Annotated in this window: 110 protein-coding genes (1 of these 110 only partly in view); 48 read left to right on the forward strand and 62 right to left on the reverse strand. The window is 72.1% G+C overall.

Features of this window, described 5'->3' with window-relative positions; all coding sequences use genetic code 11:
• The 6 genes from FS641_RS16055 to serS all read right to left on the reverse strand — a co-directional run.
• A partial coding sequence (locus FS641_RS16055; protein WP_395879718.1) for a hypothetical protein occupies positions 1-1,665 on the reverse strand: 1,665 nt, incomplete at its 3' end.
• A gap of 152 nt (positions 1,666-1,817) precedes the next feature.
• Positions 1,818-3,224, reverse strand: a complete 1,407-nt coding sequence (locus FS641_RS16060) for an NAD(P)/FAD-dependent oxidoreductase (RefSeq protein WP_144765657.1) — start codon at positions 3,222-3,224, stop codon at positions 1,818-1,820.
• 2 nt (positions 3,225-3,226) lie between these two features.
• Complete coding sequence (locus FS641_RS16065) at positions 3,227-4,552, reverse strand: HTTM domain-containing protein (protein ID WP_260855881.1); 1,326 nt, start codon at positions 4,550-4,552, stop codon at positions 3,227-3,229.
• A 2-nt stretch (positions 4,553-4,554) separates the two neighbouring features.
• Positions 4,555-5,337, reverse strand: coding sequence for a DUF5819 family protein (locus FS641_RS16070; protein WP_144765659.1), 783 nt, complete (start codon positions 5,335-5,337; stop codon positions 4,555-4,557).
• Between the two features lie 210 nt (positions 5,338-5,547).
• Entirely contained in the window at positions 5,548-6,414 is an 867-nt protein-coding gene (locus FS641_RS16075) for an HAD family hydrolase (protein WP_144765661.1), read from the reverse strand.
• On the reverse strand, positions 6,411-7,679 hold the full coding sequence (serS, locus tag FS641_RS16080) for a serine--tRNA ligase (protein WP_144765663.1): 1,269 nt from the start codon (positions 7,677-7,679) through the stop codon (positions 6,411-6,413). The genes FS641_RS16075 and serS overlap by 4 nt, the downstream gene beginning before the upstream one ends.
• Positions 7,680-7,781: 102 nt before the next feature.
• Here serS and FS641_RS16085 point away from each other — a divergent pair, with 102 nt between their 5' ends.
• Positions 7,782-8,867, forward strand: coding sequence for a diacylglycerol kinase family protein (locus FS641_RS16085; protein ID WP_144765666.1), 1,086 nt, complete (start codon positions 7,782-7,784; stop codon positions 8,865-8,867).
• Between the two features lie 294 nt (positions 8,868-9,161).
• Here FS641_RS16085 and pheA read toward each other — a convergent pair whose 3' ends face one another.
• From pheA to FS641_RS16105, 4 genes are all read right to left on the reverse strand, one after another.
• The gene (gene pheA / locus FS641_RS16090) at positions 9,162-10,115 is read right to left on the reverse strand and encodes a prephenate dehydratase (protein WP_144765668.1); all 954 of its coding nucleotides are present in this window, start codon (positions 10,113-10,115) and stop codon (positions 9,162-9,164) included.
• 145 nt (positions 10,116-10,260) lie between these two features.
• The gene (locus tag FS641_RS16095) at positions 10,261-10,806 is read right to left on the reverse strand and encodes a MarR family winged helix-turn-helix transcriptional regulator (RefSeq protein ID WP_144765670.1); all 546 of its coding nucleotides are present in this window, start codon (positions 10,804-10,806) and stop codon (positions 10,261-10,263) included.
• Positions 10,807-10,815: 9 nt separating this feature from the next.
• A complete protein-coding gene (locus FS641_RS16100; protein WP_144765672.1) occupies positions 10,816-11,268 on the reverse strand; it encodes a hypothetical protein in 453 nt (150 codons plus the stop codon).
• Complete coding sequence (locus FS641_RS16105) at positions 11,265-12,707, reverse strand: molybdopterin-dependent oxidoreductase (RefSeq protein WP_260855882.1); 1,443 nt, start codon at positions 12,705-12,707, stop codon at positions 11,265-11,267. The genes FS641_RS16100 and FS641_RS16105 overlap by 4 nt, the downstream gene beginning before the upstream one ends.
• Here FS641_RS16105 and FS641_RS16110 point away from each other — a divergent pair.
• The 3 genes from FS641_RS16110 (at position 12,615) to FS641_RS16120 (ending at position 15,407) form a co-directional block, all read left to right on the forward strand.
• Entirely contained in the window at positions 12,615-14,054 is a 1,440-nt protein-coding gene (locus tag FS641_RS16110) for a glycosyltransferase family 87 protein (protein WP_144765674.1), read from the forward strand. The genes FS641_RS16105 and FS641_RS16110 overlap by 93 nt on opposite strands.
• A gap of 80 nt (positions 14,055-14,134) precedes the next feature.
• Positions 14,135-15,166 carry a GTP 3',8-cyclase MoaA gene (gene moaA, locus FS641_RS16115; protein ID WP_395879789.1) on the forward strand — a complete coding sequence of 344 codons (1,032 nt, stop codon included), beginning with the start codon at positions 14,135-14,137 and terminating at the stop codon, positions 15,164-15,166.
• Position 15,167: 1 nt separating this feature from the next.
• Positions 15,168-15,407, forward strand: coding sequence for a MoaD/ThiS family protein (locus tag FS641_RS16120; RefSeq protein ID WP_144765676.1), 240 nt, complete (start codon positions 15,168-15,170; stop codon positions 15,405-15,407).
• 3 nt (positions 15,408-15,410) lie between these two features.
• Here the strand turns inward: FS641_RS16120 and FS641_RS16125 are convergent, their stop codons facing one another.
• The 5 genes from FS641_RS16125 to FS641_RS16145 are packed head-to-tail and all read right to left on the reverse strand — an operon-like array spanning position 15,411 to position 19,616.
• On the reverse strand, positions 15,411-16,439 hold the full coding sequence (locus FS641_RS16125) for an ABC transporter ATP-binding protein (protein ID WP_144765678.1): 1,029 nt from the start codon (positions 16,437-16,439) through the stop codon (positions 15,411-15,413).
• Positions 16,436-17,236: an ABC transporter permease gene (locus FS641_RS16130; protein ID WP_260855884.1), complete on the reverse strand. Its 801-nt coding sequence runs from the start codon at positions 17,234-17,236 to the stop codon at positions 16,436-16,438. The genes FS641_RS16125 and FS641_RS16130 overlap by 4 nt, the downstream gene beginning before the upstream one ends.
• 37 nt (positions 17,237-17,273) lie before the next feature.
• On the reverse strand, positions 17,274-18,077 hold the full coding sequence (gene modA, locus FS641_RS16135) for a molybdate ABC transporter substrate-binding protein (RefSeq protein ID WP_144765680.1): 804 nt from the start codon (positions 18,075-18,077) through the stop codon (positions 17,274-17,276).
• A gap of 56 nt (positions 18,078-18,133) precedes the next feature.
• Positions 18,134-19,222 carry a ThiF family adenylyltransferase gene (locus FS641_RS16140; RefSeq protein ID WP_144765682.1) on the reverse strand — a complete coding sequence of 363 codons (1,089 nt, stop codon included), beginning with the start codon at positions 19,220-19,222 and terminating at the stop codon, positions 18,134-18,136.
• Entirely contained in the window at positions 19,209-19,616 is a 408-nt protein-coding gene (locus tag FS641_RS16145) for a molybdopterin-binding protein (protein WP_144765684.1), read from the reverse strand. The genes FS641_RS16140 and FS641_RS16145 overlap by 14 nt, the downstream gene beginning before the upstream one ends.
• A 128-nt stretch (positions 19,617-19,744) precedes the next feature.
• Between FS641_RS16145 and FS641_RS16150 the strand changes: the two genes are divergently transcribed.
• Positions 19,745-21,418, forward strand: a complete 1,674-nt coding sequence (locus FS641_RS16150; protein WP_144765686.1) for a glycosyltransferase family 39 protein — start codon at positions 19,745-19,747, stop codon at positions 21,416-21,418.
• 53 nt (positions 21,419-21,471) lie between these two features.
• A complete protein-coding gene (locus FS641_RS16155) occupies positions 21,472-21,987 on the forward strand; it encodes a GNAT family N-acetyltransferase (protein ID WP_144765688.1) in 516 nt (171 codons plus the stop codon).
• A gap of 58 nt (positions 21,988-22,045) precedes the next feature.
• Here FS641_RS16155 and FS641_RS16160 read toward each other — a convergent pair whose 3' ends face one another.
• The 5 genes from FS641_RS16160 to FS641_RS16180 all read right to left on the reverse strand — a co-directional run bounded on the left by FS641_RS16160 (position 22,046) and on the right by FS641_RS16180 (position 27,528).
• Complete coding sequence (locus FS641_RS16160; RefSeq protein ID WP_144765690.1) at positions 22,046-22,978, reverse strand: 4-(cytidine 5'-diphospho)-2-C-methyl-D-erythritol kinase; 933 nt, start codon at positions 22,976-22,978, stop codon at positions 22,046-22,048.
• Between the two features lie 9 nt (positions 22,979-22,987).
• Positions 22,988-24,295, reverse strand: a complete 1,308-nt coding sequence (locus FS641_RS16165; protein WP_144765692.1) for an O-acetylhomoserine aminocarboxypropyltransferase/cysteine synthase family protein — start codon at positions 24,293-24,295, stop codon at positions 22,988-22,990.
• Positions 24,295-25,329, reverse strand: a complete 1,035-nt coding sequence (locus FS641_RS16170) for an LLM class flavin-dependent oxidoreductase (RefSeq protein WP_144765694.1) — start codon at positions 25,327-25,329, stop codon at positions 24,295-24,297. Before FS641_RS16170 ends, FS641_RS16165 begins: the two co-directional genes overlap by 1 nt.
• 84 nt (positions 25,330-25,413) lie before the next feature.
• A complete protein-coding gene (locus tag FS641_RS16175; protein ID WP_144765696.1) occupies positions 25,414-26,409 on the reverse strand; it encodes a RimK family alpha-L-glutamate ligase in 996 nt (331 codons plus the stop codon).
• A gap of 276 nt (positions 26,410-26,685) precedes the next feature.
• The gene (locus FS641_RS16180) at positions 26,686-27,528 is read right to left on the reverse strand and encodes a helix-turn-helix transcriptional regulator (protein ID WP_144765698.1); all 843 of its coding nucleotides are present in this window, start codon (positions 27,526-27,528) and stop codon (positions 26,686-26,688) included.
• A gap of 102 nt (positions 27,529-27,630) precedes the next feature.
• Between FS641_RS16180 and FS641_RS16185 the strand changes: the two genes are divergently transcribed.
• Positions 27,631-28,374: an SDR family oxidoreductase gene (locus tag FS641_RS16185; protein WP_144765700.1), complete on the forward strand. Its 744-nt coding sequence runs from the start codon at positions 27,631-27,633 to the stop codon at positions 28,372-28,374.
• Positions 28,375-28,465: 91 nt separating this feature from the next.
• On the forward strand, positions 28,466-28,975 hold the full coding sequence (locus FS641_RS16190) for a hypothetical protein (protein ID WP_144765702.1): 510 nt from the start codon (positions 28,466-28,468) through the stop codon (positions 28,973-28,975).
• A gap of 35 nt (positions 28,976-29,010) precedes the next feature.
• Here the strand turns inward: FS641_RS16190 and rsmA are convergent, their stop codons facing one another.
• From rsmA to rsmI, 4 genes are all read right to left on the reverse strand, one after another.
• Positions 29,011-29,862: a 16S rRNA (adenine(1518)-N(6)/adenine(1519)-N(6))-dimethyltransferase RsmA gene (gene rsmA, locus FS641_RS16195; protein ID WP_144765704.1), complete on the reverse strand. Its 852-nt coding sequence runs from the start codon at positions 29,860-29,862 to the stop codon at positions 29,011-29,013.
• Positions 29,859-30,773: a TatD family hydrolase gene (locus FS641_RS16200; protein WP_144765706.1), complete on the reverse strand. Its 915-nt coding sequence runs from the start codon at positions 30,771-30,773 to the stop codon at positions 29,859-29,861. The genes rsmA and FS641_RS16200 overlap by 4 nt, the downstream gene beginning before the upstream one ends.
• Positions 30,770-32,347: a methionine--tRNA ligase gene (gene metG / locus FS641_RS16205; RefSeq protein ID WP_144765708.1), complete on the reverse strand. Its 1,578-nt coding sequence runs from the start codon at positions 32,345-32,347 to the stop codon at positions 30,770-30,772. The genes FS641_RS16200 and metG overlap by 4 nt, the downstream gene beginning before the upstream one ends.
• A 132-nt stretch (positions 32,348-32,479) precedes the next feature.
• Positions 32,480-33,301, reverse strand: coding sequence for a 16S rRNA (cytidine(1402)-2'-O)-methyltransferase (gene rsmI, locus FS641_RS16210; protein ID WP_144765710.1), 822 nt, complete (start codon positions 33,299-33,301; stop codon positions 32,480-32,482).
• Positions 33,302-33,416: 115 nt separating this feature from the next.
• Here rsmI and FS641_RS16215 point away from each other — a divergent pair, with 115 nt between their 5' ends.
• Positions 33,417-35,048, forward strand: coding sequence for a dolichyl-phosphate-mannose--protein mannosyltransferase (locus FS641_RS16215; protein ID WP_144765712.1), 1,632 nt, complete (start codon positions 33,417-33,419; stop codon positions 35,046-35,048).
• Positions 35,049-35,444: 396 nt separating this feature from the next.
• Here FS641_RS16215 and FS641_RS16225 read toward each other — a convergent pair whose 3' ends face one another.
• Positions 35,445-36,110, reverse strand: coding sequence for a TetR/AcrR family transcriptional regulator (locus FS641_RS16225; protein ID WP_186317803.1), 666 nt, complete (start codon positions 36,108-36,110; stop codon positions 35,445-35,447).
• A 163-nt stretch (positions 36,111-36,273) separates the two neighbouring features.
• Between FS641_RS16225 and FS641_RS16230 the strand changes: the two genes are divergently transcribed.
• The 7 genes from FS641_RS16230 (at position 36,274) to FS641_RS16260 (ending at position 46,943) form a co-directional block, all read left to right on the forward strand.
• On the forward strand, positions 36,274-37,812 hold the full coding sequence (locus FS641_RS16230; RefSeq protein ID WP_144765716.1) for an MFS transporter: 1,539 nt from the start codon (positions 36,274-36,276) through the stop codon (positions 37,810-37,812).
• A gap of 276 nt (positions 37,813-38,088) precedes the next feature.
• The gene (locus tag FS641_RS16235; RefSeq protein WP_186317804.1) at positions 38,089-38,952 is read left to right on the forward strand and encodes a sulfurtransferase; all 864 of its coding nucleotides are present in this window, start codon (positions 38,089-38,091) and stop codon (positions 38,950-38,952) included.
• Between the two features lie 182 nt (positions 38,953-39,134).
• A complete protein-coding gene (locus tag FS641_RS16240; RefSeq protein WP_144765720.1) occupies positions 39,135-40,199 on the forward strand; it encodes an NAD(P)-dependent oxidoreductase in 1,065 nt (354 codons plus the stop codon).
• A 3-nt stretch (positions 40,200-40,202) separates the two neighbouring features.
• Positions 40,203-40,733, forward strand: coding sequence for an AAA family ATPase (locus FS641_RS16245; protein WP_144765722.1), 531 nt, complete (start codon positions 40,203-40,205; stop codon positions 40,731-40,733).
• Between the two features lie 79 nt (positions 40,734-40,812).
• A complete protein-coding gene (locus FS641_RS16250) occupies positions 40,813-42,654 on the forward strand; it encodes a thioredoxin domain-containing protein (protein ID WP_144765724.1) in 1,842 nt (613 codons plus the stop codon).
• Positions 42,655-42,679: 25 nt separating this feature from the next.
• Entirely contained in the window at positions 42,680-46,528 is a 3,849-nt protein-coding gene (gene hrpA / locus FS641_RS16255) for an ATP-dependent RNA helicase HrpA (RefSeq protein WP_144765726.1), read from the forward strand.
• 46 nt (positions 46,529-46,574) lie between these two features.
• Entirely contained in the window at positions 46,575-46,943 is a 369-nt protein-coding gene (locus FS641_RS16260) for a VOC family protein (protein ID WP_144765728.1), read from the forward strand.
• Positions 46,944-47,068: 125 nt separating this feature from the next.
• On the opposite strand, the gene FS641_RS16265 is transcribed toward FS641_RS16260, so the two are convergent.
• From FS641_RS16265 to FS641_RS16280, 4 genes are all read right to left on the reverse strand, one after another.
• On the reverse strand, positions 47,069-47,719 hold the full coding sequence (locus FS641_RS16265) for an ABC-2 transporter permease (RefSeq protein WP_144765730.1): 651 nt from the start codon (positions 47,717-47,719) through the stop codon (positions 47,069-47,071).
• Positions 47,716-48,573 (reverse strand): ABC transporter ATP-binding protein, encoded by an 858-nt coding sequence (locus FS641_RS16270; protein WP_186317805.1) that lies wholly within the window; start codon positions 48,571-48,573, stop codon positions 47,716-47,718. Before FS641_RS16270 ends, FS641_RS16265 begins: the two co-directional genes overlap by 4 nt.
• Positions 48,570-48,944 carry a GntR family transcriptional regulator gene (locus FS641_RS16275; protein WP_144765734.1) on the reverse strand — a complete coding sequence of 125 codons (375 nt, stop codon included), beginning with the start codon at positions 48,942-48,944 and terminating at the stop codon, positions 48,570-48,572. Before FS641_RS16275 ends, FS641_RS16270 begins: the two co-directional genes overlap by 4 nt.
• A 65-nt stretch (positions 48,945-49,009) precedes the next feature.
• A complete protein-coding gene (locus FS641_RS16280) occupies positions 49,010-49,516 on the reverse strand; it encodes an AAA family ATPase (protein WP_144765736.1) in 507 nt (168 codons plus the stop codon).
• A 36-nt stretch (positions 49,517-49,552) separates the two neighbouring features.
• Between FS641_RS16280 and FS641_RS16285 the strand changes: the two genes are divergently transcribed.
• The gene (locus FS641_RS16285) at positions 49,553-50,218 is read left to right on the forward strand and encodes a CatA-like O-acetyltransferase (protein WP_144765738.1); all 666 of its coding nucleotides are present in this window, start codon (positions 49,553-49,555) and stop codon (positions 50,216-50,218) included.
• Positions 50,219-50,357: 139 nt separating this feature from the next.
• Here FS641_RS16285 and FS641_RS16290 read toward each other — a convergent pair whose 3' ends face one another.
• Genes FS641_RS16290 through FS641_RS16300 form a run of 3 tightly spaced genes read right to left on the reverse strand, consistent with a single transcriptional unit; the run spans position 50,358 to position 53,806 of the window.
• Entirely contained in the window at positions 50,358-51,980 is a 1,623-nt protein-coding gene (locus tag FS641_RS16290) for a hypothetical protein (protein WP_144765740.1), read from the reverse strand.
• A gap of 3 nt (positions 51,981-51,983) precedes the next feature.
• The gene (locus tag FS641_RS16295; protein WP_144765742.1) at positions 51,984-52,910 is read right to left on the reverse strand and encodes a carbohydrate ABC transporter permease; all 927 of its coding nucleotides are present in this window, start codon (positions 52,908-52,910) and stop codon (positions 51,984-51,986) included.
• The gene (locus FS641_RS16300) at positions 52,907-53,806 is read right to left on the reverse strand and encodes a sugar ABC transporter permease (protein ID WP_260855886.1); all 900 of its coding nucleotides are present in this window, start codon (positions 53,804-53,806) and stop codon (positions 52,907-52,909) included. The genes FS641_RS16295 and FS641_RS16300 overlap by 4 nt, the downstream gene beginning before the upstream one ends.
• Before the next feature lie 230 nt (positions 53,807-54,036).
• Here FS641_RS16300 and FS641_RS16305 point away from each other — a divergent pair, with 230 nt between their 5' ends.
• Positions 54,037-54,768: a class I SAM-dependent methyltransferase gene (locus FS641_RS16305; protein WP_144765744.1), complete on the forward strand. Its 732-nt coding sequence runs from the start codon at positions 54,037-54,039 to the stop codon at positions 54,766-54,768.
• A gap of 36 nt (positions 54,769-54,804) precedes the next feature.
• On the forward strand, positions 54,805-55,827 hold the full coding sequence (locus tag FS641_RS16310; protein ID WP_144765746.1) for a LacI family DNA-binding transcriptional regulator: 1,023 nt from the start codon (positions 54,805-54,807) through the stop codon (positions 55,825-55,827).
• Between the two features lie 49 nt (positions 55,828-55,876).
• On the opposite strand, the gene FS641_RS16315 is transcribed toward FS641_RS16310, so the two are convergent.
• Both FS641_RS16315 and FS641_RS16320 read right to left on the reverse strand, forming a co-directional pair.
• Positions 55,877-56,584 (reverse strand): triacylglycerol lipase, encoded by a 708-nt coding sequence (locus tag FS641_RS16315; RefSeq protein WP_260855887.1) that lies wholly within the window; start codon positions 56,582-56,584, stop codon positions 55,877-55,879.
• A complete protein-coding gene (locus FS641_RS16320; protein ID WP_186317806.1) occupies positions 56,581-57,354 on the reverse strand; it encodes an alpha/beta fold hydrolase in 774 nt (257 codons plus the stop codon). The genes FS641_RS16315 and FS641_RS16320 overlap by 4 nt, the downstream gene beginning before the upstream one ends.
• Positions 57,355-57,439: 85 nt before the next feature.
• On the opposite strand from FS641_RS16320, the gene FS641_RS18195 reads away from it, so the two are divergent.
• From FS641_RS18195 to FS641_RS16335, 3 genes are all read left to right on the forward strand, one after another.
• Positions 57,440-57,973, forward strand: a complete 534-nt coding sequence (locus tag FS641_RS18195) for a hypothetical protein (RefSeq protein ID WP_186317807.1) — start codon at positions 57,440-57,442, stop codon at positions 57,971-57,973.
• 16 nt (positions 57,974-57,989) lie between these two features.
• Positions 57,990-58,538 (forward strand): dihydrofolate reductase family protein, encoded by a 549-nt coding sequence (locus FS641_RS16330; protein ID WP_144765752.1) that lies wholly within the window; start codon positions 57,990-57,992, stop codon positions 58,536-58,538.
• A gap of 97 nt (positions 58,539-58,635) precedes the next feature.
• A complete protein-coding gene (locus FS641_RS16335) occupies positions 58,636-59,934 on the forward strand; it encodes an NAD(P)/FAD-dependent oxidoreductase (RefSeq protein WP_144765754.1) in 1,299 nt (432 codons plus the stop codon).
• Positions 59,935-60,460: 526 nt separating this feature from the next.
• On the opposite strand, the gene FS641_RS16340 is transcribed toward FS641_RS16335, so the two are convergent.
• The gene (locus tag FS641_RS16340) at positions 60,461-61,366 is read right to left on the reverse strand and encodes an SDR family oxidoreductase (RefSeq protein WP_144765756.1); all 906 of its coding nucleotides are present in this window, start codon (positions 61,364-61,366) and stop codon (positions 60,461-60,463) included.
• Between the two features lie 87 nt (positions 61,367-61,453).
• Here FS641_RS16340 and FS641_RS16345 point away from each other — a divergent pair, with 87 nt between their 5' ends.
• Genes FS641_RS16345 through FS641_RS16355 form a run of 3 tightly spaced genes read left to right on the forward strand, consistent with a single transcriptional unit; the run spans position 61,454 to position 64,483 of the window.
• Positions 61,454-62,029 carry a TetR/AcrR family transcriptional regulator gene (locus tag FS641_RS16345; protein ID WP_144765758.1) on the forward strand — a complete coding sequence of 192 codons (576 nt, stop codon included), beginning with the start codon at positions 61,454-61,456 and terminating at the stop codon, positions 62,027-62,029.
• Positions 62,030-62,086: 57 nt separating this feature from the next.
• The gene (locus FS641_RS16350) at positions 62,087-63,286 is read left to right on the forward strand and encodes an acyltransferase (RefSeq protein WP_144765760.1); all 1,200 of its coding nucleotides are present in this window, start codon (positions 62,087-62,089) and stop codon (positions 63,284-63,286) included.
• A gap of 36 nt (positions 63,287-63,322) precedes the next feature.
• The gene (locus FS641_RS16355; RefSeq protein WP_260855888.1) at positions 63,323-64,483 is read left to right on the forward strand and encodes an NAD(P)/FAD-dependent oxidoreductase; all 1,161 of its coding nucleotides are present in this window, start codon (positions 63,323-63,325) and stop codon (positions 64,481-64,483) included.
• A gap of 5 nt (positions 64,484-64,488) precedes the next feature.
• On the opposite strand, the gene FS641_RS16360 is transcribed toward FS641_RS16355, so the two are convergent.
• Genes FS641_RS16360 through FS641_RS16370 form a run of 3 tightly spaced genes read right to left on the reverse strand, consistent with a single transcriptional unit; the run spans position 64,489 to position 66,930 of the window.
• A complete protein-coding gene (locus FS641_RS16360) occupies positions 64,489-65,343 on the reverse strand; it encodes a UbiA family prenyltransferase (protein WP_144765762.1) in 855 nt (284 codons plus the stop codon).
• 9 nt (positions 65,344-65,352) lie between these two features.
• Positions 65,353-66,024 (reverse strand): CoA pyrophosphatase, encoded by a 672-nt coding sequence (locus FS641_RS16365; RefSeq protein ID WP_144765764.1) that lies wholly within the window; start codon positions 66,022-66,024, stop codon positions 65,353-65,355.
• 9 nt (positions 66,025-66,033) lie between these two features.
• Entirely contained in the window at positions 66,034-66,930 is an 897-nt protein-coding gene (locus FS641_RS16370) for a DMT family transporter (protein ID WP_144765766.1), read from the reverse strand.
• Between the two features lie 70 nt (positions 66,931-67,000).
• Between FS641_RS16370 and FS641_RS16375 the strand changes: the two genes are divergently transcribed.
• Together FS641_RS16375 and FS641_RS16380 are read left to right on the forward strand one after the other, a co-directional pair.
• The gene (locus tag FS641_RS16375) at positions 67,001-67,849 is read left to right on the forward strand and encodes a LysR family transcriptional regulator (protein ID WP_144765768.1); all 849 of its coding nucleotides are present in this window, start codon (positions 67,001-67,003) and stop codon (positions 67,847-67,849) included.
• 34 nt (positions 67,850-67,883) lie between these two features.
• On the forward strand, positions 67,884-68,693 hold the full coding sequence (locus tag FS641_RS16380; protein WP_186317808.1) for a fructosamine kinase family protein: 810 nt from the start codon (positions 67,884-67,886) through the stop codon (positions 68,691-68,693).
• Between the two features lie 227 nt (positions 68,694-68,920).
• Here the strand turns inward: FS641_RS16380 and FS641_RS16385 are convergent, their stop codons facing one another.
• The 6 genes from FS641_RS16385 to FS641_RS16410 all read right to left on the reverse strand — a co-directional run bounded on the left by FS641_RS16385 (position 68,921) and on the right by FS641_RS16410 (position 75,560).
• Positions 68,921-70,084, reverse strand: coding sequence for a hydroxymethylglutaryl-CoA synthase (locus tag FS641_RS16385; RefSeq protein WP_144765772.1), 1,164 nt, complete (start codon positions 70,082-70,084; stop codon positions 68,921-68,923).
• Complete coding sequence (locus tag FS641_RS16390) at positions 70,081-71,172, reverse strand: hydroxymethylglutaryl-CoA reductase (protein WP_260855889.1); 1,092 nt, start codon at positions 71,170-71,172, stop codon at positions 70,081-70,083. The genes FS641_RS16385 and FS641_RS16390 overlap by 4 nt, the downstream gene beginning before the upstream one ends.
• Positions 71,169-72,248 carry a phosphomevalonate kinase gene (locus tag FS641_RS16395; protein WP_144765774.1) on the reverse strand — a complete coding sequence of 360 codons (1,080 nt, stop codon included), beginning with the start codon at positions 72,246-72,248 and terminating at the stop codon, positions 71,169-71,171. Before FS641_RS16395 ends, FS641_RS16390 begins: the two co-directional genes overlap by 4 nt.
• Positions 72,245-73,252, reverse strand: coding sequence for a diphosphomevalonate decarboxylase (gene mvaD, locus FS641_RS16400; RefSeq protein ID WP_144765776.1), 1,008 nt, complete (start codon positions 73,250-73,252; stop codon positions 72,245-72,247). Before mvaD ends, FS641_RS16395 begins: the two co-directional genes overlap by 4 nt.
• Positions 73,249-74,226: a mevalonate kinase gene (gene mvk, locus FS641_RS16405; RefSeq protein WP_144765778.1), complete on the reverse strand. Its 978-nt coding sequence runs from the start codon at positions 74,224-74,226 to the stop codon at positions 73,249-73,251. Before mvk ends, mvaD begins: the two co-directional genes overlap by 4 nt.
• 83 nt (positions 74,227-74,309) lie before the next feature.
• Positions 74,310-75,560, reverse strand: coding sequence for an MFS transporter (locus tag FS641_RS16410; RefSeq protein WP_144765780.1), 1,251 nt, complete (start codon positions 75,558-75,560; stop codon positions 74,310-74,312).
• 76 nt (positions 75,561-75,636) lie between these two features.
• Between FS641_RS16410 and FS641_RS16415 the strand changes: the two genes are divergently transcribed.
• From FS641_RS16415 to FS641_RS16425, 3 genes are all read left to right on the forward strand, one after another.
• The gene (locus FS641_RS16415; protein WP_186317810.1) at positions 75,637-76,095 is read left to right on the forward strand and encodes a MarR family winged helix-turn-helix transcriptional regulator; all 459 of its coding nucleotides are present in this window, start codon (positions 75,637-75,639) and stop codon (positions 76,093-76,095) included.
• 90 nt (positions 76,096-76,185) lie between these two features.
• A complete protein-coding gene (locus FS641_RS16420; protein ID WP_144765782.1) occupies positions 76,186-76,608 on the forward strand; it encodes an organic hydroperoxide resistance protein in 423 nt (140 codons plus the stop codon).
• Between the two features lie 27 nt (positions 76,609-76,635).
• A complete protein-coding gene (locus FS641_RS16425) occupies positions 76,636-77,610 on the forward strand; it encodes a zinc-binding dehydrogenase (RefSeq protein ID WP_144766014.1) in 975 nt (324 codons plus the stop codon).
• Between the two features lie 105 nt (positions 77,611-77,715).
• Here FS641_RS16425 and FS641_RS16430 read toward each other — a convergent pair whose 3' ends face one another.
• The 8 genes from FS641_RS16430 to FS641_RS16465 form a co-directional block, all read right to left on the reverse strand.
• The gene (locus tag FS641_RS16430) at positions 77,716-79,488 is read right to left on the reverse strand and encodes a chloride channel protein (protein ID WP_222122119.1); all 1,773 of its coding nucleotides are present in this window, start codon (positions 79,486-79,488) and stop codon (positions 77,716-77,718) included.
• Between the two features lie 70 nt (positions 79,489-79,558).
• Complete coding sequence (locus FS641_RS16435) at positions 79,559-80,023, reverse strand: MarR family winged helix-turn-helix transcriptional regulator (protein WP_144765784.1); 465 nt, start codon at positions 80,021-80,023, stop codon at positions 79,559-79,561.
• Between the two features lie 57 nt (positions 80,024-80,080).
• On the reverse strand, positions 80,081-81,544 hold the full coding sequence (locus FS641_RS16440) for a sugar porter family MFS transporter (RefSeq protein WP_144765786.1): 1,464 nt from the start codon (positions 81,542-81,544) through the stop codon (positions 80,081-80,083).
• A gap of 99 nt (positions 81,545-81,643) precedes the next feature.
• On the reverse strand, positions 81,644-82,141 hold the full coding sequence (locus FS641_RS16445; protein WP_144765788.1) for a hypothetical protein: 498 nt from the start codon (positions 82,139-82,141) through the stop codon (positions 81,644-81,646).
• Positions 82,142-82,179: 38 nt separating this feature from the next.
• Positions 82,180-83,085: an NmrA family NAD(P)-binding protein gene (locus FS641_RS16450; RefSeq protein WP_144765790.1), complete on the reverse strand. Its 906-nt coding sequence runs from the start codon at positions 83,083-83,085 to the stop codon at positions 82,180-82,182.
• A gap of 34 nt (positions 83,086-83,119) precedes the next feature.
• Complete coding sequence (locus FS641_RS16455; protein ID WP_144765792.1) at positions 83,120-84,082, reverse strand: NAD(P)-dependent oxidoreductase; 963 nt, start codon at positions 84,080-84,082, stop codon at positions 83,120-83,122.
• Positions 84,079-86,778, reverse strand: coding sequence for an alpha/beta fold hydrolase (locus FS641_RS16460; RefSeq protein WP_260855890.1), 2,700 nt, complete (start codon positions 86,776-86,778; stop codon positions 84,079-84,081). Before FS641_RS16460 ends, FS641_RS16455 begins: the two co-directional genes overlap by 4 nt.
• Positions 86,775-87,848, reverse strand: coding sequence for a 3-oxoacyl-ACP synthase III (locus FS641_RS16465; RefSeq protein ID WP_144766020.1), 1,074 nt, complete (start codon positions 87,846-87,848; stop codon positions 86,775-86,777). The genes FS641_RS16460 and FS641_RS16465 overlap by 4 nt, the downstream gene beginning before the upstream one ends.
• 160 nt (positions 87,849-88,008) lie before the next feature.
• Between FS641_RS16465 and FS641_RS16470 the strand changes: the two genes are divergently transcribed.
• Positions 88,009-88,929 (forward strand): LysM domain-containing protein, encoded by a 921-nt coding sequence (locus tag FS641_RS16470; RefSeq protein WP_260855891.1) that lies wholly within the window; start codon positions 88,009-88,011, stop codon positions 88,927-88,929.
• A 330-nt stretch (positions 88,930-89,259) separates the two neighbouring features.
• Here the strand turns inward: FS641_RS16470 and pgi are convergent, their stop codons facing one another.
• Positions 89,260-90,978, reverse strand: coding sequence for a glucose-6-phosphate isomerase (gene pgi / locus FS641_RS16475; RefSeq protein WP_144765794.1), 1,719 nt, complete (start codon positions 90,976-90,978; stop codon positions 89,260-89,262).
• Between the two features lie 181 nt (positions 90,979-91,159).
• Entirely contained in the window at positions 91,160-92,149 is a 990-nt protein-coding gene (locus tag FS641_RS16480; protein WP_144765796.1) for a nitronate monooxygenase, read from the reverse strand.
• A 103-nt stretch (positions 92,150-92,252) separates the two neighbouring features.
• Here FS641_RS16480 and FS641_RS16485 point away from each other — a divergent pair, with 103 nt between their 5' ends.
• Both FS641_RS16485 and FS641_RS16490 read left to right on the forward strand, forming a co-directional pair.
• Positions 92,253-92,795: an RNA polymerase sigma factor gene (locus FS641_RS16485; protein WP_260855892.1), complete on the forward strand. Its 543-nt coding sequence runs from the start codon at positions 92,253-92,255 to the stop codon at positions 92,793-92,795.
• Positions 92,785-93,516, forward strand: a complete 732-nt coding sequence (locus FS641_RS16490; protein WP_144765798.1) for a hypothetical protein — start codon at positions 92,785-92,787, stop codon at positions 93,514-93,516. Before FS641_RS16485 ends, FS641_RS16490 begins: the two co-directional genes overlap by 11 nt.
• Positions 93,517-93,623: 107 nt before the next feature.
• On the opposite strand, the gene rimK is transcribed toward FS641_RS16490, so the two are convergent.
• Positions 93,624-94,814, reverse strand: a complete 1,191-nt coding sequence (gene rimK, locus FS641_RS16495; protein WP_144765800.1) for a 30S ribosomal protein S6--L-glutamate ligase — start codon at positions 94,812-94,814, stop codon at positions 93,624-93,626.
• 119 nt (positions 94,815-94,933) lie between these two features.
• Between rimK and FS641_RS16500 the strand changes: the two genes are divergently transcribed.
• The 5 genes from FS641_RS16500 to FS641_RS16520 all read left to right on the forward strand — a co-directional run bounded on the left by FS641_RS16500 (position 94,934) and on the right by FS641_RS16520 (position 98,636).
• Positions 94,934-95,416: a RimK/LysX family protein gene (locus FS641_RS16500; RefSeq protein WP_144765802.1), complete on the forward strand. Its 483-nt coding sequence runs from the start codon at positions 94,934-94,936 to the stop codon at positions 95,414-95,416.
• Positions 95,417-95,504: 88 nt separating this feature from the next.
• Positions 95,505-96,041, forward strand: coding sequence for an RNA polymerase sigma factor (locus FS641_RS16505; protein WP_260855893.1), 537 nt, complete (start codon positions 95,505-95,507; stop codon positions 96,039-96,041).
• Entirely contained in the window at positions 96,031-96,840 is an 810-nt protein-coding gene (locus FS641_RS16510; RefSeq protein WP_144765804.1) for a hypothetical protein, read from the forward strand. The genes FS641_RS16505 and FS641_RS16510 overlap by 11 nt, the downstream gene beginning before the upstream one ends.
• 174 nt (positions 96,841-97,014) lie before the next feature.
• Positions 97,015-97,365 (forward strand): YciI family protein, encoded by a 351-nt coding sequence (locus FS641_RS16515; protein WP_222122120.1) that lies wholly within the window; start codon positions 97,015-97,017, stop codon positions 97,363-97,365.
• An 86-nt stretch (positions 97,366-97,451) separates the two neighbouring features.
• Positions 97,452-98,636, forward strand: a complete 1,185-nt coding sequence (locus FS641_RS16520; RefSeq protein ID WP_144765808.1) for an MFS transporter — start codon at positions 97,452-97,454, stop codon at positions 98,634-98,636.
• A gap of 96 nt (positions 98,637-98,732) precedes the next feature.
• Here FS641_RS16520 and FS641_RS16525 read toward each other — a convergent pair whose 3' ends face one another.
• Positions 98,733-99,077 (reverse strand): hypothetical protein, encoded by a 345-nt coding sequence (locus tag FS641_RS16525; protein ID WP_144765810.1) that lies wholly within the window; start codon positions 99,075-99,077, stop codon positions 98,733-98,735.
• A gap of 204 nt (positions 99,078-99,281) precedes the next feature.
• Positions 99,282-99,917: an MBL fold metallo-hydrolase gene (locus tag FS641_RS16530; protein WP_144765811.1), complete on the reverse strand. Its 636-nt coding sequence runs from the start codon at positions 99,915-99,917 to the stop codon at positions 99,282-99,284.
• Positions 99,918-99,953: 36 nt separating this feature from the next.
• Here FS641_RS16530 and FS641_RS16535 point away from each other — a divergent pair, with 36 nt between their 5' ends.
• Positions 99,954-100,424 (forward strand): MarR family winged helix-turn-helix transcriptional regulator, encoded by a 471-nt coding sequence (locus FS641_RS16535; RefSeq protein ID WP_144765813.1) that lies wholly within the window; start codon positions 99,954-99,956, stop codon positions 100,422-100,424.
• Here the strand turns inward: FS641_RS16535 and FS641_RS16540 are convergent.
• Complete coding sequence (locus FS641_RS16540) at positions 100,421-100,720, reverse strand: hypothetical protein (protein ID WP_260855894.1); 300 nt, start codon at positions 100,718-100,720, stop codon at positions 100,421-100,423. The genes FS641_RS16535 and FS641_RS16540 overlap by 4 nt on opposite strands.
• 127 nt (positions 100,721-100,847) lie before the next feature.
• Here FS641_RS16540 and FS641_RS16545 point away from each other — a divergent pair, with 127 nt between their 5' ends.
• From FS641_RS16545 to FS641_RS16560, 4 genes are all read left to right on the forward strand, one after another.
• Positions 100,848-101,615, forward strand: a complete 768-nt coding sequence (locus tag FS641_RS16545) for a LamB/YcsF family protein (RefSeq protein ID WP_144765815.1) — start codon at positions 100,848-100,850, stop codon at positions 101,613-101,615.
• A complete protein-coding gene (locus FS641_RS16550; RefSeq protein WP_144765817.1) occupies positions 101,612-102,235 on the forward strand; it encodes an allophanate hydrolase subunit 1 in 624 nt (207 codons plus the stop codon). The genes FS641_RS16545 and FS641_RS16550 overlap by 4 nt, the downstream gene beginning before the upstream one ends.
• A complete protein-coding gene (locus FS641_RS16555; protein ID WP_260855895.1) occupies positions 102,232-103,116 on the forward strand; it encodes a biotin-dependent carboxyltransferase family protein in 885 nt (294 codons plus the stop codon). Before FS641_RS16550 ends, FS641_RS16555 begins: the two co-directional genes overlap by 4 nt.
• Positions 103,117-103,308: 192 nt before the next feature.
• On the forward strand, positions 103,309-103,947 hold the full coding sequence (locus tag FS641_RS16560; RefSeq protein WP_144765819.1) for a hypothetical protein: 639 nt from the start codon (positions 103,309-103,311) through the stop codon (positions 103,945-103,947).
• 3 nt (positions 103,948-103,950) lie between these two features.
• On the opposite strand, the gene FS641_RS16565 is transcribed toward FS641_RS16560, so the two are convergent.
• From FS641_RS16565 to FS641_RS16580, 4 genes are read right to left on the reverse strand one after another with little or no spacing between them, the layout of a single operon-like run.
• Positions 103,951-104,523 carry a TetR family transcriptional regulator gene (locus tag FS641_RS16565; protein ID WP_144765821.1) on the reverse strand — a complete coding sequence of 191 codons (573 nt, stop codon included), beginning with the start codon at positions 104,521-104,523 and terminating at the stop codon, positions 103,951-103,953.
• A gap of 53 nt (positions 104,524-104,576) precedes the next feature.
• Entirely contained in the window at positions 104,577-105,605 is a 1,029-nt protein-coding gene (locus tag FS641_RS16570) for a DUF2891 family protein (protein ID WP_144765823.1), read from the reverse strand.
• A complete protein-coding gene (locus tag FS641_RS16575) occupies positions 105,592-106,677 on the reverse strand; it encodes a DUF979 domain-containing protein (protein WP_144765825.1) in 1,086 nt (361 codons plus the stop codon). Before FS641_RS16575 ends, FS641_RS16570 begins: the two co-directional genes overlap by 14 nt.
• A complete protein-coding gene (locus FS641_RS16580; protein WP_144765827.1) occupies positions 106,674-107,381 on the reverse strand; it encodes a DUF969 domain-containing protein in 708 nt (235 codons plus the stop codon). Before FS641_RS16580 ends, FS641_RS16575 begins: the two co-directional genes overlap by 4 nt.
• 106 nt (positions 107,382-107,487) lie before the next feature.
• On the opposite strand from FS641_RS16580, the gene FS641_RS16585 reads away from it, so the two are divergent.
• The 5 genes from FS641_RS16585 to FS641_RS16605 form a co-directional block, all read left to right on the forward strand.
• Entirely contained in the window at positions 107,488-108,132 is a 645-nt protein-coding gene (locus tag FS641_RS16585; protein ID WP_144765829.1) for a GntR family transcriptional regulator, read from the forward strand.
• Positions 108,133-108,363: 231 nt separating this feature from the next.
• Entirely contained in the window at positions 108,364-110,841 is a 2,478-nt protein-coding gene (locus tag FS641_RS16590) for a polysaccharide lyase 8 family protein (RefSeq protein ID WP_144765831.1), read from the forward strand.
• A 117-nt stretch (positions 110,842-110,958) separates the two neighbouring features.
• Positions 110,959-112,020, forward strand: coding sequence for a LacI family DNA-binding transcriptional regulator (locus FS641_RS16595; RefSeq protein ID WP_144765833.1), 1,062 nt, complete (start codon positions 110,959-110,961; stop codon positions 112,018-112,020).
• A 53-nt stretch (positions 112,021-112,073) separates the two neighbouring features.
• Positions 112,074-113,729 (forward strand): FAD-dependent oxidoreductase, encoded by a 1,656-nt coding sequence (locus tag FS641_RS16600; RefSeq protein WP_144765835.1) that lies wholly within the window; start codon positions 112,074-112,076, stop codon positions 113,727-113,729.
• A 63-nt stretch (positions 113,730-113,792) separates the two neighbouring features.
• Positions 113,793-114,795, forward strand: the 5' portion of a protein-coding gene (locus FS641_RS16605) for a hydantoinase/oxoprolinase family protein (RefSeq protein ID WP_144765837.1). It continues 1,139 nt past the right edge of the window; 1,003 of the gene's 2,142 nt are visible here — the first part of the coding sequence; its start codon is at positions 113,793-113,795; its stop codon lies off the right edge, out of view.

The following is a 114,795-nucleotide window of genomic DNA, read 5'->3' on the forward strand; positions in this document are numbered from 1 at the left end:
GTTCGAGTCCGGGGTACCGTCCTCGCCACCCTCCGGGCTGCCGTCCACGTTCGAGTCCGGCGTGCCATCCACGTTCGAGTCCGGCGTCCCGTCGACGTTCGAGTCCGGCGTGCCGTCCACGTTCGAATCCGGGGTACCGTCCTGGCCACCCTCCGGGCTGCCGTCCTGGTTGCCCTCCGGCGTACCCTCCTGGTCGCCCTCCGGCGTCCCGTCCTGGTTGCCGTCGACATCAGCCGCGGCCTCCGAGGATGCGTCTGCCGACGACGACGCGATCGAGGCGCCCTGGGACGCCGCAGCCGGGTTCGTGGTGCCCACGATCGAACCAGCACCGTTCGTCGTCGTCGAGTTGTCGGCCTTCGCCGCGGCCTTCGCTGCAGCCTTCGAGGAGCTGCCCGGGTTAGAGTCGGCGTCCTTGGTGACGTCCGAGGACGCCGTCGTCAGCTGGTTGCCCGCGATCTGTGCGGCAGCCTTCGCCGTGACGTCAGCCGCGGCGGATGCTGCAGAGGTGCCGTCGTCGTTCGCAGCAGCCTTTGCGGCGGCGACTGCCGCCGGGTTGTTGTTCCCGTCAGCGTCCGCCGATGCCGACGCCGACGCCGACGCGTTCCGGTTGCCGTTCGCTTCGGTGGATGCGTCCTTGGAGGAATCGGCGATGGCCGCGGCCTTCGACGCCGAGTTCGGCGAAGCGTTCGCCGCGACGCTCGCCGCGCCCTGCGTGTTCGCGCTGTTGTCGCCGTTCGTCGCCCCCTTCGACGCCACCGATCCGGCAGCACTCGGGTCCGACGACACGTTCTGTGCAGCGTCTGCCGCGGCCGTGGTCACCTGGTTCCCAGCGGTCTTCGCCGCCGAGTTGCCGAAGCGGTCTGCTGCGGCATCCGCAACCGACGTCGCGTCGTCGTTTGCCGCTGCCTGCGCAGCGGCGACCGCAGCGGGGTTGTTGTTCCCGTCCGCGCGGCCGGAGGCAGCAGCTGACGCCGAGGCGTTCTTGTTCCCGGAGCTCGGGGGAACGACGACGTTTCCGCCCGTTCCCACGGTTGCAACACTGTTGCCGTTCGCCAAAGGAGCGCGACTCTTGAGGTAGGTGGCCTTGTACGGCAGGTTCGGAGCGCTGTCGGACACGTCATCGGCGCGGAACTTCATTGACCCCTCCTCGAGGGTCCATCGGTAACCGAAGTTGACAGCCGGATCCGCGGTTGCATCGCACGATCCGATGTGCGCGTGGTCGTTGATCTTGATCCAGACGGTCGGTCCCGCCTGCTGGAAGATGATCTGGCCCCCGAGACAGGTGTTGTCCATGCCGACGGGCTTGATGTTGGCCGTTTTGCCGGGCTTGGGCATCGTGTAGACGACACCCTTCGCGGCGGCGGCCTGTGCGTAGGTGGCGTAGTAGTCCAGCGGCGGAGCGTGGTACTCCGATTCCGCGCCGGTTCCGTTCAAGCGGTAGAACCCCGGCCGGTCGCCCGCCTGGATGACGACCGGCCCCTCCATCGTGTCCGTGGAGGTGGGAGTGAAGTACCGGTTGAGGCTGTTCGGCAGTCCGGCGATGCCGTCACTGCCGTCGGCCTGAGCGGACGAGTAGACGCCGAACGCGGCACCCGATGCCGCGATCGCACCGATCGCCGACGCTGCGACGACCTTGCGAGTGGCAGAGCGCTTGTGCTTGCTCATGTGATCGTTCTTTCTGTAGTGGAGCGCCGTCGCCGACGGCTCCTGGTTGATCCCTGCACACGCGCATCACGTGCAGGGGTCCCCGACCGGCTCACATGGGGGATGTTCCGGTCGAGCCCGGCCCGGGCGATGGCACCCGGGCCGGAAGTCGTTCATGCGATGTCGAGCGCCCGTTCTGCCGCGTTGACACCGCTCATGCCGTGGACCCCGGGCCCTGGTGGCGTCGCCGCCGAGCAGAGGTAGACCCCGGGCACCCCGGTTCGGTACGGGTTCGGCCCGAACGTGGGCCGCGCGATGAGCTGCCGGAAGGTGTTGGCACCGGTGTTGATGTCCCCACCGACGAAGTTCGAGTTCGCCGCCGCGAGGCCCATCGCACTGGTGACCCGGGTGGAGACGATGCGGTCGCGGAAGCCGGGCGCGAACCGCTCGATCTGGCTGACGATGCGGTGCTCGGCCTCGACCGTGGATCCGTACGGCACGTGCGCGTACGACCACACCGGATTGAGGCCGCCGACGGACCGCGAGGGGTCTGCCTTCCACTGCTGGCCGACGAGCGTGAACGGCGCCCGCGCCGACTTCCGCGACACGACCCGCGCTTCCGCCTCGGCGACCTCTGCCGCGCTGCCCCCGAGGTGGACGACGCCGGCCTCCTGACACTCGGACGCGGTCCACGGGATCTCGCCGTCGATCGCGAAGTCCACCTTGTAGGCGGCGGGGCCGTGCGCGAACTCGGTGAAGGCGCGGCGTGCACGCTCAGGGATCCGGTGGTGCAGGATCTCGACGGCTGCACTCGGCGCGACGTCGAGGAGCACCACGTCGGCGTCCTCGACCTGCCGGATGTCCGTGACGGTGCACCCCGTCTCGACCCGTCCGCCGAGCGATTCGAGTTCGGCCTCGAGCGCGTCGGCCAGGACCTGCGCCCCACCTTCGACGACGGGCCATCCGACCGCGTGTCCCGCCGCCGTGAGCATGACACCGATGGCGGAGGAGAAGGTGGTGTCGAGTCGCCCGAAGGCGTGCGCGGCGATCCCCGCGAAGAGTGCTCGGTGCCGTTCCTCGCGGAACGACCCGGCGAGCCGGAGCGCCGGCTGCGCGGCGAGGGCGCCGAACCGGGCCATCAGACCGGGGTGCCGCGGCATCCGGGCGAGGGGCCGCAGGGTGTCCGCCGTCAGGTCGTCGAACCGGTCCACGAACGGCTCGAACAGGTTGCGCCAGGTGGACCCGTCGAGTCCCATGCCGCCGGCGGTCTCGAGGATGTCCCGTCGCAGGACGCCGGCACTGCCGTCGTCGAGTGGGTGCGCGAGTGCCGCGGGGGCCTCCACCCACCGCACGCCTCGCCGCTCCAGCTCGAGCGAGCGGAGGAACGGCGACGCGGCGGCGAGCGGCATGAAGGACGCGCCGAGGTCGTGGATCAGGCCGGGTTCGGTCAGCTCCGCGGAGCCGACCGCTCCCCCGACCCGCCAGTGCGACTCGAGCACGGTGACGGATGCGCCGGCCTGCGCGAGCCGGATCGCACCGGCGAGCCCGTTGGGCCCGCTGCCGACGACGATCGCTCGCACGCTCAGGCGTCCACGGCGTCGCGCTGCGCCGCCGACTTCTCAGCAGCCAGCCGGGAGGCTCGGGTGTCGTCCGCCACGGAGGCCGCGGTCGGGTCGATGGGCACACTCGTGAAGGAGGGCACGTCGGCGGTGACCGGCGAGGCGGGGGCGCTGTGGGCCTCCAGTCCGACCGGCTGGGGTGCCGGACGGCGACCCACCCACGCGTTGTCCACGGGCTCCGCCGCGACGGCGGCTGCGGTCTCGCGGCGCTCGGCGAGCGGGATCAGGTCCGGGCGACGTCCGGCGTTCCGCCATGCCCGCCCCAGTCCGCGACCCATCGCGCGCCAGGTGTGGTCGCGGACGAAGATCGCGTCGACGGCGATCATCGCCATGGAGAAGAACGGCAGGCCCATCAGGACACCGATGCCGAGGTGGAACGACATGATGCCGATGAGGACGACGATCCGGGTGATGCGGTTCAGCAGCATCGGCAGGAACATCATCTGCAGGATGATCGTGCCCCACGAGAACGCGGCGACCATCGGGCCCCAGGCGGTGATGAGCTTGGCGATCTCCGGCCAGGTGGAGAACCGGTCGACCATGAGCGGGCCGTACACCGCGGTGCCGGCGCCCCACGTGCCACCCTGCGCCTTGTAGAGCGCACCGGACATGTACACGAAGCCGACGTGCATGGTCGTGACGACGATGGCCATGTTGTGGAACATCGCGCTGTACGGACGGACCATCCGGCTGCGCTGATCGAAACGGCGGAGGCTGTCGTGCGACTTCGCGTGCCGACGGGCGTCGAGCGAGAGGCGGGCCGACGTGTCCGCGAAGAGCATGTAGATCATGACCATGCGCAGGAGGTTGTCGCTCTGGTCGCTGAGCAGGTCGTTCATCTCGATGAACGAGACGTAGAACACCAGGTACACGGGCAGGACGAACTTGGTCCGCCAGCCGATCGCCACCAGGAACGCGACGACGAACAGGCCGATGTAGCTCAGCGTGAAGCCGACGTCGTTCGGGCCGACGAAGTTGAACCAACCGAACAGCCAGATCTTCGGGAAGTCGCTCCCCGGGTAGAGGTGCTGTCCCGTCCAGGCAGAGCCGGCGCCGTAGGCGTAGAGGCGCGTCGACCAGTTCGCGGCGAGGATGCCCATCCCCATCACACCGATCAGGATGCGGAAGACGGCGAGGCCGTACAGTGCGCGCTTCTTGCCGAGGAGCCAGTCCTCGGAGAACCCGGCACCGCGCCGGAGCAGGGTGAGGGCGCCGGCGCGACCCGCGCAGACGAGGTCCTTGAGCATGCGGCCGAGACGGGTGGCCTCGGTGGTGAAGGTGGTGCTCATGGTCACTTCTCCTCTGCGAGCTTCTTGAAGGTGTCGGCGAAGTCCTCGTGGGACTGCCCGGGCATCACGAAGGCGCCGCGCCAGCCCGTCGGGGACCACTGCTCCGGTTCCTCCTTCGCGTCGGGGTTGTTCCGCTGGTCGAAGGGCACCGCGTTCTGGCGGGAGACGGCGAAGCGGATGGTGGTGACGTCCTCGCCCCACATGGTCTTGGCGACCTGGGTGGCGTAGGCGCTCGTGTAGGCGTGCTGGGTGATGAACGAGCCGGCGTTCGTCCTGGCCGTCGCGTCGTCGCCCGAGGCCTTGTAGAGGGCGGTCTCGAAGCGGGACTTCCAGTCGGCGCCGGTGTAGTAGTTCGCCTGGACGACTTCCTGCTGCTGCTCGGTGAGCTTGTTGTAGGCGTCGCGGTACTTGCTGGCCTGCTCGTTGGCGAGGCCGGCGGCACGCGGCGGGAGCAGGTTGTGGCGGGACAGCTTGAGCTCAGCCTCGGTGGCGTCGATCCACTCGCTGTTCTGCTGCTTGCCGTCGACGGTCTCGACCGCCCGGACGTAGAAGTGGTAGTTGCCGTTGATGGGGTCCGGGGCGAACACCGACCAGCTCTGCCCGAAGAACGGGATCTGCCAGCTGGTCAGGAAGTTGCCGGGGACGAGGGAGCGCATGGCCGCGGAGTAGGGGGCGATCCACAGCAGCTGGGCGAAGATGTGCCAGGCCGCGATGAGCGACACGACGACGAGGACGACGCGCACGATCGGGCGACGCTTCGTGAGACGGGAGGACGGGGACGACATGGGGCCTCTCTGATCGATTCGGGGTTCGAGAGAGTGGCGCCGTGACTCGGCCCGGTGACTCTCAGGCTGAAATATAACAATACTGAGTGTCACACGCAAGATGCGGTATCGCGAGGGCCGAACGCGGGAACGCAGAAACGCCGAAGGGCACCGCGGTTGCGGTGCCCTTCGGCGTTCGTGTCGTTCAGTGGGGCGTCAGCGCGCCCGAGGTCAGCGCGGGAGGCTGTCCAGCGCCGCTGCGAGTCCGTCGTCCGAGACGCTGCCGGTGATCTCGTTCGCGGCGTCGACCACGTCGTCCGGAGCCTGCCCCATCGCGACGCCGCGGCCCGACGTCGAGGCCCAACGGAGCATGTCGATGTCGTTCCGCCCGTCACCGGCGGCGAAGACCCGGGAGCGCGGGACGTCGAGCCACTCGCGCACACGCTCCATCGCGGTGGCCTTCGTCACACCCTCGGGAGCGATGTCGAGCCATGCGGTCCAGCCGACGGTGTACGAGACCTTGTGCAGACCCATCCGGTCGACGATCGCGAGGAACTCCTCGAGCCCGTGCTCCGGCGAGATGACCACGACGCGGGTCGCCTGGACGCCGAGGAGCTGCTCGAAGGCCACCTTCTCGCCCGAGCGGGTCATCGCGTCGTCGGGGAACTCCCCGTTGAGCAGGTAGCGCCCGTCGGGTGACTCCACGCCGTAGGCGGCGTTCGAGAGTGCCCCGCGGATGGTCTGCAGGACGTCCGTCGGGTCGAAGGTCTCGACGTGGACGCGCACGTAGCCGTCGTTCGCGTGCGGGGCGCTCGACCGCCGCAGGGTCACGGCGCCGTTCGCGCACACGAGGTACTCCGGTTCGATGCCGAGTCGCTGCAGCACCGGCACGGTCATGCCCTCGCTGCGGCCGGTGGAGAGCATCACGAGGTGCCCGGCAGCCGCGGCGTCCCGGATGGCCTGCACGGTGGTGTCCGTGACGACCCCGTCCTCGCGCATCACCGTGCCGTCGATGTCGAGGGCGACGAGCCACCGCTTCACACGGGTCTCGGCGCCGACGGACGAACCGTGCCGGTGACCGCCGGAGACGCTGCTCATCGGGGTTCGATCACCTCGACGCCGCCGAGGTACGGCCGGAGCACCTCCGGCACCACCACGGAGCCGTCCTCCTGCTGGTGCGTCTCGAGGATCGCGACGAGCCAGCGGGTGGTGGCGAGGGTGCCGTTCAGCGTGGCGACCGGCGCGGTCTTCCCGCTCTCGGTGCGGTAGCGGGTGTCGAGGCGGCGCGCCTGGAACGTCGTGCAGTTCGAGGTCGAGGTGAGCTCGCGGAACGTGTCCTGCGTCGGGACCCATGCCTCGAGGTCGTACTTGCGCGCAGCGCTCGTGCCGAGGTCGCCGGCAGCGGTTTCGATCACGCGGTAGTGCAGCCCGAGGTCCTGGAGCATCGACTCCTGGTACGCCATGAGCTTCTGGTGCTCGGCGTCCGCCTGGTCCGGGTGGACGTAGGAGAACATCTCGAGCTTGTTGAACTGGTGTACCCGGAGGATGCCCCGGTTGTCCTTGCCCGCCGAACCGGCCTCGCGCCGGTAGCAGGTCGACCACCCGGCGTAGCGGAGGGCCGGGTCCGCAGGCTCGAACGCGAGGATCTCGTCCGCGTGGTACCCGGCGAGGGCGACCTCGCTGGTACCGGTCAGGTAAAGGTCGTCGGCCTCGAGCCGGTAGACCTCTGTCGCGTGTTCACCGAGGTATCCCGTTCCACCCATCACCTCCGGACGCACGAGCGTCGGCGTGATGAGCGGAGTGAAGCCGTGCTGGACCGCCCGGTCGAGGCCGAGCGACATGAGGGCGATCTCGAGCCGGGCGCCGAGGCCCTTGAGGAAGTAGAAGCGCGAGCCGGAGACCTTGACGCCGCGGGGGATGTCGATGATGTCGAGCAGTTCGCCGAGGTCGGCATGGTCGCGCGGTGCGAAGTCGAACGAGGGCTTGGTGCCGACGGTCTTGATGGTGACGAAGTCGTCCTCGCCGCCCTCGGGGACGCCGGGGAGCACGACGTTGGGGATCGAGCGGACGACCCGGGTGAAGGTCTCCTCGGCCGCGGTGACGGCGGCCTGGGCCTCCTTCACGCCGGCGGCGAGCGCCTGGGCCTGCTGCACGAGCGCGGCCTTCTCGTCCTTCGGGGCCTTCGCGACGGTCTTGCCGAAGGCGTTCTGCTCGGCACGGAGGGCCTCGAACGACGAGATCGCGCTCCGCCTGGCGGCGTCCGCGGCGACCGCCTCGTCGACGACGTCGACGGAGGCGCCGCGCGCAGCCTGTGAGGCCTTGATGACATCGGGATCGTCGCGCAGCAGCTGTGGGTCAATCACCGCTTCATCCTAGCCAGAGCCGGACTGGAGGCTCGTGGCGGCGCCGCCACGAGCCTCCTGTCCGGCCGCGCGCTCCCCAGCCCCCGCCGGTACGTTCGATGCATGTCATCGCCCTCGGAGACCGCGCCCGCGCAGTCGGACGCCCCCGCCACCGAGCACCGCACCGCCGCCGTGGTCTACAACCCCGTCAAGGTGGACCTGCCGACCCTCAAGCAGACGGTCGAGCGGTACCAGCGCGAAGCGGGGTGGAACGAGACGCTGTGGTTCGAGACCTCCGAGGAGGACCCGGGTGGCGGCATGGCCCGCGAGGCGGTCGAGGCCGGCGTGGACGTCGTCGCCGCGGCCGGCGGGGACGGCACCGTGCGCGCGGTGGCCGAGGTCGTGTGGGAGTCCGACGCGGCGCTCGCGCTGCTGCCGAGCGGTACGGGCAACCTGCTCGCCCGGAACATCCCGGCGCCGATCGACGACCTCGACGCGAGCATCCACACCATCTTCCGTGGCGAGGACCGTTCCATCGACATCGGGACGCTCGGTGTCGAGCGGCCGGACGGTTCCCGTGAGCAGTTCGCGTTCCTGGTGATGGCCGGCCTCGGGCTGGACGCGCGGATGCTCGCGAACACGAACCCGGAGCTCAAGAAGAAGGTCGGGTGGCTCGCATACGTGGACTCGTTGGTCCGTTCGCTGCGGGACGCCGATGCGTTCGAGTTCCGGTACCGGCTGGACGACGAGGGCAACCGGTCGGTGCGGGCGCACTCGCTCATCGTCGGCAACTGCGGCATGCTGCAGGCCGGCGCGACACTGCTGCCCGACGCCGAGATCGACGACGGCGTCTTCGACGTGGTGGTCATGCGTCCGCGGGGCTTCTTCGGCTGGGTCCGGATCGCGGCGCGGATGCTCTGGGAGAACGCGATCCTGCGGTCCTTCCGCCGGTCGGCGCTCGGGAAGACCGCGATCGGTGAGCGCATCACGACCCGGGCGCGCGAGGAGCGGCCGTTGCGGTACCTCCGTGGTGAGGAGTTCACCGCACGGTTGGAGCAGCCGGACGAGTTCGAGATCGACGGCGACCCGGTGGGCAAGGTGATCGCGTTCAAGGCGACGATCCAGGCGGGAGGGCTGCGCGTCCGCGTCGCCGGGCCGCGCGACCAGACACGCCAGACGCGCCAGGTGCGGGCGGCGACGCGGCGCTGACGGGGGCGCGCTGGGCGGGGGCGGCGTTGACGTGGGGGCGCTGACGGGAGGGGCGGACTCCGCACGGTGCGCGGTTCGCCCGTCCGCACGGTGCGCGCTTCCCCAGCCCGTGCGCGCTTGGTAGCTCGGTGCGCCGCTAGGACCCCGCACCGGGCGGTCAACGCCGCACCACCGGGCAAGTGCGCACCGCACACCGGTCCGTCAACTCCGCACCACCGGCAAGGGCGCACCGTGCGCACCGCATCCCGTGCGCACAAGCGCGCACGGTGCGGGAAGCGCCGCGCTGTCCGGCGCCTACGCCTCCGGCTCGCCGGAGACGATCGCGCGGAGCCAGTCGCGTGCCTCGACGAACGCCTCGTCCGAGTAGCGCAGCGGCACGTCGGACTCCTGTCGATCGGCACGCGGGTACGACCCCAGGAACGTCACGCGCGGGCTGAACCGACGCAGCCCGAGCAGCGCGTCGGCCACGCGTTCGTCCGCCACGTGCCCGTCGAGGTCGATGACGAACCGGTAGCGCCCGAGCTCGTCGCCGATCGGCCGCGAGGACAGCAGCCCCATGTTGATGCCCCTGGTCGCGAACTGCTCGAGCATGTCCACGAGGGCACCGGGGTGGTCGGCGGGCAGCTCGACGATCACGCTGGTCTTGTCCGATCCGGTCCGCTCCGGGATCCGCAGCGTCCTCGACACGAGGACGAACCGGGTCACCGCGCTCGTGTTGTCCCCGATCGACTCGGCGAGCACGGCGAGGTCGTGGTGGTCGGTGATCCCGGGCGGGGCGACGGCGGCGTCGGCGGTCGGGTGTTCGTCGAGCAGTGCGACGGCGGCGGCGACGTTCGAGGACGCCGGGATGTGCCCGTGCCCGGGGACGTTCGTCTCGAGCCAGCGGTGGGTCTGGGCGTACGCGACCGGGTGGGCGTTCACGGTCCGGACGTCGGCGAGCGCGGTGCCGTGCCGGGCCACGAGCACGAAGTCGACGGGGACGAGGTACTCCCCCACGATCCGCACGCCGGGGATCCGGGCGAGGGCGTCCTGCGTGGCGCTGACTCCACCGTCGACGCTGTTCTCGATCGCGATCACCGCGCCGACCGAACGGCCAGACATCACGTCGTCGAGCGCCTCGCCGACGTTGTTGACGCTCCGCCAGGGCTTGCCGGCCGCTGCCTCGACGAGTTTGAGCGCGGCCTCGGTGAAGGTGCCGGCCGGTCCGAGGTAGCTGTACGTCTCGCTCGTGGTGTCCGGCTGGCTCATGCCGCCGAGCCTATTGCACCGCGCGACGGCCCTACGGGCGAGGCAGGAGCGCAGTGCAGTCGAGCGCAGCGCAGCCGAACGCAGCGCAACCGAACGCGACGCAACCGAACGCAGCGCGGCCGCGCGCAGCGCAGCCGCGACCGGCTCAGTCCAGCGCGGCGCCCGTCAGCCGGGCCTCGCAGATCGCGGCGTCGTCCTCGTCACGCGGGTACGTCACCGCCGCGAAGCGCCCCTCGGGGTCGAGGGTGGTGAGCATCGACTTCGCGATGGCGTCGAGCTGCGCGACCTGCTCCGCGGTGAGGGCGTCGATCACGAACTTCCGTGCCGTCCGGACGTGGTCCGGGGCGGCGTCGACGATCGCGGCGTACCCGGCCTCGGTGAGCCGGACGTCCGTCGCTCGCCGGTCGTCGACCGACGGGCAGCGCGCGACGAGTCCGCGCTTCTCGAGCCGGGACACCACGTGCGACAGCCGCGGGAGCGAGGCGTTCGTCGCCGATGCCAGGGCCGACATCCGGAGCGTCCGTCCCTCGGTCTCGGACAGCATCGCGATGACCATGTAGTCGAAGTGCGTCAGGTCGGCGTCCCGCTGCAGCTGGTGGTCGAGCGCCGCGGGCAGGAGCTCCATGACGGCGACGAGCTTCATCCAGGCACGCAGCTGTTCGCGCGTCAGCCACGGGGTCTCGTCGGTCATGCACCCATCCTACGAAATGGTTGTCGTTTCAACCACCCTGGATCTGCGGCGCGCGGTCAGCCACCCCACGGCGAGCGCCGCGACGACGACGACGAGCAGCGCACCTTCGACGACGAGCAACCGCGTCGTGTAGTCGAACGGCACGACCGTGGGGTTCTTCGCCCCGTGGTGCTTCGCCGCGATCTCCGGCAGGACGACGAGCGCCAGGACGCAGCCGAGCACGACCGCCGCCTGCACGACGACGAGCACCCAGACGCGGAGCGCCCGTCCGGCCCGCCGCAGCCCGAGGCCGACGAGCACGACGAACGGCGACAGGATCGCGTCGTGCAGGATCACCGCTGCCAGGAGCCAGGTCGCCAGACCGCCGATCCGGGCCGGGCTGACGGTCGTGACGAGGACGACCGCCCCGAATGCGATCACCAGGACCCCGAGCGTGACGAGCACGGTGCGAGCGGCCCTCACGAGCGCACCTCGATCTTCTCGATCCACTTGGTCTGCAGCACGCCTGGCCGCCCGGGCGCGATGATGCGTGCGGGGAACCCGTGGTCCAGGTCGAGCGTGGCGCCGTTCACCTCGAGCGCGACGAGCGTCGTCGGGTCCGAGGCGTACTCGGGACCCATGTCCATGATCCGGTAGCCGCCGTGCCGCTCGAGGCTGGTCACCCGCACGTGCGAGGCCGGTTCCGCCTGCACCGCGGCGAGCAGGTCTCGCATGCGCACGCCCTTCCAGGTCGCCATCTGACTCCACCCCTCGACGCAGCTGATCGGCAGCGCTTCCTCGGCCATCCCGAGCGCCACGAGTTCCGCGCGCGAGAACGTCCTGGTGACGGCGGGCCCGACGACGGTGAGCGTCCAGTCCGCCGCCGTCGCGGTCGCCAGCACGCCGGCGGCACGGGCGGTCCGGTTGACGGGGAGACCGTCGGGACCGATGTGCCGCTTCCGCGGGGCGAAGACGTTGAACGGCTCGGCGAGCGTCGAGGACTGTCCGGCGGTCAGCACGACGACACCAGCGGTCGCGGCCGCGATCCCGGCGAAGAAGCCGCGTCGCGCGATCCGCTCCCGACGACCGGCCGCAGCGGACGACGGCGCCGCCGCTGGCTCGGCGTCTGCCGCGACGGCCGGACGGGAGGCCCGGCTCGCCGCCGTCCCGTCGGCCCACCGCATCACGCGGCCGGTGATCCCCCGCGGGTACGCCGCCGTGGCGTCGTACGCGGGCAGCTCGCTCCCGACCGTCTCGTCACGGACGAACCGCCCGTCGGCGTCGTAGGAGTCCCGCTTCCGCCAGTACCGGGCGATGACCCGGAGCTTGGCGCCGATGTGGATCGCGAGGGAGCCGATGATGACGTACGCCAGCGCGTAGTGCACCTGCCGGAACGGGAACGGCCACGGGTACCACTGGAACGTGTTCACGAGACCGGTCCCGACCTGGACGACGCTCGCCGCGACGAAGACCGCGATCGACGCCCGCTCCAGCAGGTGCAGCACGTTCCGCACCGGCGGGTCCTGCGCCAGGGCGGGCATCACGGTGTTGAGCTTCGCCAGGAGCAGCGGGATGATCGCGATGCCCGCGGTGATGTGCAGCCCCTGGGTGAACTGGTAGAGCCGGACCGGCCGGGTCGGGAAGTGCATCCACGGCAGCGGGTCCTGGAGCAGGTGGCTGTAGACGCCGGTGCCGAAGCAGATCAGGAACGCGATCCCGAGCAACCGGCCGACGACCACGGCCGACCGGGCGTTGCGGTTCGGGGAGGCCATCGCCGCCCTGGCGTCGTGGAGTCCGTGCCGGACGAACATCGGTAGCCTCGACGCACCATGCGTCTGCGTCCCGGCACCCTGCTCCCGACCGTGCTCGCCGTCGTCGGCGTCCTCGCCCTGGCGGGTGTCGTCGCCTTCGGCGTCACGCATCTGGGGTTCCTCCGGTCGGGTCATCGATCACCATTCGTTGCGTGGACCCTGATCGCTTGGGTGGTGTTCGGGATCGCCGTGCTCGCGCTCCGCTTCGTCCCGGCGCGACTGGTGCCCATCATCGTCCTCGGCGGCGCCGTGGTGGTGGGACTCGCCGCACTCGTCGGCGAGCCGAACACGAGCACCGACTCCGCCCGGTACGCCTGGGACGGCATCGTCCAGCACGCCGGCGTCTCACCGTACGCGCACACGCCGCAGTCGACGGCACTGTCCGGTCTGCGCCCGGACTGGTTGTTCCCGGACAAGGTGAACGGCACGTGCGAGAACCTGCTCCCCCGTTACCGCGGCCTGGGCGACGGCGCGGACGGGCACTGCACCGCGATCAACCGGCCCGACGTGCCGACGATCTACCCGCCGATGGCCGAGCTGTGGTTCGCTCTCGTCCGGTTCGCCGTCCCGGCGACCGTCATGTACCTGCCGTTCCAGATCGCCGGCCTCGTCGTCTCGCTCGGTGTGACGGTCGGCCTCGTCGTCGTCCTCCGGCGTATCGGCCGCCCGCTCTGGTGGGCGGCGATCTGGGCCTGGTGCCCGCTCGTGGCCTCCGAGGCCGTCACGAACTCGCACGTCGACGTCGTCGGGGCGGCCCTCGCCACCGCCGGCGCCGTGCTCGTCGCCTTCGGTCGGCCGGTGTGGGGCGGGATCATGCTCGGCGCGGCGACGTGCACGAAGCTCATCCCGGCGCTCGTCTACCCGGCGCTCCTCGGTCGCTGGCGGAACTGGTGGGCCGTGCCCGTCGGCGTCGTCGTGTTCGGGCTCCTCTACGTCCCCTACGTCGCCTCGACGGGTGCGAAGGTGCTCGGCTACCTGCCCGGCTACCTGACCGAGGAGGGCTACGAGGACGGGTCCCGGTTCGCCCTGGTCTCGCTCGTGGTGCAGGGCGACGCCGGCACGCTGATCGTCGGCCTGGCGGTCCTCGTCGGGGCCGTGCTGGCCTGGCGGCTGTCCGACCCGTCCCGGCCGTGGTCCGGCGAGGTCCTGATGATCGGCGTCACGTTCCTCGCCGTCACCCCCCGCTACCCCTGGTACGCGCTGCTCCTCGTGCCGTTCGTGGTGCTCTCCGGCCGGTGGGAGTGGATGTCGATCGCGCTCGCCATCGGCCTGCGCGGGGTGTGGCCGTCGGTGGACGCCTACCGCTGGTGGCTCGCCGCCGCGGTCCTCGTCATCGTGGTGGTGACCCTCGTCCGTACCGACCGGGCCGACTGGCTCCGCTGGCGTCACCGCCTGCTGCACGGGCACGGAGCGCGTGACGAGCCCCGCCAGGAACCCGCCGTATCATCGCCGGTATGACGGCCCGCATGCTCCCGTCGACCGGCACCGTCCCGTCGACCGGCACTGTCCCGTCGACCGGTCTGCTGCGGCGCGTCCGCGTGCCTTCCCCGGCGCTCCCCGACCGTCCGGACGACCCGGGACTCGTCGACCGCTTCGGCCGACGGGCGATCGACCTGCGGGTCTCCCTGACCGAGCGCTGCAACCTCCGCTGCACCTACTGCATGCCGGAGGAGGGCCTGCCGGTCATCCCGAACGACGCACTGATGACCGCCGACGAGATCGAACGCCTGGTCCGCCTCGGCGCCGAGCACCTCGGCGTGCGGAAGGTCCGCTTCACCGGCGGTGAGCCGCTCCTCCGCCGCGACCTCGCCGACGTCGTCGCCCGGACCGCGGCACTCGGTGTCGAGGTCTCCCTGACCACGAACGCGATCGGGCTGGCCGCTCGCGCGGCGGACCTCCGCGCCGCGGGGCTGGACCGCATCAACGTGTCCCTCGACACGGTCGACCCCGACGTGTTCGCCACGGTGACGCGCCGCCCCTTCCTCGACCGCGTGCTCGACGGCATCGCCGCCGCGGCCGACGCGGGCCTCGGCGTGAAGGTGAACGCCGTCCTGCTGCGCGGGGTGAACGACCACCTCGCGCCGGAGCTCCTGACGTGGTGCCTCGAGCGCGGACACGAGCTCCGCTTCATCGAGCAGATGCCGCTCGACCCCGGGCACGCGTGGGACGGCGACGCCATGGTCACCGCCGCCGAGACGCGCGCGATCCTCGCCGAGCACGTCACCCTCACCCCGCACGACGCACCGCGCGACGGCGCCCCGGCCGAGCGCTTCCGCGTCACCGACAGCGCGACGGGTCGTGCGCTCGGGACGGTCGGCATCATCGCGAGCGTCACGGAGTCCTTCTGCGGCGACTGCACCCGCACTCGGCTCACCGCCGAGGGCCACGTGCGCAGCTGCCTGTTCTCCGACGACGAGTCCGACCTGCTCGGCCCGATGCGCGCCGGGGCCCCGGACGCAACCGTGCTCGAGCTGTGGCGCCGGGCGATGTGGGCGAAGCCGCGTGACCACGGCGACGACGCCGACGGCATGGTGCACCCGTCCCGCGGCATGAGCGCGATCGGGGGCTGAGGTGACGACCATCCGGTTCTTCGCCGCGGCGCGGGCAGCCGTCGGCCTCGACGAGACGCACACCGACGCGACGACGCTGGACGTCGCCCTCAGCACGGTGACGGCGACGGACGCCGACCGGTGGGCGGCCCTGCAGGAGCGCTGCTCGTACCTGGTCGACGGGGTCAGCACCCGCGACCGCTCGACACCGCTCGCGGGCGTGGAGCTGGTGGACGTGATGCCGCCGTTCGCCGGCGGCTGAGCCCTACGACCGCGTGGGCGGGTAGACGTCCACCTCGTCGGGCGGCACCGTCACGTGCACCCGGTCGCCGGTCCGGAGCGCGAGCTCGGCCGCGACCGCGACGGTGACGTCGGCCACGAGGTCCTCGGTCCGGACCCGGACCAGTCCGTCCCGCGGCTCGAGCGCGACCACGCGACGCCCCGGGCCGGATCCGTCCCGGCCGACGACGGCGGCCGTCGGGTGGTGAGCGGCGAGGGCTCGCTGGCCGGGAGGCACGGTGTGGGTCCGCGACGGCAGCTCGCCGCCGCCGTCGAGCGCGATCCCCCGACCGGTCGCCGTGCCGGCGAGGAGCGCCAGACCGGAGAACGCGGCACCGAAGGCGCTGGTCGGGCGGCCGAGGACCTCGGCGGTGCTGCCCGACTCGACGACCCGTCCGCCGTCGACGACGACCACGCGGGTCGCGAGGGTGACGACCTCGATCGGGTCGTGCGTCACGAGCACGGTCGGCCGTCCGGCGATCGCGGTGGCCAGCGCGGCCCGGACGTCGTCCCGTGCCTCGACGTCGAGCGCGGAGGTCGGTTCGTCGAGCAGCAGCACCGCGGGGTCCGCGGCGAGCGCGCGGGCGATCGCGACGCGTTGCGCCTGCCCGCCGGACAGCGTCGCGGGGTGACGGTCGGCCAGGGCGACCGCGTCGACGCGTGCCAGGGCCCTGTCGGTGGCGAGCCGTGCCTCCCGTCCGCGCATGCCGGCCGCCCGCGGGCCGTAGCCGACGTTGCCGGCGACCGTCAGGTTCGGGAAGAGGTCGCCTCGCTGGGCGACCAGGCCGACGCGTCGGCGGTGCGGCGGGACCCGGCGACGTCCGTCGTCGACCGTGGTGTCGCCGATGCGCACGGAGCCGGCGTCGACGGCGAGGAGTCCGGCGACGGCCTCGACGACCGAGGACTTGCCGGCGCCGTTCGGGCCGACGAGGGCGACGCAGTCGTCCGGGCCGACCTCGACCGCGACGTCGACGTCCCGGTCGGTCAGGACGACGTGCGCGTGCAGGCCGGTCACGGTGCGGCCGTCCTGGCGCCGGTGCGGACCGATGTCAGCCCGATCACGGCCACGGCGACCACCACGAGCACCAGGGCGAGCGCGACCGCGGTGTCGGGGTCCACCTCGCGCTGCAGGTAGATCTCGAGCGGCAGTGTCCTGGTGACCCCCTGCAGGCTGCCGGCGAACGTCAGCGTGGCCCCGAACTCACCGAGTGCCCGCGCGAAGCAGAGCACCAGTCCCGAGGCGATCCCGGGCAGGGCCCGCGGCACCGTCACCGTGCAGAGCACGCGCGTCGGTCCGGCGCCGAGCGTCGCGGCGACGCGCTCGAGTCGGTCGCCGCCGGTCCGGAGCGAGCCCTCGATCGCGGACACCAGGAACGGCATCGCGACGAACGTCTGCGCCATCACGACCGCCGTGGTGGTGAAGGCGATGCGGACGCCGTGGTCTGCGAGGAACCCGCCGACCGGGCCGAGCCGTCCGAACGCCGCGAGGAGGGCGAGACCGCCGACCACGGGCGGCAGCACGAGCGGCAGCAGGACGACCGCGCGGGCGACCCCGACCCAGCGGGAGCGCACCCGCGAGAACACGACGGCGAGCGGGAAGCCGACGACGAACGCGATGCCCGTCGCGGCGGCGGCGGTGCCGACGCTGAGGGCGAGCGCGGTGAGCGAGGCGGGCGCGGTCACCAGGGCGACGAACGAGGACCAGTCGACGCGGCCGACCATCGCGAGCACCGGGACGACCACGAAGAGTCCGCCGACGACCGCCGGGACGGGCAACCACCACGGGGCGACCGTCCGGACGTGCCGCGTCACGGTGCGCTCCTGGGTGCGACGCTCGCCGGTGTGCGGCTCACGGTGCGCCGAAGCCCGCCGCCCGCAGGACCCGCTCGCCGTCGGTCGAGCGGACGTACGCGCTGAACGCCCTCGCGAGCGCGGCGTTCGACGAGCCCTCGACCACGCCGATCGGGTACGTGTTGACGGCGCGCTTCGAGGCGTCGAAGGCGACCCCGTCGACCTTGCCGCCGGCACCGGCGACGTCGGTGACGTAGACGAGCCCGGCGTCGGCCTGCCCCGACTCGACCTTGCCGAGCACGTCGGTCACGGACTGCTCCTCGCTGACCGGGTGCAGGGTGACGCCGGACGCCCGCTCCACCGCCGCCGTCGCGGCACCGCACGGCACGGGCGCCGCGCAGGTGACGACCTGCAGCCCGGGCGCGGTGAGGTCCCGGAGGTCGTGGACCTGCTTCGGGTTGCCCGGCGCGACGGCGATCTCGAGCACGTTGGTGGCGAACGCGGGGCTGCCCCCGCTGATCAGGTGGGCCGAGGTGAGCTTCGTCATGTTCGGCTCGTCGGCGCTCGCGAAGACGTCCGCCGGCGCACCGTTCTGGATCTGGGTGACGAGGTCGCTCGAGCCGGCGAAGGAGAACCTGATCGTGGTGCCGGGGTGGGCGTGCTCGTAGTCGGCGCCGAGCTGCGTGAACGTCTTCTGCAGGGAGGCGGCGGCGAAGACCGTGATCGAGCCGGTCGGTCCGGCGCTGGCGCTCGGGGTCGCCGTGCTGTCGGCGGAGTCGGCGCTGCCGGTGCTGCACCCGGCGAGGCCGGCGGTCAGGGCAACGGCGGCCATGACCGCCGCGGTGGTGGTCGTGCGGCGCATCGGGGCTCCTCGGTCGGTCGATCCGCTCCCGCGGTCGTCTGGTCCGCTCCTGCGGATCAGTCGTCCGAGTGTAGCCGCAGATGCGCCTGCTCGATGGGCAGGCCCTCCCGCTCCCAGGCCTGCATGCCGCCGTCGAGGACCACCGTCGGACGGGGTGTCGTCGCGGCCCACGCGATCGCGCGGGGTCCTCGTGCGCACACCACGACCACGGGCGTGGTGTCGTCGGGGAGGTCCTCCGGAGCGACGGCCCCGGGGACGACCCCTGCCCGGCGCTCCTCCGGCGTCCGGACGTCGACGACCACGACGGCGTCCGCGGGGTCGGCCACCCGCGCGGCGAGTGCCGCCGGTGCGATGCGGCCCGCGGTGTCCGGCACCGCCGCAGGGTCCGGTCGGCGGGACGCCGGCCCGCGCCGCAGCGGGCTCTCCGTCCAGCGCCACCGACGGGCGTCCACGCTGAGGACGCGACCGAGCAGCGGCTCCCCGAGGCCGGCCACGAGGGCGGTGACCTGTGCCGCCATCACCGAGCCCACGGCACCGCAGAGCGCCGGCAGGACCCCGTCGACCGCACACGATCCCTCGTCCGGGCGCACCTCGGGGTGCAGGTCGTGGAAGTCCACCACGCGGTCGTCGAACACCGCGACCTGTCCGTCGTAGCCGAGCACCGTGCCCCAGACGAACGGCACACGGCGCTCGGCACACGCGTCCGAGACGGCCCGGGTGACGACGACCGAGTCCGCCGCGTCGACGACGACGTCGTGTCCGGCGACGAGATCCGGGCGGAATGCGCCCACGACCGCCACGACTTCACACTCCGGGTCGACGGCGCGGGCCCGGGCAGCGGCGACCTCGGCCTTCGCGGCACCGATGTCCGCGGTGCCGAAGAGGGTCTGTCGGGCGAGGTTCGAGGCGTCCACCACGTCGGGGTCGACGATCGTCAGCCGCGCGATGCCGCTCCCCGCCAGGTAGGCGACCACGGGGGCACCGAGGCCACCGGCGCCGACGACGAGCACGCGGGCCGCGGCGAGCCGACCGAGTGTGGCCTCGCCGCCGGCGTCGAGCGCGGCGGTCCGGGAACCGAGCCGGCGTCGACCTGGCGAGACGGGCGACACGGGTGCAGGAGCGTCCGTCGGGTCAGTCGTCGACATCGGGCGTCTCCACCGTCACCATCGTCGCCTTCACCGAGGCCACCGCCACCGAACCGACCTCGAGCCCCAGGTCGCGGACGGCCTCGGCGCTCATCAGGGAGACCACACGGTGTGGGCCGCACTGCAGCTCCACCTGGGCCATCACGGTGTCGACGACGAGGTCCGTGACGATGCCGACGAAGCGGTTCCGCGCCGAGCTCCTGGTCGAGCCCGCCGGGTCGGGGAGCGTCGCGCCCTGCCCCTTCGCGTGCGTGGCGAGTTCGCGGCCGTCCACGACCGCACGGCCGCCGTCGTCGACGAAGCGGGTGAAGGTCCCGTTCTCGACGAGTCGGCGCACCGTGTCGTCGCTCACGCCGAGGTACCGGGCGGCATCCCTGATCCGCAGACGACTCATCCCCGCATGCTAGCCGCCGGAGCGCTCCCGGCCCTTCCTGTGAGAGCTCCCACACCGCATCTGAAATCCACAGCCGGAAGGCGCGGTTCTCGGGGTCTCGTCCAGGGGACGACGCTACCGTCGAGGCCGTGAGTTCCCCCCGCACCGGCAGCATCCGGGTACCAGGTCCGATCGGGACCCCCGTCGGGACACCCGCGGTCCGGACCCGGCTGCGCGGTGCCGCGGGCGTCGTCGGCCTGTCGGTCGTCCGCACCCCCGAGCTGACCATCGGTGCGGTCGGGACACTGACCGCGGCCGCGTTCGCGTGGGTGCCGTCGCTCTGGTACGACGAGGGCGCGACCGTCACGAGCGCCCAGCGCTCCTGGCCGCAGCTCTGGGCGGAGCTGCACACCGTCGACGCCGTGCACGGCCTGTACTACGCGCTCATGCACCTCTGGTTCTGGCTCGTCGGCTACACCCCGTTCACGCTCCGCTTCCCGAGCGCCCTGGCCATCGGTGTCGCGGCCGGGCTCGTGGTGGCCCTCGGCCGGCGACTCGGTGGTCGTCGGCTCGGCATCGTCGCCGGACTCGTCTTCATCGCGCTCCCCCGCGTGCAGTGGGCAGGCAGCGAGGGACGACCGTACGCGACGGTCACCGCACTCTCGGTCTGCCTCACGCTGGTCGGCCTCACCGCGGTCCGGCGCACCCGCACCGGTGGCAGGCACGCCGTGCAGTGGTGGGTCGCGTACGGGGCACTCGCTGCCCTCGCGGTGACCTTCAACGTCTACCTCGCGCTCGCCGTCGTCGCCCACGCGGTCGTCCTGGCCTGGACCGTCTGGGTCCGACGGGCCGACCAGCGTCGTACGGCGCTCAGCACGCGTGGGGTCGGGTCGACGGCTCCCATGGTGTCGCGGACCGCCCTCGTCCGCTGGGCGATCGCCGCGGTCGCTGCGGCCGTCGTGGTCTCCCCCGTCGTGCTCGAGGTCGCGTCGCAGTCCCGGCAGGTCGCATGGATCTCCGGCATCACCTCACGCACGGCGGCGCAGGTGTTCGCCACGGCGTGGTTCGGCGGCCTGAACTGGTACGCCACGATCGCCTGGCTGCTGATCGCCGTCGGCGTGGTCGTCGCGCTCGTCCGGGTGCGCCGGGGCTCTCCCACCGTCCGCGACCTGTCCCGTGCACAAGCAGTCCGCGTCGCGCTCCCCCTCGCGCTCGTGCCCACCGGGCTCCTCGTCGGCGCGACGGCGCTCGGTGAACACCTGTACTCCCCGAAGTACGCGAGCCTCAGCCTGCCCTTCGTCGCGCTCCTCATCGCCGTCGCGCTCACCCTGCTTCGGCCGAAGGTGCTGCTCGCCGCCGCCGTCGCCGCGGTCATGGTGCTCTCCGTCCCCTCGGCGTTCGACGTCAAGACGCCGCAGGCGAAGCAGGACTCGACGTGGGCGAACGCCGCATCGATCATCGCCAGCGTCCGGGACGCCCACCCGGACGCCGACGAGGGCGTCGTGTTCGGCAGCGTGTACCGGCACCCGACGACCACCGCGGACATCATCCGGATCTCCTACCCCTGGGCGTTCACCGGGATGACCGACCTCGCGGTCGAGCAGAACGGCGCGGAGTCGGGCGTGCTCTGGAACCAGAACGGCGACCTCGCCACGACGATCCCCGCGCGGCTCGGCGACATCGACACCGTGTGGTTCGTCGGCGGACCGTCCCGGAACACGGAGCCGGAGGTCGCCTCCGTCCTCGGCGAGCACGGGTTCACCGCGGCGCAGCACTGGCGCACCGGCAAGGTGCTGCTGACGGAGTACGTCCGCGCCTCCTGACCGCGGAGCGCGACGTCCCCACCGGGTGACCGGCGGTGTGGGATGCTGCGGGGATGCGCCACGACGTCCGCCCGATCGTCCCGTCCGACGCGGAGCGGCTCGCCGACCTGCTCGTGCAGAACCGGGACTACCTGGCCCCCTGGGACCCGGTCCGACCGGAGAGCTTCTTCACCACCGACGGGCAGCGCGCGGAGATCCTCGCGTGCATCCGACGCCGGGAACGCGGGCAGATGCTGCCGCTCGTGATCACCACCGACGACGTCGTGGTGGGTCGGCTCAACGTCAACTCGATCGTGCAGGGCGCGTTCCAGTCGGGGACGCTCGGGTACTGGGTGTCGGAGGACGCCGCGGGGCACGGTGCCGCCACCGCCGCCGTGGGGCGCACGGTCCGTCTCGCCTTCGACCAGCTCAGACTGCACCGTGTCGAGGCGGGGACGCTGCCGCACAACGAGCGGTCGCAGCGGGTGCTCGAGAAGAACGGGTTCGAGCGGTACGGCTACGCGCCGCGGTACCTCAGGATCGCCGGTCGGTGGCAGGACCACGTCCTGTTCCAGCGCCTGGCGGACTGACCGCAGACGCATCGACGTCGCACCACCCGGGCACTGACCCCGGCGCCTCGGCGTCGGCTCAGTGCACCACCCGGGCACCGTGGACGGGACCGTTCGCGCGGACCGCGACCATGCCGACGGCGCTCAGCGCGACCTGGACCTCGAGCGCGGTGTCGGTGTCGGCGACCAGGAAGGCCACCGTCGGGCCGCTGCCGGACACGATGCCCGCGAGCGCGCCGGACTTCTCCCCGAGCTCGAGCGTCTTCGCGAGCGCCGGCTGCAGGCGCATCGCCGGGGCCTGCAGGTCGTTGTGCAGGCAGTCGGCCAGCAGGTCTGGGTCGCCGGCGCGCAGGGCCTGCAGCACGTTCGCGTCGACCACGGGCGTCGAGGGTGCCGGGGCGATGTCGGCCCGGTAGCGCTCACGGTGCTCGTCGAGCGCGCGGTAGACGGCCGGCGTGGAGAGCCCGTCGTCGCTGAGCCCGAGGACCCAGTGGAAGTCACCCTTCGCCAACGCCGGACTGAGCTCGTCGCCCCGGCCGGTACCGACCGCGGTGCCGCCGGCGAACGCGAACGGCACGTCCGCACCGAGCTCCGCCGCGAGCCGCAGCAGTTCGTCGCGGCCGAGCGCCGTGCCCCACAGGGTGTCGACGGCGAGGAGCGTCGCAGCCGCGTCCGCGGACCCGCCGCCCATGCCGCCGGCGACCGGGACGCGCTTCTCGATCGTCAGACGGGCACCGCCTCGGTATCCGGCCGCCTCGGCGACGAGCCGCGCCGCGCGCACCGCCAGGTTCGAGTCGTCCACCGGTACCGCGCTGGTGTCGATCGGGCCAGTGAAGGTCACCGAGACGTCGTCAGCGTGCTCGGCGACGACGTCCTCGAACAGCGACACCGCCTGGTACGCCGTGGCGACGTCGTGGTAGCCGTCGTCCTGCAGCGCACCGACCGACAGGAACACGTTGATCTTGCCGGGAGCGCGCGTCCGCACGCGGGTCGGTGCGGCCAGCGAGGTCATGCGACCAACCTATCCCGCGCGCGCTGCGCTGAAACCACGCTCCAGGTCGGCCAGGATGTCGTCCGGGTGCTCCAGGCCGATCGACAGCCGGATCAGCCCTTCGCCGACACCGGATGCGGCTCGTTCGTCCGGGGTCATCTGCACGTGCGTCGTCGACGCGGGGTGCACGACGAGCGAGCGCACGTCGCCGATGTTCGACACGTGGTCGAACAGCTCGAGGGCGTCGACGAACCGCCGCCCTGCGGCCACACCGCCGGCCAGGTCGAACGCCAGCACCGCCGACGGCCCCTTCGGGACGTAGCGCTGCTGCAGGTGGTGCCACGGCGAGCTCGGCAGGCCCGCGTAGTGCACGTGTTCCACCTGGTCGTGGGCGTCGAGCCAAGCGGCCACCGTGGCCGCGTTCGCCACGTGCCGGTCCATGCGGAGCGAGAGGGTCTGGATGCCCTGCAACACCAGGAAGGCGGTGAACGGTGCGATGGCCGGCCCGAGGTCCGCGGACAGCTTGGACCGGGTGCGCTGGATGAAGGCGCGCGGGCCGAACTTCTCCGTGAAGGCGGTCCCCGCGAAGCCCGAGTGCTCGACGGTGGTCAGCTGCGGGTACTTGTCCGGGTACGCGGCCCAGTCGAAGTTCCCGCTGTCGACGATCAGCCCCGCGATGGCGCTGCCGTGTCCGGCGAGGTACTTCGTCGCCGAGTGCACGACGATGTCCGCACCGTGCTCGATCGGGCGGACCAGGTACGGCGTCGCGATCGTGTTGTCGACGATCAGCGGCACGCCGGCGTCGTGTGCGACCCCGGCGACCCCGGCGAAGTCGAGGACGTCGCCACGCGGGTTCGGGATCGACTCCCCGAAGAACGCGCGGGTCTCAGGACGGACCGCCGCGGCCCACTCGGCCAGGTTGGTCGGGTCCTGCACGAAGGTGAACGTGATCCCGAGGTCACGGAGCGTGGACGCGAACAGCGTGTAGGTCGCGCCGTACAGCGACGCGCTCGCGACGAGGTGATCGCCGGCCCGGGCGAGGCCGAGGACCGCGAGCGTCGTGGCCGCCTGCCCGGACGCCAGCGCGAGCGCGCCGACGCCTCCTTCGAGGTCGGCGATCCGCCGCTCGAGTGCCGCCGCGGACGGGTTGTTCACCCGCGAGTACGTGTGGCCGGGTGCGTCGAGCAGGAAGCGCTCGGCGGCGTCCTCGGCCGACGGGTAGACGAACGCGGCCGTCTGCGCGATCGGCGGCACGTTCGCACCCCAGCCGGGGTCGGCCTTGTAGCCGGCCCGGATCTGCCGGGTCTCGAAGTGCCAGCCGTCCTCGGGAGCGGCCATCAGGCAGGCACCGACGTGCGAACGAGCGGGATGACCTGTTCGCCGAAACGCTCCATCTCCTCGAGCTGCGGGGAGAACTGCAGCAGCAGGGTGTCGACCCCGGCGTCCTCGTACTCGCGGATCCGCGCCGCGACCTGCTCGGGCGTCCCGACGAACTGCGGCCGGAGCCCGCGGTTCGAGACGGAGTAGTCCTCGAGCGAGGGCACGTGCTCGAGCTGCGACTTGGAGATGAAGTCCTGGTACGACTCGTACGCCCTGCCGTGCTGCACGTCGGTGATCCGTGCGAGCTCGGCCTGCGCCTCCTCCTCGGTCTCGCGGACGATCGCGTACGCGGCCATGCCGAACGCCTCGAACGGCGGCAGCCCGGCCTCGTCACGACGACGACGCATCTCGGCGATCTTCGTCCGGAGCTCCTCGACGGTGCCGCCGTGGGTCACGTACGCGTCGGCGTAGTGGGTGATGCTCGCCTTGCCCGCCTCGCTCTCGCCGCCGGCGTAGATGCGGGGTGTCACCCGCGGCTTCGGCTCGAGGTGCGCGTTCTCGACGTCGTAGTACTCGCCGTGGAACGAGTACGGCGTCTGGCGCCACAGCCCCTTCATGACCTCGACGAACTCCGCCGTGCGCTTGTAGCGGTCGTCGTGCTCGGAGAAGATCCCGCCGTACTGCCGTGCCTCCTCGGCCCACCAGGCGCTCACCACGTTGAAGGTGAACCGGCCGCCGGAGATGTCGTCGATCGTCGCGGCCTGCTTCGCCGTGACGGCCGGCAGGTGGTACCCGGGGCGCATGGCCGCCATGATCTCGAGCCGGTCCGTCGTCGCCGCGATGGCCGCGGCGAGCGCCCAGGCCTCGAGGCTCGGCGCCGCGACGCCCTTGATGTCGTTGAGGTTGAGCTCCGGCACCAGCGTCAGGTCGAAGCCGATGCGCTCGGCGCGCTGCGCCAGGCGCTTGACGTAGTCGAAGGTGACCGGCATGGCCTCGTCGTCGACGTTGCGCAGCCAGCCGCCGAAGAGCGGGGTCCAGTATCCGAATCGCACGGGGGTTCCTCAGGTGGGGACGGACGGACTGGAGGCTCGGTGCCGGTGGCGAGCCGGGCCTCCAGTCCGGTGGGTGGTCAGGTCTCAGGCCGTGGTCGCGGCGGCGTACTGCTCCGCCAGGAGCGCACCCAGGTAGCGGGCGATGGAACGCGGGCCGGAGGCGGGCGCGGTCTCCTCGACGGCGGGGTTGTAGTTCGTGTTCGTGTTGATGTCGTACACGACGTGGCGGCCGTCGGTCGTCTCCATGAACTCGACGCCCGCGATCGTGATGCGCTGCTCGGCGAGGAACGTGCGGAGCTGCTGCACGAGCGGGTGGTCGGCGGTGACCTCGGTGCGGACAGAGAACGCACTCGGAGCGTCGGTGCCGGGCACCTCGCAGACGGCTCCGGCGATGGTCTGCGTCTGTGGGACCTCGCACGCGTCGGCGGGGCAGAGCTCGAAGCTGCCCGCACTCGTGTCGACCCGGACGGCGTAGACGAACTCGCCGCCGACGAACTCGACGCGGGTGATGAAGGGCTCGCGGGCGGTCAGGTACTCCTGCAGCAGGGTGATGCCGTCGACGGGTTCCTCGAACTCCGGGCTGTCGACGTAGGCGTCGAACTCGGCGAGCGAGTCGAAGCGGCGGACGCCGAGGCCCTTGCCGCCCTGGTTGTGCTTCGTGATGAACGGGACGTCCTGGCCGTCGGTGAAGGCCCGCGCGGCCTGCTTGAGGGTCGTCGTGCCGAACACCGCCGTGGTGCGGGGCACGTCGAACCCGGCGCGCTGGAGCAGCCCGTGCTGGGCGACCTTCGACACCTCGAGCTCGAGCACGTGGCTGCCGCCGACGACCTGGCGACCGGCGCGCTCGAGGTGGCCGAGGAGTGCGCGGGTGTACTCCTTGCTGTGCTCGTGGCCGCGCGTGTGGCTGCTCGCGGACATGCGGCTCCAGTAGACGCCGGGCTCGGGCTCTGAGGCCAGGTCGATCTGCCCCTCGGTGAGGAGGATCTCCTCGACCGGCACCCCCTCGGCCTCGAAGGCGGCGGCGAGCGGCGGGAACCACTCGGGGTTCTCGTGGATGACGTACACGCGCGGAGTGCTCACGCGCCCACCCTAGGCACGCTGTCCGTGCGGGTGCCAGGTGTGTGACGTGGTGTTGCTCGGGGTGGGGCGGGGTGCGGTGTGGAGGCCCCGCCCCGCGTGGTGCGAGGTTGATCGCCTGGTGCGGGCTTCTACGCTCGCACCAGGCGGTCAACGTCGCACCGCCGGTGCCGACCGCGCACCGTGCGAGGTCGCGCGGCGCGGCGGCCCGGCTGACCGCGCACCGTGCGAGGTCCGCGCAGCGCGGCGGCCCCGCTGACTGCGCACCGTGCGAGGTCCTCAGCGCGCGAAGGTCTGCTGACCGACGACGCCGAGGAGTTCGAGCTTCTGCGCATCCTCGCTGCCTGCCGGTGCCGTGAAGAGCAGCAGGGCCTGGGTCTGGCTCGAGGTGTGCAGCACCTGACAGTCGACACTGATCCGGCCGAGCTCGGGGTGCACGAAGGTCTTGTGGTCCTGCCACCGACTCGCGACCTCGTGCAGCGACCAGAGCGCGCGGAAGGCCGCACTGGCCGCCTCGAGGTCCGCGACGAGGTCCTGCGCGCGCTGGTCTCCGGGCCCGGCCGCACCGACCGCGGCCCGGAGGCTCGCGACCTGTGCACGAGCGAGTCGGTCGTGCTCCTCCGGCACGAACCGGGCGCGTTCGGAGTCGGACGTGAACCACCGCCACGGCTGGTACCGCTCGTTGCCCGTGAGCCCGACCGCGCTGCCGAGGAGCGCCACCGCGAGCCGGTTCTCGACCAGGGTCTCCCCGAGGTCGCTGACGACGATCGCCGGAGTGTCCTCGAGTCGGTCGAGCACGCGGAGGATCGCCGGGTCGACGTGGTCGGCACGGTGCACCCGGGCCGGGGCGTTGTGGCCGGCGAGGCGGAAGAGGTGGTCGCGCTCGTCGAGCGTGCAGCGCAGGGCCCGCGCGATCGCCTGCACCATCTGCTCCGACGGCTGTGGCCCGCGCTGCTGCTCGAGGCGCGTGTAGTAGTCGGCGCTCATGCCGGCGAGCGCCGCCACCTCCTCACGGCGGAGGCCCGGTGTCCGCCGGCGAGCCCCGGTCCCGAGTCCGACGTCCTCGGGTCGGAGGAGTTCCCGACGACGTCGGAGGAAGTCGGCGAGCGCTGGACGGTCCATGGCTCCCAGTCTCCTGCGGTGCGGCGCGCTCTGCCAGGGAGCGTCGGTCCCCCGATGTCCGGACCCTGGTCGGCTGCGGCGGGGTGCTGGATCGTGGTCGGCATGGACATCACCAACGCCACCGTCGTCATCCCCGGCGCGACCTCGGGCATCGGGCTCGGGCTCGCGCTCCGCCTGCAGCAGGCCGGCAGCACCGTCGTCATCGGCGGACGGCGTCGTGCACGCCTCGACGCACTCGCCGCCGAGCACGGCTTCGACACCGTCGAGCTCGACGTCACCGATCCCGGATCGATCGCGGCCGCAGCGGCCTCGGTGACTGCGGCACACCCGGAGCTCGACACGCTGATCACCATGTCGGGCATCATGCGGGGCGAGGACCTCCGCTCGCCGGAGCACATCGACGACGCGGTCGCGACGGTCGAGACGAACCTGCTCGGGACGATCCGGCTGATCGACGCGTTCCTGCCGCACCTGCTCACGCGGTCCGCCTCGACCGTGATGACGGTCTCCTCGGGTCTGGCGTTCACGCCGCTCGCCGCGACGCCGACCTACAGCGCCACCAAGGCTGCGGTGCACTCGTACACGATGTCGCTGCGGCAGCAGCTCACCGGCTCCCCCGTGTCGGTGCTCGAGCTCGCGCCCCCGGCCGTCGCGACCGACCTGATGGGCGAGGGCGTGGACTTCGGCGGCATGCCGCTCGACGACTTCCTCTCCGAGGTCGTGGCGCTGCTGTCCTCGGGCACGGGGCCGGAGGTCCTCGTCGAGAACGTGCTGCCGCTGCGGTGGGCCGAGCGGGACGGGACCCAGCAGCAGCTCATCGAGGCGCTGGCCGGGCGGGGGCACTGAGGCGGGCGCGCGCGCGGGCGGTGTGTCCGCGACGGCACGCGTATGCAGCATGCCACTGGACTGGAGGCCTGGCCTCCGACAGCATGGAGGCATGGGGAACGAGGGGTACACCGAGACGACCGGCGCATCGCGGCTCTTCCGCGTGCTCGGGATCGCGACCGTCACGGGGAGCGTCGGCGTCGGCGCACTGGTGGCCGTCGTCCCGCCGACTCCGGGCAAGGAGGCCTCCGGCACTGACCTCGTCATCGCGAGCATCGCGCTCGTCCTCGTGGCCGTGCTCGGGGTGGGGCTCGCGGCGTCCCGGCTCACCGTGCAGGTCGACGACCTCCTGACGGTCCGCATGACGCCGTGGTACCGGCGCACGATCAACCCGCGCACGATCACCTCGGCGTCCGTGGTCGACCTCCGCGGGAGGGCGGTCGGCGGTTGGGGCGTCCGGCTCGCTCCGGGTCAGGGCACGGTCGTGCTCATGGACGACGGGCCGGGCGTGCGACTCGGGATCGAGGGCCGACGCGACCTGTCGTTCCGGTGCGGCGATCCGGAACGGGTCCTCGCCGTGCTGACCAGGCAGGGCGCCGGGACCCCGACGAGCCGGAGCTGACGCCGTCGCCGCAGCGGCCGGACCGGGGAACGCGCTCAGCCCGCGGCGGCGAGCACGGTGCGACCCAGGCGGACGAACTCGTCGACGCCGAGTTCCTCGCCGCGGGCCGTCGGCGCGATCCCGGACGCTTCGAGCACCTCGGACGCGTGCGCACTGCCCCCGAGCAGCCCGGAGAGCGCCTGGCGCAGCATCTTCCGCCGCTGCTGGAACGCTGCGTCGACGAGGGCGAACACCCGAGACCGCAGGAGTTCGTCCCCCGGCGGGTCCTTCCGCACGAACCCGACCAGGACGCTGTCGACGTTCGGGACGGGCCAGAACACCTGCCGACTCACCTGCCCGGCGATCCGCCACTCGCCGTACCAGGCGGCCTTCACGCTCGGCGAACCGTAGACCTTGCTGCCGGGGTCCGCGGCGAGGCGGTAGCCGACCTCGGCCTGCACCATGACGAGCGACCGCTCGATCGACGGGAAGGTCGCGAGCAGGTGCAGCAGGACGGGCACCGAGACGTTGTACGGCAGGTTCGCGACGAGGTGCGTCGGTGCCTCGGGCAGGTCGTCCGCAGACACCCTGAGCGCGTCCTGATGGACCACCCGCAGCCGCGCGTCGGGCTGCATCGCGGCGACCGTGGTCGGCAGCTGCGCGGCGAGCCGGGCGTCGATCTCGACCGCGGTGACGGGAGCACCGGTCTCGGTCAGGCCGAGGGTCAGGGAACCGAGGCCCGGACCGACCTCGAGCACCCGCGACTCGGCGGTCACGCCACCGGCTGCCACGATGCGCCGCACCGTGTTGGCGTCGTGCACGAAGTTCTGGCCGAGCTTCTTCGTCGGGGTGACGTCGAGCTCCGCGGCGAGGTCGCGGATCTCGGCGGGACCCAGCAGCGCGCTCACTGTTCGACCGTGATCGGCTGGGCGTCCCACGCACCGTAGACGAGCTCGGTGTTCGAGGCGATCTGCGCGGCGAGCATCGAGGCGTCGGTCCCGAGGGTGTCGGCCATCGACCGCAGCGTCAGCGGGATGAGGTACGGCGCGTTCGGCCGGCCGCGGAACGGCGTCGGCGTCAGGTAGGGCGCGTCGGTCTCGACCATCAGCAGGTGCCGCGGCGCGATCTCGAGGGCATCCCGCAGGGGCTGCGCGTTCTTGAACGTCACCGTGCCGGCGAACGACATGTACCACCCGCGCTCGGCGCACAACCGAGCGAGGTCGGGGCCGCCGGAGAAGCAGTGGAACACGGTGCGCTCCGGGGCCCCGACGCGGTCGAGGACCTCGACCACGGCGTCGTGGGCGTCACGGTCGTGGATCGTGAGCGCCAGGTCGTGCTCCTTGGCGATCCGGATGTGTTCCTCGAACGACCGGACCTGGGCGTCGCGGCCGTCGTCGCCGGTGCGGAAGAAGTCGAGGCCGGTCTCGCCGATCGCCCGGACGCGTGGCAGCGACGCGAGCGCCTCGATGCCCGCGAGGTGCTCGTCGAGCAGCCCCTTGGCCGCGAGCTCCGGCGCCTCGTTCGGGTGCAGGGCCACGGCGGCGAGCACACGGGGCTCCCGCGCGGCGATCTCGGCCGACCACTGCGACGTCGCGAGGTCGGTCCCGACCTGCACGACACCGCGGACCCCGACACTCGAGGCCCGGTCGAGGTGCTCACGCCAGTCCAGCGCACCCTCGGGACCACCGTCGGCGATCTCCATGTGCGTGTGGTTGTCGTACACGGCCACCACGAGTGCCTCGGGCAGCGGCGGGTAGGTCAGGTCGCGCTTGGACCCCTCGGCGCCCTCGCCGCGCGACCGCAGGTGGGCGTCGGTCACGCTGCGCCCTGCTCCGCCTGCTCGATGCGCGGGAAGAGCCCAGACGCGAGCGGGGACACGCGCTCGGCGCTCTGCCACTCCCACGCCCGGTCCACGCGCTGGTCGGCGACGGAACCGCCGGCACCGATCGACTCCCAGAGCTTCTGGGTGGCCTTCGGCATCACCGGCGAGATCAGCACGTTCACGGTGCCGAGACCACGCAGGGCCGTCGCGAGCACGGTGCCGAGGCGGGCGCGACGGGCGTCGTCCTTCGCCAGCGCCCACGGCTCCTGCTCCGTGATGTAGCCGTTCAGGGCGTCGACGAGCTCCCACACCGCAGCGATCGCGTCGTGCGGCGCGAAGGCACCGATCGCCGCGTCCGCCCGCTCGGTGACGGAGACGGCGAGTGCGTCGATCGTCCGATCGGACTCGGTCAGGTCGCCGCGCTCGGGCACGGCACCGTCGAAGTACTTCTGCAGCATCGCGACCAGGCGCGAGGCGAGGTTGCCGAAACCGTTCGCCAGGTCGGCGGAGTAGCGCGCGGAGATGTCCTCCCAGCTGAAGTTGCCGTCCTGCCCGAACGTGATCGCGCGGAGGAAGTAGTACCGGAAGGCGTCGGAGCCGAACGTGTCGGTGATCTCCGACGGCGCGATGCCCGTCAGCTTCGACTTCGACATCTTCTCGCCGCCGACGAGCAGCCAGCCGTGCCCGAAGACGCGCTCCGGCACGGGCAGCCCGGCGGCCATGAGCATCGCCGGCCAGATCACGGCGTGGAACCGGGCGATGTCCTTGCCCACGATGTGCACGCTCGGCCACAGGCGCCGGAACGCCTCGTCGTCGTCGCTGCCGTAGCCGAGCGCCGTGACGTAGTTCAGGAGCGCGTCGAACCAGACGTACAGCACGTGGTCGTGGTCCCACGGGATCGTGATGCCCCAGTCGAAGCTCGACCGCGAGATCGACAGGTCGCGCAGGCCCTGCTTGACGAAGGAGACGATCTCGTTGCGGACGCTCTCCGGCTGGATGAACTGCGGGTTCGACTCGTAGAGGTCGAGCAGCCGCTGCTCGAAGTCCGACATGCGGAAGAAGTAGTTGCGCTCGGACAGGACCTCGACCGGGATGGAGTGGATCGCGCAGACCTGCTGGCCTTCGTACGCACCGGTACCGGGGACGAGGTCGCTCGGCTGCTTGTACTCCTCGCACCCCACGCAGTAGAAGCCCTCGAACTCACCCGCGTAGATGTAGCCGTCGTCGTACAGCTTCTGCAGGAACGCCGTCACGCCGCGCTCGTGCCGTTCGTCCGTGGTGCGGATGAAGTCGTCGTTGGCGACGTCGACCGTGTTGAGCAGGGGCTTCCAGGCGTCGGTGACGAGCCGGTCCGCCCACTCCTTCGGGGTGACGTCGTTGGCACTGGCGGTGCGCAGGATCTTCTGCCCGTGCTCGTCGGTACCGGTGAGCAGCCACGTGTCGTCCCCACGCTGCCGGTGCCAGCGCGCGAGGACGTCCGCGGCGACCTCGGTGTAGGCGTGCCCGATGTGCGGCACGTCGTTCACGTAGAAGATCGGCGTGGTGATGCTGAACGAGGACCCGTCGGACATGCCGACCATCCTACGGGCGGCCGGGAGCCGCATGACGCGGCCGCGACGGGCTGTGGAGAACCCGACCCGGGGTCGCCACGGTGCGGAGCGCGCAGCCGCCGCGCGCCTGTCGGGGCCGAGCCGAGCCTCCCGTCAGCGTGCCGCCAGCGCACCTTCGTACAGGTCGCGCTTCGACAGGCCCGTCGCGTCCGCGACGGCGGCTGAGGCTTCCTTCATCCGGGTACCGGCTGCGACCCGCTCGAGGACCAGGCGCACACCTTCGTCGATGGAGACCTCGTCGACCGAGCCGGACGCCCCGGCGACCACGACGCAGATCTCGCCCTTCACGCCCTCGGCCGCCCACGCGGCGAGCGAGCCGAGCGAGCCGCGCTCCACCTCCTCGTAGAGCTTCGTGAGTTCGCGGCAGACCACCGCTCGGCGCGACTCGCCGAACGCGGCGGCCATGTCCGTCAGCGTGTCCGCCAGCCGGTGGGGCGACTCGAAGAAGACCATCGTCCGCTGTTCGCCCGCGAGCCCCTCGAACGCGCGACGGCGCTCCCCCGACTTCCGCGTCGGGAACCCCTCGAACGTGAACCGGTCCGTCGGCAGCCCGGACACGGCGAGCGCCATGAGCACCGCGGACGGGCCTGGAAGCGCCGTGACGGTCACGCCGGCTGCCGCAGCGGCCTCGACCAGCGGGAACCCCGGGTCGCTGATCGCCGGCATCCCGGCGTCGGTGAGCACGACGACGTCCTCGTCCCGCGCCAGTTCCACCACCTCGGCCGCACGGGCGCGCTCGTTGTGCTCGTGCAGGGCGATGAGGCGCGGCCGGTTCTCGATGCCGAGGGCCCGCATCAGGTGGATGGCGGTGCGGGTGTCCTCCGCAGCCACGACGGTCGCGTTCGACAGGGTCTCGACGAGGCGGCGCGACGCGTCGCCGAGGTTGCCGATGGGCGTTGCTGCGAGGACGATCACGGGCTCCATTGTCGTCGCAGCGGGCCAGGACGCCGCATCCGCATGTCGCAGCGAGCCAGGACGCCGCATCCGCCCGTCGCAGACAGCCCCGAAGCGGCGTCCGTAGGATGCTCCGGTGACCACGGACCTGGCCGACGCACCCACCTCTGCGCCCGCAGCGCTCCGTGGCTCGCGCCTCGACGACTGGTGGGCACGGGTCCTCAGCGTCGGGTGGCGGTTCACCGCCTGGCGCTGGGGCGGCCCGATCGCGGTCACCCTGCTCGGAGCCGTCCTGCGCCTGGTCGACCTGGGCCGACCGCACTCGCTCGTGTTCGACGAGACGTACTACGTCAAGGACGGCTGGTCCATCGTCCACCTCGGGTACGAGGGCACCTGGCCCGGGAACCCGACCGACGAATCGCAACCGACGACCGACGAGCGGTTCGCCGACGGGCAGACGGACGTCTTCACGAGCACGGCGGAGTTCATCGCGCACCCGCCGCTCGGGAAGTACCTCATCGGCCTCGGGATGCTGCTGTTCGGACCGGACAACTCCTTCGGCTGGCGCTTCGCCGTCGCGGTGCTCGGGATCGCCACGGTGTTCCTCGTCGCCGTCATCGCCCGGTCCCTGTTCCGCTCGACCCTCGTCGGCACGCTCGCCGGCGGGTTCATGGCGGTCGACGGGCAGGCGATCGTGATGTCGCGGGTGACGCTCCTCGACGGCATCGTGACGTTCTTCGTGCTGCTCGGCTTCGGCGCGCTGCTCCTCGACCGACGGTGGACCACGAGGCGGCTCGACGCCTGGGTGGCGAACCGCACCGCCGCCGGACGGGACACGCTCTGGGGACCGTTCCTGTGGTGGCGCCCCTGGCTGCTCGCGATGGGCCTGGCGCTCGGCCTGGCCACGAGCACCAAGTGGAGCGGGATGTACTTCCTGGCGTTCTTCGCGATCTACGCCGTCCTCACCGACATGATGCTGCGGCGCCGCGCCGGGATCGAGTTCTGGTCCACGAGCGCGTGGCTGCAGCAGGGACCGGTGACGTTCCTGCTCACCGTCCCGATCGCGGCGGTCACCTACCTGGCGTCGTGGACGGGGTGGTTCGTGACGTCGGGCGGCTACGACCGCAACTGGATCGCCGGCGGCGGGCAGCGGTGGACCGGCGTCCTGGCGTGGGTCCCGGAGAGCCTGCAGAACTGGTGGCACTACCAGTCCGAGATCTACGGCTTCAACATCGGGCTGCACACGCCGCACGCGTACCAGGCGAACCCCCTGCTCTGGCTGCTCATGCAGCGCCCGACGTCGATGTACTACGTCGGCACGAACGCCGGCCAGGACGGCTGCTCGGCGACCCGGTGCGGTGCGGCGATCACCGACATCGCCAACCCCTTCATCTGGTACGCGTCCGTGGTCGCGGTCGTCGCGCTGCTGGTGCTGTTCGTGCTGCGGCGCCGGTGGGAGTACGGGTTCGTCGTGATGGGCGTCGCGGCGGGCTACCTGCCGTGGCTGCTCTACGTCGACCGGACGGTGTTCCAGTTCTACACGATCGCCTTCGAGCCCTACATGGTCATGGCGCTCGCCGCGGGGGTCGGGCTCGTCCTCGGCTCACGCGAGGACCCTCGACCCCGCCGGACCCGCGCGATCGTGTGGGTGGGCGTGTACCTGGCGGTGGTGGTGCTCGCGTCGGCGTACTGGTACCCGATGTGGACGGCGCTCCAGGTGCCGTGGGACTTCATCCGGTCGCACTACTGGGTGCCGAGCTGGTTGTAAGGGGCGGCCGGGGTCGGTCCGCCTGGGTCGGTCCGCTTCGGTCGGTGCGGCCTGGGTCCGTCCCGCCTGGAGGCTCGGGTCGCCTCCGACACGCCGCCTGCGGGTCGGTGGGGGTCACCACCTCGTGGCTCCTGTCGGCGCGCGCGTCCCCGCTGCGGCGCTCGTCCCCGCTGCGGCGCTCGTCCCCGCTGCGGCGCTCGTGCCCGCTGCGGCGCTCGTCCCCGCTGCGTGGTCGTCCCCGCTGAGTGGTCGAGACACACCGCGTGCACGGTGTCGAGGGGCCACGAACCGTCGGGTGACGCCGTCAGCGACGACGGTTTATGACCGTTCGACGGACCTGAACGGGGTGTCGTGACCAGTCGGCGGCCGTGACGAGTCGGCGGAGGTCCTGACCGGTCAGGACTGGGCGTGCAGCGCGCGCTCGATGGACTCGCGGTCGAGCGGCACGCCGAGCATCGGGTCCCCGGCTCGGGCGTCCTGCGGCAGGACGGCTTCGATGACGAGCTCGGCGTACCGACGCCAGGCGTTCGGGTCGTGGGCACGGGTCACGTCGGCGACGGCCCCGACCATGGTGGTCAACATCGGGAGGTCGCGGTAGTCGAACCCGACGCGGACCACCCCGGCGTCGTGCGCACGACGGATGATCGCCGAGACCTGGGTCTCGAGTCGGTCTCGCTCGTTGACGATCGACGGTCGCCCCTTGCCGGCGCGGACGATCGCGTCGGCCAGCGCGCGGTCCCGAGCACGGAACTCGAACACGCCCATGAGGTAGAGCCGGAGCGACTCCCGCGGATCGGTCTCCTCCGCAGCCCGCTCAGCCGCGGCGTTCATCGCCTCGAACTTGGTCGCCAGGAGCGCCTCGATCAAGGAGTCCTTGTCGGCGAACCGGCGGTACACGGTGCCGACGCCCACCCCGGCCTCGTGCGCGATGTCGTTCAACGTGACCGAGAGCCCACGCTCCGCGAAGCACTTGCGTGCGGTCTGCAGGATCAGCTCGCGGTTGCGTGCGGCGTCGGCCCGGAGCGGGCGCTCGAGCTCGGCGTGCTGGTCGGTCGTGGTCACCCAGCAAACGTAGTTGAACATTCTGGGAATAAGCGGATGCAGACCTTCCGTTTTGGTCTACACTGGCTCGAAGCGGATGCGTCGCATCCACTTCACCTCGTAGACCTGGAACGCCCGACGGCGCGCGCTCCGACATCGCACCATCCCTCTCAAGGAGGCTGCCGTGACGGCAGAACAGACCGCGCCGGCTCCCACGGGCTCGGCACCCACCACTCCGAGCGCACCGCCCCGCAAGGAGCACCGCTGGATCGCCCTCGCGGTGATCGCCCTGGCACAGCTCATGGTGGTGCTCGACGCCACCATCGTGAACATCGCCCTGCCGTCCGCGCAGCAAGACCTCGGTTTCGGCACCGACCAGCGGCAGTGGATCGTCACCGCCTACTCGCTGGCGTTCGGCTCGCTGCTGCTGCTCGGTGGCCGCCTCGGTGACCTCTTCGGCCGCAAGAACACCTTCATCATCGGTCTGGTCGGATTCGCCGTGGCGTCCGTCCTCGGCGGTCTGGCCGACTCGTTCGGCCTGCTCGTCGCCGCTCGTGCGCTCCAGGGTGCGTTCGGCGCCCTGCTCGCGCCGTCCGCACTGGGCATGCTCACCACGACCTTCCGCGACCCGAAGGAGCGCGGCCGCGCGTTCGGCATCTTCGGCTCGATCGCCGGGTCCGGCGCGGCGATCGGTCTGCTCCTCGGTGGGGTCCTCACCGAGTACGCGTCGTGGCGCTGGTGCCTCTACGTCAACGTCGTCTTCGCCGTCCTCGGCGTGATCGGCGCGCTGGTCTTCATGGTGAAGCCGCCGAAGGTCGAGCGTCCGCGCATCGACGTCGCCGGCGTGGTCACGATCACCCTCGGCCTCGTCGGTGTGGTCTACGGCTTCTCGAACGCCGAGACGAACGGCTGGGACGACCCGTTGACCATCGTCATGCTCGCCGTCGGCGTCGTGCTCATCGCGGCGTTCGTGTTCATCGAGACCCGCGTGGCGCACCCGCTCCTGCCCCTCCGCGTCGTGCTCGACCGTGACCGCGGCGGATCGTTCATCGCCATCGGCCTGGTCGCGATCGGCATGTTCGGGATCTTCCTGTTCCTGACGTACTACCTCGAGCAGACCCTCGGATTCTCCGCACTCCAGACGGGCCTGGCGTTCCTGCCGATGCCGCTCTCGATCATGATCTCCGCGACGCAGATCGGCGGCCGTCTGCTCCCCCGCGTCGGTCCGAAGGTCCTGATCTTCGCCGGAGCCCTCGTCGCCGCAACGGGCCTCCTCCTGCTGCTCCGCACGGACCTCGACAGCTCGTACGCGGGCACCGTCCTGCCGGCACTCGTCGTGATCGGCCTCGGCATGGGCACGATCTTCTCGTCCGCCATGAACACCGCGACGACCGGGGTCGCCCGTGCGGATGCCGGTGTCGCGTCGGCGACGGTGAACACCATGCAGCAGATCGGTGGGTCAATCGGGACCGCACTCCTGTCGACGATCTTCGCGGACGTCGTCAAGAACAGCCTCTCGGGGTTGTCCGCGGCGCCGACGAAGCTGCAGCAGGCCCAGGCCACGCTCGACGGCTACCACGTCGCCTTCGCGATCTCGGCCGGCGTGCTCGTCATCGTGGCCATCGCCAGCGGGCTGCTCATCAACCGGCAGTCCGTCCGACTCGAGAAGCTCGCGCACCTCAGCGCCAACGCGACGGGCAGTGTCCCCACCGCGGCGCACTGACGCCAAGCACGACGCAGAAGGCCCGCTCGACTCCGGTCGGGCGGGCCTTCCGCGTGCGCGAGGTGGGGCTGCGCGGGTCGGCGCGGCGGCGCGGGCGGGGCGCGGAAGGGACGGTCGACCCGGAACGACAGCGTCGCTGTCGTACGACATGCACTTCGTCGTTCCGAGTCCGCTCCCCCGAACGTTCTTCGGCCCGACACCGCTGAACCAGATCGCGATTGCGCAGTGTTGCGGTTCCCGAGTCAGACGTCAGGGGTCCGCATTATGGTGTGCGGCATGGCCCCCGTCCTCACCTCGCCGCTCGTGTCCACGCAGTGGCTCGCGGACCACCTCGGCGCCGACGACCTCGTCGTCCTCGACGCCTCGGTGCACACCGCGGGGACCGGCTTCGGCACGCGCTGGTCCCCGGCACGTGACGCCTACGAGCAGCACGGGCACATCCCGGGTGCGCGGTACGCCGACCTCGTGCACGACTTCTCGGCACCCGACACCGACCTGCCGTTCACCCGTCCGGGCGCCGAGCAGTTCGAACTCGCAGCGCGCACACTCGGCGTCACGAACGAGTCGACCGTGGTCGTCTACGACGACGACATCGGCGAGTGGTCGGCACGGCTGTGGTGGATCTTCCGCGCGTTCGGGTTCGACAGCGTCGCGGTCCTGGACGGCGGGTTCGTGAAGTGGCGCGACGAGGGCCGTCCCGTCCGGGTGGGTGCTCTGACCTCGCGTGCGGACGAGCCGACGGCACAGCAGGCCTTCCTCGCCGGCGAGGAACGTCCGCTCTGGGCCGATCGAGCCCGCGTGGAACGTGCCGTCGACGGTACCCAGCCCGCGGCGCTCGTCCTGGCGACCGACGAGTCCACCCTCGGTGACGACCACGCCCCGCTGGTCCCGGGGACGATCCCGATCAGTGTCGGTCGCATCGTCGACCAGGAGTCGAACGCGCTCCGCCGTCCGGCCGTGCTCGCGGACATGTTCGCGCCGGTGCTGGACGCGGACGAGATCGTGACGTACTGCGGGGTGGGCAGCGCAGCGTGCGTCGACGCCCTCGCCCTGACGATCCTCGGGCACGACCGGGTCCAGGTCTACGACGGCTCCCTCGCCGACTGGTGGCGCCGTGAGCCGGAGACCATCGCGTCCTGACCGAACGCGCCGCCTCCCGAACGGAGTCGGCAGCCTCCTGACCGGACGCGCGCAGCCTGCAGACCGGACGCGCGCAGCCTCCCGACCGGACGCCCGCAGCCTCCCGACCGGACGCCCGCAGCCTCCCGACCGGAAGCCGGACCGGCGCACCCCACGCGGGCCGCGGCACTAGCGTTGGCACCATGAGCTCCAGACGCGCGGTCATCCTCGGCGGAACGGGCGGGATCGGCTCCGCAGTCGCGCGCGAACTCCTCGACGCCTCCGGTCGTGGCGGTGACGACTGGCATGTCGACGTCGTCGCCCGCCGCGGGGGTGACGTCGCCGACGCACTGACGAGGAACGGCGCGACGTTCGTGCCCGGCGACCGGCGGGACACCACGGTGCTCCGCGACCTCCTGCGTCCAGGAGCCGACCTGCTCGTCGACGCCGTCGGCGCCACACGGGACGACGCCGCACAGCTCCTGCCGTTCCTCGGCGACGTCGGATCGACCGTGTTCACCTCGTCGAAGGCGGTCTACGTCGACGAACAGGGGCGGCACGCGAACTCGCTCGACAAACCGGTCTTCGGCGGCCCCGTGACGGAGCTGCAGCCCACCGTCACCGCGGCGGACGCCGACCCGACGAGCCGCGACGGGTACGCCGCCGCGAAGGTCGCGGCCGAGCAGCTGCTGCTCGACCACGGCGCTCCCGTGACGGTGCTCCGCCCCTCGAAGGTGTACGGCGTCGGGATCGGTCGACCGCGCGAGTGGTTCGTGGTGCGTCGAGTCCTCGACGGGCGGGAGCGCATCCTGCTCGCCGACGGCGGCCGCGGCGTGGACCACACGACGGCGGCGAGCGGCATCGGTTCGCTCGTGCGCCTCGTCGCGGACGCGCCGGACCGCCGGATCCTCAACGTCGCCGACGACGCCGCACCGCCGGTGCTGGAGATCGTCCGGACCATCGCCGGTCACCTCGACCACCGGTTCGACGAGGTCCTGCTCGACGCGGACGCTCCGCCCTTCCTCGGGACCACGCCGTGGTCGTCGCCGAGCCCGTTCGTGCTCGACACCGGTGCAGCCCAGGCGCTCGGGTGGACCCCGCCGCGGTTCGCCGACGCCGTCGTCCCGGAACTCGACTGGCTGGTCGAGACAGCGCACCGCACCCCGGTGGACGGCGACGTCCCGTGGGCGACCGACCCGTTCTGGGACCGGATGTTCGACTACGGTCCCGAGGACGCCGCCCTCGTCATGCTGTCGATCGGGAACTGACCCGTGCCCAGGTCGGAGGTGCTCCTCATCGGCGGCCGGTCCGGCGTCGGCAAGTCGACGGCAGCGTTCGCGCTCCACGACCTCCTCGCCGAGGCAGACGTCCGGCACGTGGTGATCGAGGGCGACGTGCTCGACCTCGCGTACCCGCCGCCACACATCGAGCACCCGGAGGCGCGGCTCGCCGAACGGAACCTCGCCGCGGTGTGGGCGAACCACCGGGGACTCGGGCACCACCGGCTCGTCTACACGAACACCGTCTCGGTCCTCGAGGCCGACAGGCTCGCCGCTGCGATGGGCGACGACCCCCTCGTGGTCGCCGTCCTGCTGCGTGCTTCCGACGACACGACCGCGTCCCGGTTGGGACGACGGGCGGGTGGCTCGGTCCCGGAGGCGCAGTCCGCGCACTCCGCACGCACCGCCGGGAGGCTCGACGCGGCTGTCGCAGACGAGGTCGCCCGGATCGACACGGACGCCATGGCCCCAGCCGACGTCGCACGCCGGCTCGCCTCCCTGACGGGCTGGCTCCCCGCCTGACGTCTGTGGACGGAGGCCGGTCGTCCACAGATCGTCCCGCCGCCCTGCCCGCTCAGCGCCGAACGGGCACGCTGGACGCATGAACGACAACCGACTCGGCACAGCAGTCAGTCCCTACCTGCGGCTCCACGCCGACAACCCGGTGGACTGGCGCGAATGGGGCACCGACGCCTTCGCGGAAGCCCGTGAGCGAGACGTCCCGGTCCTGGTGTCGATCGGTTACGCGACGTGCCACTGGTGCCACGTCATGGCCCGCGAGAGCTTCGCCGACCCGGAGATCGCCGAGCTCCTGCGGCGAGACTTCGTCGCGGTGAAGGTCGACCGTGAAGAACGACCGGACGTCGACGCCAGCACGATGGCGGCGGCAGCAGCGTTCACCGAGCAACTCGGCTGGCCGCTGACGGCGTTCATGACACCGGATGCGCACGTCTTCTTCGCCGGGACCTACTTCCCGCCGTCGCCGGTCGGGCAGCACCCGTCGTTCCGGCAGGTGCTCGGCGCAGTCCTCGACGCCTGGCGCGACCGCCGGACCGAAGTCGACGCGAACGCCACGGCGCTCGCCTCGGCCATCCGGCAGGGCGCATCCGACGCGGCGGCAGGTGATGGTGACGGTGACGTCGGAGCCGAGCCGCGCCTCCCGTCCGTGGACGCGATCCATGCGGTCGTCGAAACCCTCGCCCGGGGCGAGGACCCCGAGTACGGCGGTTTCGGTGGCGCACCGAAGTTCCCGTCGGCACCGCTCCTGGAGTTCCTCGCCGACGCGGCTGCCGATGGCTCGGCCACCGCCGGTGCGCTCGTTGAGCGGACGCTCGGCGTGATCGCGCGGTCGGACCTCACCGACGCCGACGGCGGGGTGTTCCGGTACGCGACCCAGCGGGACTGGGGCGTCCCGCACTACGAGCGGATGCTCTACGACAACGCGGGGCTCCTCGCCATCGCGCCGCGGGACCAGGCGCGGGGCATCGCGGAGTTCCTGCGGGACACCCTGCGCGGCCCCGACGGTGCGTTCTCCGCGGCGCAGGACAGCGAGTCCACCATCGACGGCCGCCGTGTCGAGGGCGCGTGGTACCGGCGACCGCTGGCCGAGCGCGCGACGCTCGATCCACCGCCGATCGACGACCAGGTCCTCACCGGGTGGAACGGCCTCGCGATCCGCAGTCTCGCCATCGCGGGCGCCCGGGCCGGCGATGCCGAGATGCTCGCGCTCGCGCGGAACGCCGCCGACGCGGTCCTCGCCGCCCACGTGCAGGACGGCCACGTGGTGGTGCGGTCGAGCACGCCGCGGGGGACCTCCGACGCACCGCCGACCGTCGAGGACATCGGGCTGCTCGCCGAGGGGCTGCTCGAGCTCGCCTTCGTCACCGGAGAGCCCGGGTACGCGACGACGGCCCGTTCCCTGGTCGACGACGGTCTCGCTGGCGCTGCGCCCGTCGACGCGGTCCTCGCTGCCGCGGGCACGGCGACCGGCGAGCAGCCGCAGACCGCCATGCGGTCGGGGACGGTCGCACTCGCGAACGCCGCACTGCTGGTGGCCACGCTGACCGGCGACACGACGTACCGGACGGCGGCCGCCCGGCTCGTGGCCGACCGCGCACGGACCGGTCTCGACCGGCCGCTCGGCCACGCCGATGCCCTGGGTGTGGCGCTCGCGCTCCAGCGACCCTCGCGGGAGGTCGTCGTGGTGGCGTCCGAGCCCGGGTTGCGTGCCGCGATGCAGCAGCGCGCGACCGCGGCGCGACGCCCGGGCACCGTCGTCGTGGTGGTGACGCCCGACCAGGCGCGCGCGTGGGCCGACGCCGGGTTCGAGCTCCTCGCCTCCCGCGACGGGCTGGACCCCGCCGCGTACGTCTGCCACGACCGCGTGTGCGCCCTCCCCGCGCGCGGCGTCGACGAGCTCACCGTCCAGCTCACGTCGGCGTGAGTGCTGGCGGTATCCTGGAATGCTCATGTCTCCCACACCCCCGGTCATCACGTACCCGCCCGAGCTGCCCGTCTCGCAGCGCCGGGACGACATCGCCGCAGCCATCCGCGACAACCAGGTCGTGATCGTCGCCGGCGCGACCGGCTCGGGCAAGACGACGCAGCTGCCGAAGATCTGTCTGGAACTCGGGCGCGAACACATCGGACACACCCAGCCCCGACGCATCGCAGCGCGGACGATCGCCGAGCGGGTGTCCGAGGAACTCGGCGGCGAGCTCGGGGACCTCGTCGGCTACCAGGTGCGGTTCACCGACAAGGTGAGCGCGAACACCCGGGTCAAGCTGATGACCGACGGCATCCTGCTCAACGAGATCCACTTCGACCGTGACCTGAAGCGGTACGACACGATCATCATCGACGAGGCGCACGAGCGCTCGCTGACGATCGACTTCCTGCTCGGGTACCTCAAGCGCCTGCTCCCCCGACGCCCTGACCTCAAGCTCATCATCACGAGTGCGACGATCGACCCCGAGTCCTTCTCGAAGCACTTCGGCGGCGCTCCGATCATCGAGGTCTCCGGGCGCACCTACCCCGTCGAGATCCGGTACCGCGCGCTCGTCGCCGAGGACCCGGACGACGACGGGGACGACGACACCGACTCCCGCACGGCCGACGCCGGTCCGGGTGCGGATGACCGGGACACACTGACCGGCATCACCGACGCACTCGACGAACTCGCCCGCGAGGACCCGGGCGACGTCCTCGTGTTCCTGTCCGGCGAGAACGAGATCCGTGATGCCCAGGACGCCATCGAGGGCAAGCACTACCCCGGCACCGAGGTCCTCCCGCTCTACGGTCGGCTCTCCGCTGCCGATCAGCACCGGGTGTTCCAACGGAGCGGGACGCCGGGGATCCGCCGGCGGGTGGTCCTCGCGACGAACGTCGCCGAGACCTCGCTCACCGTGCCGGGCATCAAGTACGTCGTCGACACGGGGACCGCCCGCATCTCCCGCTACTCCCCCCGGGCGAAGGTGCAGCGCCTGCCCATCGAGGCGATCTCGCAGGCGAGCGCGAACCAGCGCTCGGGCCGAGCCGGCCGCACCAGTGCCGGCATCGCGATCCGGCTCTACTCCGAGGACGACTTCGAGCGCCGTCCGGAGTTCACCGATCCCGAGATCCTGCGGACCAACCTCGCGGCCGTGATCCTGCAGATGATCTCGCTGGGGTTCGGTGACATCGAGTCGTTCCCGTTCCTGCAGCCGCCGGACTCCCGCGGCGTGAAGGACGGCCTCGACCTCCTCCGCGAACTCCGCGCCGTGGACAAGGACGGTGCGATCACCAAGTCCGGGCGACAGCTGACCCGACTGCCGATCGACCCGCGCCTGGGCCGGATGGTCCTCGAAGCCGGGCGCCAGGGCGTCGGCCGCGAGGTCATCGCGGTCGTCTCGGCGCTGAGCATCCAGGATCCGCGTGAGCGTCCGCTCGAGAAGCGCGCACACGCCGACCAACTGCACGCCCGCTTCGCCGACCCGACGAGCGACTTCCTGACGCTGCTCGGCCTGTGGAACTACCTCGAGGACAAGCAAGAAGAACTCTCCTCGAGCGCCTTCCGTCGACTGTGCAAGGCGGAGTTCCTCAACCACCTCCGCATCCGCGAGTGGCAGGACCTGTACCGGCAGCTCTCGCGCGCGGCCAAGCAGGTCGGCATCCACGTCGGGCGCGAGCGCAAGGACGACCCGGACGCCGTGCACCGCTCGTTGCTCGCCGGTCTCCTCAGCCAGATCGGTCTGCGCGACCGAGAGAAGCGTGACTACCTCGGCTCGCGCAACACCCGGTTCGTGCTCTTCCCGGGCAGCGTCTTGGCGAAGAAGCAGCCCGACGCCGTGATGGCAGCCGAGCTCGTCGAGACCAGCCGCCTGTTCGCCCGTACGGCCGCCAAGATCGATCCGGCGTGGACGGAGCAGCTCGCCGGCGACCTCCTCAAGCGGACCTACGGCGAACCGCACTGGGAGAAGAAGCAGGGGGCCGTCGTCGCACACGAGCGGGTGACGCTGTTCGGCGTCCCGATCGTGCAACGCCGCCGCGTGCAGTACGCCCGCATCGACCCGGTGCACTCGCGGGAGCTGTTCATCCGACATGCCCTGGTCGAGGGCGAGTGGGACTCGCAGCAGGCGTTCGACCGGGCCAACCGGAAGCTCCGGAAGGAACTCGAGCAGCTCGAGGAACGGACTCGGCGTCGCGACATCCTGCTCGACGACGAGACCGTCTACGAGTTCTACGACGCCCGCATCCCCGCCGAGGTGGCGACGACCCGCGACTTCGAGGGCTGGTGGCGCCACACTCGCCGCGACCAGCCCGAGCTCCTGACGATGCGCCGCCAGGACCTCCTCGACGAGTCCGCCGCCGAAGCGGCGCAGGACGAACAGGAGTACCCGACGCAGTGGCGCTCCGGTGACCAGCGCCTCGCGGTCCGGTACCGCTTCGAACCGGGCGCAGCCGACGACGGCGTCAGCGTGCAGGTGCCGCTCGCCCTGCTCCCCCGCATGCGCGAGGAGGGCTTCGACTGGCAGGTCCGCGGCCTCCGGAAGGAGCTCGTCACGGCGCTCATCAAGGCGCTGCCCAAGCAGATCCGGAAGAACGTGGTCCCCGCCGCCGACTGGGCGGAGAAGATCGTCGAGGAGCTCCCCGACGACGCACCGACGACCCCGACCGAGAGCTTCCGCGCGACGCTCGCGAAGACCATCCAGCGCATGACCTACGTGCCGGTGTCGGAGCAGGACTTCGACATGTCCCGCGTCCCCGCACATCTGCTGCCGACGTACGCCGTCGTCGACGAGCGGGGGCGCCGGGTCGAAGCCGGTAAGGACCTCTCCGCGCTGCAGACGAAGCTCAAGGACCGCACCCGGCAGAGCGTCGCCGCGGCGACGCAGCGGCCGGGTCGGCAGGGAGGCTCGGCACGGGTCGCCGAGGCGTCCTCCGGCCGGCAGGTGGAGCGGTCGGGGCTCGTGGCCTGGCCCGACGAGGACCTGCCGGAGACCCTCGACACCAGGCAGGCCGGTGGCGTCATCCGCGCCTACCCGGCGCTCGTCGAGGAGGGATCCGGTCCGAAGGCGACGGTCGGCGTCCAGCTCCTCGCGACCCCGTCGGACCGCGCCGTGCGGATGCCCGCCGGTGTCCGACGCCTGGTGATGCTCGCGGTGCCGTCCCCCGTGTCCTACATCCAGTCGCACCTGACCTCGCAGGAGAAGCTCGCGCTCGCCGCCAGCCCCTACCCGTCGACGACGGCACTGTTCGACGACGTCCTCGCCGCCGTGGTGGACGCGGGCATCCGACGGGTCCACCCGGACGGGATGCTCTTCACGAGGGCTGCGTTCGAGTCGGTGCGCGATGCCGTGTCAGCGTCGGTGGTCGACACGATGTTCGGCGCCGTGTCGGAGGTCGCGGCGGTGCTCGCGGCGCTGCGTTCCGCCGAGCGCGCTCTGAAGCAGGCCACGAACATGTCGTTGCTCCCCGCGCTCAACGACATGCGCCAGCAGCTCGAGCGCCTGGTGTTCCCCGGGTTCGTCTCGGTCGCCGGCGTCGACCGGCTGCGGCGCATCCGCGTGTACCTGCAGGGCGTCGAGGCGCGGGTCACCAAGCTCCTGCAGAACCCCGGGCGTGACGCCACGTGGATGCGCGAAGTGGCCGCAGCGACCGGCCGGTACGAGGACGCCGGCGGCACCTTCCCCCCTGCGGTCGGGGCGCACCCCGAACTCGTGCACGCCCGGTGGATGCTCGAGGAGTTCCGACTGAGCCTGTTCGCGCAGGAGCTCGGCACCGCCGAGACCGTCTCGCTCCAGCGCATCACGAAGGCGCTGTCCGCCGCCTCCGCCTGACGGGTACCGTCGGTCCGAACAGCCACCGCACGACAGGAGTCCGCTCGTGATCGGTTCCCTCGACGTCATCGTCCTGGACTGTCCGGACACCCGGGCACTCGCACGGTTCTGGGCGGAGGTGCTCGGCGGCGAGATCGTCCAGTTCGACGAGGACTGGGCCGAGGTGATGCTGCCCGTCGCCGGGAGCCGCCCGATCGTCGCCTTCCAGCGGGTCGACGACCACCGGCCGCCCGAGTGGCCGGGACAACTGGTGCCGCAGCAGATCCACCTCGACGTGAAGGTGGACGACCTCGACGCGGGTGAGACAGCGGTGCTCGCGATCGGAGCGAGGGCGACCGGAGCGGGGACCGACGGCTTCCGTGTCTACCTCGACCCGGCCGGCCACCCCTTCTGCCTCATCCACCCGACCGACTGAGCATGGCCGGCAGACCGCCAGACCGAGCAAGCACGGCTGTCAGACCGCCGGACCGAGCAAGCGCCGCAGGCTGACCGCCAGACCGAGCAAGCACCGCAGGCAGACCGACCGACCGAGCGAGGTCGTCAGAGTTCGCGGCGCTCGTACAGCCGAGTCGAGACGAGCGCCGAGGCGACGAGCACGACGACACCCCCGACCAGCACCGCCACGACGACCACCGGCGACGGCCCTCCGCCGATCGTGACGGAGGTCGCACCGTCGAGCAGCCCCGTCTGCCCCGCCAACCACGACCCGACGGCGAGGACGGCGACCGGGATGTACAGCATCGGCCGGGCCCGGGTGTAGCCGAGTGCGAAGAACCACGGCAGCTGGACGGCGACACACGCCACCGTGACCCCGAAGGCCACGAGGAGCAGCGTCCCGACCGTCGACCACGCCATCGTCTCGTGTCGCACTGCCGCGGTGACCAGGGAGACCAGCACGCCGAGCGCCACCGCGGCGGCTGCGAAGGCGAGCACGGTCAGGAAGCGACCGACGACCACGTCCCGGCGCCGGACCAGGGTGTTCGCGTACAGGGTGTCGAGCTGCCCGCGCTCGTCGCCCTGGAACGGGTAGGACACGGAGACGGCAGCGATCACCGCGCCCACCACGATGGCGAGTCCCGGGACGGGGATGACCGCCCCGAAGACGACCACGAACGCCAGCGGGACGAGTGCCCGTCGTGCCTGCGTCGTCGCGAAGCTGGTGATGTCGAACCTGGTGAACGCGGTGATCACTTGCGGGCCTCCTCGGCGAAGTGCACGACCACGTCGTCGGTGGTCGCCTGGTCGATGACGACGTCGGAGCCGAAGGCCGCGGTGTCGTCGGTACGGATGAGTGCCTCGTACCCGCCGCTCGGTCCCGTGCGGGCTCCGATCGCCGCGGTGCGCACCCCCGGTGTGATCGGGGTGCTGCTGCGGACGACGGCGAACCGGTCGTGCAGTTCGTCGAGCATCCCGGCGAAGACGACCCGACCGGCGTTCAGGACGACGATGTGGTCCGCGAGGTCGTCGAGCTCGGCCGTGATGTGGGTGGAGAACAACACCGAGTGGCCCGGGTCCGTCATGTACTCGCGGATCAGGTCGGCGAGCTCGCGGCGGGCGACCGGGTCGAGTCCGCTCGTCGGTTCGTCGAGCACGAGCAGGTCGGGGTCGTGTGCGAGCGCCATCGCCAGGGACAGCTTCACGGTCTGTCCGCGCGAGAGCGCGTCCACGCGGTTGCCCACCGGCAGTCCGAACCGGTCGAGCAGGTCTCGCCACGTCGACTCGTCCCAGTGCGCGTAGAGCCGCCCGATCCGCCGACCGATGGTGCCGACCCGCCACTCCGGAGCCGCGGTCACCCGGTCGAGCACCACGCCGACCCGGTCTCGCGCCCCGGGATGGGCGGCCGGGTCGCCGCCGAGGACCTGCACGGTGCCGGCGTCCGGCGTGAGCAGCCCGAGCATGCTCTTGAGGAGGGAGGTCTTCCCCGCGCCGTTCGGCCCCACGAGTCCGGTGACGTACCCGCTCGGGACGGTCATCGTGACGTCGCGGAGCGCGAAGGCGTCGCGCTGTTTGGTCAGTCCCTGGACCGACACGGCGTTCATGGTCATCGTTCGTTCCATTCCTCTTCGACCTTCTCGGTGATCTGGGTGAGGTCCATGCGTGCGACCCGTGCTGCTGCGACGACCTCCGCCACGGCGCGGTCGACCCGGTCGGCCAGCGCTGCGCTCGCGACCGCGGTGTCGACCGCCTGGACGACGAAGCCGCGACCGTGTTCGTTGACGACGATGCCCTCGGCGACGAGGTCGTTGTAGGCGCGCGTGACGGTGATCACGCTGACCCGGAGCTCCGCGGCGAGGCCCCGGAGCGACGGCAGCAGGGCTCCGGCCGGCGGGTCACCCGCGTGGACGGAGGAGCGGACCTGGTTCTTGATCTGCTCGTACATCGGCACGCCGCTGGTGGTGGAGAGGACGATGTGCACGCAGGCTCCGCTTCGCTCTACTGTTCATGAACACCATAACAGTAGAGCGTTACCGCCGGTCGATGTCAAGCGTTCTGCGCGCGCACCCACCGGACGACGTCGGCGAGGAGCGGGTCGTGGCCGTCGGTGGTGTCGACCTCGAGCAGCGGGACGCCGAGGTCGAGTGGGCGTTCCACACGCGGCAGGTTCCCGCGCACGCGTGCTTCCATCGCCGCACCGTGACCGCGCGTTGCGAACCGTCCGAGGGCCAGGTCCGTCCGGCAGTGCACGTTGCAGACCACGCCCGCCGGAACGAGGACCGTCCGGACGTCGGCCTCGGACTGGTCCCGGTACAGCGTCGCGTCCGCGATCACGCTGCAGTCGGCGTCGGCGTACGCGGCGGTCATCCTCCAGAACAGCTCGACGCCGCGCGGGACGACGTCGCCACGCGTCAGGCCCGCACCGGCCATGAGCCCTGCGTACAGCTCGTCGCGTTCCACCCGGGGCCAGCCGAGCTCCGCCTGGAGTGCCCGAGCGAGCGTGCTCTTCCCGCTGCCCGGTGCCCCGCTCAGCAGCACGATCGTCGCCGTCATGTCCGCCAGCGTAGGGACGTGCGCCAGAGTGGAGCCATGACCGATCCAGCACCGTCGCCGATCGACCTCGCCACGTGGCCGCGCCGCGAGCACTTCGAGCACTACCGCGACGTCGTCCCCTGCACCTACGCCGCCACGGTCGACGTCGACGTGACCGCCTTCGTGCGGGCACTGCGCGAACACGGCCGGAAGACGTACCCAGCACAGATCTGGGCGCTCGCGACGGCGGTGAACCGGCATCCCGAGTTCCGGATGACGCTGCTGCCTGATCGGTCCCCCGCCGTGTGGGACGTCGTGCACCCGGGCTTCACGGTGTTCAACCCCGACCGCGAGACCTTCAGCGCGGTGTGGGTGCCGTACGACCCCGACTTCGACGCCTTCCACGCCGCCGTCACCGAGGCACTCGTGACCCACCGCGGCGCGACCGCGATGTTCCCAGGACCGCCCGCGCCGCCGAACGCCTTCGACGTGTCGAGTCTGCCGCGCACGACGTTCTCCGGGTTCACGATCCAGGTCGGTGACGGCTGGGACCACCTGCTCCCGATCTTCACCATCGGGCGCCACCACGAGCGCGATGGTCGCACCCTGATGCCGCTCGCGGTGCAGGTCCACCACGCGGCTGCCGACGGCTTCCACACCAGCCGGCTCATCTCGGACGTCGAGCAGCTCCTCGCCGAGCCGTCCTGGCTCGGCGTCGGCTGACCTCCGGCAGGGCGGTCGCCACGAGCGGACCACCGGCCGGGAGGATCGGGGCGGCCCGCACCCGAGCCTCCCGTCCGGACCACCGGCCGGGAGGATCGGGGCGGGCCGCACCCGAGCCTGGCGTCCGGACGTGGCCGGGTCAGGACCGGCCGCGCGCCTGCAGGGCCTCCTGGTACTCGTCGCGGATCGCGTCGCCGCCACGGCGGCGCCACTCACGGACGACGTTCTTCCACCCGGACACCGGCGCACGTCCGAGCAGGACGTCGTTGATCGCGTTGGTGACGAAGGTGCCGACGGCAGGACCCTTCGTCGAGTTCGTCGGCGAGTACAGCCCGTACGTCGGGTTCGGCACGCCGTCGTCCAACCACGACGACAGCGACTCGTAGACGGTGTCGGTCATGCCGGGACGCCCCGCGTAGAACAGCGGCAGCGGGCACTCGGTGAAGTACTGCAGCGGGAACTCGCCGAGCGCCGTCTCGCTGTTGCCGGTCTTCGTGAGCACCGGCGTCCCGTCCCGGTACTCGAAGTCCCGCCCCTCGATGCCGAACTTGCGGTACGTCCACGCCTCCGTGCCGAACGGCGACGCGCACCAGTCCAGGACGCCGAGCAGCATGCGGATGCGGTCCTCGGACGCGGCGGCGAGCGCGGTGATCGCGTTGTTCGGATCGCCGAGCCAGGGTCTCGGCTTCGCGCCGGACGGCCCGACGAACGGCGCCGTGGTCAACTCGAAGCCGCTGTCGGGCGTCGCCTGCTGGACGATGCCGGGGATCGCGCTGTACGTGTCGGACAGCATCAGCGCGGAGCCCTGCACGAGCCAGACCTTGCCGTTGTACGCGGTGATGCTGTCCGGGTGCACGAGGTCCTCGGCGATGAGACGACGCGAGACGTCGAGGAGCTCCTGGTAGGCGTCGAGCTCGTACATGTGGGTGAGCTCGCCGCCGCGGTGTTCCCACTGGTTCGGCAGGTCGAGCATCGGCGCGAGGACGTTCGTCGGCACCGAGGCGAGGGCCCAGCGGTTCGCGTGGGGGTCGGAGACCTCGCGGCAGAGCTGCACGAACTCGTCGAGGCTGCTGAACGACGGGTCGACGCCGAGTCCTTCGAACAGGTCCTGTCGTCGGTAGAGCACCTGCGAGGTCAACGGGCCACGCGGCACGGGGACGGCGTAGATGCCGCCGGAGAACACCGTTCCGCGCCACGATGCCGTCGGCAGGTTCGCGAGGTACGGGAAGTCCCGCACGCCGCTGCCCGACAGGTGCTCGGTGAGGTCCTGGGCCTTCGCCTCGAGGAACTGTGGCAGGTACGGGAAGGACCCGAACACCGTGAAGACGTCGCCGAGCGTGTCGCCGGCGACCTGCGTGGCGAACTTGTTGCCGAAGTCCGCGTTCGGGGTGATCGTGAGGTCGAGGTCGATGCCCATCCGGTCGTCGAGGCCCTGCCAGTACGGGTTGCTGGCCTTCGCCGGCGGGACGGGCGAGTTCGTCGGGACGCTGCCGTGCACCGTGGAGCCGTCGCCCGGCTTCCTGGCGGTCGGGACGAGCGTGTCCGGGATCCGGCGGAACGCGCTCGGCATGAGCGCACTCGTCTTCGGCAGGACCGGTTCGGGTCCCCCGGTCCACGGGACGTAGTCGGGCAGCGCGACCGCCCTGTTGATCGCCGCGACGTCGGTGGAGCGGGTCACGGTGGAGCACCCGGCCAGGAGGCTCGTGGCCGCGATGCCGAGTCCGCCTCCGATGAGCGCGCGGCGGGTGAGGTTCGTGGTCATGGTTCAGCCCTTCACGGCGCCGGTCAGGACACCCGTGGCGAAGTGCCGCTGCAGGAACGGGTAGACGATGAGGATGGGGACGATCGAGACGACGAGGATCGCCATCTGGATGGACGCCTGCGGGGGCAGGGCGTCGGAGGACGTGCCGAGGTCGGCGCCGCCGAGCTGGGCGTTGTTGACCACGTAGGTGCGCAGCACGAGCTGCAGTGGCCACTTCGCGGTGTCGTTGATGTACAGCAGGGCGGTGAAGAAGGCGTTCCAGTAGCCGACGGCGTAGAACAGGCCGATCACGGCGAGGACGGCCTTCGACAGCGGGAGCACGATCCGCAGGAAGACCCCGAAGTCCCCGGCGCCGTCGATGCGGGCGCTCTCGATGAGCTCCTTCGGGATGTTCATGAAGAACGACCGCATCACGATCACGTTGAAGGCGCTGAGGGCCGTCGGCAGGATGAGCGCCCAGTACGAGTCGAGCAGCCCGAACTGCTTCACGACGAGGTAGTTCGGGATGAGCCCAGGGGCGAACAGCAGGCTGACGAGCACCAGGCTGAGGACGAACCCGGACCCGTAGGTACCGGGTCGACTCAGCGCGTACGCGAGCATGGCGCTCACGAACAGGCTGATCAGCGTCCCGACCACGGTGATGCCGACGCTGACGAGCAGTGCCCGGGTGACGACGCCGCCGGCGAAGATGCTCTCGTAGGCGCTGAAGTCGAGCCCCTTCGGCCACATCACGAACCCGCCGGCGTCGTTCACCTGGCTGGTCGGCGCGACGGACGTCGACACGATGCCGAGGAACGGCAGCAGCACGACGAGGCAGATGACGAACAGCACGAAGCCGGTGAGCATGCGCCCGGGCAGCGGCGGGGCGTCGAGCCGCTTCCGCTGGGGCGTCCGCGATCCGGGGACGGTGACGCTGCGCGTGGCACTCATCGAGACTCCTTCTGGTAGACGCCCGACTCGCCGAAGACGTGGGCGAGCTTGTTGGCACCGAGCACGAGCAGCACGCCGACGATGCCCTTGACCAGACCGACGGCAGCGGCGACCCCCCACTGGCCGCCGAGCACGCCGTTGTTGTAGACGTAGGTGTCGAGGACCTCGCTGGCGGCCCGTCCGACGGCTGCCTGCTGGAGGAGGATCTGCTCGAACCCGACGGTGAGCGAGTCCCCGAGCCGCAGGATGAGCAGCAGGATGACGATCCCGCGCATCCCGGGCAGGGTGACGTGCCAGAGCTGGCGCATCCGGCTCGCGCCGTCCGTCTTCGCGGCCTCGTAGAGGCTGGTGTCGATCTGCGAGAGCACCGCGAGGAACAGGATCGTGGCCCAGCCGGTGTCCTTCCAGATCACCTGGCTGGTCAGCAGGGCGATGAAGCCGTTCGGGTTGCCGAGGAAGTCGACGGCGTCACCGCCGGCGGCGCGGATGGCGTTGTTCACGAGGCCGGAGCCGCCGAGGATCTGCTGGAACACGGCGACGACGATCACCCAGGACAGGAAGTGCGGCAGGTAGAGGACCGACTGCACGACCCGCTTGATGCGCTCCGACAGCAGCGAGTTGAGCATCAGTGCCAGGACGATCGGCGCCGGGAACACGAACACCACCTGCACGAGCGTGATGACGAGCGTGTTCCGGAGTGCGCCGAGGAACTCCGGGTCGCCGTTCACGATCACCGCGAAGTTCTCGAGGCCGACCCACGGGCTGCGTCCGAGCGGCACGAAGGGCAGGTACTCCTGGAACGCGATGAGGTTGCCGAGCAGTGGCAGGTAGTGGAAGCCGAGCAGCAGCGCGAGCCCCGGGAGCCCCATGAGGAGCAGCACCCGGTCCCGCTTCACCCGTTCCCACGTGGTCCATCGCCGTCGGACGACCGACCCTCCCCCGGGCGGTCCGCCCCTCGCGACTTCGGGTCGCACTCCTGCGTCGAGCTTCGTCACTCCGGCCTCCTTCAATGGATCCCGCAGCGACGATGTCTGATATTGCACTGATCCGGCAAGATGTTGCCATGTGTTTCCATCGTTGTAACGGTCCAGTGACCGCTCACTGACGGCAGTGGCAGGCTGAACCCATGACCTTCGAGCAGCACGCACAGTCCTTCGGCGCCGCGGCCGACGCGTACGAGCGGGGTCGGCCGGGGTACCCGGAGTCGGTCGCGTCGTGGCTCGCGCCGGCCCCGGTCGCCCGGGCGGTCGACGTGGGAGCGGGCACCGGGAAGTTCACCGCGGTGCTGACGGCGGTCGCCGGGTCCGTCACCGCGGTGGAGCCCGACGCGGCGATGCGGGAGCGCCTCGCCCGGGCGGTCCCCGGCGTGGACGTCCTCGACGGAACGGGCGAGGCGATCCCGGTCCCGGACGGCAGCGCCGACCTGGTGACCTTCGCGCAGTCGTGGCACTGGGTCGACGCCGGAGCCGGCGCCACCGAGGTCGCCAGGGTGCTCCGTCCGGGCGGGGTGCTCGGCCTGGTCTGGAACGTCCGCGACGAGTCCCTCGACTGGTCACGGCGCCTCGGCGACCTCATCAAGCGTCCGGAGTCGCGCGTGATGGAGTACGACCGACCGGTCGTCGGTGCACCGTTCCACGACGGGGAGCACCGGGCGTTCCCCTGGGTGCACGAGCAGTCGCGGTCGGACCTGCTCGACATGGTCGCGTCCCGCAGCTACGTGATCGTGCTCCCCGGCGCGGAGCGCGACGCCCTGCTGCGCGACGTCGAGCACCTGCTCGACAGCGACCCGACGACGGCGGGACGGGCCACGATCGCGGTGCCGTACGTCACGCACGTGCACCGGTACGTCCGACCCTGAGTCGGAACCGACACCCCCTGGCGCTACGGTTGCTCCATGCGCGCCACCGTGCGGGACGTCGCCGCCCTGGCCGGGGTGTCGCCGAAGACCGTCTCCAACGTCATCAACGGCGTCGTGGTGGTCCGACCGGAGACCCGCGCTCGCGTCGAGCAGGCACTCGCGCAGCTCGACTACGTGCCGAACCTGTCCGCACGGGGCCTGCGGAACGGCCGCTCCGGCGTGGTCGCCCTGACCCTGCCGGAGATGAGCAGCGCGTACGCGGCCGAGCTCGCCCGGTGGTTCGTCGAACTCGCCAGGGACCACGACTGGGTGGTCCAGCTCGACCAGACCGGGAGCGACCCCGAACGGGAACAGGAGCTCGTGTCCCGCGCGCGAGCGCACCTCGTCGACGGCCTCGTCCTCAACCCGGTGTCGCTGAGCGCCAGCGTGCTCGCGTCGACCGTGGGGCTCCCCCCGACCGTCGTGATCGGCGAGGTCGAGCCCGAGCACGTCGACCAGGTGCACGTCGACAGCGTCGCCGCGGCCACCGAGGTGACCCGCTACCTGCTCGACCGCGGACACCGGCGGATCGCTGCGGTCGGCGCTCCCGCGGCCACCGCCGACCGCACCCGGGTCACGGCGACGAGCGAGCTCCGCGTCAGCGGGTACGAGCAGGCACTCCGAGCGGCCGGCGTCGAGCCGGACCCGGCCCTGCGGGTGCCGGTCGCCTCGTGGACGACGTCCGACGCCGCGTCCGCCTTCGCCGCGTGGCTCGACCACCACCCGCTGCCGGACGCGGTCTTCGCGTTCACGGACTCGATCGCGTTCGGTGTCCTGCACGTGCTCGCCGCGCGGGGCATCAGCGTGCCGGACGAGGTCAGCGTCATCGGGTTCGACGACGTCGACGGTGCGGCCTTCGCGATCCCGGCCCTGACGACGGTGTCGTTCGACCGCCGGTCCTTCGCCGGGGCCGCCCTCGACCTGCTCGCCGCCCGCATCGCCGACCGCGACGCCCCGGCCGCGACCGTCGTGATCCCGCACCGCATCGTGGAACGCGCGAGCGTACGCTCCACCCCATGACCCGCGCCGACGCGTCGATGCCGCGGTGGTCCCCGCCGAGCGACGCCGGTCAGCGCTCCTCGGCTGCGTCGAGCACCGCGTCCCGGGTCTGCCGCGCGGCGAGGATCCGGAAGTGGCCGCCGACGGGCACCCGCACGTTCCGGGCTCCGGCGAGGTGGCTGCCGCCGGGGATGAGCGTGTCGAAGACGCCGTAGACCGAGGTGATCCGCGCGTTCGCGTCGCGCTCGACAGCGAGTCGCGCGAGCACGGGGTCCGCCGCGCGGAACACCCGCAGGTGCCGCACCGGGGCGAGGTTCGCGTACACCGAGCCCGCGAACGGCGTCGACACGGCGACCATGCGGTCGATGCGCCCGTCGGGGTCGAGTTCCGCCATCGCGTACTTCCCGATCAGGCCGCCCTTGCTGTGCGCGACGACGACCACCCCGCGCAGGTCGTGCTCGTCGAGGTAGGCCATCACGTCCGCCGCCGAGTCCGGCACCGGACGGAGGTTGTGGCGCAGCACGGTGAGCACGTGGACGGGGTGCCCGCGGTCGTGCAGCGCGTCCATCAGCGGCCGCATGAAGTGCCAGGTCTCGTAGACACCGGGCACGACCACGACGGGGCACGCGTCGCCGTCGCGGTAGTCGTCCGCCGTCGTGGGCCCGAGGCTCTGGACCTGCCACCGGACCGCGTAGACCCAGTCGAGGGCAGCCCACCACGCCCGACGGAGCAGGCCGACCCGGATCGGGCCGGTGGCACCGGTGGTCGGCGCGGTCACCGGACGCCCTCGAGCGTCTGCGCCCGGAGGAACTCGTCGACGAGTTCGGCGAAGGCGCGCGGCTGGTGCTCCTGCACGTGGTGCGCCCCGAACAGCTCGACGAGCGCCCCCTGCCGTGCGACCCGCGTCAGTCGACCGGCCCACCCGCTCGACGCGATCTGGTCGCGCGTCCCCCGCACGACGAGCACGGGCACGCGGAGGCCGGCGACGGCGTCCCGCATCGGGTAGCGGAGCATCGGCCGGAGCTGGAGGACGTACTGGCGGACGCTGCGCAGGTAGTCCGTGACGAGCACCGCGTTCATCCGGATGCCCTCGAAGACGCCGTCCCGGCCGAGCGCGAGCGCCAGGTGCGCGAGCGTGCGGCGCCGGTCGTCGACGACCGGCCCGACGAGCACGACGGACACGACGTCGGCGGGGTGCCGCGCTGCTGCCTCGACGACGACCTGGGCGCCCATCGACTGCCCGACGAGGATGCTCTCGTGCACCCCGCGGCTCCGGAGCGCGCGCATCACGAGCTCCGCGAGCTCACCGATCGCGAGCGAACGACCCGCGCCGGGGACCCCGCCGAACCCCGGGAGGTCCACGGACACGGTCCGGTGCGTCCGCGAGAGCACCTGCTGGGACCGCGCGAACGAGCGGTGGGACATCCCGAGCCCGTGGACGAGGACCACGGTCGGTGCGAGCTGGTCCCGTCGACGTCCGGCCGGCGCCATCGTCCGGAGTCGGACCTCCAGGCCGTCCACCGAGACCGTCTCCACGAGTGCGCGCACATGTCGACAGTACGCAGGCGGCATTCGCAGGCGCTCGGGAGGCTCGTCATCGACTCCGCACAGGCAGCGGACGTGGACTGCTGCCATGACCGATCACCACGACCAGGACGCGGGCGCAACAGCCTCACCCACCCCGTCCGCCCAGCCCGGCGGATGGGGACAGGCGCCGTCCGCGGGTCCGGGGAACCAGTACCCGTACTCGACTGCGCAGTACTCGACGGGCCAGCCCGCCCCGGGCCCGGGTCTGGGTCCTGGTCCGGCCGGCCCTGGAGGCTGGGGCAGCTGGTCCGCGCAGCCCGCTCCCGTCGGTCCGACCGGTTGGTACGGCGCCGGTCCCGGTGGCCCGGCACCGGCGAGCCGGCCGCGCCCGCCGTGGTTCTGGCCGGTGATCGCGGCGGCGGTCGGGCTGGCGGCCCTGCTGGCCGGAGGCGGTGCCGGGTTCGCCGTCGGGCACGCGATCGGCGTCGACCGGTCGCACTCCTCGACGACACAGGTGCCCGGGTACGGGTGGAACGGCGCTCCCGGACGGTCCGACGGCAGCACGGGACGGGTCCCTGGACAGGGCACCGCTCGGGGTTCCGGCTCGGGGAGCTCGGACGGTTCCGCTCCGAACAGCTGAGCAGTACGCTCCCGGCATGCGGAAGGTCACGGCAGGACTGTTCACGTCGGTCGACGGCGTCGTGCAGGACCCGTACGAGTTCCAGTACGACAGCTTCGACGACGAGCTCGGTGCCGGCATGGGGGCCTTCATGGCCAGGACCGACACGGTGCTCCTCGGGCGGAACAGCTACACGGAGTGGTCGTCCTGGTGGCCGGAGCACCCCGACGACCCGTTCGGGCAGTGGATCAACCCGATCGAGAAGTACGTGGCGTCGACCACGCTCGGCGACGACCTGACGTGGCAGAACACCACCAGGATCCCCGGCGACGTGCACGGGTTCGTGCGCGAGCTGCGAGAGCGGGACGGCGGGGACATCGCGGTGTGCGGCAGCGTCACGCTGGTGCGCAGTCTGCTGTTCGCGGGACTCCTCGACGAACTGCAGCTGATGGTGCACCCGGCCGTCGCCGGCCACAGGCGGAAGCTGTTCGAGCCGACCGACCCGGCCATGCGGCTGCGCCTGGTCGAGAGCACCGTGACGAGCAAGGGCAACGTGGTGAGCACCTACGCGCCGCTCGCGGTCTGACGGGGGCGAGCCGAGCCTCCAGGCCGGGTGGACCGCGCCACCGCGGAACGGGCGTACCGTTGTGGGTGCCGTTCACCGCACAACCCCGGAGCTCACCATGCCGCAGGACACCCGCCCCCACGTCGTCATCGTCGGTGGTGGTTTCGCCGGCGTCTCCGCGATGCGCGAGCTCGCGGACGCACCCGTGCGCGTGACCCTCGTCGACCGCCACGTCTACAACATGTTCCAGCCGCTCATGTACCAGGTGGCGACCGGTGGCCTGAACGCCGGTGACGTGACGTACTTCCTGCGGAGCCTGCGTGCGCGGCAGGACAACGCGGAGTTCCGGCACGGCCTGCTGACCGGCATCGACCCTGTTGCCCGGGTCGCCGAGATGTCCGACGGTGAGCACCTGCACTACGACCACCTCGTGCTGGCGAACGGCGTGAACACGAGCTACTTCGGGACCCCGGGTGCGTACGAGTACGCGTACTCGATGTACTCCCGGTCCCAGGCGCTCCGCATCCGTGACGAGCTCTTCACCCGACTCGAAGAGGCCGCGGCGAACCAGGGGCCGGACGAGATCAAGATCGTCATCGTCGGTGGCGGTGCGACCGGCGTCGAGATGGCCGGTGCGCTCGCCGAGCTCCGCGACCAGGCGCTCGAGGGTGCGTACCCGGAGATCCTCCGCGGCAACATCACGATCACGCTCGTGCACCGGAGCGGCGAGCTGCTCAAGCCGTTCGCACCACGACTCCGTCGGTACGCGGCGAAGGTCCTCCGTAAGCGCGGCGTGATCCTGCGGCTCAACACCGGCGTCGCCGAGGTCCTGCCGAACGGCGTGAAGACGGCGTCGGGCGAGGTCATCCCCGCGTCGCAGGTGATCTGGGCCACGGGTGTCGCCGCGCACAAGGAGGTGTCGAACTGGAACATGCCGCAGACGCACGGCGGCCGCATCCAGGTGAACGACGACCTCAGTGTGAAGGGCGTCGAGGGGATCTGGGCCGCCGGGGACATCGCGGCGCAGGACGACGCCCTCGCGCAGCTCGCCCAGCCGGCGCTGCAGGGCGGCAAGCACATCGCCCGACAGATCAAGCGCTCGCTCGAAGGCAGGCCGACCGAGCACTTCAAGTACTTCGACAAGGGCACGATGGCGACGATCGGCACGAACGCCGCCGTCGCGCAGCTCCGCGGCGGGATCACGATGGTCGGGCCGGTGGCCTGGGCCGCGTGGGTCGTGGTGCACATCGCGTCGCTGCTCGGGAACGGCAACCGGCTGTCGACGCTGTCGCACTTCTTCGTGCGCTACCTCTGGTTCATGCGGAAGCGGGCGATCCCGATCGTCGGTGACGTGCGGCCCGTGCGGCCGAACGGCGACCGCGAGCCGGAGCCGTGGCAGATGCAGAAGGCCGAGTAGCGCGGGCGTCCGCGGGCGCGGGCGCGGCGCGGGGGCGCGGAGTGCCCTGAGTCGACTCGGAACGACACGGTCGCTGTCGTACGACGTCGACACTGTCGTCGCTTGCGGCGCGCAACAGTTGCGCGTGCAAGGAACGACACGGTCGCTGTCGTACGACATCGACACTGTCGTCACTCGCGGCGCGCAACAGTTGCGCGTGCAAGGAGCGACACGGTCGCTGTCGTACGACGTCGACACTGTCGTCACTTGCGGGGAGCACCCGCACGCGCACGGCAACAGTTGCGCGTGCAAGGAGCGACACGGTCGCTGTCGCACGACGTCGACACTGTCGTCGCTTGCGGCGCGCAACAGTTGCACACGCAAGGAGCGACATGGTCGATGTCGTACGACATCGACCATGTCGTTCCGAGTCGACGACGGGCCTCCACGACGGGCCTCCACGCCCCCAGCCGACGCCGAACCTCGACGCCGAACGCCCCCAGCCGACGACGGCCACCCAGCCCCGGCCCCCAGCCGACGACGGGCCTCAGCGCACCGGCACCGCGAAGTACGCGCCGGCGGCGATGTCCTCGGCGAGCGTCGGCCCCGAGGGCGTCCACCCGAGGAGCTCCTGCGTGGCCGTCGACGTCGCCGACATCTCCATGCCGAAGAACCGCCCGATGAACCCGAAGTGCGACTCTGCGTCTGCCGGGTCGATGGACGTCACGGGCAGACCGAGTCCGGCGCCGATGGCCTCCGCGATCGACCGCGTCGACACGACGGGCTCCGCCACGGCGTGCAGGCGTGTGCCGGCCGGTGCGCTCTCGAGCCCGAGCCGGACGAGCCGGGCCGCGTCCGAGCGGTGCACCGCCGACCAGTTGTTCGCGCCGTCGCCGATGTAGCCCGACACGCCGTGCTGGCGCGCCGCGGCGACGATCGCGGCGATGAAGCCGTGGTCACCCATGCCGTGCACGGTCGGCGCGAACCGGGCCGCGATGGTCCGGACGCCCTGCTCGACGAAGTCGAACCCCCGGTTCTCGCTGCCGCCGCGCATCGCGTCGGGGCCGACGAAGGGGTTCGGGTCCTCCTCGGTCGCGGGTCGGTCGGCGGCGAGTCCGGCGACGCCCGAGGCCACCACGAAGGGGCGGTCGCTGCCGACGAGGGCCGTGCCGATGATCTCGACGGCGGCACGCTCGCTGGCGTTCGTCGCAGCCGCGTTCCCCCAGTCGTGCTTGTTGGCGAGGTGGACGACGCCGTCGGCCGCTTCCGCACCGCGGCGGATGGCGTCGAGGTCGTCGAGGTCGCCGCGGATCGCCGTGGCTCCGGCCGCCTCGACGCGGGCCACGGACTCGTCCGAGCGGGCGAGCCCGACGACCTGGTGTCCGGCGGCGATGAGGTCGTCGACGGTGGCTGAGCCGATCCAACCGGAGGCTCCGGTGACGAACACGTGCATGGTGGTTCCTTCCGAACGATGATGTCATTGACTGACATCACTCACCGTACACCCGATGTCATGCACTGTCATCAGTAGACTCCTCCCATGGTCCGATGGCAACCCGGGACGCGCGAGCGTCTGCAGGCGACGGCGCTGGAGCTCTTCACGACGAAGGGCTACGAGCAGACGACCGTCGCGGAGATCGCCGCGGCGGCGTCCGTCACCGAGCGCACCTTCTTCCGGCACTTCGCCGACAAGCGCGAGGTGATCTTCGCCGGGCAGGAGGACTTCCTGGCGATGTTCATCGACCCGATCGACGCCGCCGACGCCGACACACCGCCCTTCACCCTGATCGCGCGATCGCTGGAGGCGGCCGGCAGGTTCTTCCCCGAGGAGCGCCGCCCCTGGTCACGCGCTCGGCAGACCGTCATCGACGCCGAGCCCTCCCTCGGCGAACGCGAACTGTCCAAGCTCGCGACGCTCAAGGTCCGTCTCGGCGAGGTCCTGCGTGACCACGGCATCGGCGAACCGGCGGCGACCCTGGCCGCGGAGACCGCGGTGACGGTGTTCCACCTCTCGTTCCAGCAGTGGATCGTCGACGACGGGGACCGTCCCTTCGACGCCATCGCCCGTGAGCGACTCGACGCCCTCTCCGCCATGGTGACCGCCACCGCACACTGAGGTCGTTCTTGGCGAAGCCGGGCATCCTGGCTCGGACCAGGGGACCGAGGAGGCGATGTGTCGACCACCACGCTCGAGCGGAGCACCACCGCCGCGCCCGCACGACCCGACGACCGCCGGACGTCGGACCCGGGCGGTGCGCTCGCCCACCGGGCTGCCGCGCTGGACGGCCTCCGCACGGTCGCGATCCTGATCGTGATGCTCTACCACCTGCACGTGCCCGGCTTCGGGGGCGGCTTCATCGGCGTCACGGTCTTCTTCGTGCTCTCGGGCTTCCTGATCACCACGCTGCTCCTCGGCGAGCGCCGCCGCACCGGACGCATCCGGCTCGGTGCCTTCTGGCTGAAGCGGATGCTGCGGCTGTACCCGGCGCTGGTCGTGCTCGTCGCCGTCGGCGTGGCACTCTGGTCGTGGGTCGGCGACTACAAGGGCGCCTCGTACTCCGCCGGCGAGGCCGCCGCGATCGCCCTGACCTACACGGGCAACCTCTTCCGGGCGTTCTGGAACACGACACAGGGGGTGTTCGCCCACACCTGGAGCCTGTCGATGGAGGAGCAGTTCTACCTGGTGTGGCCGGTCGTCCTCGTCGCGCTGCTCGCCCTGCGTGCCCGCCGTCGCGTCCTCGTGACGGGGCTCGGAGCCGTCATCGCCGGCGGCGCGACGGCGTCGTGGCTGAGCTACCGGGCCCCTGGCGGCGGCTCGACACCGGACGTGTACTTCTCGCCCGTGCTCGGAGTCGTCCCGCTGGCCACCGGGTGCCTGCTCGCGCTGCTGCTCGACGACGAGCGCGTCCGGGTGTGGGCCCGGGGGCTCGCCGGGCACCTCGGCACCTGGGTCGGCATCGCGCTGCTCGCCGGTGTGCTGTCCTGGATCGACGACGACTGGACGCAGCACGCGTGGACCTTCGGCCTGCTCCTGCCGGCGACGGGCGCGGTGTCGGCCGTGCTCATCGGCGGTCTCGTGTCGGTCAGGAGCCCGCTGTCGGTCGCCCTCTCCTGGACGCCGATCGCCTGGTTCGGCCGGCGGGTCTCCTACTCGGCGTACCTCTGGCACCCGCTCGTCATCGCCCTGCTCGGGACCGTCGCCGCGAGCGCGTTCGGCGCGTTCGACCGGATCTGGCTGCTGGGTGGCGCCGTCCTGGTCGCCGTCGGTGCGGCCTACGCCGTCGAGGTACCGGTGGAGCGGCTCCGCCGCCGGTTCCGGGAGGCTCGGCGCCTGCTGGCAGCGGAGCGGTCCGTCACGCAGACGCGCGGCTGAACACGCGGACACCGGCCGCTCCGTAGGCTCGGGTCCGTGACCCCCCAGCGAACCGGAGTCCTGGTGGCCGGCGGCGGTCCAGTCGGGCTGTTCCTCGGCGCGCTCCTGGCGCACGCGGGTGTCGACGTGCAGGTCTGGGAGGCGCGGTCCACGGCGCCCGCGGGCTCGCGGGCGATCGGCATCCACCCGCCGTCGCTCGACGCGTTCGCCCTGATCGGAGCCGCACAACCGGTGCTCGACGAGGCCTGCCTGGTGCGGACCGGCGTCGCCCGGAGTCGTGGGCGCACGCTCGGCACCCTGTCGTTCGCACACGCCTCGGCCACGCATCCGTACGTCGCCACCCTCGACCAGCACCGCACCGAGGCGATCCTCCGCGAACGGCTCGCCGCCGCAGCCCCGGAAGCGCTCCGCACGGGCACGCGGCTGACCACACTGACCCGGCACGACGACCACGTCGACGTGACCGGCACCGGACCCGACGGTCCGGTCGCACTCCGCGCAGCGTTCGTCGTGGGGGCGGACGGCGCCAGGAGCACGGTGCGAGGTCTCCTGGGGATCGCCACGACCGGTCGCGAGTACCCGGACCGGTACGTGATGGGCGACTTCGCCGACCCGGAGCCGGACGCAGCACGGAGTGCTGCCCTGGTCGACATCGGGCCGGCGGGCGTCGTCGAGTCCTTCCCGCTGCCCGGGTCGCGTCGCCGGTACGTCGTGCTCACCGGTCGGGGTGCGGCTTCGACCGACGAGGCCCGTGCCGAGACCCTCGCCAGCACCGTCCTGGAACGGACGGGCGTCCGGGTGGACGCCGACACCTGTTCGATGCTCACCCGCTTCCGGGTCCGCCGCACGGAGCCAGAACGGATCGGGGTGGGACGTGCGGTCCTGATCGGCGACGCCGCGCACGAGATCAGCCCCATCGGCGGTCAGGGCATGAACCTCGGGTGGCTCGACGCCGCCGCCCTCGCTCCGCTGCTGGCCGAGGCGCTACGGACCGGCGCAGCGGGGCCGTGGCCCGCGTACGCCGCGCGCCGCCAGGCGGTCGCACGGCGGGCCGCCCGCCAGGCGGAGGCGAACATGGCACTCGGACGACCGATCTCGGGCCCGGCGGCGCTGGCACGCGGGGTGCTGCTGCGGACGGCCCTCGGCCTCCCGTCGGCACGGCTGCTCGCCGACGTCTACGCGATGCGGTGGTCCTGAGCGGTTCAGGCCACGAGTCGTGCGCCCGCGAAGCCGAGCTCCACGACGAGCACCAGTGACGCGACGATCACCAGGCGGAAGAGCGTCCGCGTGGGCGGCCCGGTCAGCACGAGCCGGATCCCGACCGCGGCGAGGACGACCACGACCAGCGCGCCGAGGACCGCGAGCACGACCCCGGCGCCGCGCACGGGGTCGTCACCGGCGAGCTGCCCGACGAGCACCAGTCCGGCGGCCACGACCAGCGACGCGAAGGCGAGCACCCCGGCAGCGTGCAGCCCGAGACGGTGCGGGAACCCCCTGACCCCCGTCGCCGCGTCGTCCACCAGGTCGGGCAGCACGTTCGTGCAGTGGATCGCGACGCCGAACACCGCCCCCGTCGCGATCGCCCACGGCGCCGGGGACTCCGCCGCGGGGCCCGCCGCGACGGCCACGACGGGGAGCAACCCGAACGCGACGACGAACGGGACGACCGACCAGACCGACCGCTTCAGGCCGGCGTCGTACGCCCAGCCGGCACCGACGAGCACGAGGTGCGCGACCGCCGCGACGGGGCCGAGGAACACCGAGAGCACCACGGCGACGCCGGCCGTGACGAACGCCGCGGTCCGGACGGTCGACACGGCGATCAGTCCCTGCGCGACGGGCTTGTCGGACCGCCCGACGCTGCGGTCCCGGTCGGCGTCGATCCAGTCGTTGGCCAGGCCGATCGACAGCTGCCCGGCGACGACGGCCGCGGCGACGAGGACGACGAGCCACACCGGGTGACCGACGGCGCTCGCGATGACCGCGGCGAGCACCGTGACGGTGAGCGTCGGGCCCGGGTGCGACGAGGCCAGGAGCAACCGCACCGTGGAGGTCATGTGGTCAGCCTAGATGTGCGGGAGCGGGACGACCCGGGCACGGTCCCACGGCTGGGTCCACCCCAGCCGGTCGAACAGCCCGTCGAGCAGCATCGCCGTGAAGCCCCACACCACCTGGACACCGGCAGCGGTGTCGACGGTGAACGCCGGACCACGCCACTCCTGCCCCTCGCGGCGGATCACCGTGACGCCACGGTGGGCGGGGTCGAGCAGGTCCGCGACCGGCACCCGGAACACCGCGGCGCTCTCGGCGACGTCGACCACGCGCACCGGCGAGGGGTCCCGCCACCAGCCGAGCACCGGCGTGACGAGGTGCCGCGAGAAGTCGAGGGGCTGCGCGGGCAGCGTACCGAGGACCTCGACACCGGACGGGTCGAGGCCGGTCTCCTCCTGCGCCTCGCGCAGGGCGGCTCCGACGGCGTCGCGGTCCCCCGGGTCGACGCGGCCGCCGGGGAACGCGACCTGGCCCGGGTGTGCCCGGAGCGTGTCCGCACGGGCGAGCAGCAGCACGTCGAGGTCGCGGGACACGACCGAGTCCTCTGCCAGGTTGTCGCTCGGCTCGCCGTCGAGCACGCCGAAGAGGATCAGGACGGCGGCGCGGCGGAACGCGGACGCGTCCGCTGCGGGCGGTGCGGGGACGGTCTGGCGAGCGACCTCGACGAGTTCGGTCCGGGCGCTCACCCTGCCAGCCTAGGCGAGCACCGGGCGCCGCCACCGGACCAGCCCGGACGCCATCGCGATCCCGAGCAGGATGACCACCCCTCCGACCGGCTCGTTCCACCGCACCCGCTCCCCCAGCACGAGGACGCCGAGCACCACCCCGACCACGGGCGTCAGGTACGTGACGGTCGACGCGCGTGCCGCGCCCCACGCCTGCACGAGCCCGGTGTTCCAGGCGTAGGCCAGCCCCGTGCCGACGCAACCGAGCGCGACCATCGCGGCCACGATCCTCCAGTCCAGGTGCATCGGCGCGAGCGCCGTGACGGGCGCGACCAGCAGCATGACCCCGGCACCGAGCGTGAGCTGGACCGTCGTGAGCGTGACCGCGTCGTGCCCGCTGCCCGCGACGAACCGCCGCATGTAGGACAGCCCGAAGCCGTAGCACGCCGTCATGCCGAGCAGGGCGAGCTGCGCGGGGACCGTCGACACGAGCGCCGGGTCACCGATGAGGTCCCACGGCCCGACGAGCACGAGCACGCCGACGATCCCGAGCAGGACCCCCGCGAGCTGCCGACCACGGAGCCGCTCGGCCGGCAGGAGCAGCGGCATCGCGAGCAGCACCATGATCGGCGTGGTCGCGTTGACGATGCTCGCGAGACCACTCGGCACCGTCTGCTCCGCCCATGCCACGAGCGACGACGGCACGGCGTTGAGGAAGACGGCGACGACCAGCAGGTGGCCCCAGAGCCGGGGCGAGCGCGGCCAGCGCCGACGGGTGACGAGCAGGACGACCACGAGCGTCGCCGCACCGAGCAGCACCCGTCCGAGCGCGACCTGCTGCGGGGAGAGCCCCTCGAGTCCGATCTTCATGAACAGGAAGCTCGAGCCCCAGGTCAGGGCGACGAGCAGGTACAGGATGCCGTTCATGCCGCTAGTGTCGAGCCAGCCGCGGTCATGCGGCAAACACATCCGGTTCATGCCGGCATGAAGGAAGCACATGAACATCACCGTCGCGCAGCTCCGCGCCCTCGTCGCGACCACCGATCGCGGGTCGTTCACGCTCGCCGCCGCCGCGCTCGGGGTCGGCCAGTCCGCCGTCTCGCACGCCGTCGCGGGGCTCGAGCGCGAGGTCGGCGGTGCGGTCCTCCGCCGGGGCGGCGTCGTGTCGCCGACACCGCTCGGCGAGCGTCTGCTCGGGCACGCCCGCAGCGTGCTCGCCTCCGTCGACGCACTGGAGGCCGTGGTGCGGCCCGGCACGGCGCGCGGCACCGTGCGCCTCGCGGCCGTCCCCACCGTGTGCCAGGGCCTCCTGCCGCGGCTCCGGGAGCTGTGGGCGGTCACGCTGCCGGACGTCGACGTGCAGGTCTACGAGGGCGACGACGACGAGATGCCCGAGTGGCTCGAAGCGGGCACGGTCGACGCCGCCGTCCTCGTCGACCCGGTGTCGGTGCCCGACGGCGGCGTCGTCGTGGCGCGGGACGAGATGGCCGCCGTGATCCGGCGGGACCACCCGCTCGCCGACCTGCCGGCGCTGACCCTCGACGACCTGCACGAGGACGGCCTGGTCGCCGGGGGTGGTGGCTGCGAGCACCAGGTCCAGCGGATGCACGAGCTCGCGGGGCAGCCGTTCCGCTACGCCCACCGCGTCCGCGAGATGAGCACGATGTTCGGGATGATCCAGCGCGGCGAGGGGGTGTCGGTCGTGCCGACGCTCGGCCGGGTGATGCTGCCGGACGACCTCGTGATGGTCCCGACCGAGCCACGACTCGAGCGGACGCTCGTGCTGAGCGGCCCGACCTCCCGGCCGTGGCACCCGCTGGTGAAGGCCCTCGTCGACGCGGTCTGACCTCGCGGTGAGGGTCGGTGGGCAGGATGGAGCGATGCCCGAGACCCACGTGAAGACCTTCGCCTCCCCCGAGGAGGCGGCAGCCGAAGCCGCCGGCCTGGCGTGGCTCGCGACCGCGGAGGACGCCGGCGGCACGCGGATCGCCCGGGTGCTCGGACGCCCCCGCCCGACCGTGCTCGACCTGGAACGGATCTCCGACGGGTCCCCGTCCCGTGCCCAGGCGGAGCGCTTCGGTCGCTCACTCGCCCACACGCACGCCGCCGGCGCACCGCACTGGGGTGCGCCGCCGCCCGGCTTCCCGTCCGGTCCGCTGCGGATGGGCCGCTCCCGGACGCCGTTCACGTCCGCGGCCGACGCCCCGACGTCGTGGGGTGCGTTCTTCGCCGAGTACCGCATCCGGGACCTCGTCCGGCGGATCGTCGACCGGGGCGGCTTCGACGCGGCACAGGCCGCCGTGTTCGAACGGGTCGCCGCCCGGGTGGAGGACGGCACGCTGGGCTCCCCGCAGCCCGCGCTCGTCGGGGACCGACCGGCGATGCTGCACGGCGACCTCTGGGCCGGGAACGTCCTCTGGCCGACGGACGCGACCGAACCGACCGGCGCGGTGCTCATCGACCCGATCGCCCACGGCGGCCACGCGGAGACCGACCTGGCGCTGCTCGGCCTGTTCGGCCTCCCCCGGCTCGAGACCGTGCTCGCCGCGTACGACGCGGAGTCACGCCTGGCGGCCGGGTGGCAGGAGCGCATCGCACTGCACCAGCTCGCGCCGTTGCTCCTGCACGTGTTCCTGTTCGGCGGCTCCTACGCCGAAGGTGCGCTCAGCGCGGCCCGACGCTACGTCTGAGGAGGGGTGGGTCGCCGTCCCGGTCTCGGAACCCGAATCCTCGAGCGGGACGGCGACCCTGACCACTCGAAGCCTCCGGGGAGCCCCCTGATCCGAGTCTCCCCCGTCGGCGCAGCACCCTGAGCCAGCGTCGACGGGAACGACGAGCGGTCACCTGCACCGTACTGGGGAACGGCTGCGCACGGAAGCGGCCCGCCGGGAGGCGCACCGGACGACCGTGGATCGGCTCACGCCGAGGGGCTGGTCGCCTCGTAGTGCCGTGCACCGCCGACGACGCCGGCGAACCGGAAGGGCGCCCCGGTGACGCGCGGACGGTCGGTGTCCGCACTCGTCGCGGCGCCCGCGGCGTGCAGCGCCCGGTACTCGGCGACGGTCAGCGGGACCCGCGCATCGAGCGCGGACCGGACCGAACCGGTGCGGCGGTGCTCGCGGTAGTCCGGACGGACGACCCCGGTCACGAGCTCGCCGACGCTCCCCGACCCGTAGCTGAACATGCCGATGCGCTGGCCGCCGAGCTCGTCGTCGAGGTCGAGCATCGCGGCGAGGGCGATCCAGATCGACGCCGTGTACGTGTTGCCGACCTGGCGGTTGTACGTGAAGCCCGTGGTCAGTTCGGACTCGTCGAAGGGTGCGCCGACGTGCTGGGTGAGCTTGCGGTGGGCCTTGAGCGCCATCTTCGTGAACGGCTGGTGGTGCACGAAGCGGTGGATGTCCGTGAACGCCGGGCCGCCCCGCGCCGCGAGGTCGTCCCAGGCGCCGATGAAGGCGTCGATGTAGGCGCTGACCGACAGGCGCCCGTCGACGAGGGCGGTGGAGCGGTCGTTCGGACGCCAGAAGTCGTCGACGTCGGCGGTGAAGAGGCCGGCGACGGGTTCGATCTCGATGAGGTCGGGATCGCCGGCGACGAGCATCGCCACGGCACCGGCACCCTGCGTGGGCTCGGCGGCCGTGTCGACGTCGTAGCGGGCCACGTCGGCGGCGATGACGAGCACGCGCTCGTTCGGGTCCCGCGCGACGATGCCGAGTGCGAGCTGGAGCGCCGCGGTGCCGCCGTAGCAGGCCTGCTTCAGCTCGACGACGCGGACGGCCTGCGGCAGGCCGAGCAGCCCGTGCACGAACACCCCGGCGGCCTTCGACTGGTCGATGCCGGACTCGGTCGCGAAGAGCACGGTGCGGATGCCGTCCGTGCCGTGGCGGTCCACGACCTGCTTCGCGGCCGCGGCACCCATCGTGACGATGTCCTCGTCCGGCGCGGGCACGCTGAACGCGTCCTGGCCGATGCCGACGTGGTACTTGGCCGGGTCCACGCCGAGCTGCGCCGCGAGGTCGTCGAGCTCCAGCACGTGGTGCCCGGTCGCGATCGCGATGTCGTGGATGCCGATGGCGGTCATGCCGTGTCTCCGTTCCGGGCGGGGCGTCGTTCCATCGCGACGTGGGCCGCCATGAGCTCCCCGGGGTTGGTCTGCGCGGCGAGCAGGGAGAGCTCACCGCAGAGGACGGTCGCGGCGCACAGGCCGGCGAGTCGTCGGGCGTTCGCGCCGGGTTCGCGGTCCTCGCGGCACCCGAGGCGCACCAGGGCGTCCTCGACGACGGGCAGGTCGTTGCCCTTGCCGTTGCCGACCGTGCCGACGATGAGGTGGGGCAGCGAACACGAGAAGTACAGGTCGTCGCCGCGGGCCTCGGCGAACGTGATGCCCTGGGAGCCCTCGACGATGTTCGCGGCGTCCTGCCCCGTCGCCAGGTAGAACCCGAGGAGCATGTTCGCGTAGTGGGCGTTCGCGGAGCGCAGGGCCCCGGCGATGGTCGACCCGACGAGGTTCTTCGCCGTGTTGAGCTCGACGATCCGCTCGGTCGAGGACTTGAGGAACCGCTCGACGACCTCGCCGGGCAGGACGATCTCGGCGATCGTGTTCCGGCCGCGGCCGCGGATGCCGTTCACCGCCGTCGCCTTCTTGTCCGAGCAGAAGTTGCCGGAGATCGACACGTAGGACAGCTCCGGGTGCCAGCCGAGGATCGTCGGCAGCAGGGTGTCCGCCGCCTGCGTGACCATGTTGTGCCCGGAGGCGTCGCCCGTGGTGAACGCGAACCGCAGGAACAGCAGGTCCCCGACGATCTCCGGGTGCACCTCGATGAGCTTGGCGAAGCGGCTCTGTCCGGCCACGACGGCCTCGAGCTCGGCCTGGCGGGAGAGGATCTGGCCGGCGGCGATGTGCGCGGCGGCGGCACTCGTGGCACGGACCACGACCGACCGGGTCATCCGCTCGTCGACGACGGTCGCGACGATGCCGCCCTCGACCATGCGGGAGATGCGGGCACCACGGCCGACGGACGGCCACAGCGGCGACTCGTAGGTGGCGAGGGGCACCGCGTGCTCGCCCTCGACCGCGTTGCCGCTCACCCGGAGCGGCCCCACCCACCGGGTCGGGATCGGCGTCTGGGTGATCGTCTTGTCGACCGAGGTCATCGGTGTTCCGCTCATTCGACGGGGCCTTCCGGGGGTTGCACGGCGATGGTGAGGTGCCGGATGTCGTGCGCCTCCCACTCGCGGAGGATGCCGGCGGTGTCGCTCGTGGCGGGGACCAGGGCGATGCCGCAGTCGCCGCCGCCGGCCCCGGACGGCTTGGCCGCCCCGCCGGCGCGTTCGACCACGTCGCATAGGGTCGTGAGGCGCTCGGTCTCGATGCTCGACCCGACGGAGTCACCGAGGCGCTGCATCAGGCCGCGGGCGCGACGGAGCGCGTCGAGGGTCCGCTCGGCGTCACCGTCGACGAGGCCGGCGGTGAGGTCGTCGACGGCTGCGCGGCTGTCGTCGAGGAACGCCGCGTACCCGCCGTTGCGGTGCCGACGGACGACGCCGACGAGCTTCGTGGTGGACGCCGGCGAACCGGTCCACCCGACGAGCAGGCGGAGGTGCTCCGGCGCCGGGAGGCGCTGCACGTCGAAGCCCTGCCAGGCGTCGGCGTCGTGCAGGACGTCCGCGACGCTGCGGTGGTCGAGCTGGGCGGCGAGACGCTCCCGGTCGGGGGCGCTGTAGCGGAGCCACCCGCCGAAGGTGCTCGCGGCGAGGTCGCCGCCGGACGCGCGGGGGTTGACCCGGATCGTGGCGAGGAGGGCGACCTGGAAGCGCTGGCGCTGGGAGAGCCCGAGCCCGTAGAAGCGGTCGAGCGCGCCGACGGTGGCGACGGTCACCGCGGCGGAGGAGCCGAGCCCGAACTTCCGCCCGCTGGCGTCGTCGAGCTGGCTGGAGATGCGGAGGTCGTGGAACCGCGGCTCGATGCCGAGTTCGGCACGGAGCTTCTCGACCAGGTCGATCGTCGCCATGACGTAGTCGTACGGGTGGTGCTCGCGGTCGAGGGCCAGGCCGTCCTCGGCGCGGGTCCACGTCAACGGCAGGTGCCCGTACTCCTCGGAGTGCACGCTGCCGGCGCCGTGTCCCTCGGACACCCGGGCCGTGATGGCGCGGTCGAGTGCGATGAGGACGGAGGGCTGCCCCGGTTCGACGACGGCGTACTCCCCGGCGACGAACAGCTTGCCGTGGGCGCGGAACTCGATCACTCGGCGGACTCCTTCTGGTCGGGGTGCTGGTGCTCCCCCGTCCCTTCGGAGCGGACGACCCGCGCGGCGGGTCCGGTGCCGGACTCGATCACGTCGCCGAACCCGGACAGCGCGGTGGCGACGGCGCCGCGGTCCTCCGGCCTCGTGAGGACGACGACGTTCGGGCCGGCGTCGGCCGTGGCGTACGCCTCGGTGCCGGCGGCGCGCAGTGCGGCGACGGCGTCGAACACGGCGACGCTGCGGGCGTTCAGGTAGCGGATCGGGGGGAAGGACCCCTCGATGGTGGCGTGCATGCGGAGCGCGTTGCTCTCCGTGAGCTCGCCGACGCGGGTGAAGTCCCCCGCGGCGCAGGCCGCGAGCATGTCCTCGACGGTCTCGGTCGTGCTCGTCACCCACGCGGGGTAGAACGGCGACGTGGCGATCGTCTGGCGCATCGCCTCGCGCGAGCCGATCGCCTTCGGTCCGGCGTCGATCGTGACCACGACCATCGCCATCGCCGGAGCCGGGATCGTCTCGGCGTAGGAGCCCTGGTCGTCGCCGGCGTGCCAGACCGACACCCCGCCGGGGATCGACCGCGTGGCGGACCCGGAGCCGCGCCGTGCGAGCCGGGACAGGTCACGCTCGGACAGGTCGAGCCCGTAGGCGGCGGCCGCTGCCGTCGCGAGCGCCGCGAACCCGGAGGCGCTCGAGGCCAGCCCGGCCCCGGTCGGCACCTCGTTCGTCGACTCGACGAGTGCGCGCGCCGTGCTGCCGGCGAGTTCGCGGACGAGGTCGAGGAACCGCTGCACGCGGATCAGCGCACCCGCCTCGGCGACGTGCCCGTTCAGGACCAGCGCATCCCGGGCCTCCTGGCCGTCGACGAGGGTGACGGTGGTGGTCGTCGGGAAGACGTCGAGGCCCATCGAGACGCTGCCCGTCGCGGGCAGCGCGAGGTCGGCGTCCGCCTTGCCCCAGTACTTCACGAGCGCGATGTTGGGGTGCGCGACGGCGGTGGCAGTGCTCAAGCGCGGTCTCCGATCCGAGTGGTCCAGGTGGCGGCGGCACCGGCGCCGCGGAGTGCGACCGCGATGCGGTCGGCGTGCTCGCCGTCCGCGGCGAGCACGAGGACGCAGCCGCCGCGCCCACCGCCGGTGAGCTTCGCGCCGAGGGCGTCCGCAGCACGTGCGGCACCGACGAGCCGGTCGAGGTCAGCACTCGACACGTCGAGGGTGGTGAGCAGTTCGTGCGCGGCGTTCATGATGACACCGAGTGCCTGTGCATCGCCATCCCGGAGTGTCCCCCGGGCCCGTCGCGACAGCTCGCCGATCCGGTCGACCACGGCGTCGACGGCTTCCGGGGCACGGTCGTGGCGGTCGCGGACGGCGGCGACGGCCTCGCGGGTGTGACCAGGGACGCCCGTGTCGGCGATCACGAAGACGAACTCGCCGGTGACCTCGACCGACGCGACGTGCCCGTCCTCGAACCAGACCGGAACGTCCGCGACGACGCCCCGCGCGTCGAGGCCGGACGGGCGGCCGTGGGCGACGCGCTCGCACTCCTGGATGAGCTCGTGGTGCGTCTCGGCGTCGAGCGTGACACCGAGTGCGTCGGCCACCGCCGCGGTGACGGCGGCGGCGACCGCGGCGCTCGAGCCCATCCCCCTGGCGGTCGGCACGTCGCTCTCCACACGGACGTGGAGGTCCAGCCCGGTGACGCCGAGGTGTCGCAGCGTGGCGGTGACCGCGGTGACGGTCGGCAGCACGGCGGCCGGGGCGAGGTCGAGCGGCCCGGTGTGCACGGCGGACTCGAGGCGGTGGCCGGACCCGTCGGTGACCGGGGTGACCGTCGCGGTGACCAGCACGTCGTTGGCCGGCAGCACGAGCGCGGGTGCACCGTAGACCACGGCGTGCTCTCCGATCAGGATCGTCTTGCCGTGGGAGGACGAAGACCCGACTCGAGGCGTCGGAGTCCGTGCTGTGGCTGGGTGGTTGCTGGTCATCGTTGGTGTGGTCAGCCTAACCGGCGTTCCGGTCCCCCGGCTCAGCACGGTGCGAGGCTGCGCGGACCGGACGGGGAGCAGGCTCAGGCGCGCCGACTCCGACGCCGCCCGGCCGCCCCGATCACGACGGCGACCACCACTGCCCCGAGGACGAGCGCCGCCCCGCCGATCCAGACCGCCGTCCCGACGCCGAGCGCTGCGCCGAGCACGGCGAGCGTCACCCCGTTGCCGGTACGGAGGCCGCTGCCGAACATGTTGTAGACCCCGACGACCCGCCCGCGCTGCTCCACCGGCGCGCGGAGCTGCACGACCGCCTGCCCGATCGACGTGCTCGCCAGGTTCGCCACCCCGCCGACGAACAGCACGACCACGGCCACCGCGAAGCTGCCGGTCAGGGCGACGGCAGCCGTCGTGACACCGAAGAGGACCGTCGTCACGATGACGACCCGGGTGTTCGGCTTGAGGGCTCCGGTGGCCTCGAGCAGGAACCCGCCGAGGACCCCGCCGGCGCCGTTCGCGAACAGGAGCACGCCGTACCCGAGTCCGGCGCTCCCCGCACCGAGCGCGTCCGCGAACGACGGGATCGACACCTGCAGGGAACCGCCGACGCAGAGGGCGACGAGTCCCGCCAGCACGATCATCGCGACGAGCACCCGGTCGTTCCCGACCTGGCGCAGGGTGCGGAAGCCGTCCAGGATCGTCAGCCGGGCACGCTGGACGTACCCGTCGCGGGTGTGACCGGTGTACGGCGTCCGCAGCATCACGAGCGTCATCGGCAGGTAGAACAGGACGTTCGCCAGGATGCCCCAGGTCGGGCCGAGGCCGAGCAGGAGCGCCGAGCCGACCACCGGCCCGGCGAGGATGCCGAGGCTCCGGAAGGTGGCGTTCATCCGCACCGCGCCGGGGAGCTCCGCCGGCTCGGCGAAGTCGTGCAGGAGGAGCTGTTCCGCCGGTGCCCAGAGCGCGCCGGCGCAGCCGTGCAGGACGAGGAGCACGCACGCCTCCCAGACCTGGAGCGTGCCGGTGAGGAACAGGACGCCCCAGCAGACGGACACGAGCATGAACAGGCCCTGGGCGATCTGGATCAGACGACGGCAGTCGTACTTCTCCGCGAGGCCGCCGAACCACACCGACAGCAGCAGGAACGGCAGCCAGTGGCTGATGACCTCGAAGCCGACGAGCGCCGGCGAGTGGAACTCCTGCCAGAGCACCCAGTAGGTGATCACGTGCTCGATGTTGTCGCCCATCATCGACAGCCCCGCGGTGAACAGGTAGGGGCGCGAGTGTCGGTCACGGAGCGCCGCGAACCGACGCGGGGCGACGACGGAGGTCATTCCGGAACGGTACCAAGTGCGGCGTTCGCGCTGCGATTGGGTTGTGCACAACTCGGTTGCGTGCAATGCTTGCTCCATGCCGGTGACCGACGAGATGGTGTGCTTCTCCCTCTACGCGGCGACCCGTGCGACGACGAGCGCCTACCGCACGATGCTCGAGCCGTGGGGTCTGACCTACCCGCAGTACCTCGTCCTCGTGACCCTGTGGGTGGAGGGCGACCAGACCGTCTCGACGCTCGGCGAGCACCTGCAGCTCGACTCCGGGACGCTGTCCCCGCTGCTCCGCCGCATGGAGCAGTCCGACCTGGTGCGCCGGGAACGCCGGAGCACCGACGAGCGTGTCGTCACCGTGACGACCGGCGACCGCGGACGGGCGCTCCGCGCGGAGCTCGCCGACATCCCCGGGCGCATCGCCCGCGGCACCGGGCTCCCCGACGAGCAGTCCGCCGCCGACCTCATCGCCACGCTGCGGCGGCTCACCGAGACCATGCACGCGGCCGCCGGCAGTCCCGCGCCGGCCGACGTCTCGCGCTGACCGACGTTCCACGCGCTCTGCAGCGCGTGGAGTGTCGGACAGCGCGAACCATCGCAAGCAAGCGAACCCCCACGAAGGAAGGAACACCCCATGGAAGCCCTCTACACCGCCGAGGCCCTGTCCACGGGCGCCGGCCGCAACGGCCGCGTCGCCACGAGTGACGGCTCGTTCGAGCTCGACCTCGCGATCCCGAAGGAGATGGGCGGCCCCGGGGGCGCCACGAACCCCGAGCAGCTGTTCGCCGCCGGGTACGCCGCGTGCTTCCACTCCGCACTGCAGGGCGTCGCCCGGGCGAAGAAGGTCAAGATCGACGAGTCCTCGGTCGGTGGCCGCGTCCAGATCGGCCCGAACGGCGAGGGCGGCTACCAGCTGGCCGTGCTGCTCGAGGTCGTCCTGCCCGGCATCGAGCACGACGAGGCCCAGGCCCTCGCCGACGCCGCTCACCAGGTGTGCCCGTACTCGAACGCGACGCGCGGCAACATCGACGTCACCATCACCGTCTCGGAGGACTGACCCGTGAGCGACACCACCCCCACCACCATGCGCGCCGTGGTCCACGACACCTTCGCCGAGCCCGCCGAGGTCCTGCACGTCGAGCAGCGCCCGGTCCCCACCCCGGCCGCCGGCGAAGTCCTCGTCCGCACGGTGCTCTCCCCGATCCACAACCACGACCTCTGGACGGTGCGCGGGACCTACGGCTTCAAGCCGGAGCTGCCCGCAGCGAGCGGCACCGAGGCCCTCGGCGTCGTCGAGGCGCTCGGCGAGGGCGTCACGGAACTGCAGGTCGGCCAGCGCGTCGCCGGCGGCGCCTTCGGCGTCTGGGCCGAGTACTACACCGCCAAGGCCGCCGGGCTCGTCCCGGTCCCCGACGCGATGACCGACGAGGCCGCCGCACAGCTCGTCTCGATGCCGTTCAGCGCGATCAGCCTGCTGCACTCGCTCGACCTGCACGAGGGCGACTGGATCGTCCAGAACGCCGCGAACGGCGCGGTCGGCCGCATGGTCGCCCAGCTCGGCGCGGCTCGCGGGATCAACGTCATCGGCCTGGTGCGCCGCGCCGCCGGTGTCGAGGAACTCCGCGGTCAGGGCATCGAGCGCGTGGTCGCCACCGACGCGGACGACTGGAAGGACCAGGTCGCCGCACTCACCGGCGGTGCGCCGATCGTCGCCGGTGTGGAGTCGGTCGGCGGGAAGGCCGCCGGCGACATCGCCTCGGTCCTCGGCGAGGACGCCACGCTCGTCGTCTTCGGCGCGATGGCCTCCCCGACCCTCGAGATCCCGTCCGGCAAGGTCATCTTCGGCCAGCTCACGGTCAAGGGCTTCTGGGGCAGCGTCGTCTCGCGCACGATGCCGGCCGAGACGAAGCAGCAGCTGTTCGGCGAGCTCATCACCCGGGTGCTCGACGGGTCGCTGACGCTCCCCGTGTCGGAGACGTTCGCGTTCGAGGACGTCCAGGACGCGGTCCGCGCCTCGGACACCGCCGGCCGGATCGGCAAGGTCCTGCTCCGTCCCTGACGCACCACCTGCATGCCGGGAGGCCCGGTGCCAGCTGGCACCGTGCCTCCCGGCATGTGGTCCTCACGTCCGGAGGCACCCTGCGGTCGGTCGCGGAGGCGCCGGTCAGACGGCGGCCGGCACCAGGGCCCGGAGCACGTCAGCCTGCCCGAGCCAGCCGACGGGCCGGCCCGCCGCGTCGACCACGGGCAGCCCCGCCGTCTCCGTCGCGTCGACGACGTCGGTGAGGACGTCCTCGAGGTCCGCCGACTCCGGCACGGGGTCGGTCTCGGCGACCACGTCGAGGACGGATCTCGACGCGAAGTCCGTGTCACCGAGCACCGCGTCCCCGACGGACCGTGCCGACACCACCCCGACGAAGCGCCCGTCGCCGTCGACGACCGTGACCGCCGTCCCGCCGCTGTCCTCGAGCGCCTCGAGCGCACGCGACGCCGGCGCCTCGGTCGTCAGCACCGTCCCGAGCGGCCGAGCGGACATCCCCGCCGTCCGTCCCGACGAGCGTGCGGGTGCGACGGCGGAGTCCGTCAGGTCGACCCCGCGCCGACTGAGCTTCAGCGTGTAGATCGTGTCGCGGGAGAGCACCTTGGACACGGCGGTGGCGATCACGATCGCGACGAACACCGGCAGGATCAGGGCCTGGTCACCGGTCAGCTCGAAGAGCATGATGCCCGCGGTGATCGGGGCCCGGGTCGACCCGGCGAAGACCGCTCCCATGCCGACCACGGCGAACGCCCCGACCTGCCCGCGCATCGACGGGTCGACCATCGCGACGACCTCGCCGAACCCGGCGCCGGTCATCGCGCCGACGAAGAGCGACGGCGCGAAGACGCCGCCGGACCCGCCGATGCCGAGGGTCAGCGACGTCGCGAGGACCTTCCCGACGACGAGCACGGCCAGGAACCCGATCGCGTACTCCCCGCCGACGCCGCGCTCGAGCACCGGGTACCCCACGCCGTACATCTGCGGCAGGACGAGGAGCAGCGCACCGAGCAGCAGTCCCCCGGCGACCGGGCGCAGCCACTCCGGGCCGCGGGTGGCCTTCCAGAGCACGTCGCAGAGGTCCTCGATCAGGTACAGCACGCGGGTGAAGCCGATGCCGACCGCACCGGCGAGGAGGCCGAGCAGGGCGAACAGCAGGTACTCGGGCGCCGTGATCGACCCGATCGCGGGCAGGTGCAGGAACGCGGTGTCCCCGAAGGCCGCTCGGCCGATGAGCGCCGCCGTGACGCTCGCGATGACGACCGCGCCGAACGACGTCGGCGTGAAGTCGCGGAGCAGGAGCTCGAGCGCGAAGAAGACCCCGGCGACGGGGGCGTTGAACGTCGCCGAGATGCCGCCGGCCGCGCCGCACGCCACGAGCGTCTTCAGCCGCACCTCCGGCATCCGCATCCACCGCCCGATCGTGGACCCGAGCGCCGACCCGATCTGGATGATCGGACCCTCCCGCCCGACCGAGCCGCCCGCACCGATGCAGATCGCGCTCGCCAGCGCCTTCACGACCGCGACGCTCCCCCGGATCCGACCGCCGCTGCGCGCCACCGCGAACATCACCTCGGGGACGCCGTGCCCCCGGGCCTCACGCGCGAAGCGCTGGATGAGCGGCCCGTAGAGCAACCCACCGACGGCGGGCGCGAGGACGACGAAGCCGGCGCCGAGCCACGGGACCCAGGGGTTCGCCGGGTGCCCGTGCGTCGCTGAGTAGTCCGCGTGCCCGCTGAAGACCCACGTGGCGTGCTCGATGAGCCAACGGAACACCACGGCGGCGGCACCCGCCCCAGCCCCGACCACGAGTGCCGGGAGCGCCAGGCGGACGGCGGCTCCGCCGAAGCGCGTGCCGGCGCGGTGCAGGTGGGGTCGGGTGGTGGCGGGAGCGGACACGGTCCTCCTCGGTCGATTGCATGGACACAATGATTGTACTCATGCAATCGACGGGACGGGCTGACCGGGTTCAGCCACCGAAGCCGGAGATCTCCTCGGGGAGCGGCTCCCCCATCGCGCGGCGGAGGGCGCCCATGCCGGTGACGACGGCCGCACGCTCCGCCTCCGGGACGCGGAGCAGGACCGTGGCCAGCTCCTGCCGACGCCGCTCGGTGACCTCGGCGACGAGGTCCCATCCCCGCTGTGTCGCGGCGATGAGGACCTCGCGACGGCTCTCCTCCCCGGGACGTCGCTCCACCCACCCGCCGGCGACCAGCCGGTCGACGTTGCGGGTCAGCGTGGACGGCCCCACCGCCAGGCGTTCCGCGAGGTCGCCCGACCGCGTCGGACCGAGCGTCACGACCAGGACGATCAGCCGGAACTGCGGGACGGTGACGTCCTCGAGCGCGGGCGCCATCGACCGGGCGACGACACCGAGGAGCCCTCGGGACGCAGCGAGCAGTTCATCGGTCCCTTCGGGGACGGAGTCGGTCATGCACCCATCTTCGCAGCCTCGGACCGAGCGTCGCCGCTCGCGTCGTCGCCCGCGGTGCTACCGACCCGACGTCCGGCGCCCCGATCGGTCCACCGTGAAGACGTCCCCGGTCGTGACACCGGCCTCGACCTCTTCGAGGGTGCGTCCGCGGCTCTCCGGCACGAACCGCCAGATGAAGGCGAGGGCGACGAGGCCGACGACGCCGAAGCCGAAGAAGGTGCCGGTGATGCCCGTGGCGGCGACGATCGTCGGGAACCACAGCCCGAGGAACGCGTTCGCGGTCCAGAGGCAGAACACCGCGATGCCCATGCCGAGCGCGCGGATCTGCGTCGGGAAGATCTCCGACAGGACCACCCACGTGGCGATGTTGAGGAACGTCTGCATCGACCCGACGAACGCCACGACGAGGAACAGGATCACCCAGGGTCTCGCGGGGTTGCCGGTCGGCAGCGTGACCGACGCGATGCCGATCAGGAAGTGGCACACGGTCGTGAGCGAGTAGCCGAGGACGAGCGTGGTCCGGCGGTTGATCCGCTCCATGTTGGCGATCGCGATCACGCCACCGACCACCGCGATCACACCGGGGGCGATGTTGGCGATGAGGGCTGCCGACTGCTCGAACCCCGACTCGGTGAGGACGGTCTGGCCGTAGTACATGATCGAGTTGATGCCGGTCAGCTGCTGGGCGACGCCGATGCCCGCACCGACGAGCACGATCCGGATCAACCACCGGTTGCCGAGCAGGACGCGCCAGCCGCGATCCCTCGACCCCTGCGCCTCGCGATCCCGGGTGCGGGTGATGTCCGCGAGCTCGGCGCTCGCGCGCTCCGGCGACCGGATCTGGCCGAGGACCGCGAGCGCCTCGTCGTCCCGCCCCCTCGAGGCCAACCACCGCGGCGACTCCGGGACCCGCAGCATGCCGACGAAGAGCGCGACGGCGGGGAGTGCACAGACGGCGAGCATCACACGCCACACCCCGTGCCCCTCGCCCCAGAGACTGCCGATGACGGCGTTCACCACGAACGCGGCGAGCTGCCCGATCACGATCATCAGCTCGTTGCGCCCGGACAACGACCCACGGATCTCGTACGGGGCGAGTTCGGCGAGGAAGACCGGCACGACCGTGGACGCCCCGCCGACGGCGAGCCCGAGCAGCACCCGGCCCACCACGATCACGCCGAACGTCGGCGCCGCCACGCACACGACCGTGCCGACGAAGAACGTGACGGCGAGCACGATGATCGTCCGCCGCCGACCCCATCCGTCGGCGATGCGCCCGCCGAGCATCGCCCCGACCGCGGCACCGAAGAGGAGCGAGCTGGTGACGACCCCCTCGGTGAGGGTCGTCAGCCCGAGCTCCTGGCGCATGGGGAGGAGCGCACCGTTGATCACGCCGGTGTCGTAGCCGAAGAGCAGTCCGCCGAAGGTGGCGACCAGTGCGAGGACACCGAGCCGCCGGCGGTGCGGGCCCGTGCCGAGGGGCGGGAGCGTGTTCGTCACAGTCGGTCTGATGTCGACCATCGAGACTCCTTCGTCAGTGATCGTGCGCCGTCGCTGGGTCGATGGTAGACCCGGACTTTGTCCTGTCAACCAGACATGTACATTCCTGTGGAGACGTGTTCACACGTCGTCGCGCGGCCCCTGCTCGCCGAGGACGTCACTGAGCGAGGACATCTCGGCGCCGTGGTCGGTGTAGCGCCGGACCGTCCGTCGGGCAGCCGCTCGGGCCGCCCCGGAGAGCGCCTGGTTCCGTCGGGCGGCGTCCGCGACGCGTCCGGCGTGCCCGGCGGTCGAGAGCAGGACGTTCGCCAGCGCGCGACCGGCCCCGGGGTCCGGGACTCCGGCGATCGACCACGCCGACCGCACCTGCTCGTCCGGGGTCACCCCGCGCCGGGTGCCCATCCGGTGCCAGTCGGACAGTGCGCCCTCGGTCCGGTCGGCCGCACGGTCGGCCTCGGCCGCGCGGGCACGTTCGCGGTCGCGGTCCGAGCTGCCCGGCTGGGGGGCGTCGGCGACGGACTCGGCCCTGGCACGTGCCGCGGTGGCGTCGCCGCCGGCCTCGGCGATCCGAGCGGCGTGTGCGGCCGCGGCTGCTGCGAGGATCTCCGACCTGTCCATGGGACGACGGTACCCCGCCGTGCCGACACCGCCGACCGTCAGGCCGCGGTCACGCCCAGGTGCTCGGCGAGGACGTCCTGCGCCGTGGTCCACTCGTGGCCGAACGGCGAGTTGTCGACGTGCCGCAGCTCGCCCTCGCCGCTGAACATCGTCACGAAGTACTGCATCCCCTGCCAGGCGGGGAACGGCTCGTCGGAGTTCTTGCTGACACGTCGCCCGACGCGGGCCATGGCGGAGAGGGTCCCCGTCGTGCCGGCCCACTGCAGACGGAACGGCGTCCCCGTCAGCCGCGACATCGTCTCGGCGATGCTCCGCGCGGTGACCCGGTCGCCGGCCACCTCGACCACCCGCGGGGCGGCCGGGTCGATCGCGACCTGCGCCGTCACCCTGGCGGTGTCGTCCTTCGTCGTGAAGTCGAGGACCTGGTCGGCGGACGACCAGAACAGCACCCGCTGCCGGTCGAACAGGATCATCGGTGCCTGGCCCGTGAGCATGTCCGTGAACGCCCCGTTGAGCACCGACGTACCGCGGATCCAGGCGGCGTCGAGGTCCGCGGCGAACTCGCGACGGAGTTCGAAGTTCCGGTTGGTGCCCGGTGTGGTGCGTCGGTAGTCGGCCGAGTAGTCGGAGGGGATGAACCGTTCGACGCCGGCGTCCACGGCCGCGGCGAGGAGCGCCCGTTGCGCGTCGACGATCACCGACCGGGTCCCGCTCACCGCGGAGACGACCACCTCGACACCGGTCAGCGCGGACCGGAGCGCGGTGTCGTCGGTGTACGAGGCCGTGACGACCTCGATCCGGTCCGTGCCGCCGAAGCGGTCGACGGCGGTGGTGCTCCCGGGGCGGGTGAGCACGCGGACGGTGGTGTCGTGCGTCAGGAGCTCACGGACGATGCGCCCGCCGAGGTCTCCGGTGGCACCTGCGACGAGGACGGTGGTGGTCATGTCCTCGACAGTACGGACGCGCCCGGGAACCCGTTCAGCCGGCCAGTCGCGCGAGGCCCTCGTCGATGGACACCGTCGGCGCCCAGCGCAGGTCCCGACGGGTGCGCCGCTGGTCGAACCAGTGCGCGGTCGACAGCTGTTCGGCGAGGAACCGGGTCATCGGCGGCTCGTCGACACCGGGTCGGACGCGCCAGACGGCCTCGACGAGCGACCCGGCCACGCGGGCGAGGCCGGCGGGGACGTGCAGGCGGGGCGTCGGCACGCCGGACGCCCGGCAGATCCCGTCGAGCAGGTCGGCGACGGGGCGTGGTTCCCCGTTCGTGACGACGTACGCGTTCCCGTGCACGGCGTCGTCGGCCGCACGCTCCAGCGCGGCGACCATCGCCGACGCGGCGTTGTCCACGTAGCAGGAGTCGATGAGCGCCGCACCCGAGTCGAGCAGTGGCAGACGTCCCCGCCGGGCACGGTCGACGATGCGCCCGACGAGCTGCGTGTCGCCCGGCCCCCACACCAGGTGCGGCCGGACGGCGACCACGGCGAAGCCCGGCGCGTCCGCGGCGAGCGCCAGGAGCTCCGCGGCGGCCTTCGTCCTGGCGTAGTCCCCGCGCGCCCCCTCGGGGGACGCGGGCGTGGCGTCGGCGCCGACGAGCGACGTCCCGGTGTGCGCCACGGACGGGGAGGACACGTCGACGAAGCGCGCGACCCCCGCGGCGCGTGCGGCGTCGACGAGCGTGCGGGTCCCGGCGACGTTCACCCGGGTGAAGTCGGCGGGGTCACCGGCCAGGGACACCTTGGCGGCGAGGTGCACGACGGCCTCCACGCCCTCCACCGCGCGGGTGACCGCGTCGGGGTCGGTCATCGTCCCGAGGACGTCCCGTGCGCCGGGGACGCCGGACGGCCGCCGCTGGAAGGTGACGACGTCGTGGCCGGCGTCGCGCACCGCGGCGGCCGTCCGAGCGCCGAGGAAGCCGCTGGCCCCGGTGACCAGGACCCTCACGGGCGGACCATCCGGCCGCCGCCGAGCACGGACGTGGCCCATCGGGCGAGGCGGGAGCGATCGACCTTGGAGTTGTGCCGGATGTCGGTCGGCAGCACCGGCACGACGAGGACCGCCGCAACGGGGACGCCCGCGGCGCGGCGGACCGCGGCTGCGAGCGACGACGGCGCCAGACCCGGACGCCGCGTCGGCGGGACGGTCTCGACGACGGCGACGACCTGCTGCGTCCCCGCCGGTCCGACACCCGCGACCCCGGCACGGCCGACGCCGGGCACCGCCTCGATGCGCTGTTCCGGGCCGACCGGCGTCTGGACCCCGGACGGCGTGGTCATGACGTGCTGGAGCCGGCCCTCGACCCAGAGCCGCCCTGTCGCGTCGAGGTGTCCGACGTCACCGGTGCGGTGCGCGCGGGCGTGGTCGAGTCCGAGCCGCGAGGCACGGTTCGTCCGCCAGAGCCGGTCGTAGTGGTCGCGGACGTGCGGCGCGACGACGACGACCTCGCCGGTGACCTCCGGTTCGTCGGTGAGCGCTCCGGTCGGGGCACCGGACGCCGACAGCGGGGCGACGCGGACGGTGACCCCGGCGGCCGGGCGGCCCACGCACACACCGCCTGCCGCACCCCCGGCCGACGCCGCGTCGCGGATGCCGTCGAGGTCCACGTCGGTCATGAGCAGGCCCTCGGTCATGCCGTAGGGCGTGTGCGCACTCGCGTTCGGCATGAGCTCGGTGGCAGCGGACAGGAGCGCGGCCGACACGGGCGCCCCGGCGGACAGGAACAGCCGTACCCGGCCGAGCGCCGCACGGTCGTCGTCGCCGAGCGCGGAGGCGGTCGCCACGACGTTCGCGATCGCCGCCGGCGACAGGAACACCACGGTGGCGTCGGCGGCGGCGACCGAGTCGGCCACGGCCTTCGCGGTGAGCGTCCGGGGTGCGGTGACGTCCATGTCGGGTGCGACCGACCGGGCACCGAGTGCCGGTCCGAGCAGGGCGAACGGCGCGAACCCGGCGACGAGGCCGGTCCCGACACCCACGTCGTACTGCGCGGCGAGCACGTCGCGCACGGCGCCGAGCTGTCCGTGCGTGTACACGACGCCCTTGGCAGGACCCGTCGACCCGGAGGTGAAGAGCACGGCCGCGGGCACGTCGGACGACGGTGCGGCGGGCAGGGTCGCCCCGGCGGCGAGACGGCGGGCACCGCGCCGGGCGACGCCGGCGAGCGTGTGCTCCACCCGGAGTGCGGCGCGTGCCGGCGCGGGGAGCGCGAGGGTCCCGATGCGGCGACCGGGCCACCCGAGGGCGCGGGCCGCGGCGAGACCGGGGAGCGCGCCGATGACCCAGTCGGGCCGTGCGCCCTTCACCGCGCGGGTGAGCCCCCGGAGCCCCAGGCCGGCGTCGGCGACCACGACGGTCGCACCGATGCGGATGCAGGCGTACAGCGCCGCGGTGAGGTCCGCGCCGGGGGTGACGAGCAACGACACACGGTCACCCGCACGGACGCCGACGTCGACCAGGCCAGCGGCGACCTCGTCGATCCGCCGGGCGAGGAGTCGCCAGCTGATCGTGCGGACGCCGCCGCCGGGGGCGGCCATCTCGACGAGGGCCGGGTCGTCGGACTCCCGCAGCTCGTCCAGCGCGGCCCAGAGCGGTCGCGGTGCGTCCGCCTCCGTTCCGGCCGGGAGGCCGCGCTCGGCTCCGGCGGGCACGTGGCCGTCCGGCAGCCGGTCGCCCAGCCAGTCGAACACCGTCCCGGCGACGTCGGCGTCCTCCGGCAGCAGGTGGCCGGCACCCTCGAAGCGGTGGACGTCCGCGTGCGGCAGACGCCCGGCCAGGTCGTCGAGGTAGCGCTCGAGGAACACCGGGTCGCGTGGGCCCCAGAGCAGCAGCGCCGGGACGTCGAGCGCGGCGACCCCGGCGGCGATGCGGTCGAGCTCCGGGGCGCTGTCGTGCCGGGCGTCGACGGGGATGTCCGCCACGAAGCCGCCGATCCCGCCGCGACGGTGCGCACCGCGGTACGGCGCGCGGAAGGCGTCGGCGACGGGCCGGTCGAGCTTCGGGTGTGCGATCGCCAGCGTCGTCTCGAGGAACGCCGGGGTGTGCACCGTCGCACGCCCGAGCAGGCCCGGACGGAGCGCGAGCCGGAGCGGTGCCGGGATGGGTGCGTCGTCGGGCTGGTGCACGGCGGTGTTGCACGTCGTCACGCCCACCACGAGGTCGGGGTGGTCGACGGCCCAGCCGAGCGACACCACGCCGCCCCAGTCGTGCCCGAGGGTCACCACGGGTCCGGTGAGACCGAGTTCGTCGGTCAGGGCGCCGAGGTCCGCGACGCGCTGAGGCAGTCCCCGCTGCAGTCCGGTGCGCTCCGAGAAGCCCATGTCGAGCTGGTCGACGGCGACCACGCGCCACGCGGGACCGCCGGTTGCCGCGACCTCGAGCGAGGTGCGCAGCACCGACCGCCACAGGTACGACCACGTCGGGTTGCCGTGCACGCACAGGAGCGTGCCGACGGGTTCCACGTCGAGTGCGGCCAGGGAACCGGCCGTGTCGAGGAGGTGCCAGGTGCGCGCGGCGCTGTCCGTCCCTCCAGGCACGGGCGGGACCGTGACCAGACGCGACCACGCCGGGTCGAGTCCGGGCAGGGAGGGCGGCTGCGTCGCCGGAGCGGTGCTCGCGGCGACGCGGGGCAACCCGGCTGTCACCAGCGGAGTTCCATCATCGCCGTGTTGATGCCGGAGCCGACGCCACCGAGGAAGACGCGGTCACCGGGGCGGATCCGGCCGCCAGCGACCTCGTCCGCCAGCGTGATCGGGATGGACGCGGGGCCGACGTTGCCGAAGCGCTGGTAGGTGGTGGGGACCTTGTCGCGCGGGACGCCGATGGCCTCGACGAAGGCGTTCGTGTGGACGTCGGACACCTGGTGCAGGACGTAGCGGTCCATGTCGGCCCAGTCGAAGTGCGAGCGCGCCTCGTTCCAGGCGGCGACGACGAGCTCCATGCCGCCCTTCAGCAGCATCTTGGCGTCGGTGAACATGCCGTCGACGCTGCCGACGCAGAGGTCGTACCACTGGGTCGCCGCACGGGTGACGCCGCCGACGATCCGGTGACCGCCCGGGTGCATGTCCGCCGGGCCGAGGACGGCCGCCGCCGCACCGGAGCCGAGCGTCAGGCTGGCGAACTCGCTCATGAAGTCCTTGCGGTTCCGGCCACCCTGGTTGAGCCGGTCGATCGTGTTGAGCTGGACCTGGTCGGCGTCCTCGCCGTCGACCACCAGCGCGTACTTGATCTGGCCGGAGTCGATCATGCCCGCGGCGACGCTCATGGCGTTGACGAAGCCCAGGCAGGCGTTCGCGATGTCGAAGTTGATCGCGGACGACGGCAGACCGAGCCCGTGGTGCAGCCGCACGGCGACGCTCGGCTCCAGGTGGGGACGGGTCACGGAGGTGTTGATCAGCAGGCCGACGTCCTGCGGCTGGATCCCGGCCTCGGCCATGGCCCGGCGACCGGCGTCGATCGCGGCGTCCTGGAAGGTCTGCCCCTCGCCCCAGTTGCGACGCTCCTTGACGCCGGCGACCCGTTCGAGCAGGCCCATCGGGAGGCGCAGGCGTCGGAGCACCCCGCGCAGGCGCTCCTCGATGTCCGCGGAGGTCGTCACGCGGTCGGCGACGGTGGTCGCGACCGAGAGCAGGGCGACGTTGTCGTGCCTGGCTGTCGCGTTGCCCGGCCGTTCGGGTTCGCTGTTCGTCGCCTGGTCGACCGGTCGGTCCGTCATGATCGTCACCGATACATACTTCCGCATCTGGGCTGGATGCGCGATCCGGATGCGCTGAGTGGTGGGGGACGCCCGCCGATGGGCCATCGGACACAGTGTCCCGCGGCGGCCCTCGTGGGGTGACGATCCGTCGGGTACGATCCCGCACCGGAGGGGAAACGTGCACAGCAGCAACAGGAGCGTCGCCGCGATCGGGCTCGCCGTGGTCATGGTGGTGGGTGCCTCCGGGTGTTCCCTGCTCAGGTCCGGCGGTGGAGCGGTCCCGGCCCCGACGAGGTCCGCGTCGGTGTCTCCGTCCGCGTCCCCGACCGCGACGCCCACCGACGACGGCGAGTCGGACGCCGACCTGCTGCGGGAGTCGGCCTCGCCGCGGCCGCCGACACCCGAGCCCTCGCAGGCCGCCGAACCGGCGCCGGAGATCTCCACCATCGCGGCCGGGACGGTCGTCGCCGAGGGGGACGTCGCCTCCCCCAAGGGCAGCGTGCACTTCCACTACAGGGTGGTCGCCGGGCCGGACGACCGCTTCGTGGTGCAGTACTCCGGGTTCACGTCGACGCTGCCGGTGCCGGTGAGTGCCACGTTCCTCGAGGACGCGCCCCGCGTCGGGGACGGGCTGACCTACCACGGCATCGGGGACGACCAGCTCGGCGGAGCGACCACCACGCCCTCGGCAGCCGTGTCCGTGCCGATCGACGCGGCCGGCTACGACCCGTCCTGGCTCGGCGCACTCGTGACGTACTCCTCGGCGAGCGCGGACCCGTCGATCCCGGTCGAGATCGGCCCGGACAAGGTCCTCGCGGTGACGAAGGTGCCGTGGTCGGTGCCGGCACGGACGACGAACGTGCACCCGGTCGACGCCGGTGCACGGCCGAACGCGACGGGGACGGTGTCGGCGACGACGGCCTCCGGGGCGCCGCGGTCCTACGTGGTCGCGCCGGACGACCTCATCGGGGACGTCGCCGCACGGTTCGGGATCACCGTCCAGACACTCATCTGGCTGAACGGCGGCATGCAGGTCTACGGCAAGCAGCAGTACCTGTACCAGGGCACCACGCTCAACCTGGACCCCGTCCGCCGCTGACGTCGAGCGGCCCGCCGGGGTGCCGGACGTGCCGCTCAGCCTGCGGTTCCTCGGATCGTCCGCACGACCGGGAGCACGCCGCACCGCGCGACCGGTCACGACACCCCGCGGGCGTACGGCGAGTGGTCGCGAACAGTCGTCGACATGCTGCGGTTCCGACGTTCCGTGACCACTCGGGGGAACCGAGCGGGGTGTTGTGACCACTCGCGGACGGCTGTTCCGGTTCCGGGACCGGGTCCAGCCCCGCTCGCACGGTTGGCCGCACAAGCGGAAGCAGCCCGCATCGCGTGGGGACGCGATGCGGGCTGCTTCCGGTGGTGTGGTGTCGCGCTACTTCCGGAGCTCGAGGTACTTCGCGATGAGCGCCTTCGTCGAGGAGTCCTGCGACGCGAGCGCGTCCTGGTCGCCGTCGACCGCGGGAGCGATCTGCAGCGCGAGCTGCTTGCCGAGCTCGACACCCCACTGGTCGAACGAGTCGATGCCCCAGATGGTGCCCTCGGTGAAGACGATGTGCTCGTACAGCGCGATGAGCTGACCGACGACGCTCGGGGTGAGCGCCGGCGCCAGGATCGACGTCGACGGCTTGTTGCCCGTGAAGGTACGGGCCGCGACGATCGCCTCGTCCGTGGTGCCCTCGGCCCGGACCTCGTCGGCGGTCTTGCCGAACGCCAGCGCCTTGGTCTGCGCGAAGAAGTTCGCGAGGAACAGGTTGTGGACGTCCTGGCCGGGCTCGACCGCCTTGCCGTCACCGGTCTCGTCCTTGAGCGCGTGCGCCGGGTTCGCGACCGTGATGAAGTCGGCCGGGATCAGGCGCGTGCCCTGGTGGATGAGCTGGTAGAAGGCGTGCTGCCCGTTCGTGCCCGGCTCACCCCAGAAGACCTCGCCGGTGTCCGTCGTGACGGGGGTGCCGTCCCAGCGGACACGCTTGCCGTTCGACTCCATGGTGAGCTGCTGCAGGTACGCGGCGAAACGGTGCAGGTACTGCGTGTAGGGCAGGACCGCGTGGCTCTGGGCACCGAGGAAGTTCGAGTACCAGACGTTGAGCAGGCCCATCAGGACGGGGACGTTCTGCGCGAGCGGCGTGGTGCGCATGTGCTCGTCGATGGCGTGGAACCCGGCGAGGAAGTCCTCCCAGTTGTCCTTGCCGATCGCGATGACGACGCTGGTGCCGATGGCCGAGTCGACCGAGTAGCGGCCGCCCACCCAGTCCCAGAAGCCGAACGCGTTCTCCGGGTCGATGCCGAACGCGGCGACCTTGTCGAGCGCGGTGGACACGGCGACGAAGTGCTTCGCCACGGCGTCGTTCTTGGCGTCGTCGGCCGCCTCGGTCAGGTCGAGCCGCTCCCAGAGCCACTGGCGGGCCAGACGGGCGTTGGTGAGGGTCTCGAGGGTGCCGAAGGTCTTCGACGCGACGATGAAGAGCGTCGTCTCGGGGTCGAGGTCCGCGGTCTTCTCGTAGATGTCGGCGGGGTCGATGTTCGAGACGAAGCGCGCCTCGATGCCGTCCTGCTTGTAGGGCTTGAGCGCCTCGTAGACCATGACGGGGCCGAGGTCCGAGCCACCGATGCCGATGTTCACGACCGTCTCGATGCGCTTGCCGGTGACGCCCTTCCAGGCACCGGAGCGGACCTGCTCGGCGAACGCGTACACCTTGTCGAGCGTGGCGTGCACGTCGGCGTCGACGTCCTGGCCGTCGACGACGAACGGCGCGGCCGGGGTGAGGTCGCCGCTCTTCGGACGACGGAGCGCGGTGTGCAGGACGGCGCGGTCCTCGGTCGGGTTGACGTGCTCGCCGGAGATCATCGCCTGGTACCGCGCGGCGACGCCGGTGTCCTCGGCCAGCTGGAGCAGCGCGTCGAGGATCTCCTTCGTGACGAGGCCCTTCGACAGGTCGACGGTGAGGTCACCGGCCTGGAAGGTGTACTGCTCGGCACGGCCGGGGTCGCTGTCGAACCACCCACGAAGGTCGGGCGAGAAGCCGTCGGCGATGCCGGCGAGGGTCTTCCACGCGTCGGTCGTCGTGGGGTCGACGGGTGCGGTTTCGGTCACTTCGGTCCTCCTGAACGCTGAGTGTGACTGGTCCGCGGACCTCCGCAACGCTGCGACGCGGGCCGCATCCGAGCGTAGTGCTGTCCGCGACCCGGTGCGCACAGGCAGGAGACCGGTGGAAGGCCACCGCAGTCTCGCCGCTGGGGAGGACGGGAGGCACGGCCCGGGTGGCCGGCGCCGCTCACGTGAGCAGGGCCTCCAGGACGTCCGCGACCGGTGCGTCGACCGCCGCCCGCCACGACCGGCCGGCCCACAGGTGCAGCGACTGCGCGTCTCCGGCCGCGGCAGCGGCTGCTCGGAGCGGCTTCGTGAGGTGGTGGAGCGCCGGGTACCCGAGCGGTGCGTCCTCGTGTTCCCGGACGAAGCGGTTCACGAGGGATCGGGCCGGACGCCCGGTGAACGCCCTGGTGAGCGCGGTCCGGTCGAACACCGGGTCGACGAGCGCCTCACGGTGGGTCTGCCCCGTGCCGGCCTCCGGCGTCCGCAGCACCAGCGTCCCCACCATCGCCGCCCCCGCTCCAGCGAGCCGGACGGCTTCGACGTCGGACGCGCTCCCGATCCCGCCGGCGGCGATCACCGGCACCTCCACGGCGCCCGCGACGGAGCGGACGAGGTCGGGCAGCGGCTGCCACAGCGGATCGGCGGCCGGGTCGAGCACCGCGGAGTGGCCGCCGGCGGCCTCACCCTGTACGACGAGGACGTCGACGCCGCGTTCCGCAGCGGCGAGGGCCTCGTCGCGGTTCGTCACCGTCTGCATGGTCACGGTCCCGCGTCTCCGGAACTCCCACACCAGGTCGGCGTCCGGCAGGCCGAACGTGAAGGACACCACCGGCACCGGGTCGTCCAGGAGCAGCGCGACCTTGTCCGCCCAGGCATCGTCGTCCTCGCGCTTGTCGGGCAGCCCGTCGACGCCGAGCGATGCCCGGTAGTGGTCGTAGGCGTCGTCCTCGATGGGCACCGGGTTCGGCGCGAACAGGTTGACTCCGAACCGGTCCGTCGCCGCCCGCACCACGGCGATCTGCGCGGCGAGCTCCTCCGGCGTGCGGTACCCCGCCGCCAGCTGCGCGAAGTGCCCCGACCGGGCGGCGGCGACGACGAGCGCGGGCGTCGACGGTCCGCCGGCCATCGGGGCGACGTGCACGGGGCTGCTGAGCGGTTCGGGGAGGTCCATGACCCCCGATCCTGCACCCGGCGACCATCCCGACACGCCGTGAGGACGACGTCGTGTCAGGTCCGTGTGGTTCCTCGACACTTCTGGGTAGGAGGGGGAATCCGTGACATCCACCGATGACGACGCCGACGCCGCACTCACCCGGCGCATGGCGCTGGGCGACACCGGAGCGCTCGCCGACGCGTTCGACCGGTTCGCGCCCACCCTGACCCGCTACGCATGGGCACTCGCCGACAGCCGCCAGGACGTCGAAGAACTCGTCCAGGACACGATGCTCACCCTCTGGCAGAAGGCCGCCACGATCGACCTGCCCACCGGCACCCTGCTGCCCTGGCTGCTGGTCGTCTGCCGCAACCACGCGCGCAACCAGGCGCGACGCCTGGCGAAGAACGCCGGCGACGAGCTCCCCGCCGACCTGGCCACACCCGACCACCACGACGACGCCCGTGAGCGGCTCCGCTGGGTCCGCGACGAGATCGCCGCACTCCCCGAGACCGACCGTCGGATCTGCGAACTCTGCCTCCTCGACGGCCACACCTACGCCGAAGCCGCCACGATCCTCGGCCTCAGCGTCGGCGCCGTCACCCAACGGGTCTCACGATCCCGCAAGCGAGTCAGGAAGGCGGTGACCAACGATGAACACTGAGCCCCCCACCGGAGACGACCTCCAACAGATGCTCGTCACGATGAAACAGCACGTGCTCACCCGCGCCGAGCTCGACCACCCGACCCCCAGACGCCGCGGACGCCGCGCCGGGATCGTCATCGGCATCATCGCCGTCCTCGGCATCGGCGCCACCAGCGGCGGCGTCGCCCTCGGCATGATCCCGCAGCCCTTCACCGCCGCACCGGCGCCCTCCCCGACCATGACCGAGCCCCCGGAGACCCCGACCAGGTCCTCCGCGCCCGTCGTCAACGAACCGACCACCACACCCACCCCGGAGTCGTCGGCGGGCGTGATCCCGTCCGACTGTCATTCCCTCGTCCCGGCATCGGAGTACGGCCGGCTCTTCGGTGGGACCCCGCTCCAGGACCCGGCCGGGACGGACTTCGGGAACGGGTCGCTCCCGGGGCAGGCGCTGTGGTGCATCTGGCACGATCCGGGCGCTGACGTCAGCGGGATCGACATCAGCCTCGGCACACCGACAGACCAACCGGCGATGGAGCAGCGCCTCGTCGACTCGGGGTACGCCTGCTCCGATCGTGACGGCGGGCGGTTCTGCCAACTGACGACGATGGCGGACCCGTACCCGGTCGAGACCACGGTGACCTACTTCGTCCGGGGGTCGACCTGGGTCCGGATCGGCCAGACGAACGCGCCCACGAACGGGCTGCTCGCGGCGATCGAGCAACAGGTCTGGGGCTGAGAGCACGATGCACCCGCGCGACCTGACCGGCTCTGGGGGGCGGGCAGTGCGCGCGGATGCGTCGGGACGCCAGGCGCGGTGCGGGCCCGCGCCGCGCCTGGCGGCGGTCACTGCTCCGGCAGGTGCTCCTTGGGGAGCTTCCGGAGCTTGGCACGCCGTTTGCGGCGCTCCGGGATCATCGACCGCATCTCCTCGAGCTTGCCGAAGCACAGCAGTCGGTCCCCGGGCTCGAGCGCGACACCGCTGCGCGGGTTCGGGATGACGCTCGAGCCCCGGTGCAGGGTCAGGACCGTGATGTCCCGGTCCCAGAGCCCGGACTCCTTGATCGTCTTGCCGACGAGGTCCGCGTTCGTGTGGACGAGCAGCTCGGCCACGCCGTAGCCCGTCGACACGGACAGCCGCTGCCGCACGTCGATCTCGGGGAAGGCGACCTGGTTCGCGATGAAGTCGATGATCGCGCCGGCGATGTCGAGGCCGGTCGCACGCTCGATGCCCTCGAGCCCCGGCGACGAGTTGACCTCCATCACCAGGGGGCCGTCGTTGCCCTCGAGCATGTCGACCCCGGCGACGCGCAGCCCCATGATCTGCGCGGAGCGGACCGCGGCCTCCTCGTACTCCGGCGTCAGCGTGACCTGCTCGACCGTGCCGCCGCGGTGGACGTTCGACCGGAACTCGTCACCGCTCGCGCTCCGGCGCATCGCGGCGACCACCCGGTCGCCGACGACGAGGGCGCGGATGTCCTTCCCGCGGCTCTCCGAGATGAAGCTCTGGATGAGCACGTTCTGCTTGGTGGAGTGCAGGGTCTCGACGATCGACTCGGCGACCTTCGCCTCCGGCGCCAGGATCACGCCGATGCCCTGCGTGCCCTCGAGCAGCTTGATGACGACGGGCGCTCCGCCGACGCGCTCGATCGCGCCACGGACGTCCGCGCGTCCGGCGACGAAGGTGGTCGCCGGCATGCCGATGTCGTGCCGGGAGAGGATCTGGTTCGCCCGGAGCTTGTCGCGGGAGTTGGTGATGCCGTTCGCGGTGTTCGGCGTGTACACGTCCATCTGCTCGAACTGCCGCACCACCGCGGTGCCGTAGTAGGTGATCGAGTTGCCGATGCGCGGCAGGATCGCGTCGTAGTCCGACAGGAGCCGTCCGCGGTACTGCAGGTCGGGGGCGTCCCCCGTCAGGTCGATCGCGAACCGCAGTGTGTTGAGGACCTTCACCTCGTGCCCGCGGTCGAGCGCAGCCGCCCGCAGCCGCTCGGTCGAGTACGCCTGCGGGGCGCGCGACAGGATGGCGAGTTTCATCGGGGCTCCGCGGGGGGTCGTGGGGGCGGCACCGCTCCGGCCGAGGAGCGACGCTCCATCAAAACACCCTCGGGGGCGCGTCGTGTACCGCCGACCCGCCGGACTGCCAGGATGGGCACATGGCCGACGCCCCGAAGACCGCCCGCCGCGGGCCGATCGTCGCGGGGTGGCGTGAGTGGGCGGCACTGCCCGACCTCGACATCCCGTGGATCAAGGTGAAGCTCGACACGGGCGCGCGGACCTCGGCGCTGCACGCGTTCGACCTCGAGGAGCTCCCCGGGGACCGCGTGCGCTTCTCGGTGCACCCGTGGCAGGACTCCGACGCCGATCCCCAGACGGTGGAGTGCGACGTGCACGACCGCCGTGTGGTGCGCAGTTCGTCCGGGCACACGCAGGAGCGCATCGTCGTCCTGACCGAGATCGAACTCGCCGGACGGACGGTGCAGGCCGAGGTGACCCTGAGCAACCGCGACCAGATGGGCTTCCGGATGCTCATCGGCCGCGAGGCACTGCGCCATGGCTTCGTCGTCGACCCGGCACGCTCGTTCCAGGCGGGCCGCGCGCCGAAGGAGATCCGGCGTCGCAACCGCGGTCGGATCTGACCCTCGACGACACGCGTTGGTCACAGATCGGTCACGACGCGACAGGAACGCCGCTCGCCCGACACTTCTGGGGTGAGAGGGGGAATCCGTGACACCCGATGACGACGATGCCGCACTCGTGCGGCGCATGGCACTGGACGACACCGGCGCGCTGGCGACGGCGTTCGACCGGTACGCACCGACCGTGACCCGGTACGCCTGGGCCTTGGCGGGCTCGAAGCAGGACGTCGAGGAGCTGGTGCAGGACACGCTCCTGACGCTCTGGCAGAAGGCCGCGACGATCGAACTGTCCACCGGCACCCTGCTGCCGTGGCTGCTGGTCGTGTGCCGCAACCACGCCAGGAACCAGGCGCGACGCCTGGCGAAGAACGCCGGCGACGAGCTCCCCGCCGAGCTCGCAGCGCCCACCGACGCCGACGACGCCCGCGAACGGCTCCGCTGGGTGCGCGACGAGATCGCCGCGCTCCCGGAGACCGACCGTCGGATCTGCGAACTCTGCCTCCTCGAGGGGCACTCCTACGCCGAAGCCGCGGCCATGCTCGGACTGAGCGTCGGCGCGGTCACCCAGCGGGTCTCCCGGTCCCGCGCGCGACTGAAGAAGGCGGTGACGCACGATGAACACTGAACCCCCCACCGGAGACGACCTCGAGCAGATGCTCGTGACGATGAAACGCACGGTGCTCACACGCGCCGCCGAGCAGCGCACGCAGCGCCCACGCCGAGGACGTCGCGCCGGCATCGTCATCGGCATCATCGCCGTCCTCGGCATCGGCGCCACCAGCGGCGGCGTCGCCCTCGGCATGATCCCGCAGCCCTTCGCCGCCGCCCCCGCGCCGAGCGCGCCAGCAGCGCCCGTCGAGCCGTCGGAGACCCCGACACGGTCGTCGGCCCCGGTCGTCAACGAGCCGACGAGCACCCCGACGCCGACACGGAAGCCGTTCACCCTCGACGACCCGACGTCGTGGACCATCGGGTTCGACGAGGTCGGCCCGGTCGCCCTCGGCGCACCGGTCGCGGGTGAACTCGACGACCTCGACGCGGCGTACACCCGCGAAACGGACGAGTTCTGCAGCAACCCGGACGTCTTCTTCTTCAGCAACGGCGCCGAGCAGGGCCTCGTCGTGACCGCAGTCGGCGGCACGGTGTTCGGCGTCACGGTGGGTGGCAACGAACGCCCTGACCAACCGCTCGGCACCGGACCGACGACGGCCGAAGGGGTGGGTGTCGGAAGCACCCTCGCGCAACTCCGAGCGGCGTACCCGGACCTGGAGCCGCTGCCGAACACCCAGTCCTACGGTCTGCCGCAGTGGACGACCTCCGACGGCAGCCGGCACATCACCTTCGTGCTCGCGGACGACGACGGGCCGGTGAAGACGATCTGGGTGAGCACGAACCCGAACCCGCCGTACGAGTACTGCGGCTGACGCCGCGACGCGCTCGCGTGACCTGACCGGCTCTGGGGGGCGCGCAGTGCGCGCGGGTGCGTCCGGACGGGAGGCGCGGGAGCGACCCGCACCGCGCCTCCCGTCCGTCGGGTCTGGACACCAGTGCCCGACGCGAGCAGGATGTGCCACACCGACCCAGGGAGATGGTGCTCCGTGCAGTTCCTCGTCAACGTCGTCGACAGCGGCGAGGCCGCCGCGGCCGGGCGCACCGACTCCGCGACCGCGGCCGAGCGCGACGCGGTCAGCGCGCTCAACGAACGCCTGCTGGCGGACGGGCGCATCCTGTTCGCCGGTGGGCTCACGGCGCCGGACGAGGCGCTCGTCGTCGACGCCCGGAGCGACGGCGAACCGGAGGTCAGCAGCGGCTCGCTGTTCGTCGGCGACGAGTACGTCGCGGGCTTCTGGGTGCTCGACCTGCCCGACGCCGAGACCGCTCGGGCCGTCGCGACCGAGGCCTCCGTCGCCTGCAACCGGAAGATCGAGCTCCGCCTGCTGCTGGGCTGAGCCCGCGGACCACCGACGGGCATCACGAGCGGGCCGCCCGCCGTCGACTGAGTGGAGCGTTCCAGGGCGGGCATAGCGTTGCAGCCATGCCCGCCCGCTCCGACGCACGCCCCGCGACCGGCTGGTCGCTCGTCGCTGCCACGTACGTCTTCGCCGTCGTGATGATCGGCACGACGATGCCGACACCGCTCTACCCGACCTACGAGGCGCGGTTCGGCTTCGGCGGGACGGTCACGACCGTGCTCTTCGCCGTCTACGCCGGCGGCGTGATCCTGGCCCTGGTGCTCGGCGGCCGGCTGTCAGACGCGGTCGGTCGTCGTCCGGTGCTCCTGGTCGGGATCGCGTGCTCGCTCGCCTCCGCCGTCGTGTTCGCCGTCGGGACCGCCGAGTGGATGCTCTTCGTCGCACGGGTGCTGTCCGGTCTGTCCGCCGGGGTGTTCACCGCGACCGGGACCGTCACGGTGCTCGAGAACGCGCCGGAGCGCCGCAGGAGCATCGCCAGCGCACTGGCCACCGCCGCGAACATCGGGGGTCTCGGACTCGGGATGCTCCTGGCCGGGAGCGTCGCCACCCTGACCCCTTGGCCGCTCCACGCACCGTACGTCGTGCACGCCGTCCTGCTCGTCGTCGCGGGCATCGCACTGCTCGCCGTGCGTGACGTCGTCACACCGGACCGGTCGAGGGTCCGCCTGCAGTTCCCCGGGATCCCGCCGGAGAGCCGAGGGGTGTTCGCCGCGTCGAGCACCGGTGCGGTGGTCGGGTTCGCGGTGTGCGGGCTGTTCTCGTCCGTCGCCCCGAACTTCATGGGGCAGGTGCTCGGCGTGCACTCGCCCGTCGTCGTGGGCGTGGTCGTGTTCGCACTGTTCGGGGCGTCCGCGACGGCGCAGATCGCGCTGCGCGGGCTGGCGGACCGGACGCTCGTCGTCACCGGCTCGATCGCGCTGGCCGCCGGCATGGGCGTCCTGGCGTGGTCGCTGCTCGCGACGTCGATGGCACTGCTCGTCGTGTCATCGGTGCTCGCCGGCGTCGGCCAGGGACTCCTGTTCACGACGGGACTCCGGGCGATCACGGCAGCGACCGAGCCGTCACGACGCACCGAGGCCACGACGTCGTACTTCGTGCTGGCCTACCTGTCGATCTCGATCCCCGCGATCAGTGCGGGTCTCCTCGCCGCGGGGATCGGCCTGGTGCCGGCCGGCGTCGTGTTCGCCGCGGTGGTCGCGGTCGTGTCGCTCATCGGCCTGACGACGGCGCGACGCTTCACGGCCTGACGGCGGCGCGACGCTTCGCGGCCTGACGGCGCACGACCAGACGACCGGACGGCGACGACCAGGCGGCGTGCGGACCCACCGCACGCCCGGGGCCCATCAGCGCCCGCGGCGGAACCACGCCCGCACGGCCGACGCCGCGCGGGTGAGGGTGCCGGAGCCGCTCCGCGGAGCAGGCACGAGCACACGCGGTGCCTGGAACGCCACGTCGTGCAGGTTGTTGCGCTTCGAGCCGTCCCAGTTCGCGAACAGGTACGAGCCACCGATCATCGACAGGCTGCGGACCTGCGCCCGACGCCACTCCCCCGCGCGCACGACGTAGCCGGAGTGGCCGGAGCGGATGTTGTGGATGACGGTGTCCACGTCGATGACGCTCGTCGTGGTGACGACGGCGGTGATGCCCGTTCGGTCGCGGGCGACGTACTCGATGATGTGTTCAGTCACGGGAGGCTTCAGGTCGACAGGAGTGGTGAGCGGAACCGTCGTTGCTTCCGTCCACAGGATACGTCGCACCCCCGACCGATGGTGCCCCCGCGATCGCGGGACAGCCCCGAGGGCGGTCCCGCTGCGGTATCCGGATGGTGACCGGTGACGGACGCCAGGCCCGGTGCCGGCCGGCCCCACGCCTGGCGTCCGTCATGCGCCGCCTCAGACCGCGATGGTCTCGCCGTCGGCGAGGGTGACCAGGTCGACACCGGTGAGCTGTCCGGCGAACTGCGCGAAGGACCCCTTGCCCACCTCGCTCAGCATGAGGTCGTGGATCTGGACGGCCCGCGTCGGCTGCACGGCGCGGACGAAGTCGACGAGCTCACCGAGCTTGGCCCACGGACCGGAGGTCGGCACCAGGAGCGTCTCGACCGACTGCTCCGGCACGAAGTAGGCGTCACCCGGGTGGTAGAGGACACCGTCGACGATGAAGCCGACGTTGCTCATGGTCGGGATGTCCCGGTGGATGACGGCGTGCTCGCCGCCCACGACGTGGACGGCGAAACCGGCCGCGTCGAACTGGTCACCGGCCGTGACGGACGTGACGCGCCCGTCGTGGTCGCCGAGCTCGGCGGCGACGTTCGCCGGAGCCCAGACACGCAGCTCGGGCTGGGCGTCGAGCGCGACGGTCAGGACCGACGCGTCGAAGTGGTCCGGGTGGTCGTGGGTGACGAGCACCGCGGTGGTGCCGGCGACGAGCTCGGCGGAGTTCGGGGTGTAGGCGCCGGGGTCGATCACGAGGGTGTGCTCGCCCTTCGCGAGAACGACGGTGGCGTGGGTGTACTTCGTGAGGTCCATGCCAGAAAGTGTACAGTCTCCCTGTACACTTTGCTCATGACCCCGTATGCGCGACCCTTCACGCTCGACGACGCAGACCGCCTGCGTCGGTCGATCGGCGACAGCGTCCGGGCGATGCGCCGGTTCGAGTCGACGCCGGAGGGCCAGGTCGAGGTCCTGGGCTTCCTGGTCCGCGACGGCGCCTGCAGCATCGCGACCCTCGCACGGCTCCGGCGAGTGCGACACCAGTCGATGCGGACGACCGTCGCCGACCTCGAGCAGGGCGGCCTCGTGACCAGGGCTCCCGACCCGTCGGACGCCCGCGGCGTGCTCGTCTCGGTGACCGACCGGGGCATCGCGATGATCGACGCACTGCGACTCCGACGGTCGACGCGCATCCTCGAGGCGGCCGAGCGCGCCCTGGAGCCCGCCGAACGGGCGGTGCTCGCGCAGACCGCCGGCGTGATGGACAAGCTCACCGCAGCGCTCCGCGACGAGGCCGACCGGGCCGACGCCGCGACGGACTAACGCACGACGAGCCGGCCGCGCGCGAACGGCAGCAGTCCGGCGCGGTACTCGACCACCTGGGCGGTCGGACCGACGACGACGGAGGCGGCCCCGAACCGCCAGACGCGGTTGAACAGGTACACGCCGATCGTCGACCCGCCCGCGTCCGGCACCGCCCACGTGCCGGTCCCCCACTGCGCCGGCTGCCCGACACCGTCGACCGTGACCGTCGGCCGCGCGCCCCACGCGAACGGCGGCTTCACGATCCGGAGCTCGACGCGGCGTCTGGTCGTCCCCGAGGGCAGCGGTGCATCCACAGCCGAACACTACGGCCTGCCCGACGCCCTCCGGAGCGCGGAGGGCCCGCGGCCGGAGCGCGACCGGTGCGCCGGCTCCGGTTCGACGGTAGATTGTTGAACAACCCGGCGACGACAGGGAGCACTCGTGACGACGATCGACCTGAACAGCGACCTCGGCGAGGGCTACGGCGCCTGGTCGATGGGCGACGACACCGCCATGCTCGACGTGGTGTCGAGCGCCAACATCGCGTGCGGCTTCCACGCCGGCGACCCGTCGATCATGCTCGCCACGGCCCGTGCCGCCGCCACCAGGGGCGTGGCGATCGGCGCACACGTGGCGTACCGCGACCTGGCCGGGTTCGGCCGGCGGCCGGTACACGTGACCCCGGACGAGCTCCACGCCGACGTCGTCCACCAGCTCGGTGCGATGGCCGCCACCGCCCGGGTCGCCGGCACCGCGGTGACCTACGTCAAGCCGCACGGCGCGCTCTACAACACCGCCTGCGCCGACCCGGTGCAGGCCGAGGCGGTGACCCGCGCGATCGCCGAGGTCGACCCGTCCCTGGCGGTGCTCGCCCTGCCCGGCTCGGAGCTCCTGCGCGCAGCCGAGCGGCACGGGCTCCGCGCCGTGTCCGAGTCCTTCGCCGACCGTGCGTACGAACCGGACGGCTCGCTGGTGCCGAGGAGCCGACCGGGATCGGTCCTGCACGACCCGTCCGACGTCGCCACCCGGGTCCTCCGGATGGTCACCGAGGGCGTCACCACGGCCGTCGACGGGTCGGACGTGGCGGTCCGTGCCGACTCCGTGTGCGTGCACGGCGACTCACCCGACGCGGTCGCGATGGCACGGGCGATCCGCGCACTGCTGACGACCGAGGGCGTCTCCGTCGCACCGTTCGCCCCGGCCCCGTGACCGGCGACGTCCGGTCCGCCGGCAGTGCCGCACTGCTGGTGACCTTCGAGTCCCTCGACGAGGTCGTCGCCTTCCACGCCGGACTCACCGCAGCGTCCCTCCCCGGGGTGACCGAGGTCGTCTCCGGAGCACGCACGCTCCTGGTCCGGTTCGACCGGGGCGCCACCGACGCCGGACGCCTGCGCACCGACCTGGCGCGGGTCCGGCCCGTCGCGGGCGGCCACCGGGACGACGACGAGCCGATCGTCGTCCCGGTCACGTACGACGGCGACGACCTCGACGCCGTCGGCAGCATCACCGGGATGACCCGCGAGGCCCTCGTCGCCTGGCACACCGGCCAGGTCTGGACGAGCGCGTTCTGCGGGTTCGCACCGGGCTTCAGCTACCTGACCGGCACGAGCCCGTCGCTCGACCTCCCCCGCCGCACGACGGCGCGCACGGTCGTGCCGAGCGGCGCCGTCGCGCTCGCCGGCGAGTTCAGCGCGGTCTACCCGCGCCCCTCGCCCGGCGGGTGGCAGCTCATCGGCCGCACCGACGTCGCCATGTGGTCGGTCGACCGCGACCCGCCGGCGCTCGCCCCCGCCGGCACCCGCATCCGCTTCGTGCGAGCGGCCCGGTGAGCGCGCTCACCGTCCTGCACGTCGGGTTCGGCGCCACGATCCAGGACCTCGGCCGCCCCGGACTCAGCGACATGGGACTCGGGAGCGGCGGTTCCGCCGACCGCGGGTCCGCAGCACTCGCGAACCGCCTGGTCGGCAACCGACCCGGCGCGGCCGTCCTGGAGGCCCTGCTCGGCTCCGTCTCGCTCCGTGCCGACGCGCACGTGGTCGTCGCGGTCACCGGTGCGGCTCCGGCGGTGACCGTCGAGCACGCGGACGGACGGGTGCGTGGCGCAGCGGCGTTCGAGGTCCTCACCCTGGCACCCGGCGACGTCCTGACGCTCGGCGTGCCGGCGACGGGCCTCCGCACCTCCGTCGCCGTCCGCGGTGGGTTCGCCGTCGAGCCCGTCCTCGGCAGCCGCTCGTGGGACTCGCTCGCGCAGCTCGGCCCGGAACCGGTGTCGGCGGGGACGGTGCTGCCCGTCGGGGACGACGCGGATGCGTGGCCCCTGGTCGACGCCGTCGCACCACCGCGCACGCCGTGGCCCGGTGACCCCGTGGTCCTCACGGTGACGCCCGGTCCGCGCGACGACTGGTTCACCCCGGCGTGGCGCAGCACCCTGGCCGGCCAGGACCACCACGTGAGCCCGGACAGCGACCGTGTCGGGGTCAGGACGACCGCCGCGGCGCCCCTCGTCCGTGCGGTCACGCGCGAACTCCCGAGCGAGGGCGTCGAGACGGGTTCGCTCCAGGTGCCGCCGGCGGGCTTCCCGGTGCTGTTCCTCGCCGACCACCCGGTGACCGGCGGCTACCCGGTCGTCGCGGTCCTCACCCCCGGGTCCGTCGACCGGGCAGCCCAGCTCCGCCCGGGTGACACCGTCCGGTTCCGCGTCCGCGGCTGAGGCTGCAGGAGCGCACAGGATCGGGTAGCGTCGAGGTGCCTCGGCTGGACCGAGCGCGGCCGACCCTGAGGGCGGCGCCGGGGCGCACGCGGGGGCGTGCGGCTGCGCGACCGCGTCACGGTCACCCGTACGAGACCGTGACGCGCGCTGGGGGCAGCAGGTCTTCCCCGGTGTCGTCTCTGGGAGGAAACCATGTACCGCAAGCACGTCACCGTCGCGATCACCGGCATCGCCATCGCGTCGTTCGCCCTCGTCGGCTGTTCGGCCGGCGGATCCGGCGACGACGACTCCGCCGCTGCGAAGCCGTCCCGCTCGGCCGCCGCGGACCGGGCGACGCCGACGCCGTCCGCCACCGAGTCGGCCACGGCGTCCGGCGAGGTCGCCGTCACGTCGGAGAAGATCGTCGACGACCAGATGGGGCACACGGCGCAGGCCGACCGGGTCGTCCGCGACTTCCCCTGGACCTCCGCGCAGTCCGGGCTCGCCGACCGCGACGACAACGAGCAGGTGCTCGTGCACGTGACCATGACGGCAGGCGAGAAGTTCTACTCGACGATGGACTGCGGCTCCATCCGGGTGCAGGCGCACGGCAGCACCGAGTCCTACACGTCGCAGGGCACGACGCCCGTGATCGAGGACGCGATGGAAGCGGCCGGCTACCCGGCGTTCGCGTCGATCGACCAGGGGCAGTCCGGCGAGGGGTGGTGCGCGTTCTCGGTCACGGACCCGACGGACGTGCTCGACCTGGAGTACGTCCGACTCGCAGCGTCGTCGAACGACGGCACGCAGATCACGGCGAAGGACTTCTTCTCCGAGATGGTGCCCCGGTGAGCGTCAGCTGACCAGGGCGGCGACGGCGTCGACGACGACCTGCCGTCGCCGCGCCGGGGTCACCGCGCCCACGAGCGGCTCGAACCCCGGCGGCAGCGTGCTCCAGAGCGCCGCGATGCCGAGGACCAGGCCGAGCAGCACCGCCGGTCGGTGCCTGCGGGCGACCAGTCCGGCGCGCTGTGCGTGCTCGACGGCCTCGACCGCTCGGCGGTTGCCGGCCAGGACCGCTTCGATCGGACTGTGCTCCTGCCGTTCCAGGCGGTACCACGTGGCCAGACGCAGTGCCTCCGGCCGCCGGACGAAGCTGTCGTGCAGGCGTCCCGCGTACCCGGGCAGGTCCTCGGCCTCGAGCGGGACGTCCGCGAGCGTCTCGGCGACGGACTGCGCGACGACCGCGTCGAACAGCCCCTCCTTGCTGCCGAAGTAGTGGAAGACCTGCGCCTTGTTGCTCGACGCCGCCGCGGCGATCCGCTCCACGCGGGACGCGGCGAGCCCGACGGCGGCGAACTCCGCACGCCCCGCGGTGAGGAGTCGCGCACGGACGGCGTCGGCGGGCGGGGGCGTGAAGGCGGCCATGCCGACCACGCTACCGACTGCGCGCCCGGGCACGCGGCAGCCCGAGCGCCCGGTCAGCGTGCAGCGTGCTCGCGGGCCTCCATCGCGTCCCAGGCGAAGCTCGCCAGCCAGTGCGTGGAGTAGTACTCCTCGCCGACGCTCGCGGCCAGCCCGGAGGCGAGGAGCCGGTCGGCGGCCTCGTCGAGCAGTCCCCCGAGCGGATCACCATCGCCGAGGGCATCGGCGATGCGGCGCGCGGCCCCGGCGCGCGACAGGTCGAGCCCGAACAGGTGCACCTGCTGCGGGTCGTTCTCGTCGCGGACGGTCGTGGAGGTCAGGATCGCGTCCCCCGCCCGCACCTCGGCCAGGAACGCACGGGCCCACGGCGCGAACTCGGGCGCAGGCAGCACCGCCCGCATGAGGTCGGCCTCGGCGAGCCCGGCGGAGAGGAAGTCGTGTCCGCTCCGCTCCCAGGCGAAGGGCCACCCGGCGTCGTCGCCGAACCACGCACGGGCAGTGCGCTCGCAAGTGGCGGCGAGGGCGTCCCGCCCGAGTGACCGTGCCGCCTCGAGCACGAGCAGCAGGCCGAACGCGGAGTTCGCGTGCACGCCGTGGCGCACCGGATGAGCGGCGCCGTCCACCCATGCCGTGACGAGCTCCTCCACGACGTCGACGACGGGGACGAACCCGGGTGCGAGCTCCCGGACCGCCGGGGACTCGGACGCGGACACCTCGGCGGCGAGCCGCATCAGCCAGGCCCACCCGTAGGGGCGCTCGTAGTGCGGCGTCCCGCGGAGGTACGCCGCCTCCGTCGCCAGGTGGGTGGCACTGAGGTGGGCCTGCAGGACGGAGGTGATCCGGGCCTCCGGTCCGGCCGGCAGTCCGAAGGCGACCAGGCGCGCGGCGAGCCAGTGCATGTGCACGGAGGAGTGCCAGTCGTACGACGTCGCGAACGCCGGGTGCAGTTCCACCGGCAGTGCGCGGTCGTCCGGGCCGGACGTCGTGTGGTGCGCCGCGTACGGGTACTCGCGGGTGGTGTTGTCCGCCGCGACGGCGGCGAACCGTTCTGCCCAGGCGGCGCGGGCGAGGTCAGAATGCGACAAGGTACATGACTCCCATGTTCACGACGAGCAGGATGACGGCGGTCGGGATCTGCGCCTTGATCGGCCCGTACTTGTCCCGCATCTCGAGCAGGGCCGCCGGGACCAGGTTGAAGTTCGCCGCCATCGGCGTGACCAGGGTGCCGCAGAAGCCGGCGAGCATGCCGATGGCGAAGACCGCGGCGGGGTTGCCGTCGAAGCCCTGGACCAACACCGGCCACCCGATCGCGGCCGTCATGATCGGGAACGCGGCGAACGCGTTGCCCATGATGACCGTGAACAGGGCCATGCCCAGGCAGTAGACGACGACCGCGGCGATGAGCGAACCACCGGGCAGGATCGACCCGATGATCGTGCCGACGGCGCTGCCGACGCCGGCCTGCGTGAAGACGATGCCGAGCGTCGAGAGCATCTGCGGCAGGAGTGCTGCCCACCCGATCGCCTGCAGCAGGCGTCCGCCCTCGCGGATCGGCGTGGCGACGGATGGTGGGCGGAGGACGAACACGGCGACCACGACCGCCAGGACGGAGCCGATGCCGAGACCGGTCAGGGTGGCACTGCCCTCGGCGAGGAGCGGCTTCCCGCCGACGGACACGAGGGGGCCGAGCGTCGCGACGAGCACGGCGACCACGGGGACGACGAGGGCCGGCACGAACAGCCGGTTGCCGAAGCGGGCCGCGAGGGTCGCGCGTTCGTCGGGCGACGTGGTCGCGAGGACGCCGGTGCTGCCGGGCTTGACCACGGCACCGGTCGGCTCAGCCGGTCCGGTCTCCGCCCCGACCCCGGCACCGGGGATGCTCGCGACGCGGGTCCGGCTCGGCCGACCGCCGCGGGCTGTGGTCCCGGTGAAGCCGAGGCCGGCGAGCGCCACCATCACGAGCACCGCGACACCGAGCGCCCATGCCGGGGCCGTCTTCGCCGCGACGAAGGTGCCGTAGAAGAAGGACAGCCCGAGGATGCCCCAGAACGCCGCGTTGCCGAGGCGCTTGGCGTGGGTGGTGTCCGTGACGATGAGCACCGACACCGCGATGAAGAACGCGCCGATGAGCCAGTAGAGCCATTCGCTGGTGATCACGCGTGGACCTCCGTGTCGGCGGCCGCGCCGCGCATGTCGGCTGCCATCCGGTCGAGCTTCCGGTCGAGCAACAGCAGCCTGGTGCCGTGCACGAGGAGGGCCGCGATGCCGGTCGGGATCGCCCAGAGCGCCAGGTCGATCGGTTCGAGCGACAGCCCGTAGGTGGTGTCGACGAAGGTCGTGATGAGCAGGATCGACCCGACGGCGACGAAGACGTCCTCGCCGAAGAAGACCCCGACGGTGTCCGACGACGCCGAGAAGCCCTTGATCTTCTCGCGCATCGACTCGTCGATCCGGCCGTACTTCTTGATCGCGGCCCCCTCGGCCATCGGGTTCACGAGCGGGCGGACGGTCTGTGCGGGACCGCCGATGCTGGTCAGCCCGACTGCGGCCGTGACCTGCCGGACCGCGAGGTAGCCCGCGAGGATGCGCCCGGTCGTGAGCCGGTCCAGCTTGGCGATGAGGCGCTTGGCCTGGTCCTGGAGGCCGTAGCGCTCGATGAGCCCGATGACCGGCAGGACCAGTGCGAACGTGGTGACCGACCGGCTCGAGGCGAACCCGTTGCCGAACGCGTCGAGGATGCCGACGGGACCGATCCCGCCGATGGCCGCGGTGACGATGCCCGCGACGGTCACCACGAGCAGCGCGTTGACGCGCAACGCGAACCCGATGATGACGACGGCGACGCCGATGAGGACGAACATGCGGGACAGTCTGGACGCGATTGTTCAACAATCGCAAGCACCTCGGGAGATCTGTAACACGGTGGTCACACGCGGCCCGGTGGAGGGCTCATGCCAGGATCGGGGCATGACCCGTTCCGTCGGCAGTGCCGAGGCCGCCGCCTCGCGGCTCCGCTCGGCGATCGCCGACGGCGCGTACGCACCCGGTGCGCAGCTGTCCGAGGAGCGGTTGAGCGACCAGCTCGGCGTGTCCCGGAACACCCTGCGCGAGGCGTTCCGGCTGCTCGCACGCGACCGACTCGTGGAGCACGTCTTCAACCGCGGGGTGTTCGTCCGCCGGCTCTCGGCCGACGACGTCGGCGACCTCTACGTGGCACGACGGGTGCTCGAGGAGGCGGCCGTCCGGTCCTGCACCCCGGGGTCGTCGGCACTCGACGCCGCCGCGACCGCGGTCGACGCCGCCCGTGCCGCCGCTGCGGTCGGCGACTGGCGCGCGGTCGGCACGGCGGACATCGCCTTCCACGCCGCGCTGGTGCGGGCGGTCCCGAGCACGAGGGTCCACGCCCTGATGGACGCGCTGCTGGCCGAGATGCGGCTCGCCTTCCTGACGACGGACGACCCGGCGTCGTTCCACGCCGGCTTCGTCGACCGGAACCAGGAGATCGTCGCGGCCCTGCGCGCCGGCGACACCGACGGCGCGTCCGCGCTGCTCGCCAGCTACCTCGACGACGCGGAGCGGACGCTGCGGTCCGCCGCGGTGAACACCCGCTGACGGACTGGAGGCTCGGAGCGGGTCCGTCGTGCGCCGTTCGCCCCTCCGGCGCGGGCCCGTCGCGCGCCGGTCGACCCGTCCAGCACGGCACCGCCGACGCCGGGATCGCCGCTCATCATCATGAGCAGCAGTAATCCGTATGAGCACCTTGACCGGGGTGCGCAGCGGCGCAGATCATCGGGGTCGTGACGGGCACCGCCGCCCGCCACGGGACGATCCCCGGAGGACGCAATGCCTGCTCGATCCACCTCGTTCGACCTCTCCCGCCGGTCGCTGCTCGTCGGAGCCTCGGCCGTCGCGGCACTCGCCACGGTCGACACCGTCGCCGTTCCGTGGCGCGCGTCGGCTGCGGTGACGACCGACTTCGACCGGTTCCGGTCGCAGTGGCTCGGGACGCTCGTCGCCGACTACGACACGTCCGATCCGGTGCTCGTCACGTACGTGCAGGACACCGCCGTCGCCGCGGACGCGTTCTGGCGCGGGACGACGCCACTGGACACCTCCACGGACCGGACGACCCTGTGGGCGGACCTCGCGAGCCCGACCACCTCGTCGACGGTGACGAGCACCGCCAACCGTCTCCGGCAGCTCGCGCTGGCACTGCGGTCCGCAGGATCGAGCCTGTCCGGGAACGGCGCGCTCCGCGCTGACCTGGTGTCAGCGCTCGACTGGTTCCTCGCGCACAAGTACGACGCCACGTCGTACCACGACAACTGGTGGGACTGGCAGATCGGCACCCCGCTCGCGCTGAACGACTTCGTGGTCCTGATGTACGACGACCTCTCTGCGGACCAGATCAGCCGAGCGATGGCAGCGATCGCACACTACGAACCCGACCCGAAGGTGACGGGTGGCCTGACCTCGACGGGCGCGAACCGCAACTGGGCCTGCGCCGTGACGATGCTGCGCGGAGCGATCAGCCGCGACCAGGCGGTGGTCGACGGCGCACGGCACGACCTCGAGACGATCTTCCCGTACGCGACGGCGGGCGACGGCATGTACACCGACGGCGGCTTCGTGCAGCACGTGACCTACGCGTACACCGCCGGGTACGGCCTGTCGCTCCTGCAGGTCCTCGGCACGGTCATGATCGCCGCGTCGGACACCCCGTGGGCGTTCTCGACCGGACAGGTGGCGGAGGTGTTCGACTGGACGCAGGACAACTACGCACCGTGGATCTACGGCGGCGGCCTGATGGACATGAACCACGGTCGCGGGATCTCGCGGTTCTACGAGACGGACCGTCGGCAGGGACGGCTCGTGCTCGGCGTCCTGCTCCAGCTCGCGGCGGTGTTCCCGGCGGCTCCGGCGCTGCAGCTCCGGTCCCAGGTCAAGGGGTGGATCGCCGCGTACGACTCGTACGCGTTCGACGGCAGCACCCCGGGCGAGCGGCAGCCGGGGTTCTTCGAGTACGACCCGGTGCCGATCCAGCAGGTGTTGCTCACGTCGGTGGTCCTCGGCCGCGCACTCATGGCGGACTCCAGCGTCCCGACGGGCCAGGAGTCGACCAGGACCGTCGTCGCGACCTCGATGGCCCGCGCGGTGCACCGGCGACCCGGGTTCGCGATGGGCTTCGCCATGGAGACCACCGCGATCAAGCCCTACGAGTGTGCGAACGGCGAGAACCGGATGGGCTGGTACCAGGGCGAAGGCGCCGTGTACCTGTACCTGCCGAACCAGCTCGGCCAGTGGGCGAACGAGTGGTGGCCCACCGCCGACAAGACCCGCATCCCCGGGACGACCGTCGTGCAGCAGACCCCGACGGTCGGCGTCGGCGTCCGCTCCACCGTCGCGAACACCTGGGCGGGTGGCGCGGTGCTCGACGGCGACGCAGCCGTCGGCATGGGCTTGTCATTCCGAACCCAGCCACTCCGCGCTCGGAAGTCGTGGTTCTGCATCGGCGACGTCGTCGTGTGCCTGGGTGCGGGGATCACGAGCACCGACGGCAACGTCATCCAGACGATCGTCGAACAGCGCAACGTCGGGCCGGCCGGCCGCACGGCACCGATCATCGACGGCACGCTGTTCGACACCGTCCGGAGCACCCCCACCGCGTTCACCCCGAACTGGGCGTACATCCCGAACACCGGCGGCTACCTGTTCCCGGAGGACGACACGACGGTGCAGGTCGTGCGCGAGGACCGCACCGGGAAGTGGACGGACATGGACGACCGCGGCACGTACGAGGACGACACGACGTACTCGCGGCGGTTCATCGGGTTCTGGATCGACCACGGCGCGGACCCCACCGATGCCGAGTACGCCTACATCCAGCTCCCCGGAGCGACCCAGGCGCAGGTCGCCGGCGCCGCTGTGACCGCGGCGGACGTGACGATCGTCGCGAACACCGCCGACGTGCAGGCCGTGACGCGGAGGACGGCCGCGACGACGAGCGCCGGCCACGTCACCATGGCCAACTTCTGGAAGGCCACCACGCCGCCGGCGGCCGCGGGCATCCAGGTCGACCAGCGCGCCTCCGTCGTGCTCAGGCGGCAGGGCGACCAGCTCGCCGTCGCCGTGAGCGACCCGACCCAGCGGGTCACCGGCGACGTGGTCGTGACGCTCGACAGCGCGGTGCTCGAGCGCGACCCGGCAGACCCGGGCGACGCCGAGGTCCGCGTGGTCGCGACGACCCCCCGCCTGCAGATCGCGGTGCCGGTCGGCGGTGCCGCGGGGAGGTCGTTCGTGGCCAGGTTCCGGACCGCCTGAGCCGGCACAGGATCGCTTCCGGAGAAATTCCGCTGATCATACGTATGACCGCGCGGGATCGCGTACGGTCATCCGCATGACCTCATCGACGAGGTCCCGAGCTCCGGAGCAGAACCCATGCCAGCACCCCGCGCACGCGTCACGCAGCGCATGATCGCCGACATCGCCGGCGTGAGTCAGTCGACCGTGTCGCTGGTGCTCAACGGCAAGGCCGACGAGTCGCGCCGCATCCCGGCTGCGACGCGCGACCGCGTGCTCGACGTCATCCGGGAGACCACCTACGTCGCGAACCCGGTCGCTCGGAGCCTCGCCGGGGCCACGAACGACCTCATCGGCGTCTTCACGTACGAACCGGCGTTCCCCACCCGCTCGTCGGACTTCTACACGCCGCTGCTCACGGGCATCGAGAGCGCGGCGGAGCAGGTCACCGCGGACCTCCTGGTCTTCACGAGCACCCCTGTGGTCGACGGTCGACGACGGCTCTTCCACGAGTCGAACCGGCTCCGGCTGGCAGACGGCTGCATCCTGCTCGGCAGGGAGATGGACGCCGACGAGCTCGAGCGGCTCCTGGCCACGGACTACCCCTTCGTGGCCATCGGCCGACGTGACGCCGCCCACGGCCGGGTGCCCTACATCGGTGTGGACTACGCCTCGGCCACGCGGGAGCTGGTGCAGCGCGCACTCGACCTCGGGCACACCCGGTTCGGCCTGCTGCGCCTCTCCCTGGGTGCCGAGTCGTCCCGAGACCGCCACGACGGGATCGTCGACGCCCTCGCCGGAGCAGGGCTCGACGCCGCAGCAGCGTTGACCGAGGCCACGGTGACCGACCACCCGACCGTCGCCGACGCCTGGGAGGCGATCCGGGCCTCCAGTCCGACCGTCGTCCTCGTCGAGGACCCGGACGACGGCGAGGAGCTGCTCGACCTGCTCTCCGCCGCCGGCGTCGCGGTCCCGGCTGCGGTCTCGGTGGTCGTGCTCGGCGAGCACACCCGCCATCGCGACCGCGGGACGGACGTGACGCGGCTGAGTGCACCGCGCACCGAACTCGGCGCGCGTGCCGTCACGGCCCTGACGGAGCGCATCGCCGCGGTGCAACGGGGTGAAGCGCCACCCCCGGTCCAGGAGCTGCTCGCCTGCGCCATCGTCGACGGGACGACACTCGGCCCGCCGTCGCGCTGAACCCACCCCGCCACCACCCGCACACCACCCCCCTCGACAGGAGTCGCTGCACCATGCCCGGAACCCCCTCGACCACGACCGCCGTCCCCGTCAGCACGGACGTCGTCATCATCGGCGGCGGCCTCGGCGGCGTCGCCGCCGCCCTCGCGGTCTGCCGCGCCGGACGCCGCGCCGTGCTCACCGAGGAGACGGACTGGCTCGGCGGCCAGCTGACCAGCCAGGCCGTCCCGCCGGACGAACACCCGTGGGTGGAGCAGTTCGGCGTGACCCGGAGCTACCGGGCCCTACGCGACGGGATCCGCGACCACTACCGCCGCGCCGCGCCGCTCCGAGCCGAGGCCGCGGCCCTGCGCGACCTCAACCCGGGTGCCGGTCGGGTGAGCAAGCTCTGCCACGAGCCGCGCGTCGCGCTCGCGGTGATCGAGGAGATGCTTCAGCCGTACCGCACCGCCGGGCTCCTGACGGTCATGCTCGACCAGCGTCCGGTCGCCGCATCCGCCGAGGGCGACCGGGTCACGAGCGTCACCGTCGAGCGTGCCGACGGCCGGAGGACCGAGCTCCGCGGCGCGTTCGTGCTCGACGCCACCGAGACCGGTGCAGTCCTCCCGCTCGCTGGCGTGGAGCACGTCGTCGGTGCCGAGTCCCGCGACGAGCACGACGAGCCGCACGCGCCGGAGGTCGCGGACCCGGCGAACCAGCAGGGCATCACGTTCTGCTTCGCGGTGTCGCACCACGACGGCGAGGACCACACCATCCAGCGCCCCGAGATGTACGACTTCTGGCGCTCCTACCAGCCGGACTTCTGGCCGGCACCGCTCATCGGGTTCCTCGCTCCGGACCCCCGCACACTCGAGGCGCACCCGCGGACGTTCGAACCCAACCCGGACACCGATCCCCTCGCCGTCACCGCCGACCAGAGTGCCGACGCGGGCGACAAGGAGCTCTGGGGCTTCCGGCGCATCGTCGCGCGGAAGCTGTTCACCGACGGGGCGTTCGCGTCGGACATCTGCCTCGTGAACTGGCCGCTCAACGACTACTGGCTGCAGCCGGTGATCGGCACGTCCGGGGACGCGGAGACGGACGCCGCGACCACGAGGCGCGCGCTGCACGAGGCACGCCAGCTCTCGCTGTCGGTCCTGTACTGGCTGCAGACCGAGGCCCCCCGACCGGACGGCGGCGCGGGCTTCCCCGGTCTCCGCCTGCGCGGCGACGTCACCGGCAGTGACGACGGACTCGCGAAGGCCGCGTACATCCGCGAGTCCCGTCGGATCAGGGCCGTGACCACGATCGTCGAGCAGGACGTCTCGGCCGAGGTCCTCGGCGTGACCGGACGGACGCGGTACCGCGACTCGGTGGGCGTCGGGAGCTACCGCATCGACCTGCACCCGTCGACCGGCGGCGACAACTACGTCGACATCGCCAGTGTCCCGTTCGAGATCCCCCTCGGCGCCCTGGTCCCCCGCCGCGTGACGAACCTCCTGCCGGCCGCCAAGGACATCGGCACCACCCACATCACCAACGGCTGCTACCGACTCCACCCCGTCGAGTGGAACGTCGGCGAGGTCGCCGGCGCCCTCGCCGCGCACTGCATCGCCACCGGCTCCACCCCGCAGGCCGTCCAGGCCGACGACTCCCGCTTCGCCGACTTCGCCGCCCTCCTCGACCGCGACGGCGTCGAACGGCGCTGGCCAGCGGTCCAGGGCTACTGACGCTCCCTGGCCCCGCGGGCCAGGGCTCCTGACGCTCCACCTCACCCGAAAGGTCACGACGACGTGAAACCCAACGCACTGCGCATCGGCATCGACGTCGGTGGCACGTTCACCGACGCGGTCGCCATCGACGCCGCCACCCTGCAGCTCATCGGGCAGGCCAAGGTCCCCACCAGCCACGACCACCCCGACGGGGTCGCGCACGGCATCGTCGCTGCGCTCCACCAGGTGCTCGAACGCATCGGCCGCTCCGCCGAGGACGTCGTGTTCCTGGCACACGGCACCACCCAGGCGACGAACGCCCTGCTCGAGGGCGACGTCGATCCGGTCGGTCTCATCGGCATCGGGACCGGCCCCGCGGGCTTCTTCGCGAAGCGCCTCCGCCGGCTGGCGAAGATCGAGATCGCGGACGGGAAGAAGCTCCCCGTGGCGTACGAGCACGTCCCCCGCGCCGACGACGACGGGCACGTGGACGGGGTCCTCGACCGCTTCGAACGGGCCGGCATCCGGTCGCTCGTCGTCACCGAGCCGTTCTCCGTCGACGACCCGATCGGCGAGCAGCGCGTCGCCGATCGGGCGCGTGCCCGCGGGTTCCTCGTGACCGCGACCCACGACATCAGCTCGCTCTACGGGTTGAGCAAGCGGACGCGGACCGCCGTCCTCAACGCCGTGATCCTGCCGCGGATGTTCGCCACGGCGGACCTGGTGCAGTCGAGCATCGACGCGGCCGGCATCACGGCACCGCTCATGGTGATGCGGTGCGACGGCGGTGTGATGTCCCTCGACGAGATGCGCCGGCGCCCGCTGCTCACGGTGCTGTCCGGTCCCGCAGCCGGCGTCGCCGGGGCGCTGATGCAGGAGAAGCTCTCCGACGGCGTCTTCCTCGAGACCGGCGGGACCTCGACCGACATCTCGGTCATCCGCCGCGGCAAGGTCGCGGTGCAGTACACCGAGTTCGGCGGCAGCTCGACGTACCTGTCGGCGCTCGACGTCCGCACCGTCGGCGTCGGTGGCGGGTCCATGGTCCGCATCCAGACGGGAGGCTCGGCGCAGGTCACGCACGTCG

This window comes from Curtobacterium sp. 9128 (assembly GCF_007673775.1).
In the GTDB taxonomy this organism is placed as follows: Bacteria; Actinomycetota; Actinomycetes; order Actinomycetales; family Microbacteriaceae; genus Curtobacterium.

Bases quoted from the DNA above. Each gene is read 5' to 3' on its own strand.
- FS641_RS16065 (WP_260855881.1), bottom strand. From the start codon at position 4,552: ATGAGCACCACCTTCACCACCGAGGCCACCCGTCTCGGCCGCATGCTC.
- FS641_RS16070 (WP_144765659.1), bottom strand. From the start codon at position 5,337: ATGTCGTCCCCGTCCTCCCGTCTCACGAAGCGTCGCCCGATCGTGCGC.
- FS641_RS16075 (WP_144765661.1), bottom strand. From the start codon at position 6,414: ATGAGCAGCGTCTCCGGCGGTCACCGGCACGGTTCGTCCGTCGGCGCC.
- FS641_RS16085 (WP_144765666.1), top strand. From the start codon at position 7,782: ATGTCATCGCCCTCGGAGACCGCGCCCGCGCAGTCGGACGCCCCCGCC.
- pheA (WP_144765668.1), bottom strand. From the start codon at position 10,115: ATGAGCCAGCCGGACACCACGAGCGAGACGTACAGCTACCTCGGACCG.
- FS641_RS16095 (WP_144765670.1), bottom strand. From the start codon at position 10,806: ATGACCGACGAGACCCCGTGGCTGACGCGCGAACAGCTGCGTGCCTGG.
- FS641_RS16110 (WP_144765674.1), top strand. From the start codon at position 12,615: ATGCGTCTGCGTCCCGGCACCCTGCTCCCGACCGTGCTCGCCGTCGTC.
- FS641_RS16105 (WP_260855882.1), bottom strand. From the start codon at position 12,707: ATGCGTGACGCCGAAGGCGACGACACCCGCCAGGGCGAGGACGCCGAC.
- modA (WP_144765680.1), bottom strand. From the start codon at position 18,077: ATGCGCCGCACGACCACCACCGCGGCGGTCATGGCCGCCGTTGCCCTG.
- FS641_RS16140 (WP_144765682.1), bottom strand. From the start codon at position 19,222: ATGTCGACGACTGACCCGACGGACGCTCCTGCACCCGTGTCGCCCGTC.
- FS641_RS16145 (WP_144765684.1), bottom strand. From the start codon at position 19,616: ATGAGTCGTCTGCGGATCAGGGATGCCGCCCGGTACCTCGGCGTGAGC.
- FS641_RS16155 (WP_144765688.1), top strand. From the start codon at position 21,472: ATGCGCCACGACGTCCGCCCGATCGTCCCGTCCGACGCGGAGCGGCTC.
- FS641_RS16160 (WP_144765690.1), bottom strand. From the start codon at position 22,978: ATGACCTCGCTGGCCGCACCGACCCGCGTGCGGACGCGCGCTCCCGGC.
- FS641_RS16165 (WP_144765692.1), bottom strand. From the start codon at position 24,295: ATGGCCGCTCCCGAGGACGGCTGGCACTTCGAGACCCGGCAGATCCGG.
- FS641_RS16180 (WP_144765698.1), bottom strand. From the start codon at position 27,528: ATGGACCGTCCAGCGCTCGCCGACTTCCTCCGACGTCGTCGGGAACTC.
- FS641_RS16185 (WP_144765700.1), top strand. From the start codon at position 27,631: ATGGACATCACCAACGCCACCGTCGTCATCCCCGGCGCGACCTCGGGC.
- FS641_RS16190 (WP_144765702.1), top strand. From the start codon at position 28,466: ATGGGGAACGAGGGGTACACCGAGACGACCGGCGCATCGCGGCTCTTC.
- metG (WP_144765708.1), bottom strand. From the start codon at position 32,347: ATGTCCGACGGGTCCTCGTTCAGCATCACCACGCCGATCTTCTACGTG.
- FS641_RS16235 (WP_186317804.1), top strand. From the start codon at position 38,089: ATGGCCCCCGTCCTCACCTCGCCGCTCGTGTCCACGCAGTGGCTCGCG.
- FS641_RS16240 (WP_144765720.1), top strand. From the start codon at position 39,135: ATGAGCTCCAGACGCGCGGTCATCCTCGGCGGAACGGGCGGGATCGGC.
- FS641_RS16250 (WP_144765724.1), top strand. From the start codon at position 40,813: ATGAACGACAACCGACTCGGCACAGCAGTCAGTCCCTACCTGCGGCTC.
- hrpA (WP_144765726.1), top strand. From the start codon at position 42,680: ATGTCTCCCACACCCCCGGTCATCACGTACCCGCCCGAGCTGCCCGTC.
- FS641_RS16270 (WP_186317805.1), bottom strand. From the start codon at position 48,573: ATGACCATGAACGCCGTGTCGGTCCAGGGACTGACCAAACAGCGCGAC.
- FS641_RS16280 (WP_144765736.1), bottom strand. From the start codon at position 49,516: ATGACGGCGACGATCGTGCTGCTGAGCGGGGCACCGGGCAGCGGGAAG.
- FS641_RS16285 (WP_144765738.1), top strand. From the start codon at position 49,553: ATGACCGATCCAGCACCGTCGCCGATCGACCTCGCCACGTGGCCGCGC.
- FS641_RS16290 (WP_144765740.1), bottom strand. From the start codon at position 51,980: ATGACCACGAACCTCACCCGCCGCGCGCTCATCGGAGGCGGACTCGGC.
- FS641_RS16295 (WP_144765742.1), bottom strand. From the start codon at position 52,910: ATGAGTGCCACGCGCAGCGTCACCGTCCCCGGATCGCGGACGCCCCAG.
- FS641_RS16305 (WP_144765744.1), top strand. From the start codon at position 54,037: ATGACCTTCGAGCAGCACGCACAGTCCTTCGGCGCCGCGGCCGACGCG.
- FS641_RS16310 (WP_144765746.1), top strand. From the start codon at position 54,805: ATGCGCGCCACCGTGCGGGACGTCGCCGCCCTGGCCGGGGTGTCGCCG.
- FS641_RS18195 (WP_186317807.1), top strand. From the start codon at position 57,440: ATGACCGATCACCACGACCAGGACGCGGGCGCAACAGCCTCACCCACC.
- FS641_RS16330 (WP_144765752.1), top strand. From the start codon at position 57,990: ATGCGGAAGGTCACGGCAGGACTGTTCACGTCGGTCGACGGCGTCGTG.
- FS641_RS16335 (WP_144765754.1), top strand. From the start codon at position 58,636: ATGCCGCAGGACACCCGCCCCCACGTCGTCATCGTCGGTGGTGGTTTC.
- FS641_RS16340 (WP_144765756.1), bottom strand. From the start codon at position 61,366: ATGCACGTGTTCGTCACCGGAGCCTCCGGTTGGATCGGCTCAGCCACC.
- FS641_RS16345 (WP_144765758.1), top strand. From the start codon at position 61,454: ATGGTCCGATGGCAACCCGGGACGCGCGAGCGTCTGCAGGCGACGGCG.
- FS641_RS16360 (WP_144765762.1), bottom strand. From the start codon at position 65,343: ATGACCTCCACGGTGCGGTTGCTCCTGGCCTCGTCGCACCCGGGCCCG.
- FS641_RS16370 (WP_144765766.1), bottom strand. From the start codon at position 66,930: ATGAACGGCATCCTGTACCTGCTCGTCGCCCTGACCTGGGGCTCGAGC.
- FS641_RS16375 (WP_144765768.1), top strand. From the start codon at position 67,001: ATGAACATCACCGTCGCGCAGCTCCGCGCCCTCGTCGCGACCACCGAT.
- FS641_RS16380 (WP_186317808.1), top strand. From the start codon at position 67,884: ATGCCCGAGACCCACGTGAAGACCTTCGCCTCCCCCGAGGAGGCGGCA.
- FS641_RS16385 (WP_144765772.1), bottom strand. From the start codon at position 70,084: ATGACCGCCATCGGCATCCACGACATCGCGATCGCGACCGGGCACCAC.
- FS641_RS16390 (WP_260855889.1), bottom strand. From the start codon at position 71,172: ATGAGCGGAACACCGATGACCTCGGTCGACAAGACGATCACCCAGACG.
- mvk (WP_144765778.1), bottom strand. From the start codon at position 74,226: ATGACCAGCAACCACCCAGCCACAGCACGGACTCCGACGCCTCGAGTC.
- FS641_RS16410 (WP_144765780.1), bottom strand. From the start codon at position 75,560: ATGACCTCCGTCGTCGCCCCGCGTCGGTTCGCGGCGCTCCGTGACCGA.
- FS641_RS16415 (WP_186317810.1), top strand. From the start codon at position 75,637: ATGCCGGTGACCGACGAGATGGTGTGCTTCTCCCTCTACGCGGCGACC.
- FS641_RS16420 (WP_144765782.1), top strand. From the start codon at position 76,186: ATGGAAGCCCTCTACACCGCCGAGGCCCTGTCCACGGGCGCCGGCCGC.
- FS641_RS16425 (WP_144766014.1), top strand. From the start codon at position 76,636: ATGCGCGCCGTGGTCCACGACACCTTCGCCGAGCCCGCCGAGGTCCTG.
- FS641_RS16435 (WP_144765784.1), bottom strand. From the start codon at position 80,023: ATGACCGACTCCGTCCCCGAAGGGACCGATGAACTGCTCGCTGCGTCC.
- FS641_RS16440 (WP_144765786.1), bottom strand. From the start codon at position 81,544: ATGGTCGACATCAGACCGACTGTGACGAACACGCTCCCGCCCCTCGGC.
- FS641_RS16445 (WP_144765788.1), bottom strand. From the start codon at position 82,141: ATGGACAGGTCGGAGATCCTCGCAGCAGCCGCGGCCGCACACGCCGCT.
- FS641_RS16450 (WP_144765790.1), bottom strand. From the start codon at position 83,085: ATGACCACCACCGTCCTCGTCGCAGGTGCCACCGGAGACCTCGGCGGG.
- FS641_RS16465 (WP_144766020.1), bottom strand. From the start codon at position 87,848: ATGACGGACCGACCGGTCGACCAGGCGACGAACAGCGAACCCGAACGG.
- FS641_RS16480 (WP_144765796.1), bottom strand. From the start codon at position 92,149: ATGGACCTCCCCGAACCGCTCAGCAGCCCCGTGCACGTCGCCCCGATG.
- FS641_RS16490 (WP_144765798.1), top strand. From the start codon at position 92,785: ATGAACACTGAGCCCCCCACCGGAGACGACCTCCAACAGATGCTCGTC.
- rimK (WP_144765800.1), bottom strand. From the start codon at position 94,814: ATGAAACTCGCCATCCTGTCGCGCGCCCCGCAGGCGTACTCGACCGAG.
- FS641_RS16500 (WP_144765802.1), top strand. From the start codon at position 94,934: ATGGCCGACGCCCCGAAGACCGCCCGCCGCGGGCCGATCGTCGCGGGG.
- FS641_RS16510 (WP_144765804.1), top strand. From the start codon at position 96,031: ATGAACACTGAACCCCCCACCGGAGACGACCTCGAGCAGATGCTCGTG.
- FS641_RS16520 (WP_144765808.1), top strand. From the start codon at position 97,452: ATGCCCGCCCGCTCCGACGCACGCCCCGCGACCGGCTGGTCGCTCGTC.
- FS641_RS16530 (WP_144765811.1), bottom strand. From the start codon at position 99,917: ATGGACCTCACGAAGTACACCCACGCCACCGTCGTTCTCGCGAAGGGC.
- FS641_RS16535 (WP_144765813.1), top strand. From the start codon at position 99,954: ATGACCCCGTATGCGCGACCCTTCACGCTCGACGACGCAGACCGCCTG.
- FS641_RS16560 (WP_144765819.1), top strand. From the start codon at position 103,309: ATGTACCGCAAGCACGTCACCGTCGCGATCACCGGCATCGCCATCGCG.
- FS641_RS16565 (WP_144765821.1), bottom strand. From the start codon at position 104,523: ATGGCCGCCTTCACGCCCCCGCCCGCCGACGCCGTCCGTGCGCGACTC.
- FS641_RS16580 (WP_144765827.1), bottom strand. From the start codon at position 107,381: ATGTTCGTCCTCATCGGCGTCGCCGTCGTCATCATCGGGTTCGCGTTG.
- FS641_RS16585 (WP_144765829.1), top strand. From the start codon at position 107,488: ATGACCCGTTCCGTCGGCAGTGCCGAGGCCGCCGCCTCGCGGCTCCGC.
- FS641_RS16590 (WP_144765831.1), top strand. From the start codon at position 108,364: ATGCCTGCTCGATCCACCTCGTTCGACCTCTCCCGCCGGTCGCTGCTC.
- FS641_RS16595 (WP_144765833.1), top strand. From the start codon at position 110,959: ATGCCAGCACCCCGCGCACGCGTCACGCAGCGCATGATCGCCGACATC.
- FS641_RS16600 (WP_144765835.1), top strand. From the start codon at position 112,074: ATGCCCGGAACCCCCTCGACCACGACCGCCGTCCCCGTCAGCACGGAC.